The sequence below is a fragment of the Paenibacillus cremeus genome, assembly GCF_007786445.1.
GTDB lineage: Bacteria > Bacillota > Bacilli > Paenibacillales > NBRC-103111 > Paenibacillus_G > Paenibacillus_G cremeus.
Map to the genome: position 1 here is coordinate 1 of NZ_VNJI01000029.1, position 87632 is coordinate 87632.

Sequence of the window (87632 nt, forward strand, 5' to 3'; positions counted from 1 at the left end):
CGAGGAACTTGTGAAAAACGTTCAGGCTTACACGCGAGGATTTTGGAAAGGGCTCTTCACCTGCTATGACGCGCCTCACGTCCCTCGTACAAACAATGATCACGAGCGCTTTTTTCGTCAAACCAAGACCAAACATCGCCGAATGACAGGCCGACGCAGTTGGAACGATTACATTCTCCGCAGTGGTGAGTTTGTTGTGCTGGTTGACGATGCACTAAAGCAAAGCAACATAGTCGAACGTCTTCAAAAAGTAGATTATCTCACGTTCAATCAAGAAAGAAAGAGATGGACTGAACGTCTGCTGGACGGAACAAAGCGGCGGAGGTTTCGAAGGAACCCTCACAGCTACCTAAAAAACATCGAAAACAAAGTCAGTGAGTTAATTGGTCAGCCGTAGAAAAAAAAGACGCCGCCCAGGGGACTTCTACAAGTCCATGGAAGGCGCCTTAAGGGATTAGGACCGCTGCTTGGTGCGGAACGTCCCTGGAGTCATTTTGGTATACCGCTGAAAAATCCGGTTTAAGTTGCGTTCCGAGTAACCCACCGCCTCGGCAACTTCACTGATGCTCTGGTTTGTCTCCGAAAGCAGCCTTGTGGCTTCGGTCATCTTGCATTCGACTACATATTCCAGGAAGTTGATGCCGGTTTCTTTTTTGAACAGCCGGCTTAAATAAGATGGACTCATCCCGACGAGGTCGGCACATTGTACGAGGGATACGTCCTTGCTGCAGTTTTCTTTAATGTACTTGCATACCTTTTTGACGGCGGATAAACCCGATTCGCTGCGGTAATTGTCCGCCAACCATTGATAGAGCGGAAAGACAACTTCCACAAACCAATGGTAGATTTCCTTGTAGGTTTGCTTTGCTTGCAGCTGACCAAACAGGTTGTGCTCAAGAATATCCAGAAGATTAACGCCCTGCTTTTCCAAATTATCAACAATGGAAAAAAGCAGCATGTAATAGCTTTGATAGATAAAGCTATATGAAGGTGAAATACTTAAGCTTTCAACAAACTCACTTAAATATTGCGCAGCAGCATCATACTCACCCCTCTCCAGCGACTCCAGAATGGCGCGTTCACTGATTTTGGGGTAATGAAAGGCCGACTGCTTTTTGGTTAGCTCCAGATCCTCGATAAACAGTACCGGGACTGTATCTTTAAAAATCCGGTACTGCATGGCAATCTCGGCTTCTTTATAGGAAACCGGTACATCATCGATATGGGAGTAAAATCTTCCCACGCCGACGAACACATCCATCGACAAATGGTGTTTAAGGGAAGTACATACGGAATGTGCGTACCTCATCGTCATCTTCAGCATCGTCGCCTGATCAGTGTCTTGCTGAAACTGTAGCAGAGCGGCACCCTTTCCCTGGTACGGAATCACATAGCCCTGGACACTTTCATTTTCTTGAAGCAGCTCACCCATGACATTGGAGATCACAAAAGCGATGATCCCTTTTTCCTCAGGGCGGAACCGCTTATCCTTAGTAATATTGTCGGCGTCCACAATGAGCACAACGTTCGTCGAGTTGACCGAAATACCGAAGGCTTCGCAGTCTCTCAGAAGGGGCTCCCGGCGAATGTATTCCCCCAAAAGCAGCTGCTGGAGACAACGCTCGATCAAGGTCGGTTGAATTTTCGTCATGACCTGATCTAGCTTCTCCGATTCGTTATCCAAAAAGTCCAGGCACTCCTTGATATATTCAAATTCGTTTTCTTTCGATTGAACTCGCCCGACTCTCAGCGCCTTGCTGTGCTTCATCAACTGCTCTATCGGATTGTAAGCTCTCTTCGAATTAAAGTAAGTAAGGATAACCCCAAACAGGATAAAAAAGAATAAAACTAGGAGCGTCACACCGCGGATCCAGTTGAGCTGACCCGCCATAACTTCCTCCGAAACAACGGTGACATAGATCCGACCGAATACGTTTTTGCTGTACAAATATTGAGCGGATGCTCCGTTTACACCTTTACCGATGAAGCTATCCGCGTTTTGCTCGGCTTTCAGAATAGTATCTAAACCCGGCAGGCTTGCTAATTGATTGATGATTTCCTGTCCGGAGTCCTGCCTTAGGGATAATTTGCGATAGTTAATGATCACCAGATGCTGCTCTAAAGGCAAGATATACGAATCTGCCTCCATAAACTTACTGAACGAAGACGTGTCGATCTCAAACGCGAGAACTCCTTTTGCCCCCTCCGCCCCCGTATTGGGTATTACTCGGGCAAAGGTAATATAACCGTCCTTCTGGGCGCTTGGCATATAAGCCCACTTCGAAATTTCGCCGTCGGCTATAATGCGGTCTATATCCTCACGATAGCGGTATTCATCCTTGGCGATTACCCCGTAGCGATTGGACAGCACGGTATTCTCAGAGCTGCTGTAAAAATAAATCTCATCGATGAAGCTGTTACTGTTCTTGACGAGCGCGATTTTATCCAAAAAATCGGTGTGCCAGATCATGCTGTTACCGGAGTCCTGACGAGGGCTCACCTTCGACAGGATTGGGTCCACGGACAGCTTTAAAGATTCCTGTTCGATCCCCTGCAGCATATGCTCCGAACGGTCCCTCATGAGAAGAAGTGATGATTGGCCTTCGCTCGTGATCTGCTCCTTCACCCGGTTCATTGAAAGTTGATAATATACGGCACCTGCTAGAATCACCGGAATGCAGACAGAGATGCAACCCCACCAAATCAGCCTGTATAAGTATTTCCCCTGACTGCTGCGTACGCCTACTGAAGTTGATGGTCGAAATCGACTTGCAATCCAATTAAGCATGGTGTCCCCCGTGACGGTTTGGATTTTGTAACTTCTTTTATTCGCCCCGTGGCACGAGGATTCCTTCTGCCAATCTGATTCAATTATTTTCCAGATTCACAATGGACGAAAATGAAAGTGGGAGTTCGGACGAGTCCGAACCCCATTTAGAAGATTGAATGAATCGAAATGATTACTTACCGAAATACTGCTTGTAGCTTTGCGCGTATTCCTGGTACGCTTTCTTGAAATCGGGGTTAGCATTCAGTTTCTCTACGTATGCTTTGTATTCCTCCATAGAGATTTGGCCTACGATCGCCTTGGCTACATTGGCCTGCCAATCCTTCTCAAATTTCGGCCATGCCGCCGTCCACGTGTCCGAATTGATGATGGAGAACGGATTCAGCTTGCCGACTTTTCCGTACACCTCGACATCCTTTATTTTGGCATCGTTGTAGGCTTTAGGCGCCGAAGGATTGAGCACCTTCATTTTGTTGTTAAAGGCCATGGAGAATACTTGGTTGGCGTTGGTTGTCACCTGCTTCACGCCCAGATCGGTGAGCTGCGGCTGACCGTCCACCACCTTGTGGTGAACACCTTCGATACCGTAGTAGTTGAAATCCGTGTATTCCGTAGTTGTCGTTTTTTCGAAATAGTCGAGAATTTGCCGAACCTTAGCTTCTGGTACCTTCTTCGAGATGTAGAAAGCGCCAAAGGTCGGGTTAGCCAGACTTACAGCAACACCGTTCGGACCTTTGAGCGGCGGAAGCGTAATGACTTTCGCATCAGGCTGTGTTTTCTTGTTGTCCTGCTCCCAGGTATAATCTCGCCATATATTACGGACATAAGAGGCCGCGCGGCCGGTTGCAAACATTTCTTCCGCTTGTGTCTTCTTAACAGCCGTAAATTCCTTCGCCAGAACGCCGTCAGCATACAACTTGCGGAACCAGGCTACCATTTCCGTATAATTAGGTGTCAGAAAGTTACGGATCAAGCCGCCATCTTTATCATAGACTGGGTCCAATCCGCCAAAAGCCGCTTGGAACGTTTCGTCCCCATCCGCCACAAGGAATCCGTGACCTAGCAACCCTACGGTGTCGTTTTTTCCATTGCCGTCCGGATCGCCGTTTACAATCTTCTTCAGCGCTTCGGCATATTCATCCAACGTTGTCGGAACTGGAATTTTCAGCTTATCCAGCCAGTCCTTGCGCATCTTGATCCCAAGGTCGATTTGCGGACGATTGCGCGGCAAGCCGTAAACCTTTCCGTCAAGCTTCATGTAGTTCCATACGTTTGGACCGCTGTTATTTTTCAGGTTGGGATATTTGCTGAAATCGCCGAGGAACGGCGTTAAATCCCAAAACGCCCCTTGTTTGATGGCGCTCAGAAGCGTCGGACGCGTGATGTTTGAAGAAACGATGATTTCAGGCAGGTTGCCGGAAGCCAGCACCAGATCGAATTTGGTGTCATAATCGCCGGACGGCACCCATTCGACATCTAGCTTCGTATTCGTCCGCTTCTGCCACTCGGTCCAGTACTCGTCATTCATATTCGGAACATCAGCATACGAAGGAACCAGAAATTGCATTTTTAGCGGTTCGGCTGAGGCCGCGGCTCCGCCGGCTTCCGTTTTTTTGGTCGCTTCTCCTCCACCCGCACAACCAGCAATTAGTCCCACGGACACCAGAGTGGACAATACCAGATTAAAGCGCTTACTAACTACCATTTTAACCCTCCTCGATTGTCTGTTCAGTGTGATCGCTTACATTTCGTACTATAGCGTCCGAACCGGCGGCCTGTTAGTGACAGTTCTTGTACAAACGCGGGCTGCCAGTTCAAATCGCAATATATGTCCGTTCCGGATATGATCTGTCCAACGCTTAATTTTGCTGATGTCTTAGGGACTTTTTAATATCGGGCAGTCACCATTTTTTTACGCGTATAAAATTCCACCCCATCCCGGCCATTGGCATGAAGATCGCCGTAGAACGACTTTTTGTATCCGGAGAAAGGGAAAAAGGCCATTGGGGCCGGTACGCCGACGTTGATTCCAAGCATGCCCGCATCAATTTCCTCACGGAACTGACGGACTGCCTTAGCACTATCCGTATAGAGACAAGCACCGTTTGCAAATTCGGATCGATTCGTAATTGCGATCGCTTCCTTCAAGCTTTCCGCCCGGACGATGCTTAAAACTGGAGCGAAAATCTCGTCCTTCCAGATTTTCATCTCCGTACCGACACGGTCAAATATTGTCGGTCCGAGGAAATAACCGTCCATCTGTGCCGCCGGGGCTTGTCTGCCGTCCAAAAGAAGCTGGGCGCCCTCGCGCACCCCTGTTTCGATGTAATCGATCGTCCTCTCTTTATGGACGGAGCGAATAACCGGACCGAGAAACACCTCGCTGTCCATACCATTGCCGATTTTGATTTGAGCGGCAGCGCTTTTCAGCTTTTCGATGAGCGGCTCTGCTGCCTCGCCAACGGCAATTACAACAGAGCACGCCATGCACCGTTCACCGGCCGAACCGAAGGCGGCTCCAATAATATTGCTGACGGCCAGATCCAGGTCGGCATCCGGCAGGACGATGCTGTGATTTTTGGCACCGGCCAATGCCTGTACCCGCTTTCCGTGTGCCGCAGCGTTCTTGTAAACGTATTCCGCAACCGGCTGGGAGCCGACGAACGAAATCGCACGAATCTCCGGATGCTCCAGAATGGAGTTCACGACCTCGCGGGAGCCATGAACGATATTAAACACACCGTCCGGGAGTCCGGCGGCCTGCAATAATTCGGCTAGTCTGCCGGCGAGCAGCGGCGTTCGTTCCGACGGTTTCAAAATAAATGTGTTGCCGCAGGCGATCGCAAGCGGAAACATCCAGCAGGGAACCATCATCGGGAAGTTAAAGGGCGAGATGCCGGCCACAACGCCAAGCGGATACCGGTACATGCCCGATTCCAGTCCGGTGGCGATGTCCGGCAGTTGGGCGCCCATCATTAGTGTCGGTGCGCCGGCGGCGAACTCCACGCACTCGATGCCCCGCTGCACTTCCCCGTAAGCCTCGGTGTAGCTTTTGCCGTTCTCTTCCGTGATCAGCGCCGCAAGCTCCTCCCAGTGCTCGACAAGCAGCTGCTGATACTTAAATAAAATCCTCGCCCGTTTAGGCACCGCCATCGCGCTCCACTCGGGAAACGCCAGCCGTGCGGCCGCAACGGCAGCTTCTACATCGCTTCTTACTGAGAGCGGAACCTGTGCGATCGCGGCACCTGTAGCCGGATTCGGCACAGTTTCAAATTCCGTTCCGGTTGAATTCGTCCACTGCCCGCCGATGAAATTACGAACTTTATGCACCGTCGTCATGCTTGTCCCCCTCCCTGGAAAACAATTACCTCATAATCCTCGACACTTGGTACAGTCACTTTCGCTTGGGTTCCGTTAAGGATAAGCGGTAACTCACGTCCGGTGGAGAGAGCCAAAACACGTTGCGGTACGAAGCCTTGATCGATCGGCAGCGTAATCTGCACGTCGCGTGCAGGGATAAGCTGTTGGAACATTCGCCGGCCCCCGTTGACGTTCACCAAGTGAACGACCCTGCGATCATCCTGTAATCTTAAAGTGGCCAGCAGCGTAGGCGGCGCTTCCACCTGAAGCGGCAAGCTGCCCCGTGTTGTCCATTTCACCGCATTTACCATCAACAGCGACCAATCCGGATAACCGATTCGGGTAAATGCAGCGTCCGGCTGCCCTGGAAAGTATACGACTCGGCCACCGGAGGCATGCTCTGAGGTTACCAGCATCGGATGCCCGGTATCTGGCTCAACCGTGTAGGACATCCCCTCGGGGAATACGCGGAACGCAGCTGATAGCGTTAAGGGTACCTCGGCCCCGGCGGCAGCATTAACCTGGCAGAACTGGTCGGAGGCCGGGATTACGCTGGTGTCGCCCAGCTGTTCAAGCAGCGGATGCTCCGCGTTTTGAACATTGGAATACGCTTGCTTGTATACCCCGTTGCTTTCCCCCATAACGGAGGCAGTATCACCATAGGAGGCTTGAAACAGGTCAGCCAGCAGGAATTCGTCCCTCTTCCGCCCACCCGTATCGTACAGCGAGGTTTCGAAGGTGGCGATCAAGCTGCCTCCCCGCTCCACAAATTCTCGAAGCGAAGCAGCCGTTGCCTCGGACATGCAGGCGGCCGTCGGCAAAATAATGGTCCGGTATTGATCCAACGCTCCCCTTTTCACCACTGCGTCCGAAATGATATCGAACGGAATATGGTGATCGGTCAATGCAAGCTCAAAGCCCCGGATCGCGTCCACATACCCCTTTGGGTTTTCCCGCCCGTAATAGAACAGCGTGTCCTGAGAGTAGAGAATCGCAACATTAGCGCCCGAACGGTCGCCTTCATAGTAGTCCTGATTACGCTCTACGAACTCGTAAAGCGACTTGACCGCCGGAAATCCCCGCTTGTCCTGATGCCCCTGGATCGGTCCACCCGACAAATTCAGTATCGCATTCCCGCCGTTTGCATAAATCTGTGCCATATAAACCTTTTGTTCTTTAGGCGGCACTCCGTTTCTGCGCCACGGCCATGCCTGAAAATAAGAAGCAAGCACCCACGTCTGGTGGTTACTGACCGTATTCAAATAATTAGCCTCTTCTGCAGGCCAAAGCAAGAAATCCCAATGCGTACGATCGCCATCCACGCGAACGCGGGTTTGCGCTTCGACCTGTACCGCATCGATATATTCCGCCATACGCTCGATATCCAACGCGCCCTTGGTCGTCCAGCCAGTTTCCCCGAAGCAGACGCTATTGCACATGACGGGCATATTCGGATCCAATGACTTGACCAATTCGTACAAAAACTTGGAGCGCTCGACAACGCGCTGCTGGCGCCAACGCTGGAACGTGCCCCAGTTTGGATCCTGCCAGTCGTCCTTGGTCGGGACCTCGTTACCGGAGTATTCGTGGTAGGAAGCCTTGCAGCGTTCGCAATGACAAATACCGTTCCCATATGACGAGAAGCCGTAGCTCCCGCCGCCGAACTTGATGCCGTCCAGCTCGTATCGGCTGACGATTTCCCGCAATATCTCGGCTAAATATTCGTTTTGGTACCCGCTTAACGGACAAGCAATGTAAAAATCACCTAGATCTTCATTCGCCTTATATGGCTTGCCCTTCTCATCACGGGAGCACCACTCCGGATGCGCCGCAGCCGCATTCCCCGGAATCAAACTCAGGTCCATCGCCGCCACGGCGCGGATATCGTAAGCGCGAACCGCCTTTACGATGTCGGCGGTTAAATCGCGGCCTTGGAGATATGGGCTCACTCGGATAGATAAAGAGGTTGGGTGCACCGTCACATACCCGGCACAAAAAAATGAGAGCACGTTCACCTTCAGGTCGTGCAAATCTTTTGCCAAACGTTCCACATCGAACTCACGGCAATCGATATCCCGGATCGTCAGATGGACTCCCCGGCTTCGTTTAGTTAACCAATCCGCATTCGCCATAATCATCCTCCGTATTTCGTTTTAATGATTCCTACATGATTATAAAGTTCGGAGGATTACGCATGTTAGCGACAGATCTTGTGAATGATTGGCCTGTAAGGGGGGATAACAAGAACTGTCCTATTTCGTAATGATATGTCTTACTATCGATCCCACTTAACGGACAAGTTTCAACATAAATAAATAGAAAACGGAGCCCGCAAACCCGCGCAGCTCCATTTATGTTATTCCGCTGCCGTGAGGCCAGAGGAAAAAGGTTTATTCGATTATTTGTTAAATTTTACAAAATTTAGCGCAAAAAGATTTAGCAAACCCTTTGCAGCCAGATCGTATTGCTCTTTATCTTCCCAAGTAATCCGTGGATGCAGTACGTTAGTTGGAACACCCAATACCTTATCTGGGATCAAAAGCCCGAAGACCGGCTCGGCTATGAAATTAGCTTGCTCTATTGATCCATCCAAGCAAGCAGAGACCATCGCCCGAGTTAAGGACAATTCGATCCGTTTTCCTTTTCCGTACGGACCACCGGTCCAACCTGTATTGACTAGATATACTCTCACATTGTGCTCTTCTATTTTCCTGCCTAATTCTTTAGCATACACGGAAGGATGAAGCGGTAAAAAAGGGGCGCCAAAGCAAGCGGAAAAAGTAGCCTCCGGCTCCGTAACCCCTCGTTCCGTACCGGCCAATTTAGAAGTATATCCATTTAAAAAGTGATACATCGCTTGTTCTTTTGTCAGCTTTGAAAGCGGCGGAAGCACACCAAAAGCATCTGCAGTCAAAAAAATGATTACATTTGGATGTCCTGCTTTCCCAGGAATCAACGCATTGGGAATCATTTCAATCGGATAAGCAGCACGGGTATTTTCAGTAATACGAGTGTTGCCATAATCAGCAATAAAGGTATTTGGATGCAGAACAACATTTTCTAAAACTGTGCCTTCCTGAATGGCGTTCCAAATTTGCGGTTCTTTTTCTTCGGTAAGGTAAGCGCACTTAGCGTAGCACCCACCTTCAAAGTTAAACACCCCTTGTTCGGACCAGCCGTGTTCATCGTCCCCGATTAATTTCCGGTTAGGATCCGTCGAAAGCGTTGTTTTACCCGTTCCAGATAAACCAAAAAAAAGAGCCACATCTCCTTGTTCACCTACATTAGCCGAACAATGCATTGGAACGACATTTCTAGAAGGCAGTAAATAATTTAAAACACTAAAGATCGATTTTTTCATTTCTCCAGCATATTCTGTGCCGCCGATTAAAACTAGCCGTTTTTCAAAGGAAATACAGATGAACGTTTCCGAATTCGTACCATCGCAAACTGGATCCGCTTTCAAACCCGGAAGAGCAATGACCGTAAAATCCGCTTTATGCTCCAATAATTTTTCGTCGGAAGGTCGAATGAATAATTGATGGACAAACAAATTGTGCCATGCATACTCGTTTATAATCCGAATAGGCATACGGAAGTTTTCATCCGCACCGGCGAAGCCGTCAAATATGAATAATTCTTTTTCGGCCATATAGTCCAAAGCTTTCCTATAAAGACGCTTAAATTGATTTTCAGAAATCGGCTGATTGATTGTTCCCCAATCGATTTGATCCTTAATAGATCCTTCATTGACTATGAACTTATCTTTTGGGGAACGTCCGGTATATTTGCCTGTAAATACCTGAAGGGCTTTTGTGGAGGCCAGCACCCCTTCCTCTCGTTCTAGTGCGAACTTTATAAGTTCACTTACGGATAAGTTAAAATGCTTTACTCCAATGGTTAGGACGTCCATTTTTTCATTCATTTGCTTGTCCTCCTCCCATTTGGTAATTTCTAAGTTAGATAGAGGTTTCAACAGTTTCGGACGCCAATTCGTGTTTCTTCTCCCGGTTGATGAATTTACCAACGATTACGACCATTAAAGCCAATACTAGCGGGAAGAAGTAATGGATATATGAAGACATTTTCTCAAATAATTCACCAATGGCTTGGTCTTTTAATATCATTTCCCCGGCCGTGTATCCTAGCACCCCAGCACCTATGATAACAATGATGGGAAATCGGTTCATAAGACGCATTAATAGTTGGCTTCCCCAAATGATAAGCGGGATACTAATGATAAGTCCCAATCCAATAAGAAGGAAATTCCCGCCGGCAGCGCCAGCTACAGCCAGCACGTTATCCAGACTCATAATTAAGTCGGCAAAAATGATGGTCTTGATAGCCTCTCCTATGTGGATACTTGAATGTACATGATCTGCATTATCGTTATCTTTTAGAAGTTTGATTGAGATGTACAGAAGTAAAATGCCACCTGCTACCTGCACAAATGGAATTTGCAACAGCCAAACCGCTATAAACGTCAGTATGACCCTCAAGCCTACAGCTCCGAAGCTCCCCCAAAATATAGCTTTCTTTTGTTGATCCGCCTGTAAGTTGCGGCACGCTAAAGCTATCACTACAGCGTTATCACCGCTTAATACGATGTTAATGAGTATAATCTTCAATAAGCCTAAAAGTATTTCACTTCCCACTTTACTTACCCCTTCACAGCTAATGTTCACATTTGTAATTTGGACACTGCTTCGATTAGCCTGCTAAAACGGACTGTTTAACCCATACCGCCGGCCGACATTCTCCAGTTCTTGCACAACCTTTTCGGTAAAAGGAATCCCTCTCCGCTCTCTCTCTGCAGCCTGTGCAAATTCAAGCTCTCCGGGTAGATAAATTCTTTCGAAGCCCTCCGCTAGAGGAATTTGCCGTATTTCCCGTATCATTTGATCGACACGGCTTTTAAACTCTTGCAGAGGCTCAAACAAATCGGCCCGCATGACAAAAAAGAACTGCCCTACATTTTGATTTCGGTCTAAATCATTGTACAAACTGCCAATATGTGGGCCAAACGCAGCGCCAGTAAGCAGACCGGAGACCACGTCAACCAGAAACGCGAGTCCATATCCCTTAGGTCCTCCTACAGGGAGAACCAAGCCGCCATCCAATGCTTCATTTGGATCCGTTGTAGACTTTCCTTCTTTGGTTATAGCCCAACCGAGAGGAATCTGTTGATTGTTTTTACGTGCCAACGTGATTTTTCCTCGGGCAACTACGCTCGTCGCCATATCAAAAATAATATCTTGTTCCTCTCCCGCAGGTATGCCGTAAGAGAAAGGATTTGTGCCGAAATAACCCTTCTTCCCGCCCCAAGGAGCCATGCTTGAAGGAGCGTTGGTTGTAGCAATGGCGATACAATCGTTTTGTGCGGCATAATGAGTATAATCTGCCAGCATACCGCAATGACTGGAATTTTTAATTCCCACTACGGCTAATCCCGTCTCCTTTGCCTTATTTACAGCTATTTCGATCCCCTTAGTTGCTAGGATAATGCCTAATCCACCGCTTCCATCAATCAGCATGCTCGAAGCCGATTCTTTTTGTGCCTTCACAACGGTGGGTCCCTCTATGCCAAGGTCCAGCCTTTTCGTGTAAATATCAACCCTGTTAATACCGTGAGAGTCGACACCACGCAGGTTGGCCAATACAAGATGCCTTGATATGATCGATGATTGTTCTTTATCCAATCCAGCCGCTTGAAAAATATCGCAAACATATTGCTCGAGAGTTTCTTTAGCAATCCGAATTTCTTCTGCCATTCTACTTCTTCCCTTCTTCAAACCGAATCGATTAACTTAAACTTCAGCCCGTGCTTCTTAAACACCGCAGCCATCGCCGCTCTAGCTTCCACTTCATCAGGTCCATGAACGTGCAGTTCTTGTTCTGCAGAATCGGATATTGTGCTGTAAAGCCCCAAAAGACTTTTCGCATCTATAAATTTGTTTTGATATTTCAAAACGATGGAAGACTTGAATTTATTTGCTTCCTGCACGATTCTTACTACGGTTTCAGTATGGTTCATACACATGGCCTCCATTCTGTTAATCCCCCAAGGTAAGCGTTTGCAACCTGAACATAAATTGTAGTAATGCAAAGCTAAACCTTCCCAAGATTCTGTAGTAAATATAAGGAGCTAGGCAAAATGAACTGATACTAAGGCCCATTTTCCTAACCCCTTCAATATTGCTTGATGATAGATAATTCTTCGCTGGCTGAGACTCGTATAACAAGCCATTTTCATGAGCATACTAGCCTTTTTACATTTCAACATCCTCTGTAATGATCCGCTTATTTCTTACCGCTGATACTATGCTGAAAATGAATGAAATGATCGCAAGCGATAGAATGGTACCGGAAATCGGCCGGGTAAAGAAGCCCAGGAAGCTGCCTTCGAAAATCGTTAATGATTGTAATAAAGTTTTTTCCAAAAGAGAGCCCAATACGAACGTCAATATAATCGGAGCCAACGGAATTTCCGCTTTTTTAAACAAATAGCCTAAGATTCCGAATACCAGCATAGCCCCTACATCAAACATACTGTTATTCAAGCTATAAGTCCCGACAATCGTAATGATAATGATAATGGGAAACAGCAGCTTATAAGGAACCATAGTAATTTTCGCCCATAAGTTGGCCATTGGCAGGTTCATAATCAGTAATATGGCGTTACCGATAAACATACTGGCTATGATTCCCCACACCAAGTCAGGATTTTTCTGAAATAAAGTCGGCCCCGGTGTAAGACCGTGCATGATAAAGGCCCCTAAAAGGACGGCAATGGTAGGAGAGCTTGGTATGCCTAATGTGAATAACGGAATAAGTGCACCACCGCAATAGGAATTGTTAGCGGTTTCCGGACCGGCGACCCCTTCCAACGCTCCCTTACCAAAACGGGAAGGATTTTTGGAAAGCTTTTTTTCCATCGTGTAGCTTAAAATGGTCGGAATTACGGAGTTTGTTCCTGGAATCAATCCGATAATGAAACCCAGAACGCTCCCCCGCCCGATGGCTTTCATAGAAGGTCCCCATTCTTCTTTTTTGGGCAGCAGCCCTTTAACCTTCGGGGGCTCCTCCGCCTTTCCTTTCAAGCTTGCTTCCGCAGTCAGAAATAATTCGGAAAGTCCAAACATCCCCATAGCGATCGAAATAAAATCGATGCCTTTCATCAGCTCTGTCTGCCCGAATCCGAATCGTACAATACCCGAGCTCTGATCAAGCCCGATAAATGCCAGGGATAATCCGAAAAGCGCTCCGATCACACCTTTAAGTAACGATTTTCCCATTAAGCCAAGCAGCAGTGACAAACCTAAAATAACTAAAGCAAAGAATTCTGGCGGACCAAATTTTAGTGCTTGCTTCGCTAAAAATGGACCGATGAGTACTAAGCCGACGATAGAAATAATTCCACCGATGAATGATCCGATTCCGGCGATCCCCAGTGCCGCTCCTGCCCTTCCCTGCTTAGCCAACGGATACCCGTCAAGACAGGTGATTAGGGAAGCAGCCTCCCCCGGCGTGTTAATTAACACAGAGGTAATCGTCCCCCCGTACATCGAGCCGTAGTAAATGCCCGACAGCATGATAATGGCTGAAACGGGCTCAAGAGCAAACGTCAATGGCAGCAGCAATGCCGTTCCGGCTGTCGGCCCGAGCCCAGGCAAAACACCGATAAACATGCCGAAAGTGACACCGACCAAGCAATATAGGAGGTTTTGCCAAGTGAGAGCCGTTTCAAAACCATGAAGTAAGTAGCCTAATGAATCCATAAACGTTGCTCCTCCTACCAACCTAATTCGTTAACCGGCAGTGGCACCTGCAGCATAACGCCGAAAACCCAAAAAATAATGAATGCGATCGAAGCGGATAAGCCTAAACTTAAATACCATTTATAGCCTCTCCAAAAAAGAATAAACAATGTGACTGTACTGCCGATCAAAAAACCTGTGAAAGGTACCAGCACCATAAAGAGCACCAATGAGCCCATACAAACAACTACGTTAATGAATCCTTCACCTTTTGGCAGCACGTTTGTTAAAAGGATGATTTCTTTTTTAAACGACATGACCAAATAAGCGACCGATAATACGAAAATGAGTCCGCTTACCCACAGCGGCAACAGTCCGGGACCCGGACCGTATTCGCTGTAATAATCCATGGATAAAGACTCCCAAAACATCACTCCGCTATAGATAAGAAAGAAAATCGCCATGTAAACGCCTAAATTTTTCACAAATAAAGCACTTCCTCATAGAAGTTAATTAAATACTTAGGACTTACCACCCGAGCAAGCTCTTAAGCTCGTTAACGCTGGCTTCTTCCTTCTGAAGCATTTTTTTGAAGTCTGCGCCTTTTGTTGTATCAATATTCAAGCCCATATCACTCATTTTTTTAACGTGATCCGGATTTTTCATCGCTTTTTCCAACGCTTCTTGCAGCTTTGCTACAATTTGCGGTTCCATGCCTTTCGGACCGGCAATACCGCGTATTGAATAATTTTCGATGTTTACACCGACCGCCTCTTTTAAAGTCGGCACATCCGGTAATTGAGGGACGCGATTCGGCATCATAACAGCAAGAACTTTTAATTGACCTTCCTTCATCGGATCAACCACTTCTCCGACTTTTGCAATCAGCACATCGACATGGCTTCCTAGCACACTCGTTAATGCTTCGGATGTTCCCCCGAATTGTACGGCTCTAAATTTGGTTCCCAGCTGTTTATTCATTTGCAGCGAAGCAAAATGGTTCCCGGACCCCACACCGTTACTGCTTGCGGAAAGCTCATTTTTCTTTGCATATTCGATTAAATCTTTAACATTTGAAAAGCGGTTGTCATTGGCACGAACTGCAATTACTCCTGCGTCAAGAACGTGATTGATGATAAAATCAAAGCTGTCCAGGTTCTCTTTACGCTTGGCCGTCGGATTTACATACCCTGTGATGAGACCCGGTGTATTCACATAAGCAAGCGTATAGCCATCCGGTTTGGCAGTCAGTAAGTCGGAGTAGCCAATCCAACCGCCGCCTCCCGGTTTGTTCTCAACTACAACCGGTACTCCCAGCTCTTTTTCTAAAATTGGAGTAAGAAGACGCGCTCCCAGGTCCGTCCCCCCTCCCGCAGCAAAGGAAACAATTAGCGTGATAGGCTTCTTAGGATAATCAAGCTTAGGTGCGCTAGCCTGATTGTTGGCTGAACCTGGAGCTGCTTCGCCGCCTTTTTTAGCAACCGGTGAGGTACACCCGACTAAGGTACCTATAGCTAAAACGCAAACCGCCGTAAAAGTGAATAATTTTCTTTTCATACTGAACCCCTCCCAATGATTATTTCCAAGATGGATTTTATGATTGCATTTCGCTAATGACTTCCAACCAATGCGCAGGCGTTTTACCTTGAAATTTTTCTTTAAAATTGAAGCTGGATAGAAGCTGCAGCTTTTCTTTAGAGGCCTGAGACATGACGGAATTGATGCTTGAAGATTCCAACATTTCAATAGATCCTTCTAATTCCACCGCTCTACGCAACGCATGAACGGATGTGCCCGTGACCAATCGATTCATCGTGCTGGCGAAGCTGGTGCCATCCATCGTTTCACTGATTGAATCGATGACAAGCTCCTCCACTTTATAATGGTGAGCTGCTTGCAGCATTTCCACCAATAGAGCGGCTATCCCTTTCATATAAATACTGCGAATGAGTTTTACCGCAGAGGCGTCACCCGGATTTTCGCTAACCTTACTAATTTCCATTCCATACGGGGACAGGAATTGAATAAACGTATCCGTACCATCGCCGCTTGCAAGAATAGGTACCTTATGCTTGTAAACCGGTAATGGCCCCATCATCGCAGCATCGACGAATCGACACCCCGTTTCTTTAACGTTCTCACTGATTTTATTTTTCACATCCGGGCTAGAGGCAGATACATCCACATATACGCAATCTTGCTTCAAATGCGGTTTTAATGCAGTACTAGCATCATAAGCTTTGTCCGCGGGTACCGCAACAATCAAGATATCCGCCCGAGCCAATACTTCCTCTGATTGTGACAACAATTCAACTTTAGCTTTTTGGGCCCTCTCCTGAACCAAGGCTCCAAACTTGGTATGGTTCCACATGGGATCAAATGCAGTGATCTGTTCTAATCCTTGCTGCTTAAGTCCGGAGGACATTTCAAACGCAGCTTCTCCAAAGCCGATAAAACCCAATCGCATGAGTAACGTTCCTTCCTCTTCTGATATTTCATGTTGCGTTTAGGTACAAAAAATAATTACAACCCGTATCGTTCCATAGCCTTTTTCAAAAACGCAGGCTCAATCTTGCCACTGCGGATGTCTTGCTTTCGTTTTTCCTCTTCATCTGCTTTGTTCTCGGCTAATGCTAGGACCTCTTCCACCATATTTCGCGGAATAACTACGACCCCGTCATCATCTCCCACAACCAGGTCTCCCGGCTGTACGGAAACGCCTCCGCATGAAATGGAAGTATGCAGCTTCCCGGGACCGTCCTTGTGCGGGCCGTTAGGATTGAAGCCCTTACAAAAAATCGGCAAATTCAATTCGATAAGTGCCTCTTTATCCCGTGTGGCTCCGTCTATGATTATCCCTTCAAGCCCTAACTTTTGCGCTGCTTCCGCCATTAACTCACCTAAGTAAGCGTTTGCAACATGGCCCTTTCCGTCAGCAACCAAAACATAACCCTTTTGGCCGACATTTATCGCTTTATGCAAAAATAGATTGTCTCCCGGCCTCAAATCCACCGTTAACGCCGTTCCAACAACCTTCATGCCAGTTGCAACAGGCTTGATCGAATAATCCATTGCCCCTGTCCGCCCCATCACGTCACAAAATAGAGAAGTGCTAAGACGTCTAGCTCTGATGATCCATTCTTCAGGCAGAAGTGGTTGCTGCATTCCAACATATAAACTGTTCACTTACATGACACCTCATTATTTTATGTAGTAATTATAACGACAATGAATTGTTATGTAATATTTATTACATCCACAAGTCGTATAATAACATTGATTTTTTTTCATGTAAACCCTTTTTTAAGAACAAAAAAAGGCCATTAGAAGGGAGCTCGCCTTTGTTAAAGCTTAGAGCTCTTTTTCTAATACCCTTGCCGGTACATGGTTAAGTTAAATGATAATTCGTTTCCCTTAGAATGGAATCAAGCTTATCCAGATGCTGCTTTGTTTTTTCTGGATAATTTATTGCTAGAGCGCTAATGATGTAGTCGGCCAGAAACATAGGCGCGATTATTGAATTGTGAAAAGCTACACTGCTTACGTTACAAGGCAAAATGATATCCGAGTACTTCGCTAATGGAGAGGAATAGCTATCTGTAAAAGATATTACTTGTGCGTTATTCCTTTTTGCAAGTTCGACAAACTCAGATACTTTTCTTGCATACCTTGGGAAACTGCATGCAATAACCAAATCTGATGAATCAAAAGTATGCACACGTTCCGCCCATTCGAAAAGATCGGCATGAGCTAAATCGCAATTACCTAACAACCTGTTAAGACCGTAAGCCAAGCATTGTGCGATAGGTAACCCGCTTCTAACTCCAGTACAATAAATTCGTTTTGCCGATACAATCATGTCCAACGTCTTTTGAAGCGTTTCACCGGATATCATTTGTACGGTTGACTGAATATTATTGACATGGTTTTCCGCACAGCGGATAAATAAATCGCTTCGATTTAAATCTTTTAAATTCGCTGCTAATCGCGTATTGGGATCTGCCTTATTACGTAGAAGTTCTTGCAAACCTTTTTGGAATTCCGAATACCCGGTATAACCTAAACTGAATGTCAGTCTCATGATCGTGGTAGTACTCGTTCCTACCAAGCCGGCTAATTGATCCACCGTTAAAAATGCAACATCGACCGGATTTTTAATGATATAATCTGCAACCTTACGCTGTGTTTCCGTCAATTCAGAAATCTTATTTTTTAACTGCAATATTGGGTTTTCCATCAAAACGACTCCACTTTAAATGAAATTTTCATTTCTTTTATTTCTTAATTAGAAATATATATTACCTGGCTATTAGCATTGTAACATTATTACTTTTGCAATAAAAGGACTTATTTAAATAGAAATACTTAAACCTTGGTAAGAAGTAATTAAATGTGATGTTTCATAAATAAATATAATATCGGAGCCGCGAACCCGCGATCATCCGCGTTTCAATCGATGGAAGCCGATCATCGTTTATGAAAAACTCATTGCTCGGCGTCGTTCTGACCAAGCTCTTATTGCCCTTGGAGAAAACCGCCCTTGCTCCATCTGCACGACGGCGCGTAACGCTCGCTCTGGCGTAACAGCCTGCATTATTTATATTAGGACATATAAAAAAGTCATTTGGAGTAGCTTTTTTGACTTTCTATGCTTGAATCAATGCTTTTCTGTCTGGTGCTTGAGGTATCTTCTCTAACCAATCTTTCTCAATCATTAGTTTTGCTCCATCATCTGCATACGCCCCTATTTCAGCCATCAATGCCCCATACATTGCCGACAGGTCTCTTCTCATACTTTGTGCCATTGCAAAACCGTAGTTTCCTAAACCAGATGCTATCAATGAAACTGTATGGTACATTAGCAACTTGTCTGAAAAAGGGGGTTCTTTAGAATCCATAATGTCCGTATCCCATGTCATTGGGGCAGGAATGTCGTCGTCTGTTAGTACCAAACTGAACTCTTTAACGTGTTTGGTGGCGATTTCCTTTCCCCTTATCATGAAATCACGTACAGCATCGTTTTGGGCGGTTTGGGCGAATCCAATCAATAGAGCCTTGCCCAGAGCATTGGTTTGAATGTTAAGATATAGGTGCGATATTTCCATTACGTTCAATGGTCTTTTATCACCAAACCATCCATTAAGAAAACTTTCCTTCTGAACAAATTCCGCCGATTCTGTACTGGGTACATGAGGAGGCTTAATATATACACCTTTTGAAAGCATTACTTTCGATGCCATGTTGGAAAGTGCTGTCGCATTGGTAACGCAATCAGTAAAGAACTTACATGTATCCTCCCTAGTCATGTGACCTAAGGCAATAGCATAATTCACTAGCCCAAGTTTTCCTAAGTTCTTTAGGTAAATGAGAAAAAATGTATCCGAATATAGGCGTGGAGCATTGACATTTACATCATCCATAGTGAATCCTTTGGGGATTGGGAAATTTTCGCCTTGCATTATCGCTTTTACGTCGACAAGATGTTTTTGGGATAGTCCAAGTGCATACTCAATAACTTCCTTGATTTGAGTATCTTCGACCTTGTTCAAAAAGTACGACAATACACATATAGCCATACTATCGGTCATGTAGCACGACCAAAGCTCGGCTATTTCAGCAGAGGTAAGCTTTATATTATGTTCAGTCTCCATGATAATTCCCTTCATGTAACCTTTTCTGTAAGTATCTGCATTTGAACAGCTTTTATGCGCAGGAATATCGGCGTTCAGCGTTGGGTAAGATTAAAATACTTTTTGCGTCTCTAAGTAATGAAAAGATGGTTGCAAAAATATTAGAATATAAAAATGAGCTTATGAATTCGCCTGATGAAATGAATTCCTTTAGAAATTATAGGGGATTTTATATTGTAAAGTCTTTAGGAGGAGGAACCGATGGACGAACTCCTGTCACAACAAAATAAGCAGGAAAAACAACATCAAATGATCAAACAATTTATCCAGAGAATGGAACAACTGGCTCAACAGACACAACTTGCTGCTCAACAAGTTAATGAACAAGTACAGCAAACGCAGCAATTGTTTCAACAAGCCATACAGTTAGCGCATAATAACTCCAAAAATCGGAATAGTCAATCGTTAGATGAAAACAATAAGCAAAAGCCTATGAATAATAATTTGGTTACAACAAACATTTCAAACTTGTGGCAATCGTACATAACCAACAGTCTCTACATTGGATTTAACGCCCACGCTTTACAAGTGATTGAAGATCAAAATATACGGAATTTGTATGAACGTGCAACGCAATATGCTCAAGATACGATTACACAGTTGGAAGGCATGTTTCACGAAATGGATTTTCCCATTCCGATTGGGTTCACAGAGGCTGATGTAAATCTTAAGGCACCTCGTTTATTCACTGATGAATTTCTGTTGTATTTTTTGCATACGATGACTGCTAACGGTATGGTTGGTTATGGGTTATCGCTGAGTACTTCCGTTGGAAAACAGGTGCGTGAGTTAAATAAAAATGGCTATAATCATTCCATAGAACTTTACGAAAAAAGCCTTGAGTTAATGCTGTCGTTGAAGCTATTTGATAATTTCCCACAAGTTCCAATACCAACAACGCCTGAATTTGTTCATGAACAAGGTTTTATTTTAAATTTTACGAAAGACCAAAAGCGTCCGCTCGACATTCTTGAAATATCTAGTCTTTTTGCTAATTTAAAAACAGTAATCATGCATAAAGCAATTGCAATTGCTTTTAGCCAAGTGGCAAATTTGAAGGAAGTACGAATGGTCTTGAGAGAGAACGTTGAAACGCTAGAGAAAAGCATCGAGGAATTCGCAAGCCTTTTGCATAATGATTTTCTTACTTCCCTCCGATTGTGGGATACCAATATTACCAATTCAAATATTCCACCGTACTCAGATCGCTTGATGCTCACGCTTATTGCAGCATTGATTTCACTTTCGGTTTCCAATTTCGGGTCGTCTTTGGGAGTTAGCACTCGGATAGATTTAGCACCAATGTATGCTACTGCCATTTCTTAAGTGTTGCAAAAGTTTTAATTCGAAATGGTTGGCTTCAACAACCGCCGCTGGCGGCAGACCGCAGAGTTTTAGCAAAAACATGATGCTAAAACGGAAAAGTCTAAACACTCCCACCCCCTATTTCAGAGGATCGGGCAGCAAAACGGAGCAATCCGGCATAAACCGAAAGACGGCTCGGTCGCAAAGGATGCGAACACGAGCCGTCTTTTTGCAATTGTTTCACGGAATCAAAATCGGCGCTCACGGCTGAATTAGGCAGATTTTCGCCCCGCTTTTTTTGTTTTAGCTCTCTGGTAGTTCAATTTTTAATTATTTGTATATGATATCTTCTCTCAATGTGTTAACTTTGTTTGCAACTTGGTCGATATCCGACTCATCCACACCAAAGTGCTTCAGGGCTTCTCCCAAATGATGAACAATAGCATCATAATGGACCGGTTGATGATTCATTCCGGTGTGGACTTTTGCCATACTTCCACCCGAATACTGATTTGGACCTCCTAATGCAAAACTAATAAATTTCGTTTGATGCTTTCGTTGCTTTTCCATATCCGTGTTTTAAAAAAAATGATTGACTGTGTCATCTGCCAAAACAAATTCATAAAAATAGTCCACTACTTTCGCGATTGGATCTTCTCCACCGAATTTTTCAAATAACGTTTTTGTAGTTTCCATCATAATTTTTCCTTTTTATAGTGAGCGCATAATCACCATTAAAATCCGGGTATTATAAAGAGAAAAGGATATATATTATGATCGGTCTTATTATCGCAATTATCGTTTTTAATTTTATTGCCTTTACAACCAATAAGAGGCTGACAGCAAACCAAATTATTCATATTTGGACATTTACATCGATTTTTCAAGGTACATTCGATTCATTCGTTGATTATAAATTTCATGCTTACTGGTATTTTACCAAAGACATTGACTGGCAGGCTGTGCCTGCGCATCTTGTATTGCTTCCTCCCGTTAACATGATGTTTCTAAATTGGTATCCGTTTAAAAGTGCATTAAGAGTACAAACATTCTACTTTGTTTATTGGGTCATAGGTACCGCCATATATGAGTTAATTGCGTTGCTGCCCGCACCTTGGGGATATTTTCACTACGGGTCGTGGAAATTGTGGTATTCAGTACTAATAAATCCTATCCTACTGTTAATCTTGTTAGGGTATTATAAATGGATAGTTAAAATAGAAAAAGAATTATGATAGCTCAATCATAACGAAACGGCAGCCGGTCAAATGACCAGCTGCCGCTTTCAATTTAAGTAATGGGAGGATAATCGCCGCAACACTTTTTTTACTTGCATATGTAGCTCATTTCCTTAAAAGAAGGGTTTGTTCTTTGATTTTCTTAATCGCATCTGTAGTTATCTTCAATACAATTTGCATTACTTTTGGCTATCATGACTGATGTATTTTTGGATTTAAGGTACGATTGATATGGCTACTTTGAAAAAGGAGTAGATACCTTAGGGGTCATACCTATCTTCGGACTTTACCCTGCAATTAATACCATTTATTTGAATGTATTTCCTTTTACAAAGGGAAAAATCCGGAAAATATTATATATGTTGCTGGTTCGTATTTGCACTCATTTATGAATGCAGTTTGGATAATCGTCTTTTCTGCCATCGAGTACGTTTTTTTCCTAACCGACCGCATGGATTATTTTAACGGATGGAACACGGTATGGAGTGTGATTTTCTACATCATCATGTATCCTATGCTTTATATAGTTGTAGACCGTGAAATTAAAGTATTAGACTAATGATAGCGATATCTAACCTGTTTTCGAACCCTCGCTCTCCAGGTCGGGGGTTCGATCGCGTTGTGTCAGGACGCCGAGGCCTGTGGGCGCGCAAAACAAATATTTGCTGGTCCGCCATCGATGTCCGGCCAAGGAGTGGTAGGCGTCTCGCACTAAAGTGAAGCGAGTACGCGTTTGATGATCGCCTTAACGAACTGTTCGTCGATCGGTTCGCGTGAGAACCAGCGGCGGTAGAAGAGTGGCCCCAGCAGGGCTGCGACGATAGTTGACACGTCGGTGTATGCTGACAGCTCGCCTCTGCCTATCGCGCGCTGAAGGACCTCTCGCAGGGGGGCGGCGTGTCCACGCTGAATCCTACTGTGGATTTCTGCGAACTCCGGATTGCGCTCGGCGGTGTCGATGATTGACGGCAGGACGAAGGACCAATTCGCCGTCGGTAGCAGGTGCGCGATTTCCACCAGGATAGCCGTGACGTCACCTTCGAGTGAGCCGGTGTCGGGCGTTTCCTGCTCGGCAATCATCCGTGAACAGGCGTCGATCACCAGTGCTTCGCGCGTTGGCCAGTGGCGGTAGATGGTCGTCTTTGCGACCCCAGAACGTCGCGCCACCTCGTCGACGGAGAAGCTAGCCACACCGCCTTCGCTGAGTAGTTCAAACGCAGTGGTCAGGACGGCATGTCGTGAACGCTCGACGCGTCTATTCAAATTGGCCGACGGCACACGTTCAGATTTATTAGACGTAGTCACCATCTTCCCTCCAACATCAAATTACTTAAACTTGGTTTCGTTGCCTTAAAATAAAAGTCTTTCACATTATACCATGGGAGGGTCCTTGGCGCCGGGGATTTCGGCTTGCCATTTATAGCACTCCTTGGTTGTGCTTCAATGAGGCAACGAAGCATTTTCAGAGCACCATATTTGTTAGTCATACGGTCACTTGTATTCTCCAGATCAATATGATAAGATACGCTACGGTATCGTATCGTTAATTTATTGAAAGGATGATGTCTCGTGAATTTCGCTTCTGTACGCATAATTACTGACGACTTGGATCGACTCGTCGTGTTCTATGAGAAAGTCACAGGTGTTTTGGCGAAGCGCCCCGCGCCTGTCTTCGCTGAGTTCGTTCTGCCATCGTGTACCCTGGCGATCGGCCACTCCCAGACGGTGCAACTGTTCGGCGCTGGTTCCGCGCGCGCGGCCGACAACCACACCGTCATCATCGAATTTCGCGTCCACGACGTTGATGCCGAGTACGCGCGCTTGAAGCCGCTTGTCGACGATTGGGTACAGGAACCAAACACGATGCCATGGGGGAACCGCTCTGCCCTGTTTCGCGACCCAGACGGAAACCTCGTCAACCTCTTCGCTCCGGTTACCGAGGAAGCGCTCGAGCGGTTCAGCGGCAGACCTTGACGGACAGCGTTCCTACGCTAAGAGTAATGGAGTTCGCGACTGAAACTCTCCTGCCCGCTGCGCAACGTGTCCACATTGGTAGTATTCTCGGGTCGGGAGCGGCGGTTGCAGAAGCTCTCGGGAACGTTAGTTGAATGTCAACAGCGGCAGGTCTAAGACTTTATTTTCTAGTCTTGGTCCGTCGCTGTTTCTTTTAACGGATCAAAGTCGAATTGGTGAGCTAGAAAGAGGTCCTGAAACCTTCGGCGGGTACCTCAGAAAGTTCCTTAGGAATGTTATCGCCAATAAAAAGCACTCTTTTACGAATGCACAGATACGGCCTCAAAAACATGACTTGGAATAATTATTTTGCCCTTTCGCGAAATTTATTGATTTTTATATTTCTAATAAAAATCAATCTTTTTTGCGGGTTTTCTTCTCTTAATTTTAATACTAGTTTAGTTACCCAATAACCCATAGTTGATACTCCAAAATCGATGAGAAATAGGTAAAAGTAATTCATACCTTTACGCAACATTAAGAGTCCTACATACTCAGACATTCCTCCAAAACCAAGTGCAAAAACTGCTCCTAATAAAAATGAGTAAATATAAAAATTTCTATTGTTGTTCGTACAATACTGGTATAAAAGAAGATAAGTGACAGGAATCATGGATGCTGTCATGGAAAGCCCGAGCGGTAACTTTGGCGTAAGCGTGTACGGATGGACAAGATAATTGAGTTCTTCCAGGATTATATCGATGTAAGTCCAAAGCAGATGAACTGTGTAGCCGAAGAAGAGTACTTCGAATATCCTTTTCCGATCCACGGTGTAATAAAGGACTATAAGAGGACTAATCAAGAATATGACATTCGACCAGAACTGCCAAGTTCCCAAATGGGAATAATGATTCCAAAATGACGTTAATAATTGATTTAGCTCCTCTCTCTTTTCAAATATCTGATTCCAATCCTTACTTTTAGACATACAATCCCCCCCCCACAAATAAACTTTTCCTTATTATGCCTATTGGTGGAATTAAATATTATTGGGACGGATGCTTTTTTAACTAGGCTGAATATGAAGCCCAAAACTCCCATACACCCCTTCTATTCAGATACTTCGATCTCGCTAATCGCCAAATCAAGCTCTTTCATCTGACCTTGGATCGCTGCTGGATGTTCTCGAATTCGAGTGTGATCCATCATGATAAGGAGGGTGGTACGCCTTACTTCCAACCGCTTAACGAATTCCTCAATCTTACCTCTCCGATACGAACATGGGGGTGTCATCCCAATCCCGATTTTGACAAGAAACTCCGACAGGATGAAGTAAACGTAAACATAATTACAGATAGGGTGATGCCTGTGGTGCTGCAAAGGGGACGTTGTAACTTCTCTTCGTCATTGAGCGATTGGGCAGTTTAACTCGGCAGGTTAATGAATAAAATTTACATGAAGTATAAATTTATCCATTTATTGAGGCAAAAACTATGTGTGATCAATTACATGACATTGAACAAATGCTGCACATTTAGAATTAAATAGATGGAAGGCAAGGCGACTCGCCTGCCCCTCTGTATTTGATTATGTTTGTCGCCGGACAATTGCATCAATAACTAGTGCTAATACCATCGGTAATTCCGTCATTTGGCGCCACCTTTCACACAACCTTGTTATTCGCAAGCAAACCCACGAAAAAAAGAAGCCGGGGCACCCTAAAATTCCCGACTTCCTATGCGATTGCTTCTCCGTTCAACAAGGAGATAAATGCTTGTCCCGGTATTCCTGCGGCGTGAGTCCAGTATGCTTCTTGAACACATGTATAAAAGAATGTGCCCTCTGGTACCCGATCCGCGCCGCGATTTCGTATATCTTTTCCTGGCTGTTCAAGAGCAGCTGCGCCGCCTTATCCATCCGGACCCGGTAGACGTAATCGCTCAGATTCTCTCCAGTTTCGAGCTTGTAAATCTTTGACACGTACACCGGATGCAGGTAAACGTAGCTTGCGATCGCCTGCAGGGACACGTCATCAGCCAGGTGCTGCTCCACAAACTGGTGCACCTGCTGGATGATCCGCTTGCGGGAATCCTTCGCCTCCTCCTCGCTACTGCGCTGCAGCCGGACGAGCAGATCGGCCGTCCATTCCTGAAGCTGGTGGAACGAGCGGTACGGTGTGCCCTTCAGCAGCTTCTCGTAAACGCCGCCCGCCAGCTCCGACAGCAGGCGGCCGTTCTTGTGCGCGAGCTGGGTTGCGGCGGACGAGACGGTGAAGAACACCTCCAGCAGGTGTTCCTCTGACTCCGTCCCGATGCGCCGAAGCTCCTCGAAAATGCGGGAGGTTCGCTCCTCGAGCGCGGACCACTGCCCTGCCTCGAGGAGCTGTGTCAGTGTAGGCAGCTCGTACAGGCTCGCGATGGGTGAAACGCCAGCCAGAGGAAGCTCCGCCTCCCCGTGCACGGTCAGCAACAGCTCCGGCTCACTGCCGATCCGCTGCCGCAGTGCCGTCAGTGTGTTATCGTATACCGGGAGCAGCTCATCTGGGAACGTGCCCCAGCGGCTGAGCAGGATGGTGACCGTGCCCTTCAAATACGTGCGGATCGCCTGCTGCAGCTTCGCAGCCGTCCGTTCCAGCTGGCGTAGCATCTCCGACTCGCCGCCTTCTCCGTACGAAGAATCGGCCGCCTTCAGCACGAACACCAGATAGCCGTGTGCGTCGCGCCCCGGCCACAGCTCGAATTGCGGGGCGAACAGCTCCTCCGCCATGTTCGCGATTGCGTACTCGAGCAGCGCCAAGCTATGCGCGTCGTAGCTCGGGAACGGATCCTCCATGCGTACGAGGAGGAGAGTGAACGGCTCGCCGAGCAGCGCCGGGAGCTCGAGCATACGCATCCGGTTCACCAGCCCTTCCCGGGCATAGCGTCGGCCCTGCAGCAACTCCGTGAGAAGGGTACCCCGAAGCTGTGGAAGGTTCTCCCGCAGCGTGCGAAGCGCCCGCTCTTGCGAGAGCACCTGGGCCCACTCCGCCTGCAGCCTTCGCAGCACGCGTTCAACCGTGGCCAGCAACTCCTCGTCCTTCACCGGCTTTAGCAAATAATCGGCCGTGCCGCGTACCATTGCTTCCTTCGCATACTCGAATTCGGCGAAGCCCGACAGTAGGATGCACCGGGTCTTCGGCCACCCAGCCTGCAACCGCTCTGCCAGATCCAATCCCGTCATGCCCGGCATCCGAATATCGCTGAGCACGATATCCACCGGATGCTCCGCGAGCAGCTCCAGCGCCTCGTAGGCCGATTGCGCCGTATGCACGCGCCCGATACCGATCGATGCCCATGGCACGAGATTCGCCAGCCGCTGCACCACATGCAATTCATCATCTACGATCAGCAGCTCCGCCATCCGAATCGTCTCCTCCTTCTTCCGCTTCTATGAGCGCCTTGCGCTCCTTGCCTTCTTCCGGGTTCCACTCCAGCGTCACGCGTAGGCCTCCGAGCCCGGAAGACTCCAGCGTCAGCCCCGCCGTTTCGCCGAATGCGTACTGCAGCCTCTGGTGTACGTTCCAGACGCCGCAGCCCATGCCGCTGTCCATCGGCTGCAGCAGTTTGTCGCGCAGCTCTTGCAAAGCCCCTTGGGCAAGTCCCGTACCGTTGTCCTCCACCGTCAGCCGGCATCTTCCTCCGTCCATGCTTCCGCGGATCCGGATTACCCCGTCGCCTGGGATGTGCTCGATTCCGTGAACGATCGCGTTTTCCACCAGCGGCTGGAGCAAGAGCCGCGGCAGCGTCAGCTCCTGCATAGCTTCAGGCACTTCAATATCGTAATAGAGCCGCTGCAGGCGCAAATTGTGGATGGCAAGGTAGCTTTCGACGAGCTGCAGCTCCTCCTGGAGCGGCACGTTCTGCTCCTCCACCCGGGTCGTATAACGGTAATATTCCGCCAGATTTTGCGCCATCGCCACGACGGATTCCTGATCACCGAGCTTGGCCGTGTTGATGATGAAGAACAGGCTATTGTAGAGAAAGTGCGGGTTGATCTGCGCCTGTAGCTGCTTCAGCGTCGCTTCGCGGCGGCGGATTTTCTCCTCGTAAACGTCCTCGACAAGCTCCTGAATTTGCTCCGCCATACCGTTGAAACGATCGAACAGAAAGTCGAATTCATTATCGGCATAGGCATGAATCCGGGTGGACAAGTCCCCTTTGCGCATCTGTTGGACACCTTGAAGAAGCTTCCGGATCGGGTACTGTACATGGCGATACAGAAGGTAGGCCATCGCAAGTCCGAGCAGCAGCAGCAGTCCGAAGCTGACGTAGAAAAGCAAGCTCGACATCGTAATCGGCTTCAGAATGGCATCCACCGGCAAATAATCGACCAAATACCAGCCCAGCTGGCCGGATTGGACGAAATTGACCGAATACTGCCTTCCGCCTAGAACGACGACCCGGTGTCCTATCGGAAGCAGCGGTTCCGGACCCAAAACACCGATCAACTGATGAATCTTCACGCTGTCGGACGTTCCGTTCATGATCGGCTCCATCCCCGCTTGATACAGGAATGGATCTCCTTTGCCCCCGGCCTTCACTTGATCCAGCATCGTCACGATATTGTCGATTGGAAAAGCGACCTGCAGCATCGCATTCACCTGCTCCGGCGTCTTGGAATTGGCGGGGTCGGCATACTGGCGAACGAAGTGATAAATCTCGGCCGAGCCAACGAAAATTTTCTCATAGCTCCACTGCTGCAGAGGCAGATGGCTTTTGACGTACTCCGCGTCGTACACCTTGAAAATATTGCTCGAAACGACCTTCTTCTCCTGCGGAAGAAAGACGGAAAGCTCATTGGTCCATGGGCTCGATACGCTCTGCAGGCTAATTTTCTCGGAAATCCGCGATTGTTCCTTCAGCGTGTCAAAAACAAAGCCGCCCCTATGCTCGATAAACGCTCGAACATAAGGGTCGAAGCCGAGAATAACCGGGAACAGCGAGAGCTGCTCCACGTTGGAATCGAATTGTCTCAGGAAGAAGGACAGCTGGCTCAGGCTCGAGCTCTGGATTTCATCCTTCACTACATTCACGCTGACTTTATTGGAATAGCCGTATAGTATCAGGGTCGGTACCAGTAGCAGTATGATCGCCGCCACAGCTTTGCGAAACAAGGTCGTCCGCGCCATCCAATCCCCCATCCCTTCGCGAGTTGCACCCTGCCGTACGGACCGTATTACCCCTTCACCGCGCCTGCTGCAAGTCCGCTTACGATATAACGCTGAGCGAGCAGTGCGATAATCAGCACCGGCAGCGTAATGATGCAGGCGGCAGCCATTAATGCGCCCCAATTGATTTCGGAGTAAGAAATGAAGTTGAATACGGCGATCGGCAGCGTCTTCGTTTTATCTCCTGCCAGTATAATAGAAAACATGAAGTTGTTCCAAGAAAAGATGAACGACAAGAGCGATGACGTAATGACGCCCGGCCCCGAGATCGGCAGAATGATCCGCAGGAACACCTGCGATTTCGTACAGCCGTCGATCAGGCCGGCTTCCTCGATCTCGGTGGGCAGCCCCTCGAAGAACGAGATCATGACCCAAATGATGAACGGCAGACCGACCAGCATATGGCTCAAGATAAGCGAAGCGTACGTGTCGATGAGTCCCATTTTATTGAAAATGATAAACCAGGGAATGAGGAACGTAATCCCCGGAATGATCCTTGCGACCAAGATCACCAGGCCAAGACCCTGCAGCTTATACCGGGCGATTGCGTACGCTGCCGGCAAACCTAGCAGAAGCGAGCCCAACGTAGAGCCGACCGCCACGATAAAGCTGTTAATGATGAACTTCATAAAGGCATACTGGCTAAATACACTGGCATAGTTTTTGCCGGTCGGCGCGAAGAACAGGAAGTTCTTGGTCGACATGATCTGCGCCTGCGTCTTGAAGGAGGCGAGCAGCATCCACAGGAACGGGAAGGCGAAGGAGAAGAGCACGATGACGGTTAACGCGGAATACAGGAAGTTCAGCCGCCGTTGTTTCTTTTTCACCGATATGGCCGTCATACCGACACCTCCAGTCGTTTGCGTACCCATATCAAAAGCAACGTAAGGCCCATGACGAGGGCGAAGAAAATGACGAGCAGCGACGAAGCCATGCCTAATTTAAAGTATTGGAAACCCTGTACGTATCCATACAGATTGAGCGTCTCAGACGCGAGGTTCGGACCGCCTTGGGTCGTCGAATAGATGATGTCGAACGTCTTCAGCACGTCGATCAGACGCAGCATAACTGCTACGATGATCGTCGGTCGCAAAAGAGGCAGCGTGATGTAAGCGAACTTTTGCCACAGCGTTGCACCGTCCACGTCAGCAGCCTCATAAGGATCGGAGGGCAGCGTCGACAAGCCCGCCATGACGATCAGCGCGATCATCGGTGTCCACTCCCATACGTCGATCAGCACGAGCGACGGAATGACCTGGGTCGGCGAAGCCAGCCACAGCTGGGCCGGTAGGCCGAGAGATTTCAGTAGCAGATTCGCCACCCCGATAGACGGCTCATAAATGAGAAGCCAGACAAGGCCCATCGCAACGGGTGTTGCGACCATCGGCAGCAGGAACAGCGTTTTGATGAGGTTTTTGCCCATGAATTCGCGGTTAAGCAGTAGGGCGATCGCAACGCCGAGCACCGTTTGCAGCACGATCGCAAACAGCGTGAACTGGAACGTCGAGATTACGGCGTGCCAGAAGCGCTCGTCCTTGAACAGTGCCATATAATTCGCTAGCCCCACCCATTTCGGCGGCGTGGTCGCCGACATGCTCCACTCATAAAAACTGATTCTCACCGTATACGCAATGGGAAACACCATCATGAGCAGAACGAACAACAGGGCGGGCAAGGTGTAGATCCATTTGATGTTGCGGTCGAACCAGCTGGTCGGCATTCTTTCCAACCCCTTTCGGTTTGCTTTGATATCGTCAGACTGTCCGGAAGAAGAGAAAAGTGCCCCCTCGGTGCCGCACAAGGCTTGCCGCGAAGACACTTTCCTGTTCGTTCCCTATAAAGCCGTTTATTTCGAATTGTCCTTGTCGATGATGGTCTGCAGTTCTTTATTCGCCTGCTCGGCGGCCGCTTTAATGTCTTCGCCGGTCATCGCCTTCAGTACTATGGCGCCTACCGCGTCGCGGGCTTCGCCTACACTGATAACGGTCGGACGATCATGGTCGACGCCGCCCTTGGAAGATTCCTTGATGACAGGTACGAGTTCGGCCGGGAAACCGGTCGTGCCTTCCGGTTTATCCCATACGGACATTCGGGCACCGGGGTTTCCTTTTTGCTGCGTCTGAAGCACGATCTCTTTGCTCGTCGCCCATTTAATGAATTCCCAAGCGGCGTCTTTGTTCGCGGACTTGGAATTCATCGCAAGGCCCCAGGAGGTAATGTTGTAAGGCTTGGAGCCGGCGGAACCGCTAGGGAATACCGCGAAGCCCACTTTATCGGCGATCGTCGATTTCGACGGATCAGTCGCATTCTGGTAGATCGAGTTCGCATCGGTATAGAATGCAACTTTGCCTTGAGCAAAAATACCGATCGCCTGCGGCCAAGACATGTTGAGCACGCCCGGAGGGCCGTAGTTTTTGAGCAAATCGGCGTAGGTCGAGAACGCCTTGATCGCTTCAGGCGAGTTGACCGTCGCTTTGCCGTCCTTCATGAAGTCCGCGCCTTCCGAGTAGAGGAACGACGATACCTGCGTGATCAGCGGCGAACGCTGACCGCGCGCCACGAAGCCATACATTTCGTTCTTCGGATCATGCAGCTTCTTGACAGCGGCGACGAGCTCGTCCATCGTTTTCGGGACGGCAATGCCGGCTTTCTGCAGAAGATCCTTACGGTAATACAGAATTTCCTGCTCCGTGATGATCGGAACGCCGGCCAGCTTTTTGTCAACAGTTGTAGAGCTTACAGCCGCCTTGGTGAAATCGCCGAAATCATAACTCGGGTCCTTCGTCACATAGTCGTCGAGCGGTTGAACCCAGCCGTTCTTGTAAAAGAGCTGGCCCTCCTGCAGCGGGCGGTACATAAACACGTCCGGAGTCGTCGATCCGGTCGTAAACTGAACGGTCAGCTTCTGTGTCAGCTGGTCCTCAAAGAAGCTCTGCACTTCCACCTTCATGCCTGTTTGCTCTTCAAACTTCGGCAGCAGCGGCTTGATCGCTTCGCCCCACGGATGGTTGGCAGTCACGAGCGTCAACGTTTTGCCTTGAAAAGGTTTGGCGCCTGGAGCGGCTTGTCCCTGTGCGCCTCCCGACGGTGTATTGTTACCGCCTCCGCAGGCTGCCAGCATGCCTGTCGCCATAACGGTTGTAAGCCCTACGCCGAGTAAGCGCTTTACAGATGTTTTCATCTTCTTTATCCTCCCTTAAGCTGTAAGCCGAGCTTCCTTTGTTCGGCTAGCCCCCTGTAATGCTTTGTTCTTGCCGATAGACTAAGCTTAAGTGATTATAGCGTTCGAAGAAATAACGGAGATTAAACATCGATAACGCGAAATGAATGAAAACTTCCCTGATAAAGGTTAAAGTCTGATTCATGCCCTCTTAAGAATATGAATTGAGCTCATAATTCTTCTTATGATCCTCGCTTATGAAATACACGCTTATCATCTCCTACGACTCTACATAAAATCCTTTCTTATTCGCCCAGTAGCTCTGGGCGATGTGTACTGAAACTAAAAGAAGCGATGGGGCGGTTCCATCGCCATGCTATCTCGTACCCGTTACTTCAACAACGAAAAAGAGCTGCCATTAAGCCAGCTCCCTGATGCTCTTCTATGGATTTAATCAAATGACCAGCTCCGTAAATGTAACCAACTGATTCGGACTGGTTAACCTCTTTGACATTCTCTCAGCAGCACCCGGTTCATCCAATACCCGTCAATCGTTTTCTGTACTCCGAAGGGGTGTAATGCTTGAGCCGCTTGAACGTATTGCTGAAATAAGCCACATCCGCGTAGCCGAGCCGATCGGCAATCTCCGAAACTCGAAGCGATGTATGCGTCAATAATCGCTCCGCCTCATTCATGCGGGCGTGTAACACGTAGTCAACGAAGGTCTGATTCATGCGCTGTTTGAATAGCTGGCTCAAATAGCTCGGATTGAGATGGACCGCAGCCGCCGCGTCCGTTAAGGTAATCTCTCCGGGCAACCGCTCGGCAATGAGCTCCAGGACCAGCTCGACCGGAGACAGCTCCTGTGCATCCTTGACTTCCGGTTTGGCCGGCTTCTGACTCCCCACGTTCTCCATCCATTTGACGAGACAGCCCTTCATCTCCTCTACTTCTACCGGCTTAAGCAAGTAGTCAAACACCCCGAGACGCAGCCCCTGCTGGATGTATTTAAAATCATCGTGACCGCTGACCAGGACGACGGATACCATGCACTCGCGCTCGCGAAGTTGAGAGAGAAAAGTCAAGCCGTCCATCACCGGCATCCGAATGTCCGCAAGCACAAGATCCACGTCCCGGTCTCGAAGCCAGTCCAGCGCCTCCAAGCCATTCTGGCATTCCCCCGCTACCTGAAAAGGAAGCTCCGTCCGCTCGATCGTCCGTTTCACGGCCGTTCGCACCCAGCGTTCATCCTCCACTAGCAGTATGTTATACAACGTTCGTTCTCCTCTCTTCGGTCAAGCTCGTCAAGCCCGTCAACGGCAAACGAATTTGCACGACGGCCCCCTGCTCTGCCTGGCTATCGATGGTAATGCCATAACTTGCTCCGAACAAATACTGGATTCTGCGATGCACATTGACAATACCGATGCTGGGTCCGCCGTCCATGACATCCTTCTCGCGCAAGCTTTGGCGGATTTCCGCGAGCCGCTCTTCCGAGATCCCCATCCCGGTATCCTTGACCTGGACGACAAAGGTATTCCCCTCGCCCTCAAAGGCGGAAATACGAATTCTCGTGATACCTAGTGCAGGCTCGATCCCGTGCACGATGCAGTTTTCTACCAGCGGTTGGAGGGAGAATCGGACAATGAGCTGATTTTGCGCCCATTCCGGTACGTCCAGCTCCACCTCCAGCTTATCCTCAAAGCGGAAGCTCTGAATTTGCAAATACACCTTGGCAAAATAAAGCTCCTGCTTCAAGGAAACCGTCTGCGACGTTTGCTTCAGGTTATAGCGCAAGAGCCGTGCCAGCGCACCGGTAATATCGGAGATCGAATCGACCGATTGCTCGAGCGCCATCCCTCGAATCGTCTCCAGCGAATTATACAGAAAATGCGGATTCATCTGCGATTGCAGTGCTTTGAGCTCAATTTCCCGCTGTCGCAGCGCCAGCTCCGTCTCCCTAAGCTTGGAGAAATACACTTCATCCAGCAAGCTGCGCAGCCGCCCCACCATCCGGTTGAAGCTATGGGTGAGCAGCCCGATCTCGTCTTTGGATTCGACTTCCACGGAGCCGGTAAAGTCACCCGCCTCCACTCGTCTTGTGTAGCGAGCGAGTCGCTTCACTGGCCGGATGATGCTGCTGCCTAAGCCAATCCCGAGAATCGCCGCCACGAATAACGTAATGCATACCGTGAGAAAAATCGTGTGGCGGATGTAGGCCGTCCCCTGCAGCAGCTCGGAGTAAGGGATCGACGTAACCAGCGTCCACCCCAGAAAAGACGAATGCGCGTAGGTGAGCAGCCGCTTCGCGCCGGAGGTGGTTACGAACGATCCGCTGTCGCTTGTCAGAATGTTGGGCAAATTCTCAAATTCCGCCGGCAAGCCTAGGAAATTAAAATTCGGGTGATAGACGTATCGCCCCTCAGAATCCAAAATGTACATGTAGCCCGTACGACCGATCGTTACCTTCTCGGCAATTTCCTGAAACCGCTTAAAATTCACATCGATGATGATCATTCCGATGGGCTGCAGGGTGAGCGGACTGACCAAGCGCCTGGCGATGGAGATTACCTGCTCCTTGCGGTCGTCGATCCGGATCATCCGGGTAAAAATCTTAGGCTCATACCCTCGGGGAACGCTGGAATACCAATATTCGTTCTGGGGGTCGTTCGTCCGAATCGCATTTGGCGTACTCCACACATCAAAGGTCTGGATCTGCTCAAGCACTACCGTGATATTGGAAATATCGGAGCGGGAATACGCAGCCTGCTTTAGCACCTGCTTGACGTCATCCTGCATACCGCTCGTCTCAAGCTCCTCTTTGGAGCTAATCTTCGTTAATGCGTTCATGACCGGATCGTTGACGATTTTCAAAATGCTGATTTCAAAATCGTTCACGTAATATCCGACATGCGTGTTGACCTGCTCAATGATCTGCCAGCTGTATAGCTTGGCTTCATTCTCCAGCACATCTGAGGAACGAATGTAGGATACAAAGCCAATGAAGCACATCGGCACGACAATGAGCAAACCGGAATACACGAGTAGCTTGCTCGTCAGCGGAAGATCGCGCAGCAGGATCGTTCTCAGGATGCCTCGATAGATAGATTGCCACTGCTTCCACATGTCCTTCCGCCCCCTCGATTCTTTGGCACAAAAGGGGAGCCTGATGATAGGCCCCCCGTACAATTTTATGATTATTTTCTGGCTTTGTCGATAGCGTCCAGCACATCTTTATACTCAGCGCGATACTTGTCGATGGTCGGCTTCACGGCATCCTGCCAAGGCTTCACATCCTTCACCTCGGTGATCGTCACGCCGGCCGCGCGAATTTTCTCCTCGGACTTCTTCTCGAACTTTTTCCACTCGTCCCGTTGATACTGCACGGATTCCTGAGCGGCCTGCTTCACCAGCTTTTTATCCTCATCCGACAACTTGTCGAAAGCGACCTTGCTCATCATCAGCACTTCCGGTACGCGCTGGTGACCATCGAGAATCATATTTTTCGCTACGGTGTAATGGTTTGACGTATCGAAGCTCGGCCAGTTGTTCTCCGCCGCGTCTATGACGCCGGTCTGCAGAGAGCTGAAAACATCGCCGTACGGCATGGGCGTTGCGCTGGCGCCCAGCGCAGAGATCAGGTCGATGTTGATTTTATTTTGAATGACGCGGATTTTCTGCCCCTTCAGGTCGCTGATTTTCGTGATTGGTTTACGGCTGTAGAAATGGCGCGCCCCGGAATCGTAATAGGCCAAACCGGCGAATCGCGATGCGGATAAGCTATCCAGAAGCTTGTTGCCCTCGGCGCTGTTTAGGAACTTCCACTCATGCTCCTCATTATCGAAAATGTACGGGAGACTGAAAACCCCCATCGCTTTGCTGAAGTCCGCCACGACGCCGGTGCTGACCCGCGTGAACTCGATAGCGCCGAGCTGCACCTGCTCCACGACCGCTTTTTCTTCGCCTAATTGAGAGGAAGGGAACACGTCGATTTTGATCCGTCCGTTTGACTTTTGGGCCACCAGCTCCGCAAACTTCTTATCCCCTAGTACGGTAGGATAGTCTGGAGGGTGCGTATCAGCTAGGCGCATGGTTAAGGTTGGCTTTTTATCCTCCGTCTTAGCGGGCCCCGCAGCTCCCTGATTATTTCCCGAATTCGTAGTAGTGCTGCTTCCGCAGCCTGTCAGAACAGCCCCACCCAGCAGCAGAGCGGCCACGGACCCGATGATCATTTTCTTCTTCATATCCTTCTCCCCTTTAGAAAACATATTTTTATCCTGCTCTCGTACTTCAGTATAATTGCAAGCGCATTCAATGCATATGTGAGTCATTTTATGTCTTTTTGTAATTATTTTAGCTTCCGTTATTTCCCATTAACGAGATGCGGGAGCCACAGCGAAATGTCCGGAATATAGGTGATTAGCATTAACACCACACACATCGCGAAGAAAAATGGCCACGACGCCCTCGTCGCTTGATCCACCGATACCCTGCCGATGGCGCAGCCGACGAACAAGACTGTTCCAACCGGCGGAGTAATGAGCCCAATCCCACAGTTCAGAATCAGAATGATGCCAAAATGGACGGGATCAATACCGAGCGACGTAACGACGGGCAGCAGAATGGGAGTCATGATCAAAATCATCGGCGCCATATCCATCGGAAAGCCCAGGAGCAAGAGCAGCACATTGATTAGCAGCAAAATCACCATCGGATTGCTTGAAATATGGAGAAACAGATCGGTGACCAGCGCCGGAATTTTCAGGTAGGCAAGAATCCATCCGAAGGCATCCGATGCCGCAATTAAAAATAGCACCATAGCAACCGTACGAAACGTGCGCTTAAGAATCAAGTAAAATCCGCTCAATGGGACATCCTTGTACACGAAAAAGGTCAGGATGAACGCATAGGCACACGCCATGGCGCCCGATTCGGTGGCGGTGAACCAGCCGCTTAAGATGCCGCCGAGAATGATCACTCCGGTCAGCAAAGAGAGGAAGCCGTCGCGGACAATTTTGGGCACGTCCGCCCATTGGATAGGCTCGCCTTTGGCATAACCTCGTTTAACGGCTATGAAATATGATACGGCCATGAGCGTGAACAATAAGCAAAGCCCAGGAACAATGCCGCCTAAGAAAAGGCTGGAGATTGAGACTCCGCCCGCTGCGATGGAATACAGCACCAGATTGTGACTCGGCGGGACCACGACGCCTTGGATCGAGGCGGAGGTCGTGACAGCAACGGCGTAATCCGCGTCATAGCCTTTTTTCTTCATGGCCGGGATGAGAACGGAACCGATCGAAGAGACATCCGCCACTGCTGAGCCCGAAATGTTGCCGAAAAACATACAAGCGACGCAATTCACCATCGCCAGACCGCCTCGCACCGCCCCGACAAACAGTTGCGCAAAGTTCACGAGCCTGACGGCCATGCCCCCGGCGCTCATTATCTGTCCGGCTAGGATAAAGAACGGAATCGTTAGCAGCGGAAACGAATTAATACCCTGAATCATGCGCTGACCGACGACGACCCATGGAATGTCCAGATAGATCAGCGTAATCAGTGTAGAGCCTGCCAGCGTGATCGAGATCGGAAACCGAAGCACGATCAGAACGACGAAGCTGAGTAGAAGAATGGCGATAGCAGTTGCGTTGATCATTCAGATCCCTCCTCGATTCCATGATGTCTTTTGGTGTCGATCCCAAGGAGCTGAAGCAGGGAATAGACACAGATCATTACCCCTGTAATGGGCATGACCACATATTGCACACTGTTAGGAAGCTGAGTGGCAGGCAGCGTGGACTCGTTCATAAGTACGGTGAACTCCCAGCCGTTGACTACCAAATAAAGCCCGAATAAAAAAATGCAGATATCGATCACCTTGTCCAGCACCCAGTTCACACGCGCAGGAAAAAACTTCGTGACGCTATCCATGGCCATATGCAGCTTTTCACGGAACCCAATGGCAATCCCCATGAACGAGAACCAGACCATCAGGAGCAGCGTGACCTCCTCCGACCAGAAGAACACATAGTTAAACAATTTGCGGGTGATGACCTGAATCGTGACGATGATCGTCATCGAGGCGAGGGCTATCAGCGCAAAGTTCTCGAACACACTATCGATGCCCAGCGCGATTCGCTTTAACGTCTTCATCTCACTTATGTACCCCTTTCTTTGCTCTTTGTTTATGATCCTCCTCATTGTAAAGGCTTACAGTTCCGAAGATAACGCTTTTCGTTTTAGATTCTTTTGTAATTTTTTTAGGTGGGCACAAAAAAATCAGCCGCTCTACAAACAACGTAGTTGAAGATAACTTCCGTTACATCAATGCTCAAAAAAAGGAGCTACCCTAGCGGCAGCTCCACACTATCGTAATCCATTAATTCATCATAAAGTAATAATTTGGAATTAAAATGGAGGTTACAACAGAAGGGAATTGGAGGGTCACTTATGAAGCTAAGGAGTATCATAATGAAGTGTATTCAATGGGCGGCTGTTCTCCCGCTGATTTACCTCTCGAGCGTTCAGACCGTCTTCGCGGATGGATTCGTGACCGGCTTGGATTCGGCTGGTTCTCCCCTCTCTTACTTGCCAATGGTTGTCCCCACTTTACTCCCTTCCCCCCTGTGGAAGCTTCCGATTTATTTATCCTTCCGGCCGCTACCGAGCGAAGCTAGCGTGAGGTGCCCAAATCCCGGGAATATGACAAGTGCTGCAGCAGTGCCTGATACCAGTCAAATTCACTATACCGGCAAAGCATTGATTTTGTTGTATCACAATATTGATCCCACCGAATCGGATATTACCATTTCTCCGCAAAAATTCGAAGCTCACCTGGATGCTCTGAAGGCCAACCACTACAACGTGGTTTCGCTTGAAGACTTGATATCCTTCCTCGAGGGGACTAATGACCTGCCACCCAATGCTGTGGTATTGACTTTCGATGACGGATACAGCTCATTTTATCGTTATGTTTATCCCGATTTGAGGCAGCGGGGGATAACCGCCACCGATTTTGTCATTGTGAACGATCTGGGCACACACGACGGCGATTTCAGGTTTTTGGACTGGTCGCAGCTGCAGGAGATGAATTGCTCAGGATTTTCGTTTTATTCCCACTCCTACAACCTCCACGAGCTGCAAACTGGAGCGAACGGAAATCAAGTATCGCCCCTGGCTAACCGAGTGTATATCGACGGTACCGATAATTTGGAGACGGAGGAGCAATATCGTACCAAGGTGTTGGCCGACTTGATGCTGTCCAATGTGCTGCTGCAGCAAAAGCTGGGCAAGCAGCTCCCCATCCTAAGCTTCCCTCATGGCGAGTACAATCAAGAGCTGCTGGACTTGGCGGGAAGCATAGGAATCCATTATTTTGCAACGACAAACGAGGGCATCAATGGGCCTGGCGATCATTTACTTAGGCGGGTAAACGCAGGCATGCCTTATATTAGCGGCGATGTCTTAATCGAGAAGCTGGCCGGCTACGATGATCCTAGGAAGTAAATGTACAGCCGACGGACATCACTTATTTATTTTATGGCTCAAGAAAGAAAGCCTATTTATCAACAATCAAGGACCGTTCAACCAATGAAATCGTGGCTTCTCATATGGCTCAGTCCGGGTGAAATTCTTTCAATTGATACATAAATTCCCCAGGAAGAGCCCGAGCACGAACACGCTGCGGATGGAACGCTGCAGGTCGGGGCAGACACCTTCGTTGACTTGGCGGATGATTACGTAGAGCGTCATATCACAGTCCGCTTATAAACCAATAAGAGGTCAACCAGCCGTTTCTGGCTGGTTGACCTCTTTGACATTCTCTCAGCAGCTTTCGATGAGCCGAGCCAGCAGCGCTGTTCGCAGCGGAATTTCATCGATGCGCACATACTCAAGCGGGGAATGAGCATGATCCCCTCGTGCGCCCAGACCATCCAGCGTCGGTGTGCCGACGGCCGCTGTAAAATTACCGTCACTTACACCGCCCGTCGCGGTTTCCTCCAGCGAAACGGCCAGCTCCGCCTCGGATATCTCACGCGCCAAGGCAAACAGCGAAGCCGTCTCTTCCGTCCGTTCCATCGGAGGCCGGATCATGCCTCCCGTAACGCGGATTTCGGCATTCGGCAGAAATGGCGCCAGCTCCACAAGCTGCGCTTCGATCCGCTTCGATTCCTCCAGCGTGGCGACCCGGACATCGATCTCCGCTTCGGCATGGTCTGCCACCACATTGCTGCCGATGCCCCCCTGCACTACGCCAACGTTTACCGTCGTACCCAGCTGAAAGTCAGTCATCGCATGCAGCCTCTGAATTTGGCAGGCCAGCTCCTGAATGGCGGATACGCCTTTCTGCGGGTTAACCCCGGCATGGGCGGAAATGCCCTTCACTATAAGCTTAAACCGGCCGCTCCCTTTGCGGGACGTCTTAAGCGCACCGCTAGGCTCCATCGGCGGCTCTAGCACAAACGCGGCCGCCGATTGCCGCGCAGCTTGTTCGATCCAGTCCCGGGACGTAGGACTGCCGATCTCTTCATCGCTGTTGATGAGCAGCACAACCCGTTTGCCCGCGGGAAAGCGGCGCATGTCCTGCAAAGCCTTCAGCGCGAAGATCGCCTGCAGCAGCCCCGCCTTCATGTCATAGACGCCGGGACCGTATGCCTTGCCGTTGTCGATGCGGAAAGGCCGGCGGGCAGCCTCACCGAGTGGCCATACGGTATCGTAATGGCCAACGAGCAGGATTTGTGCAGCGCCGTCGCCCACTTCACACAGCAGCCGATCTCCTGCCACCGGATGTGGAACCCGGATGACTCGTCCTCCGAGCAGACGGGTAAAATGGTGCGCGTACCAATCCGCCATCTGGTCGCCCGCTTCCTTGCACTTGGACGGCGAGTCCATATTGACGCTTTCCTCGAGCAGATCGAGCAGCTCGGGGAGATAGGATTCGATTTGTTCGGTTAAGTTGAATGACATGGTTGTAATGCATCTCCGTTAGTGGGATTGCGAATTGGAGCCGAACAGACGGTCCAAACCATACACGCGTTCCAATAAGATGATAAAGACAAGACTTAGTAAAATGACAACCGACGAGATGGAAGCTACGAGCGGATCCAGCGACTCCTGCATATGGCTGAAAATCGCGAGCGGCAGCGTCGTCGTGGAAGGAGAAACCAAAAATAGCGATACCGTCACATTGTCAAACGAGGTCAGGAAGGCAAAAATCATCCCCGACATGATCGCCGGCTTCAGCAGCGGCAGCGTAATATCCCGGAAGACATGAATCGGCTTGGCTCCCATAATATAAGCTGCCCGCTCAAGGGTGTAATCGAAGCTGCTCAGCCCCGTTAATACAAGGCGCACGACATACGGAATGGATATCAGGACGTGAGAGAGCAGCAAGCCCGCAAACGTGCCGGCAATCCCCACCCGAGTAAAAAACAGCAGCAGCGCAATCCCGATGATTAGCGCAGGCACTGTAAGCGGCGACAGCAGCAGACCGTTAATGAAGCCGCTGCCGCGAAATTTGTACTTGCTTAACGCAAGCCCCGCAAGCGTACCGATTAGGGTCGAAATGACCGCCGTCAATGCGGCGAGCTCAACGCTAAAGAGGAACGACTCCGTAAATTCCGGACGGTCGAAAATTTTGACGTACCACATGCCGGAGAAGCCCACAGGTGGAAACGACAAGTATTTCACCGACGTGAAGGAGGTCGGGATGACGACTAACAACGGCGAGATCACAAAAAGCACAACGAGAAACGTAATGGTGCCGAGCAGCCCGTTCTTTTTTGTCATGAGGAAAACACCTCTTTATAACGCTTCGTCTCCACAAGCCGGGTAAACAAGGTCACGAGAACGACCGTGGACGCCAGCAGCAGAAACGACATCGCGGCACCCAGCTGCCAATTCAGTTGGGTCATAATTTTCTCATATGCGATGACCGGAAGCACCTTCACCGATGTCCCGCCCATTAAAGCCGGTGTTACAAATGAGCTCATGGACAAGCTGAACACCAGCGTTGCTCCGGCCAGCATCCCGGGCAGCGTCAGAGGAAGCACGACGGTGAAGAAAGTGCGCACCTTGCCGGCGCCAAGAATACCCGCCGCCTTATACAAAGAGCCGTCAATCTGATACAGGCTGGTAGCAATCGCCAGGATCATATACACGATGAGGGAATCGGTCAACCCGATCACGACGCCGAGCTCGTTATACATCAGCTTGAGCGGCTTCTCGATCATGCCCAGCTTCAGCAGCACGTTGTTGATCAGTCCTTTTTCCCCGAGAATAATAACCCAGCCGAAGTTCCGAATGACGACGCTGACGAGGTGGGGCGCGATGATCAGGAAGGTAATGATGCCCCGCATTTTGCTTGTCGTCTGGGCCATAAACATCGCCACCGGATAACCGAGCAGAAAACAGACGATCACGGTATACAGACTCAGCTTGACCGTCCGCCATAGGATTTGGGCGTAGTAAGGATCGTTCACGAACAACAAGTAATTTTCGAATGAAAAATGCTCATGCTTATCCTGAAAGCTCAGCAACAGAATGTACAGCATCGGAAGCAGAAAAATGCCGAGCAGCACGACCAAGGCGGGGCCGAGCAGCAGAAGCGCGGTTCGTGTCAGACGGCTACGATCCTGCGTCATGATCCTTGCCCCTCTCTTGGGAATACGAACACGTCCTCCGGCTTCCATTCCAGATAGACCTCTTGACCAGAAGCTAAGGCCGATTCCTGCTGTGTGCTCTGCATACGCACCATAATGGAATATTTCCCGACCTCGACTTCGCATTCCGTATAGGCGCCGAGGAAAGAGGTCTGCTTCACCGTCCCGTTGACCCGATTGACACCAGACGTTCCGCGGTTCTCGCGATGAAGCGTAATTTTCTCCGGTCTTACATAGATGGAGACGCTCGTTCCGGGACCGACTTTGTTGCGAAGGTCTCCGAACAATTGGATTCCGGCATCGGATCTTAGCCGAAGCCCGCTGTCGTCCACCTTCTCAATAACCCCCAGCATCCGGTTCGACTTTCCGATAAAGGTGTGTACAAACTCCGAGGCCGGGCGATTGTAGATGTCCCATGGCGTGCCGATCTGCTCCACTTTCCCATGGTCCAGCACCACAATCCGATTGGACATGTAGAGCGCTTCCTCTTGATCGTGCGTAACAAAAATCGTCGTGACTCCAATCTCCTGCTGCAGGCGCTTCATCTCATCGCGCAACTCCTCGCGCAGCTTGGCGTCCAGATTGCTGAGCGGCTCGTCGAGCAGCAGAAGCGTTGGCTCGGTGACGAGTGCACGCGCGATGGCGATCCGCTGCCGCTGCCCGCCGGACAGCTGCTTAGGGTACCGCTCCGCCACATGGGGAAGCTTGACCAGCTCCAGCACTTTGTTCACTCGCGCAGTCATTTCACTCTTCGGCACCTTCCGCAGCTTCAGCCCGTACGCGACATTTTCAAATATGGTCATGTGAGGAAAGAGGGAATAGGTCTGGAACACCATACCGAGCTCCCGTTTGTTGGACGGAACGCCGTTCATCCGCTTCCCTTTGATCAGCAGCTCACCTTGATCGGGCTCCAGGAAGCCGGCGATCATATTCAGCGTCGTCGTCTTCCCGCACCCGGACGGGCCGAGAAAGGAGACGCATTCTCCCTGCTCGATTTGGATATTGAAATTATCTACAACCACGTTGGAGCCAAACCTTTTCTGGATGTTTCTCAATTCGACGTCAATGTTTTTGCTCACGGGGCCTCACCTTATTTTCCGACTTTAGGAGCTACTTCTTTATTGAAGCGGTCAAGCCACTCCGGTGTTTTCTGTCCGACGACCTCCAGATCGAAGTTGACGACCTTGCTGCGGTCGAAGCTCAGCTTTTTGCTTAAATCATCCGGAAGCTTGACATTCACGGCCGGATTGTAATACAGCTTGCTGCCGTATAGGGTTTGAATCTCATCGGTCAACAGAAAATCGATAAACAGCTTCGCCGCATTCGGACTCTTCGCCCCTTTGACGATGGTGGCGACGTTCGGAACGAGGTTGGCTCCTTCTTTAGGAATGACGAATTCCAGGTTCAAGCCCGCATCCTTTTGCACCAAGCTTCTGGCCATGGTCCATGTGGTATAAGCGGCTGTCTTGTTCTGCATATCCTGCTGCAGCTGCGCGGACGTTTTGGCGAAGGTCGGCATGTAGCCTGCGATCGTTTTCAGTTTCTCGAAGCCGGGGTCCATATTTTTCTCCGAGCCGCCATTCGCGTAGGCCAGCATGATCAGGGCGGAACGTCCGAAGTTGCTCGAAATTTCCGCGATGCTCAGGTTCCCCTTCATCTCAGGCTTAGCCAAATCGTTCCACGATTGCGGAATCGGCAGCCCCTTCGCTTTCACCATCTCCGCATTATAAGAAATGCCCATGGGCGTAAAATTGACGGTTACCCCGCTGTTATCCTTGACTTTCAAATCCGCGCCGACTTTTTTGATATTCGGAATGTCCTTATCGGAAAGCGGCTCCCACAAGCCTTCCACGCGTCCGCCTTCCTGCTCTCCGCCTTCGATTACGGTGACATCGATTTGGGGGGACGCCTTCTGGGCTTTCACCTTGGCGACGATTTCCGTGGATACGCCGGAGACATAGGTTAGCTTTACATCCGGATATTTCGCGTTGAATTTCTTGAAAATGTCATCCTTCATCATTTGCTCAACCGTTGCTCCGTTGCCGGCTACAACGAGCTGCTTCTCCGGCGCTAAAGTGGCATTGGCCGGCGCGTTACCTGCTGCCGCCCCCGAGGAAGTGTCTACCGCTTTTGGCGCAGAAGTAGCACAGCCTGTGAGCAAAGAAGCGAAGAGTGCAGCGACAGAAAAAATCGAACCCCATTTTTTCATATGAATCCTCCCTAATTTCGTCAAAATTTGTTCACTATATGTGAACGTTGTTTTCTATATGTGAATATGGTAAAATCTTATCATGCAAATGCCTTGTAACGCAATGCATTTTTAGGGATTTCTTGCAATGCAAGTTTATCTATGAAAATAGCATCGTTTATGTTACACTCCATCTGAAAATGTCACTCGGCCGCGGTTGCCCACTCATAAGGAGCATTGGATCCCCTATGGACAATCATTTATCCTCCGTTAAAAACAGCTGTAAATTGATGAAAGCGTTTCTCGATTCCGACAAGGAGCTGGGTGTCAGCGAGCTCAGCCGTCAGCTTCAGCTCTCCAAGGGAGCCGTTCACAAGCTGCTGATGACGCTTGAAAGCGAAGGCTTTATAAAACAAAATCCAGCCAATAAACAATATTCTCTTGGATATACGCTGCTAGAGCTCGGAAATAAGGTTCTGACGAATCATAACCTGGCGGAATTCGCCAAGCCGTTATTACAAACGCTTGCGGATACAACGCAGGAGTTCGTATGCCTCTGTGCCCGGGATCAATACGAAGCCATCTATGTGGACAAAATCGAATCCAAGCATCCCATCCGCTTCAACGTTGACGCATACCGGCGATTCCCGTTATATGCCACATCGGCTGCACGCTCCATTCTAGCTTTTCGGGACGATCGCTTTATCGACCATGTTCTATCGGAGGAAATCCGTACGTTTACCGCGTACTCGATGACCACGCCGGAGGAAATCAAAGAACGGCTCAACCGCATTCGTGCCAATGGCTACGAGGTCAGCTCGAATATGCGCAACGTCGGCGTCACCGGGATCGCCGCACCGATTTTCGATGCGGACGGGACCGTCAACGCTTCCATCAGCATGATCGGCCCGACGGATCGGGTTCAACCTCATTTGGATGCCTTTATCCAACATGTGGTAACGACTACCAAGGACATTTCGAATCAACTGGGCTTTCGGGGAAAATCGTGATGTGAATAGAAAAAAGCGACCCTCAGCTGCTTGACGCCGAGGGTCGCTTTGCAAGTAGACCAACCCATGAAATATAAATTGCTTTCAGTGATCGCTCGCTCCGGGCCGGTTAAACTATTCGCTTGAACAGTGTGTTGTTAATGAAGATAAAAAAAGATGACCCCCGAACGAATAACGAATTCAGAAGTCATCTTCAGTTTAAGAATATCTCACGGCCTCAATAATAAATTCACAATCTCCATTTATTTCGTGGATGACTTCATTATTGATCAGCTTAACCTTTAATGTAAGCGGTGCGTCGCTAGAGGCAAAAATGCGATAAGCTCCATCGTCCTGAGGTTTCGCAAGCAAATTAAGAGTCTTACCCGCAAACCAATAACGGTTACATCCAACGGTTCCTTGCCCCGGAGTAAGCTGCCAAGTCAACTCATTGCTTCTGGCATCACCCTTAATACCGATGGCATGTTCAATCAGATAAAGAATTGGGGCAATACCGGACCATCCTACAAAATCGGCTTTGTCAGCGTTTCCTGAATCAACGGCATCAGGCGGATAATTCTCCCAAATTGTGCCTGTATCCTTAAAGATCTGCACCACATTATTCAAGTGGTTTAAAGCAATTTCCTTTGCAAGATCCTTATAACCGTATTTCTCCAAACCGCGAATCACCATCGTGTTCGTTGGAGCCCAGACGGAACCTCGCCAGTAACCACCGCGCGGATCGTAGCCCTCCTCATCGGCTGAACATACAGGCACCCTGTGTACCCGATTAAATGTTGCCGGATCATTGAGCCAGCTCGCCAGTTTTTCCGCTTGCTCCTTCGTTGCCACCCCGGCGAGTAGCGACCAATATGCTGCTATCGTTTTTACTGGAGCTTGCTCACCGGTTTCTTGAACGTCAAAATAAAACCCTACCTTATCATTCCACATCATTCGGTTGATGGTATCAGTCAATTGGCTAGCTTCCTCATCAAGCCTATTGATCTGGCTGGCATAATGAGCCGCTTTCTCTTTATCTCCTCTGCTTTGGCAACGATCGATCAACACTTTGGCAATGTCGATCAAATTGCGTGCGAGAAGTACCATCTCACAGCTAATATCAACACCACTGCCTAAGTATTTATTGCGCGGATTGTTATCCATGCTCGCCCAATCCGTAACATACAAACCATAATGATTTTGCAGATGATATTGGAGCGCATCATAATAACGCAGATTCGGTTCATATACCAGTTCCAAACGTGCGGCATCACCCGTATGCTTGTAGCTTTCCAATTCCGCCCAGGCCATGATTGGATGATTCAAATTATCAAGTGTAAGATAAGGCGGAACCTCCACGGTTCTACCAAGCTTTGGCTGGAACATCTCTTCAAATGCTGGCCGAGCGGTTTGAAAAAGTCTTCTGTGACCGTAGTGATTGTGAAAATAGGAGTGCAACGGCAGGCGGTCATAATTTACCCAAGGCAAGAAATCCTTACCTGTTTCGCGAACCATTTCGCGAGGAATTTCACCGTCTTCGAATTGTTTACAATAAAAGTTATCGAGGGACCGAATCCCTGGAATATACGGATTTGCCAGATTGCAAAACATGGTAATGAATACGGTGTCCCATAAAAAAACATCCTGATTGAACGCAGCGTCGATAAAGTTGCTGACAAACCCGCTTTCATTCGTTGGGACATGCAGATTGCGGTAAGCAATCTCCCATGCTTTCCAGTAACATTCCAAATAGTCTGGACGCTGCTCATAAATAGGCTGCGGCAGGCTGCTCCGTGCTTCCTCAAAAGAAAGAAGCGGAACATCCTCGTACGATTTCTTTTGAAAATACATACCTCTAGGCAGTAAGTGGTGCTTTTCAATATTAGTAAGCGTCATCTATGATTACATCTCCATTATTTATGAATGACGATTAAACAATTTAATCGTTCTCATGATTCGTTCAGCAGTATCCTCTAACAGTTGAGAGGCTTGTTCAATGGCATCATCGAGTGGCATTGGTTTATCGACAATGGAGAATATAGTGTCAATTCCCTGGTCATATAAGGTATGAGCATCCCGGCCAATGGCACCTGCAACTACAATGACTGGAATGTTGTATTTTTGGGCTAAGCTAGCAACTCCTTGAGGAGTTTTGCCAAACGCAGTTTGAAAATCGATCATTCCCTCGCCAGTAACTACTAGATCCGCATCTTTCAACGCTTCTTCCAGCTGTGTGGCTTCGATCACGATCTCAATTCCCCGTTTCAACTCCGCCTTTAAAAAGGCCAATACGCCAGCGCCAAGGCCACCGGCCGCGCCTGCGCCAGGAAATTGTACAATTTCTTTTTGCAAGTAAGCCTCCAACAACTTACCGTAATGCATCAGATTTTGATCCAGGGTTTCCACCATTTCCTTCGTCGCGCCTTTTTGTGGACCAAAAACTTTGGATGCACCCTTCTCCCCGCATAAAGGATTATCAACATCGCAGGCTACAATAAATTTGACCGTGTTAACCCCATGATGCATGGCTGAGCAATCGATCGTGGCTAATCGGTCTAAACTTCCGCCGCCAAACTCTATTTCTTGTCCCTCGGCATCCATAAATTTCACACCTAAAGCACGAGCCATTCCTGATCCGCCATCATTCGTGGCACTTCCACCGAGACCAAGAATGATCGTTTTACAGCCCATTTCAATGGCACTCAAAATAAGCTGACCGGTGCCATATGTTGTAGTTACAAGTGGGTTTCTCTCTTCCGGTGAAAGTAACGGCAGTCCGGAGGCAGCAGCCATTTCAATCACTGCTGTCTCTCCGTCACCCAAAATTCCATAAAACGCCTCTGTTTCCCGCAAAATTGGATCTTTTACGCGAACCCGAATTATTGTTCCGCCCGTAGCATCAACCAATGATTCCACGGTTCCTTCGCCGCCATCCGCCATAGGGACTTTCGTAATTCTTAGATCTTTACTCACTTTCAAAAACCCTTTTTCAACAGCTTCCGCAACCTCTTTAGCGGATAAACTACCTTTAAAAGAATCAGGGGCAATGACTACTTTCATGACATTCACCTATTTTAAGCTTTTATCCAAGCAAATTCATACGCTTCAAGTTCAACTTTGCCATCAATGATTTCGTTATTTAAAATATTGGTACCCTTGATCGCAACGGTTACATCATTCTTTTTCGCGGTAACGTTGAGAATAAACGTTATTTTTTCGCCGGTCTGATCGTTTACTCTTTCCAATGCAAAGAAAGCGGGACCGAGATCGATTACGTTTTGGCTTGCATACGGCGAGAATGCACTCTCAGCCTGTCTTAATTGTAGCAGTGCTTTCAGCCCATTAAATACCTTGCTTCTTCTTTCATCACTGACTAGCGCTTCTTTAATGAAGCTGAACTCGAATTTTTCTCGATTGATTCTTCTGTTAATTCCAGACTCTTCAAGTCCCTTGTAATCATTCGTCGACCCAAATAAAGAATTGTAATAAATGGCAGGAACGCCTACAAAGGATAAAAGGATAGAATGGGCTGCAAGCATCTTTTTTATTTTCAATTCTAATGTTTGGTCTTCTGCTTGGTTGACAAGTGCGTCAAAATAATTAATATTCAATTCGTACACAGACTGGGTGCCATCTGTATTGTTCTTATACGAAACTCTACCGCCATTTTCTACGACTTTATCGACAAGTACTTTTCTCTCTTCATCTGTTAAAATACCTTCTGTCGCTCTTACACCGATTCCATCATGACTTGCTAAAAAGTTAAAATACGTTGCCGTTTCCGAAACTTTATCAATTGTCTTTGCCCATCTCGTTAGCTTACTTGAATCATGCGTAGTCATGGTATGCAGAACTAAAGGAGGCAAAGCAAACTGATACACCATATGCGCCTCATCTGTGCCATCGCCCAGATAGCTGATGTTCTCTTTGTGAGGTACATTGGTTTCCGTAATGATTTGTGTATCCTTTTTAAAATAGTCTAGCAGGATGCGCCAAAGCTTAATAATTTCATGTGTCTCTTTCAAGTGCATACAGCTCGTTCCAGATACTTTCCAAAGAAATCCAATGGCATCTAATCGAATGCTGGAAGCACCTTTATTGGCATAAAGGAGAATGACATCGGTTAACTCCTTCAACATGGAAAAGCTTTTCGGATTAACGTCAACTTGATCCTCACTGAAGGTTGTCCATGCCGTTTTTACACCATTTTTCCCCTTATATTCATGGAACAAAGGAGAAGTCCTTGGACGAATGACTTTAGAATAATCAAAATTTTCATCATGAGGAATAAAGAAGTCTTTGTATTCCTCTTCATCGTTCAAGTATCCCTGGAACCACGAACTGCTTTTAGATAAATGGTTCGCTACAAAGTCATACATCATTCTAAAGTCCTGGGCAAAGGATTGAATGTGATTCCAATCGCCCAGCTTTTTATCGATCTGACGATAGTCTACAACCGAAAATCCGTCGTCGGATGTATACTCAAACATAGGAAGCAGATGAACGTCTGTGATGACTCCGTTCACTTGTTCTTGTAAGAACTTGTTTAAGGTTTCTAAGGTTGGGACTCCACTTTCATAAATGCTGTCCCCATACGTAATTAGGTACACATTTTTTTGGGTGACCGGATCATTCGGCATCCAATTTGCCTTTTCCCATTTAGAAATGAGCTCGCTCAATAAATCCATGTACTCTGTTTTATAATCATTCTTATAAATAAGCTTTAATTTACTTTCTACACTTTGAAGAACCTTTTCTTTATTCATAATCCATCTCCAATAATTTATTTAATTCTCTGCGTGGTTTCGATATCAAAGAACATGACATTGTCGTTTTTCACAAATAATGTGACCTTGGTGTTGGGTTTAATTTCCATATGGTCGATTGTCATAATTTTTGTCTCAACACCACCAATATCCGTGATCAATATCGCATGCGTCCCTTGAGGTTCAACAAACTGAACAACCGACTCGCATAGATGATCCGATGAAGAAGTTTGTTCCAGAGAAACGCCGATAAATTCCGGTCGAATTCCTAAATCTACTTTTTTATTTCTGTACGGCAGCAACGCATGGACTAATTTATCAGGAACTTTATACTCAAATCCTGTTGAAATTGCATATAAAGCGTCTGCTCTCTTTTCTATCCTTACCTCAAAGAAATTTGTTGGCGGTGTCCCGATGAATGAAGCGACAAACTTTGTCGCACTATCTTGATACACTTCCATTGGCGTTCCAATTTGCTCAATAATTCCTTTGTTCATGACAACAATGCGATCCGCCAAGCTCATCGCTTCTGATTGGTCATGTGTGACGAAGATGGAAGTAGAATTTTCTCGCGTATGAATATTTTTAAGCTCTGTTCTCATGGAAACCCTTAGCTTAGCATCTAGGTTGGATAACGGCTCATCCATTAAGAAAAGCTTCGGCTTGATGACAATGGCCCGTGCAACTGCAACCCTTTGCCTTTGTCCACCCGACATTTGTGCAGGGTATCGATCCAGCAATGCTGTAATGTCAGAAGCTTCCGCTGCAGCATGAACGCGTGCTTTGATCTCAGCTTTAGGAATTCCTTGAAGTTTCAGCGGATAGGCAATATTTTCGAAAACCGTCATATGTGGCCAAACCGCATAACTTTGGAAAATCATCGACACGCCTCTGTCTTTTGGTTTTTTCCCCAAAATACTTTCGCCTTCGATAAGAATATCGCCGCCGCTAACGTCTTCCAATCCAGAAATCATTCTAATTGTTGTCGTTTTTCCACAGCCCGATGGACCTAGAAATACGATAAATTCTCCCTTTTCAATCAAAAGGTTCATTTTATTAACAATCAAATTACCATCTTTTGTATATCTCTTTTCAAGATCCTTCAGCACCAAGTAGCTCATTCAAATTACCTCCTATACTTCGACTCCGCCCCACATCTGGTTTACATACTTTCTTACAATAAAAGTAAATACCAATGCAGGAATAATTAAGATTAAACTACCCGCAGCGGCATATTGAAGACTGCTGCTTGAAGTTCCAATAGCTTTATAAACAACTAATGCTAACGTTTGGTTTTGATCAGTAAGAATTAAAGCAGAAATTGTATCATTCCATGCCGTTAAGAATGCATACATGGAACTGGCTGCCAGTGCTGGAAACGCCAACGGTAAAGTGATTTTCATGAATGTTTGGAAACTATTCGCACCAAAAATATAGGAGGCTTCCTCTAATTCCTTGTTAATCCCTACAAAGATACTTGATGTAATCCATGCTGTTAATGCAATGTTAGGGATCGAATACAAAATAGCTAATCCCCATAATGTATCAAATAAACCGATATTAATAAGCAAAATCGCCATCGGGATACTGATTCCTACAACTGGAAACATACGAACAATGAGAAGAGTAACATTGATGGTCTCTTTGAACTTAAAATTAAATCGCGCCATTGCATACCCAGCTAAACTGCCAATGGTTAGCGAAATGATTATCGTGTAAACCGAAACAAGTATACTATTCACTAGCGAACTTTTTGCTTTTGTAGCGATCGTGAAAAATTGCTTGAAGTTATAGAGCATATCTTTTTTAAGCGTGAATTCCATGGGGCCATTTTCTTTCGTTTTACTGAACTTTTCTAGCAGCTCATCTCCTGGAATCGTCACCGCATATTGTCGATTAAAAAAAGTTTCTAATTTTATAGGATTTCCTGTTGTTATAATGGAACGGTATCCTTCACCATTGTTATAAAAAATCTCGTACATTCCTTGATCGGCAGGCGCTACCTTAACCGTAACGGAAGTGCTCGGGATAAGCTTTTTCGGAAATTCATTCATTTCAAAATCGTTGGAAAATGAAACGGATAAGAAAAATACGATTGGAACAACAACAGAGATGACCATAGCAGACAGGATTAGGCTCATTACTGTTTTTTGGATCATATTGAGTCTATTCACTATTTATTGCCCCCTGCCGCTGAATTTTTCTTTGTGACTCTCAAATAAACAAGCGACACAATAAGCACAATCACAGTAGTCGTAAAAGATAACGTGAATGCAAGCTTCCTACTCGTTTCTAAACCAGGAACAGCATCTACATAAAATGCCACACGTTCAACTAGGAAAGGTACCTTACTATATCCGACAACCATAACTGCAATCGCCCAAACCTGAATAGCCGCAATCAATCTCAAAATAATGGAAGTTACGATTGAAGGCTTAAGCATCGGCAGTGTAATATCTCTAAAAATTCTCCATTTATTAGCCCCGAAGGTATACGCGGCTTCTCTGAATTCCTTTTGCATACCTTGTAATCCGGCAATTAAAATGATCATTACGGATGGAGTAACCGTCCACGTATCGATCAAGATAATAAGCAGTAAAGCGGAGAATCCCTCTGCACTTAAAAAAGAAATAGGTTCATGAATGAGGTGTAAGGTCATTAAGATGGAATTGATCCACCCATCGCTAATCAACCCCGTTTTCCAAAGGATTGCAACAGCAGTCGGTGTAACGGCCATTGGAATCATAGAAACAAACATTAACGTTTTCGCACCTTTGAACCTTCTGCTAAGTAACACGGCTAATGTTAGCGCAAGCACATATTGCAGTACAACGGATATTGCGACAAAAAGAGCAGTATTCATTACGGATTGCCCAAACAATTCGGATTGAAACATTAGCTTAAAGTTTTCGGTTAACGAGAAGTTTCCATGGATATCTATGAATACTTCCTTCACACCCGCAGCAACCGGAGTGAGCCAAAAAACCGCATAAAATATAAAAGCAGGCAGAAGCAATAAATAGGGTATCGCTTTTTTATTCATAACTCGTATTCCCACCTTCTGAAAAAAATTGAGGAGGGAAGCACTAGCACTCCCTCACTCAACTTAATAAGTTTGCGTATTTACTTTTTTTTCAGTCCGTCAAGTTTTCCTTGCATATCTTTGAAATATGCTGCATCCGGCAATGCTTTGTCCTTCAGGATCTTGTTAAACAAGTCGCCATAGAGCAGCTTTACTGCGTTCCAGTCTGTATAATCTGTTGAAGGTACACCCGAAATGATTGTGTTATCAAGCATTTTGGAGCCCGCAGTTTGAATCACATCCGTTGGTTCAAGCAGATCGCTAACTTGTTTGATTGGGCTCAGGTACCCACCCATAGCCACTGTATACTGATAATCTACTTTAGGGTCCATGACATATTTCACAAAATCTTCGGCAGCTTGCTGATTTTTCGCACCTTTTTGAATACCTACTGTCCAAGCTCCCGCTGTTGATCCAGCTCCCTTAGAGCCTTTTGGTGCCGCACCAACAATAAAATCATTTGGAGAGGCCGAATATGCAACTCCCAGTGGACCCATGTGAGCAAAAGCTAACCAAACATCACCTTTTTTCATTGGATCAGTCGGCGAAGTATATTGTGCCTGCTCAGCATAGAACGCGTTGCCTTTTGCCATTTTTTCAACGTTCTTCATTGCATCCATGAATCCAGCATTGTCAAACTGCGGGAATTGAGCACCATAGGCTAGCCCCATTCCGCCCAAAGGATACAGCAATTGAGAGCTAGTCAGGTTTGAAGGATACATGGTTTTACCTGTACCTTCACCTTTGGCAATGGCCACTGCCCAGTCTGAATATTGATCCCATGTCAATCCTGTTACTACATCTTTATCTGTTAAACCAGCTGGGAGATATTTCAGAGCTTTCTTGTTCGCCATTGTCAAATACACATCGAATGAAATTGGAGCAAAAAATCTTTTACCGTCCTTATTTGTTGATCCATCGAACATGTTAGTCAACGTCACGCCGGTACCTGCTACAATCTTGGAAATATCCTGTGTCCAGCCTCCGTTAATATACGGGGCCATATTCGCAGTATCTACGACCACAACATCTGTAACCACGTTGCCAGTCTGTTGTTCCGTACCAATTTTTTTAATTAAATCAGCTTGAGGAATAATTTCAGCATCTACTTTCACGTTGTACTTCTTCTCGAAATTCTTAACGTATGTGTTTAACACGTATTCTTTTTCAGATGGTTGTTGCGCATTTGTAAAAATAATTTTTAATGTCTTAGGCTGGTCAGGTTGCTTTGCCTCTTGAGATGGTGCTGCACTGCTGCCTTTTGGGCTGGTGCTCGTGCTGCCGCAACCTGCTAGAATCATACTGGTTCCTAACATTGCTGTCATTGAAACCGCTAATATTTTTTTCATTTGTAGTCCTCCATTTTGTATTAATTTAGGTATACCCCAAAATATGACTGTTTATTTTCAAGAAAAAGCTTTTTGAAGATCCCCTCCAGTCAAAAAAACCACTTCAATGGGAGCGCTCCCACGGTACGTAAAAAAAAATACAACCGCTTCCATGACACAAAAGTAACTATAAAACCGCTCCCATGAATACTATAACCCATCAATTTGACAGTGTCAATTCACTTATAATGTCCTCTGTAACCCACATTTTCCAACCATATATGGGTACAGAGGCGCAGAACGCATATACTATTCATGTAGTGGTATTAGCATTCGATCTTGAATATTATAAATCTGCCTAGCTACTTTTATGGAAACTTCTGGGCCTGATTTTTTAACCACACTCAATTCCGACTGTGAAATTGTAAAGACCAAGCTTGATCCTTGCCATTCAAATGGGAAAGAAAGCTCAGACCAGTTTTTTGGCAATTTGGGTGAAATCACTAGCTGGTTTTGCTCCATCGTTATGTTTGCAAATCCAAATACTGCAGCTAACCAGTTGGCACCAAGAGAAGCAGCGTGAACACCCTCATCCGACGACTTTGGATTAGGTCCCAGGTCGATCAGGCACGCTTCTTGGAAACATCGATACGCCATTTCATGTTCCCCGCACCTTGCGGCCACAATGGCATGAATAGCTTTACTGAGCGACGAGTCATGAATCGTATGCTCTTCATAGTACTGTAAGTTTTTCTTAACAACTTCAGCCGAGAATAAATTCGGCATCAAGTACAGCAGCATAACGACATCCGCTTGCTTTAAGATTTGCATTTCATTAACTTCAGCGCGGGAATAATCTAATAAAATGCCCTGACTTCCTTGCTTTTGTTTATATTTTGTTAAATCAATTTCCGGTTTCGTTAAGAAGGTATCATCTTGTGGAATAATACCCTCCTCGTTTGGCGCTGGTAAATACAAACTTTGTAGGAACTCTTTTGCACGCTTAACAAACGTCAAATCCTCATGATTATATTTTTCGAGGAAAAAGACCGCCTGTTGAACGTTATTAGCCGCCATGTAATTGGTATAAGCATTATTATCAATATGCTCTGTATATTCATCGGGCCCAATAACATCTATGATGGACAAACGACCACCTTCATCGGAAGCGCGGCTGATCCAAAACAACGCGGTTTCTTTCAGTAAGGCAATCCCTTCTTTTTGCATAAACGCTTCGTCAAAGGTGCTGTAGTAGTACTGAACAACGGCAAAGGCAATATCCGCGACAATATGGTGTTCCGCAATAGCAGAAGCCACTTTTTGTCGATTTCCTGTTAAGATGTTGATGGCCGCAAACTCCGGGGTTTCTTCATGTCCTGTCAGTGCGCTTTCCCAAGGGAAAAGTGTGCCTTCATAGCCATTTTTGAGGGCTTTACTTTTGGCTTCTTCCATATGAAGATAGCGATAAATTAGAAGTTTTTTCGCTACTGCAGGATCCGTGTATAAGTGAAAAGGCGCAATAAATATTTCTGTGTCCCAAAACACATGTCCCTTATACCCTTCTCCAGTTAATCCTTTGGCTCCTACACTCAATCTTGCATCATGTGCTGGTGTCATAATCTCAAGGTGGTAAATAGAGAAGTCGAGTGCGAATTGATCCATTTCATCAATTGAAGAAATTTTTACGCGCTTGTGATCCCAAAACGCCTTCCATTTAGCAGCAGTTTGGTTGCGCAATTGATCGTAGCCAAATAAGCTATATTGTTCAACCGATTGAATGCTAGCTACATCCACTTCTTTAGCATCTATATCATTAGAAGTATACACAGCACTTATTTTTTCAAGTACGAATGGCTGATTCACTTGAAGGTTTTGTGAGATGCTTGCGGTAAGCTGACGGTTTTTGGCAACAAACACAGGTGCCGAAACAGGCGATACATTAATCATAGTTGACAACGCCACTAGATGATTACTTTCAGATGTCCGATAGGTCGCATGCATGATTCTTTTGTCAATGACACGTACATTTTCTTCAATTAGGTGCTGCTTGCCAAAGTTAGATTGTTGCGCATCAATCCCTGTCTTCAACGTAAGAGCTGCGGTAGTATCAAGGGCCGTGATGGTAACTTTCGATGCAAGCGTATGCAGGTCTGCTTTTGAGACGAATCGCTGGAAAAGGAACCGGAACCGATGACCTTTTTTGTTTTTCCAAACCAGCTTTCTTTCTAGCTCACCCGTAAATAGGTCAAGATTGCGTTCATATTCAATAACTTCACCAGCCTGTAAGGTGAAAACTTCTTCATCGATTTCAATTTTCATTCCTACAAGGTCCGGCAAGTTGACGATTTCATTCACGTCATTGCTAGAGAACCTGTTATAAATTCCCGCAACGTACATTCCTCGCGTTTGTTCTGTATAATTTTCATCAAAGCTGCCTCGAATACCCATATAGCCATTTCCTAATGTCATTAACGTGGCATACTTGTTGACTGCTTGCAAGTCGAATCGTTTTTCTTTTAAAGGCTTTACTTCACTCATAACTCAACACTCTCATTCTTTTCAGCTGACTGATATATTGTTTCAACAAGTTTTTGAATGGAGTATCCTTCCTCTCCATCCGCCAATCGATCATTTCCGCCTAAGCAACGATTGACAAAGGCTTGCATACTTTTGGTATGTCGATCTTCATCCGCCGCTTCGCGTTTAAATAAAGATACCAGTTCTCCTTTATCATCTTTATAGATTTCAGCCGGAAACATCGTTGCCCCCGCCTCATCGCCGCAAAGCTCCACATTCATGATTGTTTTCTCTCTGGCATCCAGCTTCAAATTCAGGGCAAAGGAAGTTTCAAGCTGAATAAGTCCGCCATTTTCCAATTCAATATAAGAAAAAAGCGAATCTTCTACTGTATATTTTTTAGGGTCCCATGACCCAAAGGCCCCTTCGCTTTTCTTGATTCCAATCTTTTGGAATAGTTTCGCGGTTACTTTTTTTACTTTCGGGTATCCCAGCACATACATGGCAGCATCCAACATGTGAATGCCGATATCAATAAGGGGTCCTCCGCCTTGAGCTTCTTTATTTATAAAAGTTCCCCAACCTGGGATCGCATTTCTTCGAAGAGCTGTCACTTTTACAAAATAAATTTCCCCAAGAATACCTTGATCAATCTTATTTTTAAGCTCAGTAACATCGTCTGCGAAGCGGTGGTGAAAATTGTAGGCAAGAATCTTCCCTTTTTGTTTAGCATATTCGAACATTTTTTTCGCATCTTCCGCGCTAATGGCAGGCGGCTTCTCACACAACACATCGCAGTTATGTTTAAGTGCTTGCATGACGTTGTCAAAATGGAACCGATTGGGCGTACAAACACTAATAATATCTGGTTTTTCGACCAAATACATTTCTTCCGCATTGGTGTAGAAGCTAGGAATGTTGTGACGTGCAGCGAATTGCTTTACGTTCTCTTCAGTGGCACCTACAACAGCAACGATCTCTATGTCTTCTCGTGTATTGTAATAAGCAATGTGAACTTTCTCAGCGACTTGACCGTTGCCAATCAATGCGACTTTCTTTTTCACCATAGTTCATCCTCAGTATCGTTTAGTTCAAACAACGCTTAATGTGATCCAATCCTTTGAGGAATTCTTGCTTCGGGTTCTCACCGCGAACACGGTGTTCAAAACTTAAGTAACCCGTATAGCCATCTTTTTTTAATTGGTCAAAGTGCTTCTTAAAATCTATGGAGCCGCTTCCTGGTTGAAAGCGATGGTTGTCCGCAATATGAATATGCTCGACCAAATCCTTATGTTTATGAAGAGCAGTGCTGATCTCATCTTCTTCAATATTCATATGATAGAAGTCTGCAATGATTTTCACATGTTTGAAGTTGTTGTCTTCAATGTACTTACGTGCGTCTGCAAGCGTATTGATCATGTGGTCTTGATAACGATTTAACGGCTCTAAATAAATCGTTGTTCCTGTTTCTCCAGCAACTTGATCTAAAAATATCAATGACTCTGTTACCGCTTTTCGATCACCTTCCAAGCTTCTCGGTGAAGTCATTGGCGGAAGACGGAAGGTAAACATTCCCCATGCAGCAGGTACAACAATTCCTTTGCCGCCAATTTCTTTTAGCGCTTTTAATATACGTTCAATATCTGCTAGTCCCTTTAGTCGGCGCTCTTCAATAAAGTCCCCAATCCAACCGGTATAACCTCCGCATGCCGTAGCGACTTCAAGCCCCGTTTCTTTAATCGCTGCCTTTACTTCTTCAAGATTTTCTAAAAGAAACTTTCCATCGATTTCAAAGCCATCAAATCCTGCCTCTTTTAAGAAAGTAAATTTTTCTTTGATGTTTTCTGGAAAAAAGGGTTGATTCTGCGTTCCAATTTTCATCGTTATACATTCCTTTTTATTTGATGAGATCCAGTCGACGGATGGCTCCTGCGATTTCTTCCGCAATAAGCTCGTAAGCATAGCGGCTGGGATGAATATGGTCATTTTGGTCAATAAACCAACGGATCGGAACTCCCGATCCTACTTTTTCCCGAACACGTTCAAACACATTGATGCACGGCAATTGTTCATCATAAGCAAATTGAACGGCAGCTTTTAGATACATCTCACTGTATTCGGCCCACTCCCGCCTTAATTCTATTGCTACATCACGGTACGTCGGAACATGATCTAAGAAACTGTCTTTGTCTGGAGGAATGGTTATGAGGAATACCAGCTTGGCAGGAGTGGTCGCCCGAAGGACATCAAACAGTCGACTCAAGACGTTGCAATAATTGTCAATTCGATGCTTTCCGTCCAGACGATGATTATATGCGAACGACTCCACCACGACCAGATCAGGGCTTACGGAAGACAGACACTTTTGCACACCCACTCCAAACGGATTCGGGAAATCGTGGGTGACGCGATATATCCCATACTCCGCCCGAGTACCGCTAACACCATAATTAAACAATTCAAAGGGCTGGTTTGGAAAGTCCCTGTCTAATGCATCCCTGAGCTCGGGCATTTCCGCTCCCCAAAATGCGGTCATTGAATCTCCAAGGCATGCAATTTTATATTTGCGTTTCATCGCTATCCTCCTGTTAGGACGATAAATTGTAAGGCAGAACACGCGTTTCTGCCTTATCAAATTTGAACTTTATTTTTTATATTCAATTCCCATTTTTATACTTAATTCAGGATTCTGATCTACGAAATTCATATATGCTTCTGCACATTCTTCAAATGCAACAACGGGATCGATCAAGTCTTCACAATTCAGATATCCATTCATTAATAGTTCCCAGCAAGTGTCTTCGATTCGTTTGCGGTTCCAACGTGGATAATCCGGATTCGGCTCACTAGATGCTCGAGAGAAAACAATCTTGGCGTTATTGAAGTGCGCTTCGCGACCTAAATTGAACCCCTCCGGGAAAGGCTTCGCAAATGCTATATATGAAATGGTACCTCCATAAGCGATTCCTCTTAGTGCAGCCTGTAATGCGCTGGAGCTTCCGCTTGTTTCGATGATGGAATCAACGCCCATTTTATTGGTCAGCTTCTTGATTTCATAGCCCAAGTCACAGCCGATCGGATTAAACGTGTAGTCCGCACCATGTTTCTTTGCGATTTCACAACGGTGTTCGATGGGATCTACACCGATAACGATGCTAGCGCCAGCTTTTTTCGCTAATTGAATTGCAATTTGTCCAATGGCGCCTAAGCCAACAACAACAACGTAATCCCCGGCACGTACATTGGCATCTCGTACAGCGCCCATTGCAAATTGGGCAGGATCATAGCATACTGCGTTTTTCCAAGATGCTCCCTTGGGCATCTTACGCAGTTTATAGTTATTTACTCCGTTGACAATGACCGTCTCCATAATGGGTCCATAAGTGGAAACCACATCTCCCACCTGATACTCCGTCACGTCGGTACCCACTTCACAAATCGTTCCTACAACTTGGTTCCCTAATTGGAATTCACCGAATACAATACCTTTCTTTTGTCCTTCTGGCCGCGGCATAAACATCTTCCACTCTTCATTGAATTCTTCATCGATGAATGGGCTAAGGCCACGGAAATCAACAACCTCGGTCCCGTGCTTTGGTGAAGCAAACTGAACTTTGATTTTTACTTCGTAGCTTGCAACTGCACGATCTTCATAATCTAATAACTCGGCAACGCGCGGCTTAACTGCAACAAGCTTTTTCATCGTAAACATCCATCCTTTTTATATATTTTTGGGAAGTACATCATCAAATATTCTCGGATAAAAGTATTTTAAAAAGCGTCCTTTACTCCTCTGCAAGATGCTGATACACTATTGTGGTACCGATCCCACGAAGGGCAAAAAAAATATGAATCATTTCCCGTTTACTGTATAATAGCTTAACCGTAACAGTCAACAGAAATTTATAATTCTGCATTTACTCAAATAACTACGAGGTGAATTTCAATCAAACCTAATAACCCCACAATATATGATATAGCTAGTCATGCTAAAGTCTCCAAATCAACAGTTTCACGCGTTTTAAACGGAAAAACAAATATTTCAGATGAAAGTCGCAAACGCATCTTAGAAGCGATAAAGGAATTGAATTATCAGCCCAATAAGCTTGCACGTGCCTTAACGAATTCAGGGTTCGATGCCATACTCGTCATATCACGACCATCAAACACAACCGCGGGTAATCCATTTTTTTCCGAGGTTATTCAATCCATCGCTTCGTATGCAGAGAATGAAGACTTTGATGTGATTATTCAGACGTCTCGAAATACAAAAGAAGTTATGGAGAAGTGTCTGTCCAAAATTCGTGACAAAATGGTCCGAGGCATTATTATGTTAAGTTCCCCTGTGAATGAGGATTATTTAGATGAATTAGATAAACACAGTATCCCCATTGCAGTCATTGGGAAAGTAAAAAGAAACTTTAACAACATTTTTTCGATTGACACAAACAATTTTGCCAATAGCTATAACCTTGTTCAGCACCTTATCGATAATGGGCATAGTGACATTGCTTGCTTGCATGCACCGTTAAAATATAATGCAGCAATCGATCGTGTGGATGGCTATAAACAATGTTTAATTGATAATGGAATTCCTGTGCGTGAGGATCTAATTATTGATTGTGGTTACTCTTTTGAAGATGCACACGAGAGAGCGATTCAATTACTTCAGTCTGAGCGCTTGCCAACCGCCGTTTTCACTGTTGATGAGCTGAAAATTATGAGTTTCTATCATGCGGCTTCTCAGCTAGGAATTTCAATTCCTCAGCAAGTTTCAATTGTCGGCTTGTCTAACGGAATCACACCACAACTTCTTTCACCGCCTATGACAGGAATCGAGCTTCCAGTATCTGAACTAGGGAAAATTGCAACGGATTTGCTTTTCAAAAGAATTCAAGGACAAGCCGATACAGAACGCTCAATAATCGTTCCAGCTCATTTAGAGGAACGAAAATCAGTACAAAAAATAAAATAGGGATGGAAATTAATGAAATACAATATTGAAGCAATAATTTTTGACTTGGACGGCGTAATTACGGATACTGCTGAGTATCACTACTTGGCATGGAAGAAACTAGGGGAAGAGATTGGTATACCTTTCGACCGTGAATTTAACGAAACGCTCAAGGGAATTAGCCGAATGGAGTCGCTTGAACGCATTTTAGAGCATGGCGGACGCCAAAATGATTTCACGAGTGCAGAAAAAGAAGCGTTAGCGGCGAAGAAAAACGATCATTATGTGCAGCTGATTCAAAGTATCACTGAGAAAGATGTTCTGCCAGGCGTTGAAAGCTTCTTAAAACAGATTAAAGAGGCTGGCATTAAAATTGCCATGGCCTCCGCTTCGAAAAATGCGTTTTTTGTTACTGAAAAACTAGGTTTAATCCAGTATTTCGATCATATCGTGGATGCTGCCACCGTTATTCGCTCTAAACCGGACCCCGAAGTTTTTCTAAAAGCGGCAAAGGCTGTTGCTGCAACACCAGACAGATGTATCGGCGTTGAAGATGCAGCAGCAGGTGTAAGTGCAATTAATGATGCGGAAATGTTCGCAGTTGGCATCGGTGATCGTTCTGTGCTTGGACATGCTAAAATGGTTCTTCATTCAACAAAGGAACTGAATCTGGAAACGATTCTATATGCCTATACTAAATAAACAAATGGAAGGTGCACCAGTCATTTTTTATGACTAGTGACACCTTCCTCTTTATTTAATTTATTTTATCGAATACAAGAAGCTCGCTTGAATAATCACCCCACAGTGGAATATTCACTCCGCGATTCATTAAGGAAGCACCGCTTCGCTCAAGATTAAATTGCTTGCAAGCGTAAATTCCTTGTGGGTCCAGGCCTCTTAGTCTGATTGAAAATGACGGATGTCTAAATTGCGGCGCATGTCTAAAGGCAAACAGCACAGTTTGCGAGCATTCATCGTTCACAAATTGGAAAGCCGCGCCGTATTGACTGCGTGGTGAAACCAGACGATACAATTTACCGTTTTGAGTCGTTTCACGTATTTCCTTGTATTGCGAGATGTAAGATTTGATCTCTTCCAATTCTTCTGGACTAAAATCATCGAAAATTAAGCTGAAGCCCAGCGGACACATCATTGCACTATGAAAACGGTACTTCAGAGAAGTTTTTCTTAAATTATTGTCATCTGGTGAAGCGGTAACCCATGCCATCATCGCTTTCGGGGTATAGGCAAGTGAATTCCCTTCTTGAATGAACAGCCGATCAAATGGATCCGTATTGTCGCTTGGCCACAATTGATATGCATATTTCATAATGCCCATATCCATTCTCGCTCCTCCGGCAGAGCAAGATTCGATCATGACACGAGGATGCTTTTTCTGAAGTTTTTCTAACATACCGTAAACACCATACGTATGTCTAACCCAAATTTCTTTATGGTGTTCACTTGGCGCTTCGGGCCAACCAGGCTCACTGAAGGAGCGATTCATATCCCACTTCACGTAAGCAATATCATGTTTCGATAGCAGCTCATCCAAACAGTTATAAATATATTCCCGAACGTCTTCGCGGCAGAAATTCAATACGAGCTGATTTCTGAGTTCTGTACCCTTTCTACCTGGAAAGTGATATACCCATTCCGGATGTTTACGATAAAGATGACTATCAGGATTAACCATTTCCGGTTCTATCCAGATACCGAATTTCATCCCTAAGGATTTGACATGATCAATGAGCGGATTGAGCCCATTCGGGAATTTTTTCTCACTAGGGTACCAATCACCCAGACCTGAATGATCATCAAATCGATCACCAAACCAGCCATCGTCAACAACGAAATATTCCGCACCAAGCGCTGCCGCTTGATTGGCCAAAGCCTTTTGATTTTCTTCATTAATGGCAAACTCAGTCGGGTACCAGGAATTGTACACCACCGGTCTAAGTTCATTTGCATTTCTTAAAATATATTTTAATTGATAGCTATGCAAATTACGGCTAGCCTCTCCGAATCCTTGTTTCGTAAATCCGCCAATACATGTTGGCGAAGAAAAGGTTTCACTTGGCTTTAGATGCCATGTAAAATCAAAATCGTTAAACCCCGCTGCAACCTGCAAGGTTTGATAGTTTGTTCTTTCTACAACAATTTTCCAGTTGCCACTAAACGCAATTGCACCAAAATATACATCGCCTTGCTCCTCTTGTGCGTCGCCAAAATCAATGGCATACCAGGGGTTAGCGTGATGACTTGTTCTACCTTGACGGCTTTCAAGCACCTTCTTACCTTCGTTTATAAGCTCATGACGTATTTTATTTTCCCCTCTGGAGAGGCCTGTCAAATAGGTCAAATGATAGTCGGGCTGGATGGGAAAATGCCAAATGGCCCCCATTAATTGCTCAACGGATATCGGTTCCGACCCCTCATTGACTAGCTCAACGTGACGTTCAATCAAATCAAACTCTGGAATCAATTTGTAATGGAGCTTAACTAAAAGTGGTTTTAAATCATCCTTTAAATAAATAATCAAAACATTGTCGGATTTTATTTCAAAATGACTATAAACTAGCTTCAGGTCTCGTATTTGATCCGAAAAAGTAACCTTAATTCCAGGCTCGGCAAACCGGTATCCACCCCAAGGCATAATCTCATCTTTATAGGGACTCATCGCTCCTGCACCGGGATGTTCGTAGTCTCTATCAATATCAAAATAATCGATATCAGAGGTTTGCAAGCCGCCCCAATATAAATTTACAATGTTGCCCTTGCCGTCGATACCGATTCCATATTCCGACTGTTTCGTCTTTAGTATCCACATTTTTTGCTTTTCAAAATATCGAATGGACATTTGCGCTACCTCTTCCTTTCTAACAACCTAGAGACGCCCAACAATACCGAGGTATCCGGATCATCAGCCACCATAAATCGAACCTTTCCCCACGGTGTCCAAGCCAACCGGTGAACGCGCTCTTCAAGCAGAGGGACGATGATTTTCTTTGACTTCATTAGCCCCCCACTTAGAATGACAACATCAGGGTCATACGCATGAATGAGATTCACGATACCCGCGCTCCAATTCGATATCAAATCCTCTAATAGATCGATGCTGGTGCGATCGCCGGCTCTAGCTGCCTCTACAATTGTTAAATAATTAATTTCAGACGCATGGGCCAATCTACTCCCCATAAAGTCGACGTGCTGTCTTGCCTGATGCTCCAAAGCCCATGAACCGGATTGAGCCTCCAGACACCCTATATTACCACAATTACATGATGGGCCGTTAATATTGGTCGTGAAGTGCCCTCCAAGAATGCCTGCCTGATAATGACGCCCGCGAAGTATTTGATCATTAATAATGGCAGCCGTCCCGATGCCAGTTCCAAAAGTCATCAATACGGCATTCGTTTCCCCCTGCGCAACGCCATAGGCCGTTTCCCCGATCAGTGCCGCGCGGGCGTCATTCTCAAGCACTAAAGGCAAAGAAAAAGCTCCAGAAACCCATTCAAAAAATGAAAAGCCGATTGCATCCGCATACTTATCGTTAATTGACAATATCGTTTGGTTATCAGTATCCACTAATCCAGGAGTTGCCATCCCTATTCCGCTGCATTCCGAAATAGTATAACCACTCTGCGCCAACAACTCATGAATGGTAGCTTTAACAACCGGAAGTCGCTTCACTAACCCAGTATCCGATTGGGCCGATATGCTCGTTTTCGAGATGATAGCTCCTTTTTCAACCAAACCGATTTTTATATTGGTCCCACCAAAGTCTACCGCAATATTCATCGCACACCCCGCCTTCCAGCCATGTCAGCTTCTCACATAAGCTTTAATCGTACCTAGCCGCGTTCCCTGACTGCGCTCGGTTGGTTTAATTGTATAGGCTCCCACTGATGCAGGAACAATGAACGTCTCGGCATAACGAATGATAAACGGTTCAAAAGCGCCAGAAGGACTCTCTACTACAGCCTCTTCCCCTTCTACCAGATTCAGCATCTGAACGCCACCTTCGGTATGATGATTGACCTTAGCTGTAAACCAATGTCTTCGGGTTTCAATAAATTCCAGCTCATGCAATCCTGTTCGTTCCTCAACCCAGCCTTCGCCTTCGCCGATCTTTACCACCGGATTCACCAGATTTCGCTCGACCCAATCCGTTGTACGATCCCATTGAATGTTTTTACGACCATGCTGCAAATGAACCGGACGAGGCTTCCCATCAAGGCCAAGCCTGTCCCAATCCCACAATTTGAACGTAAAAATATATGGCGTTGCACTAATTTCCAGCACCATCCCGCCAGCACCCGAGCAGTGAACCGTACCTGCCGGAATCAGAAAGTGATCATGCTTCTTCGCCGGGAACAGATTCACATACTTTTCAGCTGGGAAGGAATAATCGCCTGCTTGTGCGCGTTCCAGATCCATCATCATATCCTCAGGCCTGATTCCGTCTTTTAATCCGAGATAAACGACTGCCCCTGGAACCGTATCCAGCATGTAGTAGCTTTCATCCTGCGTATAGGACATGCCAAAGGTTTCACGAATGTAATCGGTAAGCGGATGAACCTGCAGGCTCAGATTCTGGCCGCCTATAGTATCGAGAAAGTCGAAACGAATTGGGAACTCCGCCCCAAATCTTGCAAAAACCTTCTCTCCGAGCAAATTTTTATTCTCAAAAAAGACCAGATTAATCGCGGGAACTTCAACTCGAGTACTTCCTACAACCAAATACACGCTATTTTCTTCAGGCACACCGTCAAATCCCCAAGCGTAAGGGTGTTCTCGTTTTTCCAGGTCAATCTTATCTTCCAGCCATTTCCCTCCCCACACGCCAGGGTCAAAATATGGCACTAACCGAAAAGGCCTGTTTACCGTTTGCTTCATTGCGTCAAATAACGCGTCTTTACTCAGCATCTTGGGGGCATCTTTAGCATTGGTATCCAAATAATAATCCGCTTGAGGCAATATCGCGCGCTTCATTCGATCCGCCGCGCGCCATTCAACGAAATAACCGCGTTTATATTTTCTAAGAATGTCCTCCGAATGGTTGTCTGCGAGCCAATTGCCAAATTCATGGCTGCGGTATCTGAGCTGGATTTCCCAACGTGCCATATCGGCATAGATGAGTGCATCCGCATTAGATACAAGTGACGCTCCTGTTCCGATTACAAGAATGACACCCTCATTTAAAGATGCGATTTCAGCCTGTATCTGAGCCAATTTCTTGCTATCGTAAAAATCGACGATATCAAACGGAGCCATGTAGCCAAATACTCGATCATCCGTCAAACATCTTTCAATCATGTTATCAATTCGTTCCTGATCTTTTACTGCTTTCTCTACATAAACAACCTTTACCGGGTTCAGATGCTCCTGCAGCCCTGTCACGATTTCTTCGATTCGCACACCAGGATAGCACTCAATGGTCAAAACAAACCTTTGTTTGCCTGAAATCGATCTCTGCAGCTCCTTAGAAATTTGCCCGTAACCGTTCCAGACCGCTTGTTCCCAGCCCTTGATTTCAATTGAAGGTAATTTATTGTACAATTTCGCCATAGGAATTCCCCTCATATGCTGTAGTAACTCGGAAATCATTATAGCTCTGAATTTGGGCTGCTGTATTTGCAGAGAAATGCCTCTTTTTTGTATAATCCGGACATAGGAGGTGAAACCGTGGAGCACTACTTGTATAAGCAAGCGAATGCACTTTTGAATCAAGTCGCTATTGATCTTTCAGGGGATACGGCTTCCTTTCTTGTCCATTACTGGGGTGTGGTGCCTAAGCATTACGATAATCATGTGCATCGGCACTCTTTTTTCGAAGTTTGTTATGTCATGCATGGGGAGGGAAATTACTCCGATCATGACTGCATTTATCCCTTATCTACAGGCACGATGTTTATTTCGCGTCCAGGTATCTGGCATCAGATTCGCAGCGATACCGGACTCGCTTTGTTTTTTGTGGCATTTGAAGTCATTGAATCCAAGTCTTCGCTCACAATCATTAATCAGTTCAACGAGTTGGCCGAGAATATGCATGTGGTTATTCCAGATGCTCAATCGTCACCCTCTGTCCAAATTTTTAACGCCATATTAGGACTCGTAAAATCAGGCGCTCCTGCAAATGAAGACATGTACCGTCACTTGTGCCATTCTCTTTTGAAATCTTTTTTGTATTTGTTTAAGAGTCAATCGGTTACAACTGGCGATCTCACGATACAGGACACAAGCGGGAGTCGGCTCATGCACAGAGCAAAGCTATATATAGATGATAATCTATCGTCCTCGCTACACCTAAAGCACATTGCACAATATTTGAATATTTCGGAGCGACATTTGTCTAGATTGTTTTTACAGCATCTGGGTCAATCCTTTATTCATTACTTACAGGAAAAAAGAGTTCAAAAGTCCGTAGAAATGCTGATGAGCAGCGAAATGGCAGTTAAAGAAATTGCAAAGATCGCTGGTTTTGAATCCGTTCATTATTTTACTCGCGTTTTTACTAATAAGATTGGCGTCTCTCCAGCAAAGTTCCGTAAAACTCAATTTTCCGACAACCTCAAACCTCGAAAGTAGTAAGTGACAAAGAAAGAATTGCATATACAGTAACTTACCCACTGCCATTCCTGCAAGTGTACTTATAGAAAGACAGTACAGAGATGCTGTACGATTTTCCCGCTTTTAAATAAGATTTTATGGAGAAAAACTCAAAACAAAACGTCTTTGCTCCGGTTCACTGCCCCCGGAACAAAGACGTTCGTTACTCTAAATTGACCAGCCAGGTAAATAGGCCTTGGTATTGTCCAGCATCTGTTGAAACAAGCTCTCCGTATCCTTAACATCCAGCGTAACTAGCGGATCATTAATAAACGCTTGAAAGGCCAGCGATTTATCCTTCGTCAACGCCGCCTGAAGCACAGTTTGCTGATTCGTGACGTGCCGGGCAACCAGACTATGCAAGCCCAGCGGCAATTGTCCGGCGATCACCGGCTTGATGCTATTCCTGCTAAAGACTGCATTGGTTTCCACAACAGCGCCTTGGGGCAGCCCGAGCATTTGGCCTTGATTCGGCAAATTGACATTCGTCACCAGCTCTCCAAGGCCAAGCAGCGCCTTGATCTGCTGCACACCTTCCTCACCTGAAGGCTTAAGATCGACCTGTTCCTCTCCTTGCGCCAATCTTTGATTTCTCAGTACTTGCTCCTTGCGATGCCCTACCCTCCACTCGACCGGAGTTAAGCTAAACTTACACTCCGCCACCGTCTGAGGGTCCTTCAAGTACGATGGCGGCATAAATTCAGCCAAATGCCGATCCCCTGCCGCCGCAATGAGGCCATATCTTCGAAATAAATCAAACTTGACCCTGTTTGCAGCAGCAAAAATATCCGTTTTCCAATACTCGGTTCCTCTCGCCTCGAAGCCTTCCTCATAATGTTTATCTACGAATGCCTTATACAGCGGGAACAGGTCAAGCCCTTTGTAAGACGCGCTGTCCAGCCACGTAAAGTGATTGATGCCCAGCACATTCACCTTGATTTCATTGCGCTTCACGCCTTCGATTCCCAGCATTTCGGCCAGCATGCTGACCATTAGCCGCTGCGTACCAAACACCTCATGACAGCAGCCGAACGCCTTAATCTTTGGAAACACCTCGTAAAGTGCGGCGGTACAGATCGTCATCGGATTAGTGTAGTTAATCACCCATGCCTCTGGAGCATAATCCCGAATGCCTTCGGCAATCTCGACATACATCGGGACGGTCCGCAGCGCTCGTACCAGGCCTCCCGGCCCAACCGTATCCCCTACCGCCTGGTAAATGCCGTATTTCTCCGGAGTATGCACATCGGAAGCCATTTCCTCAAACGTACCCGGGAAGATGGAGATGATGACAAAATCGCAGCCCGCCAATGCTTCCGGCAAGCTCCGCACTGCTGTATAATTCCATTTGCCTTTCACGTCCGTCCGGCTGGACAACCGATTTCCAATGCTGGCATTATCCTGAGCGGCTGCATAATCGATATCGTATAGCCTGACTTCACCGCTCAAGCTTTCTTCCAGGGCGAGATCGCTCATCAGCTTCCATGCCCATTCCCTTGAGCCTCCACCGATGTATGCGATTGTGATCGGATCCGCTTTATCATTTACATGTGTCATCCCATTAAACTCCTTCTTAACCTGTAATCTTGACGGGGGCTCCCGTTCGCGCCGAGCGGTAGATGGCTTGGACAATCTCAAGCGACTTCCTGGCCTCGGCACCGCTCACAAAGGGCTGCCGATCCTCTTTGATCGCATCCATCATATCTTTCAGCTGATAGTAGTGAGCATTGACAGGAGACTGCTCTTGACCCGAATCATAGCCCTCCCCAGACTTCAGCTTCCATTCCTTCATCTTATTGCTCTCGATGACCGCGCTGCCGTGCTCTCCATACACATCCAGCCGGGTATAGAAGCCCGGGTATGCACTAACGTTGCCTTCAATCATGCCCAGCGCTCCGGACTTAAATTTGACGGAAGCCACCGCCAGATCCTCGACCTCAATGCGTTCATGCGCTCTTGTAGCGCAGTACGCAAACACTTCCTCCACGTCGCCCATAATGTATTGGAGCAGGTCGATATAATGAATCGACTGGTTCATCACGGCGCCTCCGCCGTCCAATGCCCAGGTCCCGCGCCAGGCTACTTGATCGTAATACTCCTGGGGCCGATACCATTTGGTGTGGGCGGCCCCAAAATTCAACTGGCCGAATTTTTCTTCTCGAATCGCCTTTTTTATCTCCATGACCGCCGGATTAAATCGATGCTGAAAGATGCAGCTTAATTTGACTCCGGCCTCGCGGCAAGCGTCGATCAGCGCATCGGCTTTGTCCAGACAAATATCGATCGGCTTTTCCGTGATGACATGCTTCCCGGCTTTCGCCGCAGCGATGCCGATCTCCGCATGCGTTCCGCTGGCGGTCAAAATATTGACTACGTCGATATCGTCCCTCTGGAGCATCTCGTGATAATCGGAATAGGTGGCAGCGCCGTAGAGCTCCTCGGCTTTCTTTCGTTTGTCCAAATTTCGATCGCACACAGCCGCAAGCTTCGCTCCTGGTAATTCGGCGATAGCTTTGGCATGATACTGACTCACTTCTCCAAAGCCTATAATGGCAAAATGAATGGCATCCTTCATAGAACGAGGTACACCTACTCCCATATGATCAAATTGGCCAGAACCCCGCTATCCCATGACAGCACTTTGTCGTAAGCCGGCACAGCTTGATCCCATTTCACTTGATTCGTTACCAGCGACTGCATGTCAACCTTCCCCAGCTTCAGCAATTGCAGAAAGCAGTTTCCATTGTCCCTGAACGTCCAATACCCTGGATGCGACTCGAACTCAGGATTGGTCGAGATGTGTGCGCCGATGATGTGCACGCCTTTCTTGTGCACATCCCGGTAAAAATTAATAGAGCTATCGCCCCGCGTGCTGCCTAACAAAACGACACGCCCATAGCGTCGGACGCACTGCAGCGCAAGCGAGATCGGCTCGGGGAACCCTGTGGACTCGATGACGACATGGGGACCGGCTCCACCCGTTTGCTCTTTGAGCTGCTCGATCCAGTTCTCCTCAGCGGAGTTAATCACTGGCTCGTTATTCAATCTCGAGGCCATCTGCAGCTTGCTCTCCACCCGATCTACCCCAAAAGCCTGAATCGCCCCGCTATTGCGGACCAGCTGCATGGCGATCTGCCCGATCAAGCCCAGACCGAGGACCATGGCTGTTTCACCCAGCTCGATGTTCGCCTTTCTGACCGCCTGCATCGCGATCACCCCGAGCCGGATGAACGCAGCGTCTTCGAAGGAGACTCCATCAGGGATATGCACGGCTCTTACCGCATTTACGTTCGCAATCGATTTGTGAAACATAATGCAAGCCACACGGTCGCCTACAGCAAAGTCTGTAACCTCAGCTCCCACCTTCTCGACCACGCCCGCACAGCTGTAGCCGAGATGCTGAGGGTAATGCGAATCGGTATTTTCCAAGTTCAGAATAAAGGCCCGCTCCGTCCCCGGACTTATCACCGACGCACAAGCCCTGACCTGGATTTCTTTGGCTCCCGGATCGGAAACCTCTTGCTCCTGATAGCCTACACGGCCCTTCTCTAATGCCATAATCGCAACACTTTTCATCACCGATGACCTCCATCAAATGGTTTATTATTCGTTATCCCTTCAAGCCCGATGTAGCGATGCCCTCAACAAAATATTTCTGAGCCAAAAAGAAAATGACTATCGATGGAACGATCGCCACCATGGACATCGCCATCACTTGATTCCAGCTCACCTCAGCCACCGTATCGATGGACATTTTGAGGCCCAGGGAGACCGTGAACTTACTTACGCTGTTGATATAGATCAAGGTGTTGAAAAAGTCATTCCAGGTCCAAATGAATTGGAAAATCCCGATCGACACGATCGCCGGCTTGCATAGAGGGATTAAAATGCGGTACAAGATCGCAAAGGAATTGCATCCATCCAAGTGCGCCGATTCGTCCAGCTCGCGGGGAATGCCTCGAAAAAACTGCACCATCATAAAAATAAAGAACGGATTCGCCGCAAAAATCGCTGGTACGATAAACGGCCAATACGTGTTCAGCCACTCTAAATTCCGGAATAAGATGAACTTTGGAATAATTAGTACGGCCTTGGGCAGCATCAGAGTGGAAATCATCAGGGTAAACAAAAACTTTTTGAATATAAACTCGAATCGGCTAAAGCCGTAGGCGACCAAGACGCTGGAGATGATCGTGAATAAGACGGTAGGAACGACCAGATAGAGCGTATTGAGAAAAAAGTGGCTGTAATTCACCCTGCCTGCGCCCTGCCACCCTTTGATAAACGGCTCAAAGCTTAGAGTCTTAGGGAACAAGGAGAGCGAACCGAATATCTCGCTGTTTTCCTTGAAGGAGGCGAAAAATAACCAGACCAGCGGATAAATCATCAGCACGCTTAGTACAGCTAGAAACACATACGCCGTGGGCTTCTTCATACGGTTTTCCCTCCGTCGTCGTAATGAACCCAGGAGGAGGAGGACTTGAACACCAGACTGGTCAAAAGCATGATGATAATGAACAAGACCCAGGAAAGCGCCGAGGCGTAGCCCATTTTGAAAAACTTGAAGCCGTCATCATAGAGCTTAAGAGCATACAAGTAAGTCGAGTTCAGCGGGCCGCCTTTGGTGATGACAAGCGCACCTGTAAAGTCTTGAAACGCATTGACCATCTGCATGATCAGGTTGAAAAATATAATCGGCGTCAGCATGGGAACAGTGATGTTAAAGAAAATGCGGAAGCCGGAGGCTCCGTCAATTTTCGCCGCTTCGTAGAGCTCTTCCGGGATTTGCTTGAGTCCCGCCAAAAAAATAACCATGGAGGAGCCGAACTGCCAAACCGTCAACAAGCCAATCGTGTAGAGCGCCACATCCGGACTTCCCAGCCAGTTGATGGGGCCAATCGATAAGTAAAACAGCATTTGGTTGATGATTCCATTCGTATCGAATAATACCTTCCATAAGATGGCTATCGCTACGCTGCCGCCCATAATGCTCGGGATATAATAGATCGTCCGAAAAATGCTGATTCCCTTCAGCTTCATCGCTAACACAAGCGCAATCAGCAAGGCGAAAACGAGCTTAGCCGGCACGGAGAAAAATACATAAACGGATGTAACCCATAAGGACTTCCAAAATAACGGATCCTTGAAAAACATATAATAATAGTTGTCCAAGCCCACAAATTTGGGGGTTTTCAGCAGACTGTAGTCCGTAAAGGAAAACACAAAGGAAGATACAAACGGATACAGCTGAAATACAAGGAAACCGACCAACCACAAGCTGATATATAACAGTCCAATAGCGCCTTTGCGGTTCGCTATTTTCACTTTTCGTCGCAGCTGCATTATCATCACCATCACATCCTGTTTAAAAAATGGTACAAAAAAATAGAGCCTGACCTCGTGATGACGTTTCTCGTTGCGCAGTTTTGCCAGCACTCTATTTTTTGTGAAAACCGCTTACTTCGACGTTGCTTTAAGCTCCTGCAGCTTATCTTTGTACTGCTTGACCAATTGCGCCCCGGCTTGCTCCGGCGTCAGCTTTTTGTAAGCGACCTGCGCCACCAAATCGGTAAAGATCTTAATGAGCTGGCCGTCGAAGCTGACCGGACTTAGAGGCTGACCTGCAATTTTCGTGTTCTCATCGGTTGCTTTAGCTACCAGCGGCGAGACGACTTTGGCTTCCGACAGCAGCTTCATCGCCAAGTCGGTGCTTGGAATGCCTCGGGAATCCTTAAGCGTCAGGATGGCATCCTTATCTTTAAAAAACCAGTTCAGGAATTTGGCCGCTTCCGCTACATTTTTGGAATTGGCGTTAATCGCGAGCAATTGGGCCGGCCGAATTTCAATCCCCGTATTCTTAGTCCCCTGCAGAATTGGCAGCGGTGCGACACCCAGCTTAAATTTACTGTTGCCCTCTACCTTAGGGATGACGCTGCTCGCATCCATCATGATGCCGGACTCTCCGCTCTGCCACTTCAGATGCTCGTCAATGGCTCCGCCCACGGTCGATTCTTCAAACGGGCGCAGCACACCTTTATCCAGCATCGTTTTTAAGTAAGCGAATGCCTCGGTGGCCAGCTTCTCATCAAAGCTAATGGTAAAATCGTCTTTGACCAGCGACTCGCCCGTTTTCTGAAGCATGTAAGTCGTTAATAAAGGCCGGATATGATCTACGGTATGGAGAAGATAATCTTTGTTGTTTTCTTTGTGCACGCGTTCGCCAACCTCGATTAGCTTATCCCAGGTCCATTGCGTGTTCGGGTCGATGTTGTGCTTGGTGAAGAAATCCTGGTTGAAAATGAACAGCTCCTTGGCAATTACGCCAGTAGGCAGACCCTGAAGCTTTCCCTTCCAGGAGCTTTGCTCATCCAGGAATTTTTTATTGAAAATGCTTTTGTCGATCGCGTCGATCTTATTCAGGTCAACGAAAAATTCGCCCTGCTTGGAAAAGTCGTACAGCCACGGCGAGTCAATCTGAAGGATGTCGGGAGCCGTACCGCCAGCCAGCTGCGTTGTCAGCTTCTGAAAGTAGCCGTCAAACCCTCCGTATTCAGGCTCGATTTTCACGTTCGGGTTCAGCTTCTGGTACTTTTCAATCGCTTCAATGGTTGCTTTATGGCGAGCGTCTCCCCCCCACCAGACAAACCTTAAATTCACCTGTTTAGGAGCTGCCGCATCCTTGGATTCGGCTGACTTCTCCTGGGCTGGCCCGCAAGCTACTGCGGATAACAGAACGGAGGCTGCAACGATCGTGGAACCGATCATCTTCACTTTTGCTTTCGTATTCGCTTTCAAAATAAGTTCCCCCTTAAGAAGGCGTTTTCACCTATCCATTTTTTTCAAGCGACAATCGATCGCTTATCGCCTATACTTTAATGATAAGATTTATTCGGATTGCGGCAAGTAATCAGAATTTAGATTTACCTTCTATTATTGCCTTAATCTTGAGGATGGTCGTCAATTTTTAACATTTGAAATCGATTCTTAACATTCTGATAAGAGGACCGGCGGAGTATGGTAAAATGCTCATGATCGATCTTGGAGGTGAGCCATCATGTATAAGCTTCTGATTGTGGATGATGAGGAGGAAGTGCGAAGAGGGATTTCCGATTACTTCCCTTGGCATGAGATCGGCTTTGAAATTGTCCATCAGGCAGACAATGGGAAAGCTGCGTTAGAATACATTGTAAATCATCCGGTCGATGCCGTGCTTTGTGATGTCCAAATGCCGATTATGACAGGGATTGCTCTGGCTGAGAACATCCGCGCGTTAAACCGACAATTGAAGGTTGTGTTTCTAAGCGCATACCGGCAGTTCGAATATGCCCAGAAGGCGCTGGAGTTCGGTGTCAAAAATTACATTGTAAAGCCGGTGAAATATACCGAATTGGTTCATGTGTTCAATCAGATAAAAGAAGAGCTGGACAAGGAGTACGCCAAGCCCGCCCTGGAGCTTCAGGCCAGCATTCAAAAGCCCCCGGAGCCGATCAGCCATCATGATAAAATCATTCTTGTGGTCAAACGGTATATCCAGGACCACTATAAGGATGTCACCTTAGAAAGCGCAGCCGGACAGGCACACATGAATCCGCATTACTTCAGCAAATTTTTCAAAGGAAAAACCGGACAAAATTTCTACGATTACGTAATTGAGGTCCGAATGAAAAAAGCAGCGGAGCTGCTGGAAGACATCAATTTGAAAACGTACGATGTCAGCGAGCAGGTCGGATATACGAATCCGAAAAATTTTTCCAGAGTATTCCGAAGCTATTATAATCTAACCCCGACACAATACCGAAATAAACAAAGCGGACTGGACTTGAGCGAACATGACCTTTAGAACCGGAAACAAATTGAAAGCGCTAACTTACCGATATTTGACCAAAAATATGCTTTTATTTATAACGCCGCTATGTATCCCGATTTTAATCTTAGGCATCTTTTCCATCACGACCACCAAGAGCTATAATGAGCATGAAATCGATAAAAACAACATGACCATCTTGTTTCAAACGCAGCAAAATGTGGAAATGACATTTAACGAGATGGATTCTTTAAGCCTGATGTTTAGTACCAACCCGGAAATATCAGTCAGCTTGAAAGAGACGTTAAAGAAGTCCACGACAAGCTATGAGGATCTGGAGTTTTTAAAAATCATCCGGAGCTTTATTGAGACTCCCGCTTACGCCAAGCCCTACATTCAATCAATCTATGTGTATTTCGAAAATGAACGGCATCAGTTTATTGCCACGACCAAAAGCGGCTTCGCCGAGCTGGACAGCTTTATCGATACCTCATGGTACCAGAGCTTCCTCTCCCATTATGAAAATGCATGGACCGAGCTTCGGCAAGTGAAAAATTTTGAGTTCGAAACGAAGCCTACGAGTATCTTGACGCTGTATCGAAACTTGGCCCCTGTCAATACGACGCACAAGGTTGGCGTGATCGTTCTCAATATTAATTTGAGTTATTTTGAGAAGTTGCTGAATGAGCTGCCGACTTCGCCTCAGCAGGCAATTATGATTGTGGATGATCATGGCAAGATCGTACTCCGAAACAAGATTTCCTACGCTCTATCGGTTGAGGATATTCAAAAATTTATCGGTGCGAGCAACGATTCCTTTTTTCGAGTGAAGACCGCGGAGGATACTTACATGATCTCGCAATTAAAATCGGACCGGTATCACTGGAGATATATTTCGGTGATCCCTCAGCGGATATTGTACAAGGGGCCTAATGATATCCAAAAGCTGACGATTCTAATCTTAATCTTGTCGTTTACGCTCGGGTTAATTGTAACTTTTTATTTGAATAAGAAAAATGATCGGCGGATCCAGGACATCATTGCAATTATCAATTCTGCGAACGACAATACCCCGCTTCCCGTTCTTCGCTCTACTACGATCAAAGATGAGTTCGGCTTTATTATTAATAATATTTTACAAAAATTCATCGAGCAAAAATATTTAAAGCTGCAGCTGCATGAGCGGCAGTACAAGCAGCAGGTCGCGGAGCTTCTGGCGCTGCAATCGCAGATTAACCCGCATTTTCTGTTCAACACCTTGCAAACGATTTATTGGAAGGTGCTGCAGTTTACCGGTAAGCCCAACGAGGCTAACGAAATGCTTGAAAACCTCTCGGACGTGCTGAAGTACTCCCTGGAGGACCCATATACTCCGGCCACAATAGGGGATGAAATTAATTACGCCAAAAGCTACATCGATATCCAAAAGGTACGATATAAAGATAAGTTCAATGTCTTCTGGGAGTATGATGAGGGAATCGAAGCTAGGCAGGTAATGAGGCTGCTGCTCCAGCCCTTGCTGGAAAATGCGATTTATCATGGGATCAAAGAAAAAGCGGGGAAAAGCTCCATCAAAGTAAAAATCCACGATCGATCACCCGAGTTGAAAATATCGGTCATCGACAGTGGATTAGGAATTCCAGCGCATAGGCTGAGGCAAATCCGAGACGATCTGAAGCACAGAGAGGAGCTCTCCAGCCATATCGGTCTTATGAACACTAACAAACGCCTGAAATTAATGTACGGTGAGCAGTACGGAATGAAAGTGTTTAGCAAACAAGGAATCGGCACGGTGATTCAAATTCATATCCCAATAGAGAAAAGCAGCTTGATTTAAAAAGGCTGCAGCTATACCGAGTACTGCTCCAAGTAGCGCTTCAAGCTCGGTCGTCTCCTTTGGGCTTGTTTTGCCATCCGGTGCCTCCGATTTAAGATAAGGTAAGGACGACAACGGACATAGGCGGGATATCTGCATGGAAACCTTCCTCGTTCAGCTGCACGCTGGTAAACACCTCAGGCTTGACCAGATCCGGATTTTCAAATGTATTATGACTATTCATGGAGGACGAGGCCAAAATTCTGCCAGTTACCTGCTTACCCGCGAATTCTCCCGTAAGGCAATCCACCGGAGCGGAATGATTCGGATCCGTATTGCAAAGCGTAATGTTCAGCTTGCCTGCTTCATCCACCGAAGCGGATACGCTAAGCTGAGGAATTTCCTCCCCATTGAATTTATACGTGCCACTGCTAATCTCAATCGGCTGCATCATGGCATCCTGGTGTACTTTAAACATTTCAAAGACATGATACGTCGGGGTCAGAATCATTTTTTCCCCTTCCGTTAAAATCACCGCCTGCAGCACGTTAATCGTCTGGGCAATATTCGCCATTCTTACACGGTCGCAGTGATTGTTGAAAATATTTAGGCTGATCGCCGCAGAAACGGCATCTCGCATCGTATTTTGCTGATATAGGAAGCCGGGATTCGTGCCGGGTTCAACGTCAAACCAGGTGCCCCACTCGTCGATAATCAATGCTACCTTCTTCTCGGGATCGTATTTATCCATAATGGCGGAGTGCTTCGCAACAAGCTCCTCTGTGAAATAGGCCGCCTTCATAATGCCGAACCATTCGCTCTCGTCGAAGTCGACAGCTTGGCCTCTCACCGCATCCGGTTTTTTCAAATAAAATCGGTTCCCGTCGGGATTTTCAATCACGATACTGTGATCCCTCAGCCTCGTGTAGTAATGGAGCGCCAATCCGTCCATGAAATGCCCTGCCTCCCGCATAAGTACTTCCGTCCAGTGGTAATTGTCCCCCCTTGGACCGGCGGCAATTTTGTAGATGGAATTCTCTCCATAATCCCTTACATACGTGCTGTATTGTCTGTAAAGGTCCGCATAATATTCCGCTCTCATGCGGCCGCCGCAGCCCCAGTTCTCGTTGCCTATACCAAAATAGGTCAGCTGCCAGGGCTTTTCTCTACCGTTTGCTTTCCGCAAGTCAGCCATCGGAGATTCCCCGTCGAAGGTCATATATTCAACCCACTGCTGCATCTCATAAACCGTTCCGCTGCCGACATTCCCGCAGATATACGGCTCCGTTTCCAGCATGTCGCACAAATCGAAAAATTCATGCGTTCCGAAATGGTTATTCTCCACCACGCCGCCCCAATGCGTATTAATCATTCGGGCTCTCGTTTCCTTAGGTCCAATGCCGTCCTTCCAGTGATATTCATCGGCGAAGCATCCGCCCGGCCAGCGCAGGATCGGAATTTTCATATCTTTTAGCGCCTGAACCACATCGTTTCGGATGCCTCTCGTATTGGGAATGTCGGAATCCTCACCGACCCAAATCCCCTCATAGATGCAGCGCCCCAGATGCTCGGCAAAATGTCCGTAAATGTTTCGGTCGATTTTGTGAGCTGCCGCTTGCGTATTGATTTTAATGCTGCTTTTCATAGTGTCTGCCTCCTGAAATGAACTGGGATGGAATAGCACTAAATGGATTCCTCATCTTGATAAATTCGGGTAATTTTAAATTTGGTATTATCAAGTATGGGGCCGACTCCGGGCTCCTGCGGTACCTCTAGTGTGCCGTTAACCGGTTCAACCGCTCTTTGGAAATAACGGACTCTATCTGGGATGACTTGGTATAAATATTCTACGAAAGGGGATAAATTCATGGTTTGTGCGGCTACAATGTGTGGCGCTGCCAAAATCATATGTCCGTGCGGCACTATGCGAACCTTAGGATAAGAGGATTCTATCATCTTGCAGATGGCTATCGATTCAGAAATACCTCCACACCACTCCGGATCACATTGAACATAATCAAGCAGCCCTCTATCCAGAAATGGCTTCAGGCTCCAACGGGTGTAGAGATGTTCCCCTCCGGCCAACACCGACGACGGGTTAGCTTGTTTGATGGTCTCGTAGCCTTCAATATCGTCCGGGGCTGTAGGCTCCTCGATCCAAACCGGGCGAAAGGGGACCATCTCCTTAACCAACTTGCTCGCCCAGGATAATCTTGATTTACGGGTGGATATATCGTCGATTTGATCACTTAATCTGCTTAAGTCGTACATAACTTGTGAATCACCGGGCAGCAGCTTATTCAGTGTCTCAAGAAAGCTTAAATTCTTTTTGATACCCAGCGCATCAATCGGCCTATGGGGAAGAAAACATTTGTGCCGTTTGAAGCCTTGGTCGTACCAACGCCTTGCCTTCTCCAGCGCCTCCTCGGGAGTCTTGCTTCCCATACAGCTAATGTAAGCCTCAAGTTCGGCCCGCTTACCGCCTAAAAGTTGACTTACCGGCTTTCTTTCCGCCTTCCCTCGCAAATCCCAAATGGCAATATCCACGGCACTGAAAGCCGTGATAATTTCTCCCGTTGCGGTATGCCTTGAGGTGCGGTGAGAACGCCATAGATTTTCGCCGGTCAAAGGATCTTTTCCGTGTTCATAAGCTGTAAGCGGGTTGCTCGGATACACAGCATCCCATAGTGAAGAAAACTCTATCGCAGGATCAAAAAGATTTCGCCCAGCAAGATGCTTGTTAAACACATGAAGTCTGCTATTGACCGCACTAAATTGATAGTGGCCGTCCAAAGGTCCAGCATGGCCTGTTAATCCGCCGTAGCTCACGATTTCCACAAACCTTTGCTCATGTTGCTGGTTAAGATCGACCAGCTCGATGATTCTTACTTCCTTAATTGTTAGATCCGCATCCATTGTCATTTGAATACACCCCTAAATTTAGTTATCAAAGGAATTCCCGATATTTTCATAACCTTGTTGATATCGATGACAAGGATATCCGAGGCACTCCGCAAATTTACCGGGAAAGCTTCACCCCATCCTCATGAAAAATATTTTTCTCGAAACTGCCCTGGGGTGATACCTTCGTATTTTTTAAATATTTTGTTTAAATAAGCCGGATGCCAACCCAATTCACTAGCAATTTCACCCAGCATCAGATTTGAATTCGTAATCAATTGTTTGCACTTTTCAATTTTCAAACGAGTCACATAAACAACAAACGTTGTTCCGGTAACCTGTTTAAAAGCTTTGCTTAATGCATAGGGCAGGACTCCAACTCTCTCCGCGCATTGCTCCAGGGAAATATCATTCATATATTCTTGCTGGATGATCTCCAGCACCCTGTCTATGGTTTGCTTTTTTTTCAAAGCTTGTGTTTTCTTTACTTCTTCGATATAAGGTTGAATCACCGTCTCAGAAAACCAAAGGATCATCTCTTCCTTGTCTTGAATTTGACTCAATTCGTCGAACAAATTTTTCCCTTTATACAAATTATAAGGATGGAAACCGGCCTGCAGTACGGCACGTTCTATACTTCCCAGCAGGATCTGCATACCTAGTAAGATTTCCATTTTAAATTGGGAGTTGGCCTCCATCTCGTCCCCAAATTTATGAATGAGCTGGATAGCTTCCTCACCCTTCCATAAATGAATGGCTTGGACGATATCTATTTCAATTTGAATGGGGAAAAATGAGATTTTACTTGTGGAAATATAATTTTCGATATCCAGAATTTGATTTGCTTTACTTATATCGCGATATTTCAAATAATCCCGTGCTCTCTGCATTTCTTGCGGAACGAACTTTAATTCACCGATTATTCGACCAAGACTGACTGTAACATGACGCTTGAGTATGAAATTGATCGTATTCTCGATTTCATTTGAAAATTGAAATAATTCTTGCTTCATCCGTTCGTGGGTATTTTCCTGCAGGTGGTGTGCAATCAAAACACCGATCGTAAGGTCTTGATTATTGATTACATGCGATTGTACGAACCGTTTCCGGATCAATTCTTCGACGATATTGGTTGCTGCAAATCCGAGCAATTGCTCGTCACCTTTGGAGAACGAACTTTGGCCATTGGGGAGTCCGCTCAACATGACAACAAGAACGGAATAACTTTGGGCTTGAATTTCCCAGCCCAGTTGTGTCAATTTCGTCTGCAATTCAGATTCGTTTAATGAATATAAATGGCCGTTGAGCAGTTGAAGAAAAAAACCGTCTCTCATTTCAGGCAACGAATTATGCAGCTTCTGTTCGATCATGCTTTTTTCCCGAGTAAGCCGATCGATCGGTTTATAAATGCGCAGGGAAGCCGCCCAAGATAGGGTTATTGCTAAAAATATACAAGAGACACTAACGATCATAATCCATTTGGCAATCATCTTGATTGGGTTTGTGACTCGGGACGTTGGCGTCGCAGCCATATACACCCATGACTCGTTAAGACGCCTCATTTGGTTGTAGGTGACAGAATATTTTTCTCCGTTGATGGATAAAATGTCCGGATGGTTTGAGTGATTTTTCTCATAAGAAGCTGCCAAATGCACAGAATTCGCCGGTACTCCTCCTAATGCGATTGACCTCTCATTCTCCATGACGAGGAAAAAATCTTGCATGGAGGTTAGGGACTGGTTATAAAGCGCTTCCACTTTATTGGAATCCAACAAGATGAGAATCACACCGTAGGCACTGGTATTAACAGGGGTCTTCAAAACAAGCATTTTGGGAAATACTTTCCCTTTGTAGAAATCAGGAACATCGCTCCAAAAGAAGGACTGTTCCCTATCAAGCAAATTACGAAAAAATGCTTCGGACTCCGTGTCTTTGATGCTCTGAACTCCTTGTTCAGTAATACTCGCTTGATGCGGATTGGAATAAAAGATGATTTTGTTGATTAAGTGATTTGTCCCTTTCATGAGCATTAAAGACTGGTATAGGTTTTGCACGTACTCGTAATCCGTTGCCAGATTAATGTTTTTCAGACCTTCTCCAAATAGGGGATGAATCGAAAATTGACTGACCGTCGACTCCAACTGATTAAAACTTTCATCCATTTTACCCATCAATTGCTGTATTTGCCATGAATGATTGCGGGTAACCTCTTTCTCAAGCTGCATGCTTCCAACAAAATATGCTGCTACTGCGAGAAACAAAGTAGGAATCATGGTGATGCAAAGAACGATTAAAAAATTATTCCTATACATTTTTCTTCCAAATAAACGATGGTTGAACATGTTTCTCCCACCTAAAGATGACGTTAATGATTCAATTATCATTCATAGAAGGATTTTCCACAATAAAATTTTCTCCACATCATAAACCGTCTAAAAAGAAACCCCGTTTCGTCGAAGAACCGGGGTTCGCGGTTTTACAAATCAATGATTAGCGTGAAGCCTGAGGATGCAGTACATAATAAGGTTGATTTGACAGGTCGTCTGCAAATCCCGGCATTAACCACGCATCTCCATTTACGCTTCTCACCTCGAAAAAGTATTGAAGTGGATAGGGCGAATCCGTGTATGCAGCAGGAATGGTCGCGAAGTATCCCGTTTCGTTTTGTTCCATGTCCACAGTGACATACGGTTCCGCTTGATTCACGTGCCTATAATGAAGTTGAACGTGTATATCGGTTTGTCTTTCGGTAAAACCCGTTTGAATATGAATCGGTTCACCTTTGTAGCAATAAGAGACCGGCGAATGCTTCAATTCGGGGCGAACTCCTTTCGTGAAGGAGCTAAGCAAATCACTCATCGACCTTGATCGTTCTGATTTCTGGGAACGGATTGGATCAAGCATCCGCTCGAGTGCGGAAATATCCTCATCAATCGCCGCCAACCGATCCGCCCAGTGTCCCCGCGAATAATGAGCGCGCCCGAAGGTGATATCATCTTTGTAAATTCCTTTGGAAGCATCGATCACCTGTTTCCAGGCATCGCGGGCTTCATAGTAATAATCCAAAGCTTCCTGCAGCAAGCTCGCGTCACTCGCTCTCTCAAACAAGGCATACGCGAGCCCTGCACGGAATTTACGGGCAAAAAACCGGCCAATCCACATCATGACTTTTACATCCGCTTCCATTCTTCGGAATGAGGTTTCATTGCGGTTCGGAATTTTGCCTGATGCCTCCTCCAATCTCCGTTCCGATTTGTCGGCCAAGTCGTCAAGGATGTCGGCAATCTCCAAAGGAGTATATTTCCCTTTCCGTTTTCCCTGAAGAATATCGTCCGCAAATTCGTTAACGCTGTACACAAGTACCGGATCAAGCGGACTCGCTGATCCAAAGGTATGTGGTGAAGGCGTGTCAAAATCGTAATTATAAGGGTAGCCGTAATTGCTGTACGGATTGTTGATGGGCTTTTCGTCTCTGTAAAGCGGCATATTGGTGTACATCTCCGGCCAATATACGTTGTTTGCGACGGAAGGGGCATGGGCGACGAGTATCAACGGCAGAATTCGGCTAGCGTACGCCAATGATTCCTCACTGGCTTCAGCGGCACCCTGGAATTCCGTCCGAAGGTACCTTCTCCACGAATCCGGGTTAGTATCCGGATTATAGGAAAGCCTGCCCAGCAAACGATATGTATACGAAAACTTTGTCCAATCCCGATTGAACAACTGCAGCTGCTCATCCGCATAAAGTTCGCGCCCGCCGGGTGAACCTGAACCTTTACGCCCCTTGAAGGAAAGAGGTTCGAACCACTCGATGCCGAGCGACCCGCAGAAGCTTGCGTAGCGGCCGTAGCCAGCTGCCATGGCAGGGTCACCCCACATGAGGATTCGCTGCGTCCCCGGCCATACCCGATGAACGATTCCATACTTGCGGTCATCGCGATAATAATCGGCGTATCCGTAACGGGTATAGCTTCGTTTCGAGGTGACTTCCATGCCCCCTCTCCGGATTTCGGGATTACCTATGCTGGAATGAGCCGCGGTTTTGTTGTCGCCTGGACGTTTTGGATAAAATTCCCTTTCCCGGATCGATGCCTGATGATACGGCAAACCCGCGTGTTCCGCCCAATACTTCGTCGATAATACTACGGGTCCCCCGGTACTTATGGCAATATCAATCAGTTCATCGTTGACGCCCTTGGCATGAAAATCCACTTCAATTTGACGTCCTGATGCTTCGATCCCCTGGACAACAACTCTCCAGAAATCATGGGTTGGTTCGGGCACACCACCTTCGAAATGAACCCTGAAGGTAATTCCCTGTATATCGGTACAGGTCTGAAGCAGATACTTTAGCGCATCCCGGCAATAGGACGCATGGTTAGAACCGTCAAGCCCCTCGATCTTGTACTTCTTATTGGTATTATTGGGACCGTAATCATAAGCATGATTCCACAGACCTAACCGAAATTGAAGCCCTCTAAGCTTGGCCTGACCGCTGATGTACTGCAATGTCTCGAGGTTCTTTGTTCGTTCCTCGACGGAAAGTCCGTCCACCTGAACCGAATATCCCGGAACCGAAATCAGGAATGGATACATGAAGCAGAAGTAGGTATCCATTACGATTTTATCTATTAAATAATCATATCCTACGCCTGTACCAAGAGTAATTCGGTTAAATCGTTGAGTGGCGAGCTCCGTCAAATACTCATCCCAAAAGGAGCGATCATAAAACCAGCTCTTGTCTTCCGCTTCGCTGCTGAACAACCGGGTCACACTGCGTATGGAATTGCTTGGTTTTTCCACGAACGTTTGAACCGACTTCAAGTCTGCCAATGGGGTTGAGGAATGTTTGGCGATATCGGCCAGTTCCAGCACGGCATAAATCAAACCTCGCGTATCCGCCCCAGCTACGACTAGCGTGTTCAATTTTTCATGGGTTTCTGCAAAAACTCCGAATGCTTCCGGAACATCGGGTATGTCTGCGGTTGTCGTGCCCTTCCCCGGGATGATGATCTGCAAGCGGGCATCCCCACCTGCACTCTTCTCATCCGATGAAGTGACAGTCAATCCTTTTTCCTGCAGGATCTTCGTCAAATGTCCGACCGCCCAGTCGATTTGAGGCTCGGAAGCCTGCTGACCTTCGGGATGTCTCACGATAAGCACATCTGCAATTCGGTTATCGGCCATGATTGTAACACTCCTTAATCACTTGGATGAAATTCGGACTTGGTACGATTTGTTCAATTCCTCAGTGATCTTGATCAGATCTTTATCATTCTTTAATTGTTCGACGTAAGAGTCCCAATCGGACAGAGGTCTTTTCCCGAGAATGATTTGGGTCTTCACGTCCTGAATTTTTTTGCGAAGCTCAGCGCCTGCCTTCTGATCAGTTTCGGAATATAGACCGGCGTCGATTTTCCCCGAACTGATTTTCGCTTTTTCATCAATGATTTTCTTGTTGAACTCATAGAAATCGCGCGGAATTCCGGGGGCGTAAGCGCGAATATAAGGGTCCAGAGCAAGGTAGATTTGTCCCGTCGATTGCGGCGAT

At 46.7% G+C, this 87632-nt stretch carries 68 protein-coding genes and 2 pseudogenes; 11 read left to right on the plus strand and 59 right to left on the minus strand.

Going from position 1 to position 87632, the window contains the following annotated elements:
* Nucleotides 1-397: hypothetical protein (locus FPZ49_RS36435; RefSeq protein WP_222429939.1), on the plus strand; the 397-nt coding region annotated here is incomplete at its 5' end.
* Between the two features lie 57 nt (nucleotides 398-454).
* Here the strand turns inward: FPZ49_RS36435 and FPZ49_RS20945 are convergent.
* The 15 genes from FPZ49_RS20945 to FPZ49_RS21015 form a co-directional block, all read right to left on the minus strand.
* Nucleotides 455-2788 (minus strand): helix-turn-helix domain-containing protein, encoded by a 2334-nt coding sequence (locus tag FPZ49_RS20945; RefSeq protein WP_144850587.1) that lies wholly within the window; start codon nucleotides 2786-2788, stop codon nucleotides 455-457.
* Nucleotides 2789-2960: 172 nt separating this feature from the next.
* Entirely contained in the window at nucleotides 2961-4493 is a 1533-nt protein-coding gene (locus FPZ49_RS20950) for an extracellular solute-binding protein (protein ID WP_144850589.1), read from the minus strand.
* Nucleotides 4494-4675: 182 nt separating this feature from the next.
* Nucleotides 4676-6127 (minus strand): CoA-acylating methylmalonate-semialdehyde dehydrogenase, encoded by a 1452-nt coding sequence (locus FPZ49_RS20955; RefSeq protein WP_144850591.1) that lies wholly within the window; start codon nucleotides 6125-6127, stop codon nucleotides 4676-4678.
* The gene (locus FPZ49_RS20960; RefSeq protein WP_186445973.1) at nucleotides 6124-8280 is read right to left on the minus strand and encodes a beta-galactosidase trimerization domain-containing protein; all 2157 of its coding nucleotides are present in this window, start codon (nucleotides 8278-8280) and stop codon (nucleotides 6124-6126) included. Before FPZ49_RS20960 ends, FPZ49_RS20955 begins: the two co-directional genes overlap by 4 nt.
* A gap of 266 nt (nucleotides 8281-8546) precedes the next feature.
* A complete protein-coding gene (gene pckA, locus FPZ49_RS20965) occupies nucleotides 8547-10100 on the minus strand; it encodes a phosphoenolpyruvate carboxykinase (ATP) (protein ID WP_261381520.1) in 1554 nt (517 codons plus the stop codon).
* A 7-nt stretch (nucleotides 10101-10107) separates the two neighbouring features.
* On the minus strand, nucleotides 10108-10803 hold the full coding sequence (locus tag FPZ49_RS20970) for a TerC family protein (RefSeq protein ID WP_144850597.1): 696 nt from the start codon (nucleotides 10801-10803) through the stop codon (nucleotides 10108-10110).
* 63 nt (nucleotides 10804-10866) lie between these two features.
* Nucleotides 10867-11919, minus strand: coding sequence for an Ldh family oxidoreductase (locus FPZ49_RS20975; RefSeq protein ID WP_144850599.1), 1053 nt, complete (start codon nucleotides 11917-11919; stop codon nucleotides 10867-10869).
* Between the two features lie 17 nt (nucleotides 11920-11936).
* Nucleotides 11937-12182, minus strand: coding sequence for an HPr family phosphocarrier protein (locus FPZ49_RS20980; RefSeq protein WP_144850600.1), 246 nt, complete (start codon nucleotides 12180-12182; stop codon nucleotides 11937-11939).
* A 235-nt stretch (nucleotides 12183-12417) separates the two neighbouring features.
* Complete coding sequence (locus tag FPZ49_RS20985) at nucleotides 12418-13926, minus strand: tripartite tricarboxylate transporter permease (RefSeq protein ID WP_144850603.1); 1509 nt, start codon at nucleotides 13924-13926, stop codon at nucleotides 12418-12420.
* A gap of 14 nt (nucleotides 13927-13940) precedes the next feature.
* Entirely contained in the window at nucleotides 13941-14369 is a 429-nt protein-coding gene (locus tag FPZ49_RS20990; protein WP_261381521.1) for a tripartite tricarboxylate transporter TctB family protein, read from the minus strand.
* Nucleotides 14370-14433: 64 nt separating this feature from the next.
* Nucleotides 14434-15462, minus strand: a complete 1029-nt coding sequence (locus FPZ49_RS20995) for a tripartite tricarboxylate transporter substrate binding protein (RefSeq protein ID WP_144850607.1) — start codon at nucleotides 15460-15462, stop codon at nucleotides 14434-14436.
* A 37-nt stretch (nucleotides 15463-15499) separates the two neighbouring features.
* Nucleotides 15500-16372 carry an NAD(P)-dependent oxidoreductase gene (locus tag FPZ49_RS21000; RefSeq protein WP_144850609.1) on the minus strand — a complete coding sequence of 291 codons (873 nt, stop codon included), beginning with the start codon at nucleotides 16370-16372 and terminating at the stop codon, nucleotides 15500-15502.
* 56 nt (nucleotides 16373-16428) lie between these two features.
* Nucleotides 16429-17070 (minus strand): RraA family protein, encoded by a 642-nt coding sequence (locus FPZ49_RS21005; RefSeq protein ID WP_144850715.1) that lies wholly within the window; start codon nucleotides 17068-17070, stop codon nucleotides 16429-16431.
* A gap of 223 nt (nucleotides 17071-17293) precedes the next feature.
* Nucleotides 17294-18142: a MurR/RpiR family transcriptional regulator gene (locus FPZ49_RS21010; protein ID WP_144850611.1), complete on the minus strand. Its 849-nt coding sequence runs from the start codon at nucleotides 18140-18142 to the stop codon at nucleotides 17294-17296.
* Nucleotides 18143-18551: 409 nt separating this feature from the next.
* Nucleotides 18552-19556, minus strand: a complete 1005-nt coding sequence (locus tag FPZ49_RS21015; RefSeq protein ID WP_144850613.1) for a DUF3231 family protein — start codon at nucleotides 19554-19556, stop codon at nucleotides 18552-18554.
* A gap of 240 nt (nucleotides 19557-19796) precedes the next feature.
* Here FPZ49_RS21015 and FPZ49_RS21020 point away from each other — a divergent pair, with 240 nt between their 5' ends.
* Entirely contained in the window at nucleotides 19797-20921 is a 1125-nt protein-coding gene (locus tag FPZ49_RS21020; RefSeq protein ID WP_144850615.1) for a DUF3231 family protein, read from the plus strand.
* A gap of 309 nt (nucleotides 20922-21230) precedes the next feature.
* Here FPZ49_RS21020 and FPZ49_RS21025 read toward each other — a convergent pair.
* Nucleotides 21231-21596 (minus strand): annotated as a pseudogene (locus FPZ49_RS21025) (group I truncated hemoglobin).
* 77 nt (nucleotides 21597-21673) lie between these two features.
* On the opposite strand from FPZ49_RS21025, the gene FPZ49_RS21030 reads away from it, so the two are divergent.
* Nucleotides 21674-22135 (plus strand): hypothetical protein, encoded by a 462-nt coding sequence (locus FPZ49_RS21030; RefSeq protein ID WP_144850617.1) that lies wholly within the window; start codon nucleotides 21674-21676, stop codon nucleotides 22133-22135.
* Nucleotides 22136-22849: 714 nt separating this feature from the next.
* Here FPZ49_RS21030 and FPZ49_RS21035 read toward each other — a convergent pair.
* On the minus strand, nucleotides 22850-23446 hold the full coding sequence (locus tag FPZ49_RS21035) for a TetR/AcrR family transcriptional regulator (RefSeq protein WP_144850619.1): 597 nt from the start codon (nucleotides 23444-23446) through the stop codon (nucleotides 22850-22852).
* 261 nt (nucleotides 23447-23707) lie between these two features.
* Between FPZ49_RS21035 and FPZ49_RS21040 the strand changes: the two genes are divergently transcribed.
* Entirely contained in the window at nucleotides 23708-24112 is a 405-nt protein-coding gene (locus FPZ49_RS21040; RefSeq protein WP_144850621.1) for a VOC family protein, read from the plus strand.
* Between the two features lie 343 nt (nucleotides 24113-24455).
* On the opposite strand, the gene FPZ49_RS21045 is transcribed toward FPZ49_RS21040, so the two are convergent.
* The 11 genes from FPZ49_RS21045 to FPZ49_RS21095 form a co-directional block, all read right to left on the minus strand.
* The gene (locus tag FPZ49_RS21045; protein ID WP_186445975.1) at nucleotides 24456-25079 is read right to left on the minus strand and encodes a CBO0543 family protein; all 624 of its coding nucleotides are present in this window, start codon (nucleotides 25077-25079) and stop codon (nucleotides 24456-24458) included.
* A 767-nt stretch (nucleotides 25080-25846) separates the two neighbouring features.
* Nucleotides 25847-27490: a response regulator transcription factor gene (locus FPZ49_RS21050; RefSeq protein ID WP_144850623.1), complete on the minus strand. Its 1644-nt coding sequence runs from the start codon at nucleotides 27488-27490 to the stop codon at nucleotides 25847-25849.
* Nucleotides 27465-29258, minus strand: coding sequence for a sensor histidine kinase (locus tag FPZ49_RS21055; protein ID WP_144850625.1), 1794 nt, complete (start codon nucleotides 29256-29258; stop codon nucleotides 27465-27467). Before FPZ49_RS21055 ends, FPZ49_RS21050 begins: the two co-directional genes overlap by 26 nt.
* A gap of 47 nt (nucleotides 29259-29305) precedes the next feature.
* Nucleotides 29306-30139 (minus strand): carbohydrate ABC transporter permease, encoded by an 834-nt coding sequence (locus FPZ49_RS21060; protein ID WP_144850628.1) that lies wholly within the window; start codon nucleotides 30137-30139, stop codon nucleotides 29306-29308.
* Entirely contained in the window at nucleotides 30136-31017 is an 882-nt protein-coding gene (locus FPZ49_RS21065) for a carbohydrate ABC transporter permease (RefSeq protein ID WP_144850630.1), read from the minus strand. The genes FPZ49_RS21060 and FPZ49_RS21065 overlap by 4 nt, the downstream gene beginning before the upstream one ends.
* Before the next feature lie 126 nt (nucleotides 31018-31143).
* Nucleotides 31144-32478, minus strand: coding sequence for an ABC transporter substrate-binding protein (locus FPZ49_RS21070; protein WP_144850632.1), 1335 nt, complete (start codon nucleotides 32476-32478; stop codon nucleotides 31144-31146).
* Nucleotides 32479-32990: 512 nt separating this feature from the next.
* Entirely contained in the window at nucleotides 32991-33731 is a 741-nt protein-coding gene (locus FPZ49_RS21075; RefSeq protein WP_144850634.1) for a response regulator transcription factor, read from the minus strand.
* Entirely contained in the window at nucleotides 33724-35583 is a 1860-nt protein-coding gene (locus FPZ49_RS21080) for a sensor histidine kinase (protein WP_144850636.1), read from the minus strand. Before FPZ49_RS21080 ends, FPZ49_RS21075 begins: the two co-directional genes overlap by 8 nt.
* A gap of 71 nt (nucleotides 35584-35654) precedes the next feature.
* Complete coding sequence (gene dctP / locus FPZ49_RS21085; protein WP_144850638.1) at nucleotides 35655-36701, minus strand: TRAP transporter substrate-binding protein; 1047 nt, start codon at nucleotides 36699-36701, stop codon at nucleotides 35655-35657.
* Nucleotides 36702-36820: 119 nt separating this feature from the next.
* On the minus strand, nucleotides 36821-38116 hold the full coding sequence (locus FPZ49_RS21090; RefSeq protein WP_144850640.1) for a TRAP transporter large permease: 1296 nt from the start codon (nucleotides 38114-38116) through the stop codon (nucleotides 36821-36823).
* Complete coding sequence (locus tag FPZ49_RS21095; RefSeq protein WP_144850642.1) at nucleotides 38113-38613, minus strand: TRAP transporter small permease; 501 nt, start codon at nucleotides 38611-38613, stop codon at nucleotides 38113-38115. Before FPZ49_RS21095 ends, FPZ49_RS21090 begins: the two co-directional genes overlap by 4 nt.
* A gap of 318 nt (nucleotides 38614-38931) precedes the next feature.
* Between FPZ49_RS21095 and FPZ49_RS21100 the strand changes: the two genes are divergently transcribed.
* Nucleotides 38932-39966 carry a polysaccharide deacetylase family protein gene (locus FPZ49_RS21100; protein WP_186445976.1) on the plus strand — a complete coding sequence of 345 codons (1035 nt, stop codon included), beginning with the start codon at nucleotides 38932-38934 and terminating at the stop codon, nucleotides 39964-39966.
* 318 nt (nucleotides 39967-40284) lie between these two features.
* Here the strand turns inward: FPZ49_RS21100 and FPZ49_RS21105 are convergent, their stop codons facing one another.
* Genes FPZ49_RS21105 through FPZ49_RS21125 form a run of 5 tightly spaced genes read right to left on the minus strand, consistent with a single transcriptional unit; the run spans nucleotide 40285 to nucleotide 45330 of the window.
* Nucleotides 40285-41427 (minus strand): M20 family metallopeptidase, encoded by a 1143-nt coding sequence (locus FPZ49_RS21105; RefSeq protein ID WP_144850646.1) that lies wholly within the window; start codon nucleotides 41425-41427, stop codon nucleotides 40285-40287.
* A gap of 18 nt (nucleotides 41428-41445) precedes the next feature.
* Nucleotides 41446-42249 (minus strand): ABC transporter permease, encoded by an 804-nt coding sequence (locus tag FPZ49_RS21110; protein ID WP_144850648.1) that lies wholly within the window; start codon nucleotides 42247-42249, stop codon nucleotides 41446-41448.
* The gene (locus tag FPZ49_RS21115; protein ID WP_144850650.1) at nucleotides 42246-43103 is read right to left on the minus strand and encodes an ABC transporter permease; all 858 of its coding nucleotides are present in this window, start codon (nucleotides 43101-43103) and stop codon (nucleotides 42246-42248) included. The genes FPZ49_RS21110 and FPZ49_RS21115 overlap by 4 nt, the downstream gene beginning before the upstream one ends.
* A complete protein-coding gene (locus tag FPZ49_RS21120) occupies nucleotides 43100-44200 on the minus strand; it encodes an ABC transporter ATP-binding protein (RefSeq protein WP_144850652.1) in 1101 nt (366 codons plus the stop codon). The genes FPZ49_RS21115 and FPZ49_RS21120 overlap by 4 nt, the downstream gene beginning before the upstream one ends.
* A gap of 11 nt (nucleotides 44201-44211) precedes the next feature.
* Nucleotides 44212-45330 (minus strand): ABC transporter substrate-binding protein, encoded by a 1119-nt coding sequence (locus FPZ49_RS21125; protein ID WP_144850653.1) that lies wholly within the window; start codon nucleotides 45328-45330, stop codon nucleotides 44212-44214.
* A 227-nt stretch (nucleotides 45331-45557) separates the two neighbouring features.
* Between FPZ49_RS21125 and FPZ49_RS21130 the strand changes: the two genes are divergently transcribed.
* Nucleotides 45558-46319, plus strand: coding sequence for an IclR family transcriptional regulator (locus FPZ49_RS21130; protein WP_144850655.1), 762 nt, complete (start codon nucleotides 45558-45560; stop codon nucleotides 46317-46319).
* Between the two features lie 198 nt (nucleotides 46320-46517).
* Here the strand turns inward: FPZ49_RS21130 and FPZ49_RS21135 are convergent, their stop codons facing one another.
* The 12 genes from FPZ49_RS21135 to FPZ49_RS21190 all read right to left on the minus strand — a co-directional run bounded on the left by FPZ49_RS21135 (nucleotide 46518) and on the right by FPZ49_RS21190 (nucleotide 61694).
* Complete coding sequence (locus FPZ49_RS21135; protein ID WP_144850657.1) at nucleotides 46518-48194, minus strand: MGH1-like glycoside hydrolase domain-containing protein; 1677 nt, start codon at nucleotides 48192-48194, stop codon at nucleotides 46518-46520.
* Nucleotides 48195-48215: 21 nt separating this feature from the next.
* The gene (locus tag FPZ49_RS21140) at nucleotides 48216-49358 is read right to left on the minus strand and encodes a glycerate kinase (protein WP_144850659.1); all 1143 of its coding nucleotides are present in this window, start codon (nucleotides 49356-49358) and stop codon (nucleotides 48216-48218) included.
* A 14-nt stretch (nucleotides 49359-49372) separates the two neighbouring features.
* The gene (locus FPZ49_RS21145) at nucleotides 49373-51064 is read right to left on the minus strand and encodes a sugar phosphorylase (RefSeq protein WP_144850661.1); all 1692 of its coding nucleotides are present in this window, start codon (nucleotides 51062-51064) and stop codon (nucleotides 49373-49375) included.
* 17 nt (nucleotides 51065-51081) lie between these two features.
* Nucleotides 51082-52185 carry an ABC transporter ATP-binding protein gene (locus tag FPZ49_RS21150; RefSeq protein WP_144850663.1) on the minus strand — a complete coding sequence of 368 codons (1104 nt, stop codon included), beginning with the start codon at nucleotides 52183-52185 and terminating at the stop codon, nucleotides 51082-51084.
* Between the two features lie 12 nt (nucleotides 52186-52197).
* Nucleotides 52198-53238 (minus strand): carbohydrate ABC transporter permease, encoded by a 1041-nt coding sequence (locus FPZ49_RS21155; RefSeq protein ID WP_222429940.1) that lies wholly within the window; start codon nucleotides 53236-53238, stop codon nucleotides 52198-52200.
* Complete coding sequence (locus tag FPZ49_RS21160; RefSeq protein WP_144850668.1) at nucleotides 53238-54107, minus strand: carbohydrate ABC transporter permease; 870 nt, start codon at nucleotides 54105-54107, stop codon at nucleotides 53238-53240. Before FPZ49_RS21160 ends, FPZ49_RS21155 begins: the two co-directional genes overlap by 1 nt.
* Before the next feature lie 80 nt (nucleotides 54108-54187).
* Nucleotides 54188-55495 (minus strand): ABC transporter substrate-binding protein, encoded by a 1308-nt coding sequence (locus FPZ49_RS21165; RefSeq protein ID WP_144850670.1) that lies wholly within the window; start codon nucleotides 55493-55495, stop codon nucleotides 54188-54190.
* A 288-nt stretch (nucleotides 55496-55783) separates the two neighbouring features.
* On the minus strand, nucleotides 55784-58012 hold the full coding sequence (locus FPZ49_RS21170) for a glycoside hydrolase family 65 protein (RefSeq protein ID WP_144850672.1): 2229 nt from the start codon (nucleotides 58010-58012) through the stop codon (nucleotides 55784-55786).
* Nucleotides 58009-59055 (minus strand): Gfo/Idh/MocA family protein, encoded by a 1047-nt coding sequence (locus FPZ49_RS21175; protein ID WP_144850717.1) that lies wholly within the window; start codon nucleotides 59053-59055, stop codon nucleotides 58009-58011. Before FPZ49_RS21175 ends, FPZ49_RS21170 begins: the two co-directional genes overlap by 4 nt.
* A gap of 22 nt (nucleotides 59056-59077) precedes the next feature.
* Nucleotides 59078-59872, minus strand: coding sequence for a sugar phosphate isomerase/epimerase family protein (locus FPZ49_RS21180; protein ID WP_144850674.1), 795 nt, complete (start codon nucleotides 59870-59872; stop codon nucleotides 59078-59080).
* Between the two features lie 16 nt (nucleotides 59873-59888).
* Nucleotides 59889-60566, minus strand: a complete 678-nt coding sequence (locus FPZ49_RS21185; protein WP_144850676.1) for an SGNH/GDSL hydrolase family protein — start codon at nucleotides 60564-60566, stop codon at nucleotides 59889-59891.
* 69 nt (nucleotides 60567-60635) lie between these two features.
* Nucleotides 60636-61694 (minus strand): zinc-dependent alcohol dehydrogenase, encoded by a 1059-nt coding sequence (locus FPZ49_RS21190; RefSeq protein ID WP_144850678.1) that lies wholly within the window; start codon nucleotides 61692-61694, stop codon nucleotides 60636-60638.
* A 243-nt stretch (nucleotides 61695-61937) separates the two neighbouring features.
* On the opposite strand from FPZ49_RS21190, the gene FPZ49_RS21195 reads away from it, so the two are divergent.
* Both FPZ49_RS21195 and pgmB read left to right on the plus strand, forming a co-directional pair.
* The gene (locus tag FPZ49_RS21195) at nucleotides 61938-62966 is read left to right on the plus strand and encodes a LacI family DNA-binding transcriptional regulator (protein WP_144850680.1); all 1029 of its coding nucleotides are present in this window, start codon (nucleotides 61938-61940) and stop codon (nucleotides 62964-62966) included.
* Between the two features lie 12 nt (nucleotides 62967-62978).
* Entirely contained in the window at nucleotides 62979-63647 is a 669-nt protein-coding gene (gene pgmB, locus FPZ49_RS21200) for a beta-phosphoglucomutase (protein WP_144850682.1), read from the plus strand.
* A 55-nt stretch (nucleotides 63648-63702) separates the two neighbouring features.
* On the opposite strand, the gene FPZ49_RS21205 is transcribed toward pgmB, so the two are convergent.
* The 3 genes from FPZ49_RS21205 to FPZ49_RS21215 are packed head-to-tail and all read right to left on the minus strand — an operon-like array spanning nucleotide 63703 to nucleotide 68519.
* A complete protein-coding gene (locus tag FPZ49_RS21205; RefSeq protein ID WP_144850684.1) occupies nucleotides 63703-65808 on the minus strand; it encodes an alpha-galactosidase in 2106 nt (701 codons plus the stop codon).
* A 5-nt stretch (nucleotides 65809-65813) separates the two neighbouring features.
* Nucleotides 65814-66749 (minus strand): ROK family protein, encoded by a 936-nt coding sequence (locus tag FPZ49_RS21210; RefSeq protein ID WP_144850686.1) that lies wholly within the window; start codon nucleotides 66747-66749, stop codon nucleotides 65814-65816.
* A 24-nt stretch (nucleotides 66750-66773) separates the two neighbouring features.
* Nucleotides 66774-68519: a class I mannose-6-phosphate isomerase gene (locus FPZ49_RS21215; RefSeq protein WP_144850688.1), complete on the minus strand. Its 1746-nt coding sequence runs from the start codon at nucleotides 68517-68519 to the stop codon at nucleotides 66774-66776.
* Between the two features lie 117 nt (nucleotides 68520-68636).
* Between FPZ49_RS21215 and FPZ49_RS21220 the strand changes: the two genes are divergently transcribed.
* Nucleotides 68637-69539, plus strand: coding sequence for an AraC family transcriptional regulator (locus tag FPZ49_RS21220; protein ID WP_144850690.1), 903 nt, complete (start codon nucleotides 68637-68639; stop codon nucleotides 69537-69539).
* 189 nt (nucleotides 69540-69728) lie between these two features.
* On the opposite strand, the gene FPZ49_RS21225 is transcribed toward FPZ49_RS21220, so the two are convergent.
* The 6 genes from FPZ49_RS21225 to FPZ49_RS21250 form a co-directional block, all read right to left on the minus strand.
* Nucleotides 69729-71117, minus strand: coding sequence for a family 4 glycosyl hydrolase (locus FPZ49_RS21225; protein WP_144850691.1), 1389 nt, complete (start codon nucleotides 71115-71117; stop codon nucleotides 69729-69731).
* 16 nt (nucleotides 71118-71133) lie between these two features.
* On the minus strand, nucleotides 71134-72135 hold the full coding sequence (locus tag FPZ49_RS21230; RefSeq protein ID WP_144850693.1) for a Gfo/Idh/MocA family protein: 1002 nt from the start codon (nucleotides 72133-72135) through the stop codon (nucleotides 71134-71136).
* Nucleotides 72136-72149: 14 nt separating this feature from the next.
* Nucleotides 72150-73136 (minus strand): zinc-dependent alcohol dehydrogenase, encoded by a 987-nt coding sequence (locus FPZ49_RS21235; RefSeq protein WP_144850695.1) that lies wholly within the window; start codon nucleotides 73134-73136, stop codon nucleotides 72150-72152.
* A gap of 34 nt (nucleotides 73137-73170) precedes the next feature.
* Nucleotides 73171-73995, minus strand: coding sequence for a carbohydrate ABC transporter permease (locus tag FPZ49_RS21240; protein WP_144850697.1), 825 nt, complete (start codon nucleotides 73993-73995; stop codon nucleotides 73171-73173).
* Complete coding sequence (locus FPZ49_RS21245; RefSeq protein WP_261381519.1) at nucleotides 73992-74909, minus strand: carbohydrate ABC transporter permease; 918 nt, start codon at nucleotides 74907-74909, stop codon at nucleotides 73992-73994. Before FPZ49_RS21245 ends, FPZ49_RS21240 begins: the two co-directional genes overlap by 4 nt.
* Nucleotides 74910-75017: 108 nt before the next feature.
* The gene (locus tag FPZ49_RS21250; protein ID WP_144850701.1) at nucleotides 75018-76355 is read right to left on the minus strand and encodes an ABC transporter substrate-binding protein; all 1338 of its coding nucleotides are present in this window, start codon (nucleotides 76353-76355) and stop codon (nucleotides 75018-75020) included.
* A 259-nt stretch (nucleotides 76356-76614) separates the two neighbouring features.
* On the opposite strand from FPZ49_RS21250, the gene FPZ49_RS21255 reads away from it, so the two are divergent.
* Together FPZ49_RS21255 and FPZ49_RS21260 are read left to right on the plus strand one after the other, a co-directional pair.
* Complete coding sequence (locus FPZ49_RS21255; RefSeq protein ID WP_144850703.1) at nucleotides 76615-77400, plus strand: response regulator transcription factor; 786 nt, start codon at nucleotides 76615-76617, stop codon at nucleotides 77398-77400.
* Nucleotides 77390-79201, plus strand: a complete 1812-nt coding sequence (locus FPZ49_RS21260) for a sensor histidine kinase (RefSeq protein ID WP_144850705.1) — start codon at nucleotides 77390-77392, stop codon at nucleotides 79199-79201. Before FPZ49_RS21255 ends, FPZ49_RS21260 begins: the two co-directional genes overlap by 11 nt.
* Before the next feature lie 91 nt (nucleotides 79202-79292).
* On the opposite strand, the gene FPZ49_RS21265 is transcribed toward FPZ49_RS21260, so the two are convergent.
* The 5 genes and pseudogenes from FPZ49_RS21265 to FPZ49_RS35915 all read right to left on the minus strand — a co-directional run.
* Complete coding sequence (locus FPZ49_RS21265) at nucleotides 79293-80825, minus strand: alpha-N-arabinofuranosidase (RefSeq protein ID WP_144850707.1); 1533 nt, start codon at nucleotides 80823-80825, stop codon at nucleotides 79293-79295.
* A 38-nt stretch (nucleotides 80826-80863) separates the two neighbouring features.
* Entirely contained in the window at nucleotides 80864-82102 is a 1239-nt protein-coding gene (locus FPZ49_RS21270; RefSeq protein WP_144850709.1) for a mandelate racemase/muconate lactonizing enzyme family protein, read from the minus strand.
* A 122-nt stretch (nucleotides 82103-82224) separates the two neighbouring features.
* Complete coding sequence (locus FPZ49_RS21275; protein ID WP_186445978.1) at nucleotides 82225-84423, minus strand: helix-turn-helix transcriptional regulator; 2199 nt, start codon at nucleotides 84421-84423, stop codon at nucleotides 82225-82227.
* Nucleotides 84424-84571: 148 nt separating this feature from the next.
* Nucleotides 84572-87268 carry a hypothetical protein gene (locus FPZ49_RS21280; RefSeq protein WP_144850713.1) on the minus strand — a complete coding sequence of 899 codons (2697 nt, stop codon included), beginning with the start codon at nucleotides 87266-87268 and terminating at the stop codon, nucleotides 84572-84574.
* An 18-nt stretch (nucleotides 87269-87286) separates the two neighbouring features.
* Nucleotides 87287-87632 (minus strand): annotated as a pseudogene (locus FPZ49_RS35915) (extracellular solute-binding protein); the annotation flags it as partial.

Bases quoted from the DNA above. Each gene is read 5' to 3' on its own strand.
- FPZ49_RS21100 (WP_186445976.1), top strand. From the start codon at position 38,932: ATGAAGTGTATTCAATGGGCGGCTGTTCTCCCGCTGATTTACCTCTCG.
- FPZ49_RS21245 (WP_261381519.1), bottom strand. From the start codon at position 74,909: ATGATAATGCAGCTGCGACGAAAAGTGAAAATAGCGAACCGCAAAGGC.
- FPZ49_RS21270 (WP_144850709.1), bottom strand. From the start codon at position 82,102: ATGACAATGGATGCGGATCTAACAATTAAGGAAGTAAGAATCATCGAG.
- FPZ49_RS21065 (WP_144850630.1), bottom strand. From the start codon at position 31,017: ATGCCGACCAGCTGGTTCGACCGCAACATCAAATGGATCTACACCTTG.
- FPZ49_RS21190 (WP_144850678.1), bottom strand. From the start codon at position 61,694: ATGAAAAAGCTTGTTGCAGTTAAGCCGCGCGTTGCCGAGTTATTAGAT.
- dctP (WP_144850638.1), bottom strand. From the start codon at position 36,701: ATGAAGAAGAAAATGATCATCGGGTCCGTGGCCGCTCTGCTGCTGGGT.
- FPZ49_RS21125 (WP_144850653.1), bottom strand. From the start codon at position 45,330: ATGAAAAAATGGGGTTCGATTTTTTCTGTCGCTGCACTCTTCGCTTCT.
- FPZ49_RS21055 (WP_144850625.1), bottom strand. From the start codon at position 29,258: ATGGCGCGGACGACCTTGTTTCGCAAAGCTGTGGCGGCGATCATACTG.
- FPZ49_RS21150 (WP_144850663.1), bottom strand. From the start codon at position 52,185: ATGAGCTACTTGGTGCTGAAGGATCTTGAAAAGAGATATACAAAAGAT.
- FPZ49_RS21210 (WP_144850686.1), bottom strand. From the start codon at position 66,749: ATGAATATTGCGGTAGACTTTGGTGGGACCAATATAAAAATCGGTTTG.
- FPZ49_RS21230 (WP_144850693.1), bottom strand. From the start codon at position 72,135: ATGAAGGATGCCATTCATTTTGCCATTATAGGCTTTGGAGAAGTGAGT.
- FPZ49_RS21035 (WP_144850619.1), bottom strand. From the start codon at position 23,446: ATGGTGACTACGTCTAATAAATCTGAACGTGTGCCGTCGGCCAATTTG.
- FPZ49_RS21130 (WP_144850655.1), top strand. From the start codon at position 45,558: ATGGACAATCATTTATCCTCCGTTAAAAACAGCTGTAAATTGATGAAA.
- FPZ49_RS21045 (WP_186445975.1), bottom strand. From the start codon at position 25,079: ATGTCTAAAAGTAAGGATTGGAATCAGATATTTGAAAAGAGAGAGGAG.
- FPZ49_RS21050 (WP_144850623.1), bottom strand. From the start codon at position 27,490: ATGGCGGAGCTGCTGATCGTAGATGATGAATTGCATGTGGTGCAGCGG.
- FPZ49_RS21275 (WP_186445978.1), bottom strand. From the start codon at position 84,423: ATGTTCAACCATCGTTTATTTGGAAGAAAAATGTATAGGAATAATTTT.
- FPZ49_RS21205 (WP_144850684.1), bottom strand. From the start codon at position 65,808: ATGTCCATTCGATATTTTGAAAAGCAAAAAATGTGGATACTAAAGACG.
- FPZ49_RS21070 (WP_144850632.1), bottom strand. From the start codon at position 32,478: ATGAAAACATCTGTAAAGCGCTTACTCGGCGTAGGGCTTACAACCGTT.
- FPZ49_RS21090 (WP_144850640.1), bottom strand. From the start codon at position 38,116: ATGATCAACGCAACTGCTATCGCCATTCTTCTACTCAGCTTCGTCGTT.
- FPZ49_RS21145 (WP_144850661.1), bottom strand. From the start codon at position 51,064: ATGAATAAAGAAAAGGTTCTTCAAAGTGTAGAAAGTAAATTAAAGCTT.
- FPZ49_RS21165 (WP_144850670.1), bottom strand. From the start codon at position 55,495: ATGAAAAAAATATTAGCGGTTTCAATGACAGCAATGTTAGGAACCAGT.
- FPZ49_RS20995 (WP_144850607.1), bottom strand. From the start codon at position 15,462: ATGAAAAGAAAATTATTCACTTTTACGGCGGTTTGCGTTTTAGCTATA.
- FPZ49_RS21215 (WP_144850688.1), bottom strand. From the start codon at position 68,519: ATGGCGAAATTGTACAATAAATTACCTTCAATTGAAATCAAGGGCTGG.
- FPZ49_RS21000 (WP_144850609.1), bottom strand. From the start codon at position 16,372: ATGCGATTGGGTTTTATCGGCTTTGGAGAAGCTGCGTTTGAAATGTCC.
- FPZ49_RS21015 (WP_144850613.1), bottom strand. From the start codon at position 19,556: ATGGAGACTGAACATAATATAAAGCTTACCTCTGCTGAAATAGCCGAG.
- FPZ49_RS21005 (WP_144850715.1), bottom strand. From the start codon at position 17,070: ATGCAGCAACCACTTCTGCCTGAAGAATGGATCATCAGAGCTAGACGT.
- FPZ49_RS21185 (WP_144850676.1), bottom strand. From the start codon at position 60,566: ATGAAACGCAAATATAAAATTGCATGCCTTGGAGATTCAATGACCGCA.
- FPZ49_RS21170 (WP_144850672.1), bottom strand. From the start codon at position 58,012: ATGAGTGAAGTAAAGCCTTTAAAAGAAAAACGATTCGACTTGCAAGCA.
- FPZ49_RS20960 (WP_186445973.1), bottom strand. From the start codon at position 8,280: ATGGCGAATGCGGATTGGTTAACTAAACGAAGCCGGGGAGTCCATCTG.
- FPZ49_RS20980 (WP_144850600.1), bottom strand. From the start codon at position 12,182: ATGAACCATACTGAAACCGTAGTAAGAATCGTGCAGGAAGCAAATAAA.
- FPZ49_RS21095 (WP_144850642.1), bottom strand. From the start codon at position 38,613: ATGAAGACGTTAAAGCGAATCGCGCTGGGCATCGATAGTGTGTTCGAG.
- FPZ49_RS20950 (WP_144850589.1), bottom strand. From the start codon at position 4,493: ATGGTAGTTAGTAAGCGCTTTAATCTGGTATTGTCCACTCTGGTGTCC.
- FPZ49_RS21240 (WP_144850697.1), bottom strand. From the start codon at position 73,995: ATGAAGAAGCCCACGGCGTATGTGTTTCTAGCTGTACTAAGCGTGCTG.
- FPZ49_RS20990 (WP_261381521.1), bottom strand. From the start codon at position 14,369: ATGGCGATTTTCTTTCTTATCTATAGCGGAGTGATGTTTTGGGAGTCT.
- FPZ49_RS21105 (WP_144850646.1), bottom strand. From the start codon at position 41,427: ATGTCATTCAACTTAACCGAACAAATCGAATCCTATCTCCCCGAGCTG.
- FPZ49_RS21115 (WP_144850650.1), bottom strand. From the start codon at position 43,103: ATGACGCAGGATCGTAGCCGTCTGACACGAACCGCGCTTCTGCTGCTC.
- FPZ49_RS21140 (WP_144850659.1), bottom strand. From the start codon at position 49,358: ATGAAAGTAGTCATTGCCCCTGATTCTTTTAAAGGTAGTTTATCCGCT.
- pgmB (WP_144850682.1), top strand. From the start codon at position 62,979: ATGAAATACAATATTGAAGCAATAATTTTTGACTTGGACGGCGTAATT.
- FPZ49_RS21180 (WP_144850674.1), bottom strand. From the start codon at position 59,872: ATGAAAATTGGAACGCAGAATCAACCCTTTTTTCCAGAAAACATCAAA.
- FPZ49_RS21265 (WP_144850707.1), bottom strand. From the start codon at position 80,825: ATGAAAAGCAGCATTAAAATCAATACGCAAGCGGCAGCTCACAAAATC.
- FPZ49_RS21255 (WP_144850703.1), top strand. From the start codon at position 76,615: ATGTATAAGCTTCTGATTGTGGATGATGAGGAGGAAGTGCGAAGAGGG.
- FPZ49_RS21080 (WP_144850636.1), bottom strand. From the start codon at position 35,583: ATGTGGAAGCAGTGGCAATCTATCTATCGAGGCATCCTGAGAACGATC.
- FPZ49_RS20985 (WP_144850603.1), bottom strand. From the start codon at position 13,926: ATGGATTCATTAGGCTACTTACTTCATGGTTTTGAAACGGCTCTCACT.
- FPZ49_RS21235 (WP_144850695.1), bottom strand. From the start codon at position 73,136: ATGAAAAGTGTTGCGATTATGGCATTAGAGAAGGGCCGTGTAGGCTAT.
- FPZ49_RS21160 (WP_144850668.1), bottom strand. From the start codon at position 54,107: ATGAATAAAAAAGCGATACCCTATTTATTGCTTCTGCCTGCTTTTATA.
- FPZ49_RS20975 (WP_144850599.1), bottom strand. From the start codon at position 11,919: ATGGCAGAAGAAATTCGGATTGCTAAAGAAACTCTCGAGCAATATGTT.
- FPZ49_RS21110 (WP_144850648.1), bottom strand. From the start codon at position 42,249: ATGACAAAAAAGAACGGGCTGCTCGGCACCATTACGTTTCTCGTTGTG.
- FPZ49_RS21020 (WP_144850615.1), top strand. From the start codon at position 19,797: ATGGACGAACTCCTGTCACAACAAAATAAGCAGGAAAAACAACATCAA.
- FPZ49_RS20955 (WP_144850591.1), bottom strand. From the start codon at position 6,127: ATGACGACGGTGCATAAAGTTCGTAATTTCATCGGCGGGCAGTGGACG.
- FPZ49_RS21030 (WP_144850617.1), top strand. From the start codon at position 21,674: ATGATCGGTCTTATTATCGCAATTATCGTTTTTAATTTTATTGCCTTT.
- FPZ49_RS21280 (WP_144850713.1), bottom strand. From the start codon at position 87,268: ATGGCCGATAACCGAATTGCAGATGTGCTTATCGTGAGACATCCCGAA.
- FPZ49_RS21060 (WP_144850628.1), bottom strand. From the start codon at position 30,139: ATGACGGCCATATCGGTGAAAAAGAAACAACGGCGGCTGAACTTCCTG.
- FPZ49_RS21010 (WP_144850611.1), bottom strand. From the start codon at position 18,142: ATGGAAAACCCAATATTGCAGTTAAAAAATAAGATTTCTGAATTGACG.
- FPZ49_RS21135 (WP_144850657.1), bottom strand. From the start codon at position 48,194: ATGACGCTTACTAATATTGAAAAGCACCACTTACTGCCTAGAGGTATG.
- FPZ49_RS20945 (WP_144850587.1), bottom strand. From the start codon at position 2,788: ATGCTTAATTGGATTGCAAGTCGATTTCGACCATCAACTTCAGTAGGC.
- FPZ49_RS21260 (WP_144850705.1), top strand. From the start codon at position 77,390: ATGACCTTTAGAACCGGAAACAAATTGAAAGCGCTAACTTACCGATAT.
- FPZ49_RS21225 (WP_144850691.1), bottom strand. From the start codon at position 71,117: ATGACACATGTAAATGATAAAGCGGATCCGATCACAATCGCATACATC.